115 protein-coding genes (2 of these 115 only partly in view) are annotated in these 113,053 nt (G+C 63.8%); 61 read left to right on the top strand and 54 right to left on the bottom strand.

Translation table 11 applies throughout. The features are described 5' to 3' along the window. The 6 genes from MU516_RS00835 to MU516_RS00810 all read left to right on the top strand — a co-directional run. A protein-coding gene (locus MU516_RS00835) for an acyl-CoA thioesterase (RefSeq protein ID WP_260275320.1) crosses the window boundary here: on the top strand, positions 1–523 show its 3' portion. It extends 38 nt beyond the left edge of the window; the window shows 523 of its 561 coding nt (coding positions 39–561); its start codon lies beyond the left edge, outside the window; the stop codon is at positions 521–523. Positions 524–570: 47 nt separating this feature from the next. Then, positions 571–1,941: an MFS transporter gene (locus tag MU516_RS00830; protein WP_260275319.1), complete on the top strand. Its 1,371-nt coding sequence runs from the start codon at positions 571–573 to the stop codon at positions 1,939–1,941. Next, positions 1,938–2,801: a penicillin-insensitive murein endopeptidase gene (mepA, locus tag MU516_RS00825; protein ID WP_260275318.1), complete on the top strand. Its 864-nt coding sequence runs from the start codon at positions 1,938–1,940 to the stop codon at positions 2,799–2,801. Before MU516_RS00830 ends, mepA begins: the two co-directional genes overlap by 4 nt. 41 nt (positions 2,802–2,842) lie before the next feature. Continuing rightward, positions 2,843–3,673, top strand: a complete 831-nt coding sequence (locus MU516_RS00820; protein ID WP_260275317.1) for an esterase-like activity of phytase family protein — start codon at positions 2,843–2,845, stop codon at positions 3,671–3,673. 115 nt (positions 3,674–3,788) lie between these two features. After that, on the top strand, positions 3,789–4,391 hold the full coding sequence (locus MU516_RS00815) for a queuosine precursor transporter (protein ID WP_260275316.1): 603 nt from the start codon (positions 3,789–3,791) through the stop codon (positions 4,389–4,391). Positions 4,392–4,711: 320 nt separating this feature from the next. Then, positions 4,712–5,536 (top strand): glycosyl transferase, encoded by an 825-nt coding sequence (locus MU516_RS00810; RefSeq protein WP_260275315.1) that lies wholly within the window; start codon positions 4,712–4,714, stop codon positions 5,534–5,536. Between the two features lie 13 nt (positions 5,537–5,549). Here the strand turns inward: MU516_RS00810 and MU516_RS00805 are convergent, their stop codons facing one another. Next, a complete protein-coding gene (locus MU516_RS00805) occupies positions 5,550–6,731 on the bottom strand; it encodes an acetyl-CoA C-acyltransferase family protein (protein WP_260275314.1) in 1,182 nt (393 codons plus the stop codon). A 161-nt stretch (positions 6,732–6,892) separates the two neighbouring features. Between MU516_RS00805 and MU516_RS00800 the strand changes: the two genes are divergently transcribed. Next, on the top strand, positions 6,893–8,158 hold the full coding sequence (locus MU516_RS00800) for a glycosyltransferase family 4 protein (RefSeq protein ID WP_260275313.1): 1,266 nt from the start codon (positions 6,893–6,895) through the stop codon (positions 8,156–8,158). A gap of 21 nt (positions 8,159–8,179) precedes the next feature. Here the strand turns inward: MU516_RS00800 and MU516_RS00795 are convergent, their stop codons facing one another. Continuing rightward, positions 8,180–8,941, bottom strand: coding sequence for a DeoR/GlpR family DNA-binding transcription regulator (locus MU516_RS00795; RefSeq protein WP_311319085.1), 762 nt, complete (start codon positions 8,939–8,941; stop codon positions 8,180–8,182). 135 nt (positions 8,942–9,076) lie between these two features. Between MU516_RS00795 and glpD the strand changes: the two genes are divergently transcribed. From glpD to MU516_RS00740, 11 genes are all read left to right on the top strand, one after another. Then, complete coding sequence (gene glpD, locus MU516_RS00790) at positions 9,077–10,627, top strand: glycerol-3-phosphate dehydrogenase (protein ID WP_260275312.1); 1,551 nt, start codon at positions 9,077–9,079, stop codon at positions 10,625–10,627. Continuing rightward, positions 10,624–11,718, top strand: coding sequence for an ABC transporter ATP-binding protein (locus tag MU516_RS00785; RefSeq protein ID WP_260275311.1), 1,095 nt, complete (start codon positions 10,624–10,626; stop codon positions 11,716–11,718). Before glpD ends, MU516_RS00785 begins: the two co-directional genes overlap by 4 nt. Beyond that, on the top strand, positions 11,715–12,806 hold the full coding sequence (locus tag MU516_RS00780; RefSeq protein ID WP_260275310.1) for an ABC transporter ATP-binding protein: 1,092 nt from the start codon (positions 11,715–11,717) through the stop codon (positions 12,804–12,806). The genes MU516_RS00785 and MU516_RS00780 overlap by 4 nt, the downstream gene beginning before the upstream one ends. Further along, positions 12,806–13,672, top strand: a complete 867-nt coding sequence (locus MU516_RS00775) for a carbohydrate ABC transporter permease (protein ID WP_260275309.1) — start codon at positions 12,806–12,808, stop codon at positions 13,670–13,672. The genes MU516_RS00780 and MU516_RS00775 overlap by 1 nt, the downstream gene beginning before the upstream one ends. Then, complete coding sequence (locus tag MU516_RS00770; RefSeq protein WP_209054940.1) at positions 13,672–14,493, top strand: carbohydrate ABC transporter permease; 822 nt, start codon at positions 13,672–13,674, stop codon at positions 14,491–14,493. Before MU516_RS00775 ends, MU516_RS00770 begins: the two co-directional genes overlap by 1 nt. A gap of 180 nt (positions 14,494–14,673) precedes the next feature. Continuing rightward, the gene (locus MU516_RS00765) at positions 14,674–14,988 is read left to right on the top strand and encodes a DUF2160 domain-containing protein (RefSeq protein ID WP_311319090.1); all 315 of its coding nucleotides are present in this window, start codon (positions 14,674–14,676) and stop codon (positions 14,986–14,988) included. 40 nt (positions 14,989–15,028) lie between these two features. Beyond that, positions 15,029–16,741: an ABC transporter substrate-binding protein gene (locus MU516_RS00760; protein WP_260275307.1), complete on the top strand. Its 1,713-nt coding sequence runs from the start codon at positions 15,029–15,031 to the stop codon at positions 16,739–16,741. A 136-nt stretch (positions 16,742–16,877) separates the two neighbouring features. Further along, positions 16,878–18,353, top strand: a complete 1,476-nt coding sequence (gene glpK / locus MU516_RS00755) for a glycerol kinase GlpK (RefSeq protein ID WP_260275306.1) — start codon at positions 16,878–16,880, stop codon at positions 18,351–18,353. A gap of 70 nt (positions 18,354–18,423) precedes the next feature. Beyond that, positions 18,424–19,005 (top strand): transglycosylase SLT domain-containing protein, encoded by a 582-nt coding sequence (locus MU516_RS00750; RefSeq protein WP_209054936.1) that lies wholly within the window; start codon positions 18,424–18,426, stop codon positions 19,003–19,005. Between the two features lie 76 nt (positions 19,006–19,081). Then, positions 19,082–19,501, top strand: a complete 420-nt coding sequence (locus MU516_RS00745; protein ID WP_260275305.1) for a PaaI family thioesterase — start codon at positions 19,082–19,084, stop codon at positions 19,499–19,501. 9 nt (positions 19,502–19,510) lie between these two features. Beyond that, positions 19,511–20,098, top strand: coding sequence for a glutathione S-transferase family protein (locus tag MU516_RS00740; RefSeq protein WP_260275304.1), 588 nt, complete (start codon positions 19,511–19,513; stop codon positions 20,096–20,098). 52 nt (positions 20,099–20,150) lie between these two features. On the opposite strand, the gene MU516_RS00735 is transcribed toward MU516_RS00740, so the two are convergent. The 6 genes from MU516_RS00735 to MU516_RS00710 form a co-directional block, all read right to left on the bottom strand. Then, a complete protein-coding gene (locus tag MU516_RS00735) occupies positions 20,151–21,350 on the bottom strand; it encodes a BaiN/RdsA family NAD(P)/FAD-dependent oxidoreductase (protein WP_260275720.1) in 1,200 nt (399 codons plus the stop codon). Between the two features lie 8 nt (positions 21,351–21,358). Then, positions 21,359–22,387 (bottom strand): DNA polymerase III subunit delta, encoded by a 1,029-nt coding sequence (gene holA, locus MU516_RS00730; protein WP_260275303.1) that lies wholly within the window; start codon positions 22,385–22,387, stop codon positions 21,359–21,361. Further along, the gene (lptE, locus tag MU516_RS00725; RefSeq protein ID WP_260275302.1) at positions 22,384–22,905 is read right to left on the bottom strand and encodes an LPS assembly lipoprotein LptE; all 522 of its coding nucleotides are present in this window, start codon (positions 22,903–22,905) and stop codon (positions 22,384–22,386) included. Before lptE ends, holA begins: the two co-directional genes overlap by 4 nt. Then, complete coding sequence (gene leuS, locus MU516_RS00720; RefSeq protein ID WP_260275719.1) at positions 22,892–25,432, bottom strand: leucine--tRNA ligase; 2,541 nt, start codon at positions 25,430–25,432, stop codon at positions 22,892–22,894. Before leuS ends, lptE begins: the two co-directional genes overlap by 14 nt. A gap of 94 nt (positions 25,433–25,526) precedes the next feature. Further along, a complete protein-coding gene (locus tag MU516_RS00715) occupies positions 25,527–26,000 on the bottom strand; it encodes a DUF3576 domain-containing protein (protein ID WP_260275301.1) in 474 nt (157 codons plus the stop codon). Between the two features lie 35 nt (positions 26,001–26,035). Next, positions 26,036–26,272 (bottom strand): hypothetical protein, encoded by a 237-nt coding sequence (locus MU516_RS00710; protein WP_260275300.1) that lies wholly within the window; start codon positions 26,270–26,272, stop codon positions 26,036–26,038. On the opposite strand from MU516_RS00710, the gene MU516_RS00705 reads away from it, so the two are divergent. Beyond that, complete coding sequence (locus tag MU516_RS00705) at positions 26,271–27,239, top strand: porin (RefSeq protein WP_260275299.1); 969 nt, start codon at positions 26,271–26,273, stop codon at positions 27,237–27,239. The two genes, MU516_RS00710 and MU516_RS00705, sit on opposite strands and share 2 nt — an antisense overlap. 71 nt (positions 27,240–27,310) lie before the next feature. Then, positions 27,311–27,964 (top strand): YggS family pyridoxal phosphate-dependent enzyme, encoded by a 654-nt coding sequence (locus MU516_RS00700; protein ID WP_260275298.1) that lies wholly within the window; start codon positions 27,311–27,313, stop codon positions 27,962–27,964. A gap of 9 nt (positions 27,965–27,973) precedes the next feature. Here MU516_RS00700 and MU516_RS00695 read toward each other — a convergent pair whose 3' ends face one another. Beyond that, complete coding sequence (locus MU516_RS00695) at positions 27,974–28,492, bottom strand: L,D-transpeptidase family protein (RefSeq protein WP_260275297.1); 519 nt, start codon at positions 28,490–28,492, stop codon at positions 27,974–27,976. Next, positions 28,489–29,547, bottom strand: coding sequence for a GTP cyclohydrolase II (gene ribA, locus MU516_RS00690; RefSeq protein WP_260275296.1), 1,059 nt, complete (start codon positions 29,545–29,547; stop codon positions 28,489–28,491). Before ribA ends, MU516_RS00695 begins: the two co-directional genes overlap by 4 nt. 135 nt (positions 29,548–29,682) lie before the next feature. Between ribA and MU516_RS00685 the strand changes: the two genes are divergently transcribed. Further along, a complete protein-coding gene (locus MU516_RS00685; protein WP_260275295.1) occupies positions 29,683–30,369 on the top strand; it encodes a response regulator transcription factor in 687 nt (228 codons plus the stop codon). A gap of 31 nt (positions 30,370–30,400) precedes the next feature. Here the strand turns inward: MU516_RS00685 and MU516_RS00680 are convergent, their stop codons facing one another. The 3 genes from MU516_RS00680 to MU516_RS00670 all read right to left on the bottom strand — a co-directional run bounded on the left by MU516_RS00680 (position 30,401) and on the right by MU516_RS00670 (position 32,754). Further along, entirely contained in the window at positions 30,401–31,003 is a 603-nt protein-coding gene (locus MU516_RS00680; RefSeq protein ID WP_260275294.1) for an ABC transporter ATP-binding protein, read from the bottom strand. After that, positions 30,993–31,706: an ABC transporter permease gene (locus MU516_RS00675; protein WP_260275718.1), complete on the bottom strand. Its 714-nt coding sequence runs from the start codon at positions 31,704–31,706 to the stop codon at positions 30,993–30,995. The genes MU516_RS00680 and MU516_RS00675 overlap by 11 nt, the downstream gene beginning before the upstream one ends. 61 nt (positions 31,707–31,767) lie before the next feature. Then, positions 31,768–32,754 carry an ABC transporter substrate-binding protein gene (locus tag MU516_RS00670; RefSeq protein WP_260275293.1) on the bottom strand — a complete coding sequence of 329 codons (987 nt, stop codon included), beginning with the start codon at positions 32,752–32,754 and terminating at the stop codon, positions 31,768–31,770. Between the two features lie 182 nt (positions 32,755–32,936). Between MU516_RS00670 and MU516_RS00665 the strand changes: the two genes are divergently transcribed. The 5 genes from MU516_RS00665 to MU516_RS00645 all read left to right on the top strand — a co-directional run bounded on the left by MU516_RS00665 (position 32,937) and on the right by MU516_RS00645 (position 37,189). Then, positions 32,937–33,644, top strand: coding sequence for a response regulator (locus MU516_RS00665; RefSeq protein WP_209054922.1), 708 nt, complete (start codon positions 32,937–32,939; stop codon positions 33,642–33,644). Next, the gene (locus MU516_RS00660; protein WP_260275292.1) at positions 33,644–34,825 is read left to right on the top strand and encodes an FIST N-terminal domain-containing protein; all 1,182 of its coding nucleotides are present in this window, start codon (positions 33,644–33,646) and stop codon (positions 34,823–34,825) included. The genes MU516_RS00665 and MU516_RS00660 overlap by 1 nt, the downstream gene beginning before the upstream one ends. After that, a complete protein-coding gene (locus tag MU516_RS00655; protein ID WP_260275291.1) occupies positions 34,812–36,140 on the top strand; it encodes an ATP-binding response regulator in 1,329 nt (442 codons plus the stop codon). Before MU516_RS00660 ends, MU516_RS00655 begins: the two co-directional genes overlap by 14 nt. 93 nt (positions 36,141–36,233) lie before the next feature. After that, positions 36,234–36,857, top strand: a complete 624-nt coding sequence (locus tag MU516_RS00650) for a hypothetical protein (protein ID WP_260275290.1) — start codon at positions 36,234–36,236, stop codon at positions 36,855–36,857. After that, positions 36,854–37,189, top strand: coding sequence for a hypothetical protein (locus MU516_RS00645; RefSeq protein WP_260275289.1), 336 nt, complete (start codon positions 36,854–36,856; stop codon positions 37,187–37,189). Before MU516_RS00650 ends, MU516_RS00645 begins: the two co-directional genes overlap by 4 nt. Positions 37,190–37,233: 44 nt before the next feature. On the opposite strand, the gene ubiB is transcribed toward MU516_RS00645, so the two are convergent. Then, on the bottom strand, positions 37,234–38,766 hold the full coding sequence (gene ubiB / locus MU516_RS00640) for a 2-polyprenylphenol 6-hydroxylase (RefSeq protein ID WP_260275288.1): 1,533 nt from the start codon (positions 38,764–38,766) through the stop codon (positions 37,234–37,236). After that, a complete protein-coding gene (gene ubiE / locus MU516_RS00635) occupies positions 38,767–39,513 on the bottom strand; it encodes a bifunctional demethylmenaquinone methyltransferase/2-methoxy-6-polyprenyl-1,4-benzoquinol methylase UbiE (RefSeq protein ID WP_260275287.1) in 747 nt (248 codons plus the stop codon). Positions 39,514–39,589: 76 nt separating this feature from the next. On the opposite strand from ubiE, the gene mutM reads away from it, so the two are divergent. The 7 genes from mutM to MU516_RS00600 all read left to right on the top strand — a co-directional run bounded on the left by mutM (position 39,590) and on the right by MU516_RS00600 (position 46,597). Continuing rightward, positions 39,590–40,435 carry a bifunctional DNA-formamidopyrimidine glycosylase/DNA-(apurinic or apyrimidinic site) lyase gene (gene mutM / locus MU516_RS00630; RefSeq protein WP_260275286.1) on the top strand — a complete coding sequence of 282 codons (846 nt, stop codon included), beginning with the start codon at positions 39,590–39,592 and terminating at the stop codon, positions 40,433–40,435. 87 nt (positions 40,436–40,522) lie between these two features. Further along, complete coding sequence (locus tag MU516_RS00625; protein WP_260275285.1) at positions 40,523–41,299, top strand: enoyl-CoA hydratase; 777 nt, start codon at positions 40,523–40,525, stop codon at positions 41,297–41,299. Between the two features lie 156 nt (positions 41,300–41,455). Then, complete coding sequence (rpsT, locus tag MU516_RS00620) at positions 41,456–41,725, top strand: 30S ribosomal protein S20 (protein ID WP_209054914.1); 270 nt, start codon at positions 41,456–41,458, stop codon at positions 41,723–41,725. Positions 41,726–42,272: 547 nt separating this feature from the next. Beyond that, positions 42,273–43,664, top strand: coding sequence for a chromosomal replication initiator protein DnaA (gene dnaA, locus MU516_RS00615; RefSeq protein ID WP_260275717.1), 1,392 nt, complete (start codon positions 42,273–42,275; stop codon positions 43,662–43,664). A gap of 103 nt (positions 43,665–43,767) precedes the next feature. After that, a complete protein-coding gene (gene dnaN / locus MU516_RS00610; protein WP_260275284.1) occupies positions 43,768–44,886 on the top strand; it encodes a DNA polymerase III subunit beta in 1,119 nt (372 codons plus the stop codon). After that, complete coding sequence (gene recF, locus MU516_RS00605; RefSeq protein ID WP_260275283.1) at positions 44,883–45,965, top strand: DNA replication/repair protein RecF; 1,083 nt, start codon at positions 44,883–44,885, stop codon at positions 45,963–45,965. Before dnaN ends, recF begins: the two co-directional genes overlap by 4 nt. Beyond that, positions 45,962–46,597 (top strand): LysE family translocator, encoded by a 636-nt coding sequence (locus tag MU516_RS00600; protein ID WP_260275282.1) that lies wholly within the window; start codon positions 45,962–45,964, stop codon positions 46,595–46,597. Before recF ends, MU516_RS00600 begins: the two co-directional genes overlap by 4 nt. On the opposite strand, the gene MU516_RS00595 is transcribed toward MU516_RS00600, so the two are convergent. Then, positions 46,594–48,120 carry a phospholipase D-like domain-containing protein gene (locus MU516_RS00595; RefSeq protein WP_260275281.1) on the bottom strand — a complete coding sequence of 509 codons (1,527 nt, stop codon included), beginning with the start codon at positions 48,118–48,120 and terminating at the stop codon, positions 46,594–46,596. The genes MU516_RS00600 and MU516_RS00595 overlap by 4 nt on opposite strands. Before the next feature lie 162 nt (positions 48,121–48,282). Between MU516_RS00595 and gyrB the strand changes: the two genes are divergently transcribed. After that, entirely contained in the window at positions 48,283–50,718 is a 2,436-nt protein-coding gene (gene gyrB, locus MU516_RS00590; RefSeq protein ID WP_260275280.1) for a DNA topoisomerase (ATP-hydrolyzing) subunit B, read from the top strand. Between the two features lie 177 nt (positions 50,719–50,895). Continuing rightward, positions 50,896–51,633: an outer membrane protein gene (locus MU516_RS00585; RefSeq protein ID WP_260275279.1), complete on the top strand. Its 738-nt coding sequence runs from the start codon at positions 50,896–50,898 to the stop codon at positions 51,631–51,633. Between the two features lie 69 nt (positions 51,634–51,702). On the opposite strand, the gene pdeM is transcribed toward MU516_RS00585, so the two are convergent. Genes pdeM through MU516_RS00560 form a run of 5 tightly spaced genes read right to left on the bottom strand, consistent with a single transcriptional unit; the run spans position 51,703 to position 58,081 of the window. Next, positions 51,703–52,398, bottom strand: coding sequence for a ligase-associated DNA damage response endonuclease PdeM (gene pdeM / locus MU516_RS00580; protein WP_260275278.1), 696 nt, complete (start codon positions 52,396–52,398; stop codon positions 51,703–51,705). Next, the gene (locus MU516_RS00575; protein WP_260275277.1) at positions 52,395–54,773 is read right to left on the bottom strand and encodes a ligase-associated DNA damage response DEXH box helicase; all 2,379 of its coding nucleotides are present in this window, start codon (positions 54,771–54,773) and stop codon (positions 52,395–52,397) included. The genes pdeM and MU516_RS00575 overlap by 4 nt, the downstream gene beginning before the upstream one ends. After that, a complete protein-coding gene (locus MU516_RS00570; protein WP_260275276.1) occupies positions 54,770–56,320 on the bottom strand; it encodes a cisplatin damage response ATP-dependent DNA ligase in 1,551 nt (516 codons plus the stop codon). Before MU516_RS00570 ends, MU516_RS00575 begins: the two co-directional genes overlap by 4 nt. Beyond that, the gene (locus tag MU516_RS00565) at positions 56,317–57,309 is read right to left on the bottom strand and encodes a ligase-associated DNA damage response exonuclease (protein WP_260275275.1); all 993 of its coding nucleotides are present in this window, start codon (positions 57,307–57,309) and stop codon (positions 56,317–56,319) included. The genes MU516_RS00570 and MU516_RS00565 overlap by 4 nt, the downstream gene beginning before the upstream one ends. A 55-nt stretch (positions 57,310–57,364) precedes the next feature. Further along, a complete protein-coding gene (locus tag MU516_RS00560; RefSeq protein WP_260275274.1) occupies positions 57,365–58,081 on the bottom strand; it encodes a helix-turn-helix transcriptional regulator in 717 nt (238 codons plus the stop codon). A gap of 64 nt (positions 58,082–58,145) precedes the next feature. On the opposite strand from MU516_RS00560, the gene MU516_RS00555 reads away from it, so the two are divergent. Then, entirely contained in the window at positions 58,146–58,745 is a 600-nt protein-coding gene (locus tag MU516_RS00555) for a glutathione S-transferase family protein (protein ID WP_260275273.1), read from the top strand. Positions 58,746–58,749: 4 nt separating this feature from the next. Here MU516_RS00555 and MU516_RS00550 read toward each other — a convergent pair whose 3' ends face one another. The 3 genes from MU516_RS00550 to MU516_RS00540 all read right to left on the bottom strand — a co-directional run bounded on the left by MU516_RS00550 (position 58,750) and on the right by MU516_RS00540 (position 61,722). Then, positions 58,750–59,640: a DMT family transporter gene (locus tag MU516_RS00550; protein ID WP_260275272.1), complete on the bottom strand. Its 891-nt coding sequence runs from the start codon at positions 59,638–59,640 to the stop codon at positions 58,750–58,752. Positions 59,641–59,785: 145 nt separating this feature from the next. After that, complete coding sequence (locus MU516_RS00545) at positions 59,786–60,085, bottom strand: HU family DNA-binding protein (RefSeq protein ID WP_209054900.1); 300 nt, start codon at positions 60,083–60,085, stop codon at positions 59,786–59,788. A gap of 152 nt (positions 60,086–60,237) precedes the next feature. After that, entirely contained in the window at positions 60,238–61,722 is a 1,485-nt protein-coding gene (locus MU516_RS00540) for an AMP nucleosidase (RefSeq protein ID WP_260275271.1), read from the bottom strand. A 96-nt stretch (positions 61,723–61,818) separates the two neighbouring features. Between MU516_RS00540 and MU516_RS00535 the strand changes: the two genes are divergently transcribed. The 3 genes from MU516_RS00535 to thpD all read left to right on the top strand — a co-directional run bounded on the left by MU516_RS00535 (position 61,819) and on the right by thpD (position 65,215). After that, the gene (locus MU516_RS00535; protein WP_260275716.1) at positions 61,819–62,679 is read left to right on the top strand and encodes an SDR family oxidoreductase; all 861 of its coding nucleotides are present in this window, start codon (positions 61,819–61,821) and stop codon (positions 62,677–62,679) included. Positions 62,680–62,774: 95 nt separating this feature from the next. After that, positions 62,775–63,998 carry an FAD-dependent monooxygenase gene (locus tag MU516_RS00530; RefSeq protein ID WP_260275270.1) on the top strand — a complete coding sequence of 408 codons (1,224 nt, stop codon included), beginning with the start codon at positions 62,775–62,777 and terminating at the stop codon, positions 63,996–63,998. Between the two features lie 278 nt (positions 63,999–64,276). Then, positions 64,277–65,215, top strand: coding sequence for an ectoine hydroxylase (thpD, locus tag MU516_RS00525; RefSeq protein WP_260275269.1), 939 nt, complete (start codon positions 64,277–64,279; stop codon positions 65,213–65,215). A gap of 53 nt (positions 65,216–65,268) precedes the next feature. On the opposite strand, the gene MU516_RS00520 is transcribed toward thpD, so the two are convergent. Further along, the gene (locus MU516_RS00520; RefSeq protein ID WP_260275268.1) at positions 65,269–66,831 is read right to left on the bottom strand and encodes an alkaline phosphatase D family protein; all 1,563 of its coding nucleotides are present in this window, start codon (positions 66,829–66,831) and stop codon (positions 65,269–65,271) included. A 239-nt stretch (positions 66,832–67,070) separates the two neighbouring features. Here MU516_RS00520 and MU516_RS00515 point away from each other — a divergent pair, with 239 nt between their 5' ends. The 3 genes from MU516_RS00515 (at position 67,071) to MU516_RS00505 (ending at position 69,798) form a co-directional block, all read left to right on the top strand. After that, entirely contained in the window at positions 67,071–67,655 is a 585-nt protein-coding gene (locus tag MU516_RS00515) for a LolA family protein (protein WP_260275267.1), read from the top strand. A gap of 120 nt (positions 67,656–67,775) precedes the next feature. Beyond that, positions 67,776–69,017: an MFS transporter gene (locus MU516_RS00510; RefSeq protein WP_260275266.1), complete on the top strand. Its 1,242-nt coding sequence runs from the start codon at positions 67,776–67,778 to the stop codon at positions 69,015–69,017. Between the two features lie 88 nt (positions 69,018–69,105). Continuing rightward, the gene (locus tag MU516_RS00505) at positions 69,106–69,798 is read left to right on the top strand and encodes a 5'-nucleotidase, lipoprotein e(P4) family (RefSeq protein WP_260275265.1); all 693 of its coding nucleotides are present in this window, start codon (positions 69,106–69,108) and stop codon (positions 69,796–69,798) included. 21 nt (positions 69,799–69,819) lie between these two features. On the opposite strand, the gene MU516_RS00500 is transcribed toward MU516_RS00505, so the two are convergent. Further along, a complete protein-coding gene (locus MU516_RS00500; RefSeq protein WP_260275264.1) occupies positions 69,820–70,728 on the bottom strand; it encodes an ornithine cyclodeaminase family protein in 909 nt (302 codons plus the stop codon). A gap of 187 nt (positions 70,729–70,915) precedes the next feature. Between MU516_RS00500 and glf the strand changes: the two genes are divergently transcribed. Then, positions 70,916–72,061 (top strand): UDP-galactopyranose mutase, encoded by a 1,146-nt coding sequence (gene glf / locus MU516_RS00495; RefSeq protein WP_260275263.1) that lies wholly within the window; start codon positions 70,916–70,918, stop codon positions 72,059–72,061. Between the two features lie 9 nt (positions 72,062–72,070). Here glf and MU516_RS00490 read toward each other — a convergent pair whose 3' ends face one another. The 6 genes from MU516_RS00490 to MU516_RS00465 form a co-directional block, all read right to left on the bottom strand. Beyond that, a complete protein-coding gene (locus MU516_RS00490; RefSeq protein WP_260275262.1) occupies positions 72,071–72,664 on the bottom strand; it encodes a hypothetical protein in 594 nt (197 codons plus the stop codon). Continuing rightward, positions 72,661–73,482, bottom strand: a complete 822-nt coding sequence (locus MU516_RS00485; RefSeq protein WP_260275261.1) for an ABC transporter permease — start codon at positions 73,480–73,482, stop codon at positions 72,661–72,663. Before MU516_RS00485 ends, MU516_RS00490 begins: the two co-directional genes overlap by 4 nt. Beyond that, positions 73,479–74,207, bottom strand: a complete 729-nt coding sequence (locus tag MU516_RS00480) for an ABC transporter ATP-binding protein (RefSeq protein ID WP_260275260.1) — start codon at positions 74,205–74,207, stop codon at positions 73,479–73,481. The genes MU516_RS00485 and MU516_RS00480 overlap by 4 nt, the downstream gene beginning before the upstream one ends. A gap of 138 nt (positions 74,208–74,345) precedes the next feature. Then, the gene (locus MU516_RS00475) at positions 74,346–74,930 is read right to left on the bottom strand and encodes a cupredoxin domain-containing protein (RefSeq protein ID WP_260275259.1); all 585 of its coding nucleotides are present in this window, start codon (positions 74,928–74,930) and stop codon (positions 74,346–74,348) included. Positions 74,931–74,952: 22 nt separating this feature from the next. Continuing rightward, a complete protein-coding gene (locus MU516_RS00470) occupies positions 74,953–75,912 on the bottom strand; it encodes a YVTN family beta-propeller repeat protein (RefSeq protein WP_260275258.1) in 960 nt (319 codons plus the stop codon). Then, on the bottom strand, positions 75,909–77,111 hold the full coding sequence (locus MU516_RS00465) for an ABC transporter substrate-binding protein (RefSeq protein ID WP_260275257.1): 1,203 nt from the start codon (positions 77,109–77,111) through the stop codon (positions 75,909–75,911). Before MU516_RS00465 ends, MU516_RS00470 begins: the two co-directional genes overlap by 4 nt. Before the next feature lie 213 nt (positions 77,112–77,324). On the opposite strand from MU516_RS00465, the gene MU516_RS00460 reads away from it, so the two are divergent. After that, positions 77,325–77,882 (top strand): SRPBCC family protein, encoded by a 558-nt coding sequence (locus MU516_RS00460; RefSeq protein ID WP_260275256.1) that lies wholly within the window; start codon positions 77,325–77,327, stop codon positions 77,880–77,882. An 88-nt stretch (positions 77,883–77,970) separates the two neighbouring features. After that, complete coding sequence (locus MU516_RS00455; RefSeq protein ID WP_260275255.1) at positions 77,971–78,837, top strand: YncE family protein; 867 nt, start codon at positions 77,971–77,973, stop codon at positions 78,835–78,837. On the opposite strand, the gene MU516_RS00450 is transcribed toward MU516_RS00455, so the two are convergent. The 11 genes from MU516_RS00450 to hrcA form a co-directional block, all read right to left on the bottom strand. After that, entirely contained in the window at positions 78,812–79,351 is a 540-nt protein-coding gene (locus MU516_RS00450; RefSeq protein WP_260275254.1) for a PQQ-dependent catabolism-associated CXXCW motif protein, read from the bottom strand. The genes MU516_RS00455 and MU516_RS00450 overlap by 26 nt on opposite strands. Continuing rightward, a complete protein-coding gene (locus MU516_RS00445; RefSeq protein ID WP_260275253.1) occupies positions 79,348–80,160 on the bottom strand; it encodes a quinoprotein dehydrogenase-associated putative ABC transporter substrate-binding protein in 813 nt (270 codons plus the stop codon). Before MU516_RS00445 ends, MU516_RS00450 begins: the two co-directional genes overlap by 4 nt. Positions 80,161–80,164: 4 nt before the next feature. Next, positions 80,165–80,845 (bottom strand): c-type cytochrome, methanol metabolism-related, encoded by a 681-nt coding sequence (locus MU516_RS00440; protein ID WP_311319084.1) that lies wholly within the window; start codon positions 80,843–80,845, stop codon positions 80,165–80,167. A 113-nt stretch (positions 80,846–80,958) separates the two neighbouring features. Continuing rightward, complete coding sequence (locus MU516_RS00435) at positions 80,959–82,812, bottom strand: methanol/ethanol family PQQ-dependent dehydrogenase (RefSeq protein WP_260275252.1); 1,854 nt, start codon at positions 82,810–82,812, stop codon at positions 80,959–80,961. A 167-nt stretch (positions 82,813–82,979) separates the two neighbouring features. Further along, complete coding sequence (gene fghA, locus MU516_RS00430) at positions 82,980–83,813, bottom strand: S-formylglutathione hydrolase (RefSeq protein ID WP_260275251.1); 834 nt, start codon at positions 83,811–83,813, stop codon at positions 82,980–82,982. Further along, the gene (locus tag MU516_RS00425) at positions 83,803–84,321 is read right to left on the bottom strand and encodes a GNAT family N-acetyltransferase (RefSeq protein ID WP_260275250.1); all 519 of its coding nucleotides are present in this window, start codon (positions 84,319–84,321) and stop codon (positions 83,803–83,805) included. The genes fghA and MU516_RS00425 overlap by 11 nt, the downstream gene beginning before the upstream one ends. After that, positions 84,318–84,953, bottom strand: a complete 636-nt coding sequence (locus MU516_RS00420; protein ID WP_209054876.1) for an ATP-dependent Clp protease proteolytic subunit — start codon at positions 84,951–84,953, stop codon at positions 84,318–84,320. The genes MU516_RS00425 and MU516_RS00420 overlap by 4 nt, the downstream gene beginning before the upstream one ends. A 79-nt stretch (positions 84,954–85,032) precedes the next feature. Further along, entirely contained in the window at positions 85,033–86,163 is a 1,131-nt protein-coding gene (locus tag MU516_RS00415; protein ID WP_260275249.1) for an S-(hydroxymethyl)glutathione dehydrogenase/class III alcohol dehydrogenase, read from the bottom strand. Between the two features lie 100 nt (positions 86,164–86,263). Further along, complete coding sequence (gene gfa / locus MU516_RS00410) at positions 86,264–86,848, bottom strand: S-(hydroxymethyl)glutathione synthase (protein WP_260275248.1); 585 nt, start codon at positions 86,846–86,848, stop codon at positions 86,264–86,266. A gap of 112 nt (positions 86,849–86,960) precedes the next feature. Continuing rightward, complete coding sequence (locus MU516_RS00405; RefSeq protein ID WP_260275714.1) at positions 86,961–87,455, bottom strand: nucleotide exchange factor GrpE; 495 nt, start codon at positions 87,453–87,455, stop codon at positions 86,961–86,963. A gap of 44 nt (positions 87,456–87,499) precedes the next feature. After that, positions 87,500–88,555 (bottom strand): heat-inducible transcriptional repressor HrcA, encoded by a 1,056-nt coding sequence (gene hrcA, locus MU516_RS00400; protein ID WP_260275247.1) that lies wholly within the window; start codon positions 88,553–88,555, stop codon positions 87,500–87,502. 72 nt (positions 88,556–88,627) lie between these two features. Between hrcA and rph the strand changes: the two genes are divergently transcribed. The 5 genes from rph to MU516_RS00375 are packed head-to-tail and all read left to right on the top strand — an operon-like array spanning position 88,628 to position 91,838. Beyond that, positions 88,628–89,341, top strand: a complete 714-nt coding sequence (rph, locus tag MU516_RS00395) for a ribonuclease PH (protein WP_260275246.1) — start codon at positions 88,628–88,630, stop codon at positions 89,339–89,341. Continuing rightward, positions 89,338–89,946 (top strand): RdgB/HAM1 family non-canonical purine NTP pyrophosphatase, encoded by a 609-nt coding sequence (gene rdgB / locus MU516_RS00390; RefSeq protein ID WP_260275245.1) that lies wholly within the window; start codon positions 89,338–89,340, stop codon positions 89,944–89,946. Before rph ends, rdgB begins: the two co-directional genes overlap by 4 nt. Then, on the top strand, positions 89,939–90,313 hold the full coding sequence (locus tag MU516_RS00385) for a RidA family protein (RefSeq protein ID WP_260275244.1): 375 nt from the start codon (positions 89,939–89,941) through the stop codon (positions 90,311–90,313). Before rdgB ends, MU516_RS00385 begins: the two co-directional genes overlap by 8 nt. Further along, entirely contained in the window at positions 90,310–91,479 is a 1,170-nt protein-coding gene (gene hemW / locus MU516_RS00380; protein WP_260275243.1) for a radical SAM family heme chaperone HemW, read from the top strand. The genes MU516_RS00385 and hemW overlap by 4 nt, the downstream gene beginning before the upstream one ends. 2 nt (positions 91,480–91,481) lie before the next feature. Continuing rightward, complete coding sequence (locus MU516_RS00375) at positions 91,482–91,838, top strand: YbaN family protein (protein ID WP_260275242.1); 357 nt, start codon at positions 91,482–91,484, stop codon at positions 91,836–91,838. Between the two features lie 44 nt (positions 91,839–91,882). On the opposite strand, the gene MU516_RS00370 is transcribed toward MU516_RS00375, so the two are convergent. From MU516_RS00370 to MU516_RS00340, 7 genes are all read right to left on the bottom strand, one after another. Continuing rightward, on the bottom strand, positions 91,883–92,773 hold the full coding sequence (locus MU516_RS00370; protein ID WP_260275241.1) for a ParB/RepB/Spo0J family partition protein: 891 nt from the start codon (positions 92,771–92,773) through the stop codon (positions 91,883–91,885). 2 nt (positions 92,774–92,775) lie between these two features. Next, positions 92,776–93,561 (bottom strand): ParA family protein, encoded by a 786-nt coding sequence (locus tag MU516_RS00365; RefSeq protein ID WP_260275240.1) that lies wholly within the window; start codon positions 93,559–93,561, stop codon positions 92,776–92,778. Then, entirely contained in the window at positions 93,554–94,114 is a 561-nt protein-coding gene (gene rsmG / locus MU516_RS00360) for a 16S rRNA (guanine(527)-N(7))-methyltransferase RsmG (RefSeq protein ID WP_260275239.1), read from the bottom strand. The genes MU516_RS00365 and rsmG overlap by 8 nt, the downstream gene beginning before the upstream one ends. A gap of 26 nt (positions 94,115–94,140) precedes the next feature. Beyond that, the gene (gene mnmG, locus MU516_RS00355) at positions 94,141–96,018 is read right to left on the bottom strand and encodes a tRNA uridine-5-carboxymethylaminomethyl(34) synthesis enzyme MnmG (protein ID WP_260275238.1); all 1,878 of its coding nucleotides are present in this window, start codon (positions 96,016–96,018) and stop codon (positions 94,141–94,143) included. A 3-nt stretch (positions 96,019–96,021) separates the two neighbouring features. Further along, entirely contained in the window at positions 96,022–97,287 is a 1,266-nt protein-coding gene (mnmE, locus tag MU516_RS00350; protein WP_260275237.1) for a tRNA uridine-5-carboxymethylaminomethyl(34) synthesis GTPase MnmE, read from the bottom strand. A 10-nt stretch (positions 97,288–97,297) separates the two neighbouring features. Next, a complete protein-coding gene (rho, locus tag MU516_RS00345; RefSeq protein WP_209054861.1) occupies positions 97,298–98,569 on the bottom strand; it encodes a transcription termination factor Rho in 1,272 nt (423 codons plus the stop codon). A gap of 125 nt (positions 98,570–98,694) precedes the next feature. Further along, on the bottom strand, positions 98,695–99,141 hold the full coding sequence (locus tag MU516_RS00340; RefSeq protein WP_260275236.1) for a CopD family protein: 447 nt from the start codon (positions 99,139–99,141) through the stop codon (positions 98,695–98,697). Positions 99,142–99,619: 478 nt separating this feature from the next. Here MU516_RS00340 and MU516_RS00335 point away from each other — a divergent pair, with 478 nt between their 5' ends. From MU516_RS00335 to MU516_RS00320, 4 genes are all read left to right on the top strand, one after another. Beyond that, a complete protein-coding gene (locus MU516_RS00335) occupies positions 99,620–100,474 on the top strand; it encodes a shikimate dehydrogenase (RefSeq protein WP_260275235.1) in 855 nt (284 codons plus the stop codon). After that, positions 100,471–101,055 carry a dephospho-CoA kinase gene (coaE, locus tag MU516_RS00330; protein WP_260275234.1) on the top strand — a complete coding sequence of 195 codons (585 nt, stop codon included), beginning with the start codon at positions 100,471–100,473 and terminating at the stop codon, positions 101,053–101,055. The genes MU516_RS00335 and coaE overlap by 4 nt, the downstream gene beginning before the upstream one ends. Continuing rightward, positions 101,048–101,755 (top strand): DNA polymerase III subunit epsilon, encoded by a 708-nt coding sequence (gene dnaQ / locus MU516_RS00325; protein WP_260275233.1) that lies wholly within the window; start codon positions 101,048–101,050, stop codon positions 101,753–101,755. The genes coaE and dnaQ overlap by 8 nt, the downstream gene beginning before the upstream one ends. 66 nt (positions 101,756–101,821) lie before the next feature. Continuing rightward, on the top strand, positions 101,822–102,694 hold the full coding sequence (locus MU516_RS00320) for a YihY/virulence factor BrkB family protein (RefSeq protein WP_260275232.1): 873 nt from the start codon (positions 101,822–101,824) through the stop codon (positions 102,692–102,694). A gap of 7 nt (positions 102,695–102,701) precedes the next feature. Here the strand turns inward: MU516_RS00320 and MU516_RS00315 are convergent, their stop codons facing one another. Next, entirely contained in the window at positions 102,702–103,505 is an 804-nt protein-coding gene (locus tag MU516_RS00315) for a response regulator (protein WP_311319083.1), read from the bottom strand. Between the two features lie 97 nt (positions 103,506–103,602). Here MU516_RS00315 and MU516_RS00310 point away from each other — a divergent pair, with 97 nt between their 5' ends. Genes MU516_RS00310 through MU516_RS00280 form a run of 7 tightly spaced genes read left to right on the top strand, consistent with a single transcriptional unit; the run spans position 103,603 to position 110,594 of the window. Beyond that, complete coding sequence (locus tag MU516_RS00310; RefSeq protein WP_209054996.1) at positions 103,603–103,749, top strand: NepR family anti-sigma factor; 147 nt, start codon at positions 103,603–103,605, stop codon at positions 103,747–103,749. A gap of 36 nt (positions 103,750–103,785) precedes the next feature. Then, entirely contained in the window at positions 103,786–104,352 is a 567-nt protein-coding gene (locus MU516_RS00305; protein WP_260275231.1) for an RNA polymerase sigma factor, read from the top strand. A gap of 12 nt (positions 104,353–104,364) precedes the next feature. Beyond that, the gene (locus MU516_RS00300) at positions 104,365–106,158 is read left to right on the top strand and encodes a sensor histidine kinase (protein ID WP_260275230.1); all 1,794 of its coding nucleotides are present in this window, start codon (positions 104,365–104,367) and stop codon (positions 106,156–106,158) included. Positions 106,159–106,173: 15 nt separating this feature from the next. After that, positions 106,174–106,911, top strand: a complete 738-nt coding sequence (locus MU516_RS00295; protein WP_311319082.1) for a paraquat-inducible protein A — start codon at positions 106,174–106,176, stop codon at positions 106,909–106,911. Continuing rightward, a complete protein-coding gene (locus tag MU516_RS00290; protein ID WP_260275229.1) occupies positions 106,908–107,600 on the top strand; it encodes a paraquat-inducible protein A in 693 nt (230 codons plus the stop codon). The genes MU516_RS00295 and MU516_RS00290 overlap by 4 nt, the downstream gene beginning before the upstream one ends. Continuing rightward, positions 107,597–109,954, top strand: coding sequence for a PqiB family protein (locus MU516_RS00285; protein ID WP_260275228.1), 2,358 nt, complete (start codon positions 107,597–107,599; stop codon positions 109,952–109,954). Before MU516_RS00290 ends, MU516_RS00285 begins: the two co-directional genes overlap by 4 nt. Position 109,955: 1 nt before the next feature. Further along, positions 109,956–110,594, top strand: coding sequence for a PqiC family protein (locus MU516_RS00280; protein WP_260275227.1), 639 nt, complete (start codon positions 109,956–109,958; stop codon positions 110,592–110,594). A gap of 97 nt (positions 110,595–110,691) precedes the next feature. Here MU516_RS00280 and MU516_RS00275 read toward each other — a convergent pair whose 3' ends face one another. The 3 genes from MU516_RS00275 to MU516_RS00265 all read right to left on the bottom strand — a co-directional run. Next, a complete protein-coding gene (locus MU516_RS00275; protein ID WP_260275226.1) occupies positions 110,692–111,159 on the bottom strand; it encodes a hypothetical protein in 468 nt (155 codons plus the stop codon). 271 nt (positions 111,160–111,430) lie between these two features. Further along, positions 111,431–112,213 (bottom strand): inositol monophosphatase family protein, encoded by a 783-nt coding sequence (locus MU516_RS00270; RefSeq protein WP_260275224.1) that lies wholly within the window; start codon positions 112,211–112,213, stop codon positions 111,431–111,433. After that, positions 112,200–113,053: the 3' portion of a TldD/PmbA family protein gene (locus tag MU516_RS00265; protein WP_260275222.1), read on the bottom strand. The gene runs 520 nt beyond the window's last position; 854 of the gene's 1,374 nt are visible here — the last part of the coding sequence; its start codon lies off the right edge, out of view; it ends in the stop codon at positions 112,200–112,202. The genes MU516_RS00270 and MU516_RS00265 overlap by 14 nt, the downstream gene beginning before the upstream one ends.

Genomic DNA, 113,053 nt, shown 5'->3' with positions numbered 1-113,053 from the left:
GTTTCGCAACGCCGCCCCGCTTGAACCGGGCGAGGCGCATGTCTCGACCCACATATGTTGGCCGTGGGATCTGGACCCGTGGATTGAACTGAACAACGGCCGCACGCTGACGCTGTTCGATCTGGGTCGCATTCCGATGGCGCGCCGGACCGGGCTGGTGGGCATCCTGCGCCGGAATCGCTGGGGGATCACCGTGGCGGGCAATTCGACCCGCTATCGCCGCCGGATCCGGATGTTCGACCGGTTCACCATGGTGTCGTTCGTCGTCGGCTGGGATCAACGCTTCGTTTATATGGAGCAGTCGATGTGGAAGCGCGGCGAATGCTGCAACCACATGCTGCTGCGATCCGCGATCACCTCGGATCAGGGCATCGTGCCGCCGGCGCGGCTGATGGAGGCCCTGGGACGTCCGCCCGACAGCCCGTCCCTGCCCGCCTGGGTCGAAGCGTGGATCGCGGCCGATGCGCAGCGGCCCTGGCCACCCGAAATCCCCGACGTGGCGAAACGAGACTTGCCAGCCTGACCCGGCTTGGGCCTTATGGCCAAAACGAATTCGGCGGGGACGACAGGATGCAGCGCAGGCGGATCTGGGGCTGGTGGTTCTTTGACTGGGCCAGCCAGCCCTATGCGACACTGCTGCTGACCTTCATCTTCTCGGTCTATTTCGCCGATGTCGCCAAGCATCACTATATTACCATCGGCGCCAGCAGCACGATGGCCGGGGCGCAGGCCCAGGCGCTGTGGGGCTGGGGCCTGTCGGTCAGCGGCGCCGTGATCGCGATCCTGGCCCCGGTGTTGGGCGCCATCGCCGACACATCGGGCCGGCGGATGCCGTGGATCTGGCTGTTCTCGGGGCTGTATGTGATGGGCGCCGGGGGGCTGTGGCTGCTGATGCCAGAACAACCCGCGCTGATCCAGGCGGTGGTGCTGTTCGGGATCGGCCTGATCGGCATGGAATTCGCGACGATCTTCACCAACGCGCTGCTGCCCGGCCTGGCCCCGCGCGATGAAACCGGTCGCATCTCGGGGTCCGGCTATGCGTTCGGATATGTGGGCGGGGTGGCCGCGCTGGCGATCATGCTGGCGCTGTTTCAGGAAACGCCAAGCGGGCGGACGCTGCTGGGGATATCCCCGATCTTCGGACTGGACCCGGATCAGCGCGAGGGGACCCGCTTTGTCGGGCCGTTCGTGGCGCTGTGGTATGCGGTGTTCATGATCCCGTTCTTCCTTTGGGTGAAGGAGCCGCGCGGCAAGCGCGCGCCGATCCGGCTGGGGGTGGCGATGCACGATCTGTGGAAGCTGATCCGCAGCCTGCGCCACCGGAAAAGCCTGGCAAGCTGGCTTGTCTCGTCGATGCTGTCGCGCGACGCGCTGAACGCGCTGTATGGTTTTGGCGGGGTCTATGCCGGCACGGTTCTGGGCTGGCCGGTCTTTCTGGTCGGCGTGTTCGGCATCATCAGCGCCATCGCCGCCGCGATCATCAGCTGGCTGGGCGGCCGTGCGGACCGCCGCTGGGGGCCGCGCCCGGTGATCATCTGCTGCATCGTCGCGCTGACCGCCGTCTGCCTGGTCATCGTGGGGATGGACCGGACAGGCTTTTATGGCATGTTCTGGTCGCCGGACCCGCTGCTGGCGGGGCTGCGCGGACCCGATCTGGCGTTCTTCGCCTGTGGCGTCATGATCGGCGGCGCGGGCGGGGCGATGCAGGCCGCAAGCCGCACGATGATGGTCCGCCACACGACCGAGGAAAAGGCCACCGAGGGGTTCGGCCTTTATGCGCTGTCGGGCAAGGCCACGGCCTTTCTGGCCCCCGCCCTGATCGCGACCGTCACCGACCTGTCGGGCAACCAGCGCATCGGAATCTCTCCGTTGATCGTGATGTTCCTTCTGTCGCTGGTTCTGCTAGTCTGGGTCAAACCCGAAGGAGAGGCAAATCAGTGATCCGCAAATTCCTGACCGTCGCCGCCCTGACCATGGGCCTGGCGGCACCCGCGATGTCCGAACCGCTGGCCAAGGATGTCTTCGGCCAATTCCGATCAGCGTCGCAGGGGCCAGCCGTGTCGATCGGCTTCTATTCCAAGGGCTGCGGCCAGGGCTTCGTGCAATTGCCCGAAACCGGCCCAAGCTGGCAGGCGATGCGACTGTCGCGGAACCGCAACTGGGGCCATCCAGAGCTGATCAGTTTCCTGATCGGGCTGTCGAAGGCCGCACAGCAGTCCGGCTGGAAAGGTCTCTATATCGGCGATCTCAGCCAGCCGCGCGGCGGGCCGATGCTGTCGGGCCATGCCAGCCACCAGCTGGGACTGGACGCCGATATCTGGATGCTGCCGCCATCCTCGCTGACGCTGTCGCCGGCCCAGCGCGAAAGCATTTCATCGGTCTCGGCCGTGGCACGCAACGGCACCGCGCTGTCGCCGAATTTCAACGGCGGCCACATGTCCATCATGCGCGCCGCCGCCCGGGATCCGCGCGTCGAACGGATCTTCACCGATCCGGTCGTCAAGGTCGCGATGTGCCAGATGGAAAAGGGCAATCGGTCGTGGCTGCGCAAGATCCGGCCGTTGAACGGACATGACTATCATTTCCATGTCCGTCTGTCCTGTCCCAAGGGATCGATCTGCCGGGATCAGGATCCGCCACCGCCGGGCGACGGTTGCGCCGAGGCGGCCGAGTGGATCAAGAACCGCATCGATCCCAGCCGCGTCAAGCCGACCCCGCCCAACCCGAATTACCGCCATCCGCGCAGCTACCGACTGAGCGAGTTGCCCGCACAATGCCGCACCGTCGCCGCCGCGCCCTGAGCGCGGCCCTGTCGTTCCTTCTGTCTGCGGCCGGCGCTGTGATGGCGCCGGCCGCAGAGTTGGAATATGTCGGCACCTATGTCTGGCGCAGCGGCGAGGACAGCTTCGGCGGGTTCTCGGGCCTTGAGATCAGCACGGACGGCAGCGGGTTTCACGCGCTCAGCGACCGGGCATGGCTCTACTGGGGCAGCATCGAACGCGATTCGCAGGGACTGATCCGCGGCATGAACATCGCCGGTCGCGCGCATCTGCGCGACAGCAAGGGCATGCCGCTGAAGCCCGGCTATCTGGGCGACAGCGAGGGTCTGGCCATCGGGGATGACGGGCGCATCCACGTCAGTTTCGAAGGGCTGGACCGGGTGGCGGTCTATGACGACCCCGATGCCCCTGCCCGTGTGCTGCCACGCCCCCCGGAACTGCCGGGAATGCGCGTCAACGCCGGGCTGGAAGCCTTGGCGATCCGCGACGACGGCACGCTGATCACCCTGCCGGAACGATCCGGGCGTGAAAGCCGGCCCTTTCCGATCCTGCAACTGCGCGATGGCGAATGGACCCGCCTGACCCGGCTGCGCCGCGATCCGCGCTGGCTGCCGGTGGGTGCGGATTTCGGGCCGGACGGCTATCTTTACCTGCTGGAGCGCGACTTTCACGGCCTGCTGGGATTTTCGACCCGCATCCGCCGCATGCGGCTGACCGAAGACGGGCCTCGCGACGAAGAGATCCTGCTGACCACCAAGCCGCTGCAATACGACAATCTGGAAGGGTTGTCGGTCTGGGATGACGGGCAGGGCATCCGGCTGACGATGATCTCGGACGACAATTTCCTGATCGTGCAGCGCACGGAGCTGGTGGAATACCGGCTGCGCCCCTGACAGCGCGCGAACGGCTGGATGATTGACAAGTCCTTGCGCCAGCACTAGGCGCAGCTGTCCCGTTTCGAACCGGGGCCGAGTTGTTCCGCGACCTTGTAAAACGGAAATGAATCACATGACCCGCTATCTGCCCGGCATTCTTGCCATGGCCGCCATCGTGGTGGCGTCCAACATCCTTGTGCAGTTCGTCATCGGCGACTGGCTGACATGGGGAGCCTTCACCTATCCCTTCGCCTTCCTGGTCACCGACGTGATGAACCGCGTCTATGGTGCCGGTTCGGCCCGGCGCGTCGTCTTCGCCGGGTTCATCGTGGGCGTCGTCTGTTCGCTGATCGCCGCCGGATTCGACAAATCCACGCTGCGCATCGCGATCGGCAGCGGCACGGCCTTCCTGTGCGCACAACTTCTGGATGTAAAACTGTTTGACCTGTTGCGGGAAAGACGCTGGTGGGTCGCACCGCTTGTGTCGACCCTGGTCGGTTCGGCCGTCGACACGGCGCTGTTCTTCGGCATTGCCTTCTCGGCCGCACTGCCCGTGGACGCCAACACCGGCTGGGCGAACGAGGCCGTTCCGCTGCTTGGTCATGGCCCGGTCACAGCGCTGTGGGTTTCGCTGGCAGTTGCTGATTGGATGGTCAAACTTGGTCTGGCACTACTTGCCCTTGTGCCGTTCAGGATGATTATCCGCAATTTGTTGCGATTTCATCCAGAAACCTGATTGACAGATTCCCGATCTGTGTCACCCTTCCCCTTACAACGGCAACTTATTGAAAGGAGGTGGTCCAGTGTCGAGAGTGATAGTGGAGAGAGGTGTCGGAACAGTCAGGGGGGCCGTGGCCTGAGGGCAGCCCCTGGGGTCGTAAACCCTGATTGGGACCGGACGGATCTTATCCTTCCCTAACCGGACCATCTCCGTGGATCTCGCGGGCCGTCTTGATCTGAGGCGGCCCGTTCCAATTTCCGGGGGTCGCGCTGCCGCCGGGTTGCGAAGCGGCGCGACGCCTGTAACAACCTCTCCGCACAACAGACGGGACAGCCATGGACGACGTGCCGAGCGGCGAGATCAAGCAGATCATCTGCATCAAGTGGGGCACGAAATTCGGCCCCGAATACGTCAACCGGCTGCATGGCATGGTGTCGCGCAACATCACCCCGCCGTTCCGCCTGTTCTGTTTCACCGACGACGCCGACGGGCTGCATCCCGACATAGCGGTGCGGCCGCTGCCCGAATTCGACTATGTCGCCCCGGTCAACACCCGCGGCAAATGGCCCAAGTCGCGCCTGTGGGGCGATCTGGGCGACGTGACGGGCGTGGTGCTGTTTCTGGATCTGGACGTTCTGATCACCGGCAGCATTGACCCGTTTTTCAGCTATGGCGACCCCGACGATACGATTCTGGGCCGCAATCCCAATACCCCGTTCGAAAAGCTGGGCCAGACTTCGGTCTATCGGATGCGGGTCGGGAACCTGAAGCCGCTGCAGCAGATCTTCCGCGACGATCCGCAGGGCGTCGCCGACACCTATCGCTACGAGCAGCGTTTCGTGACGCGGAACGCGCCGGGAGGGGTCAAGTTCTGGCCGCGCGGCTGGTTGGCGCATTTCAGGATGCACTGCGTGCCGGTCTTTCCGCTGAACTATGTCCGCGAAGCCAGGATTCCGCCAAAATCACGCATCATCATCTTCGCGGGCGCGCTGAACCCACCCGATGCGCGGGCCGGCAGATGGGACGAAGGCGACAACCACAGGCCCGCGCTGGACCATCTTCGCGCCGCCTTCGACGGCCGGCGGCGCGAATCCCTGTCAAAGCATCTGCGCCATTACCTCAGGCCGGTCAGCTGGATCGACAGGATCTGGCGCGAATGATCGCGCCGCGAAATCAGTCGCGGGCAATAGCGATGGCGATGCCCTGACCACCGCCGATGCACATCGTCACCAGCGCCGTTCGCCCGCCGATGCGTTCCAGTTCATACAGCGCCTTGACCGTCAGGATCGCGCCGGTCGCGCCGACCGGGTGTCCCAGCGCGATGGCGCCGCCGTTCGGATTGACCCGGGCCGGATCAAGGCACAGCCCCTTGTTCACGGCCAGCGCCTGCGCCGCGAACGCCTCGTTCGACTCGATCACGTCGAAATCGCCGACCGAAAGCCCGGTCCGGGCCAGCAGCGCCTCGACCGCTGGGACGGGGCCGATTCCCATCACCTCGGGGCGCACGCCCGCGACGGCATAGCCGAGGATCCGCGCGCGCGGCGTCAGTCCGGCGGCCTTGGCGGCGTCGGCGCGCGCCAGCACCAGCGCCGCGGCACCGTCATTGATTCCGCTGGCATTCCCGGCCGTCACCGATCCGTCCTTCTGGAACACCGTCTTCAGTGCGCCCAGCTTTTCCAGACTGGTTTCCTTGGGATGTTCATCGGTGTCGAACTGCACCACGCCCTTGCGCGTCCTGATTTCGACCGGGACGATCTGATCCCGGAAATGGCCCGAGGCGATGGCGTCCGCCGCGCGCCGCTGCGATTCCAGCGCAAATTCGTCCTGTTGCTGACGGCTGATATCGTGTTCGGCCGCGACGTTTTCCGCCGTCACGCCCATATGGCCCGTGCCCATCGGACAGGTCAGCGCGCCGGTCATCATGTCCAGCATCTTCTGATCGCCCATCTTCGCGCCGAACCGCGCCGATGGCACCGCGTAGGGCGCGCGGCTCATGCTTTCGGCGCCGCCTGCGACGGCGAAATCCGCGTCGCCCAGCATCAGCGCCTGCGCGGCCGACACGATCGCCTGCGCCCCCGATCCGCACAGCCGGTTCACGTTCATCGCGGGCGTCGTATGGGGAATTCCCGCCTGCAGCATCGCGACACGGCTAAGATACATGTCGCGCGGTTCGGTGTTGATGACATGGCCGAAGACCACCTGCCCAATCCGGTCAGGCGCGACCCCGGCCCGGTCCAGCGCGGCGCGGGTGACGTCGGCGGCCAGCGTGATCGGCGGAATCGCCGCAAGGCTACCGCCGAAGGACCCGATCGCGGTGCGCGCGCCGGACAGAATGACGATTCCGGTATCAGACATGAAAGCCCCCTTTTTTGACGTTGCATCCAGACTATGCCTTTGCCGGAATGCTGCAAGACGGTCGGGCGACGGCCCGGCAATAAAATTGCGACCCCGCGTCAAAGCGCCTATCGTCGCGGCGAAACGAGTGAACTGCCAGACGGCGGAAATGCGAGGTCCGAATGAGTGACAATTTCACCGCCTGCCGCGAGCTGCTGTCGGACCGGCATTATCTTCTCAGCTCGCTGGTGCCGTTCATGCGCGACCAGCGCGGCGATGTCTGGGTGGGCGATCGCTGGCACCGCGACCTGATGATGCATCTGCGCTATCTGCCGCACATGATCATCCTGGCGGCGCAGGTCGATCATCTGGAGGGCGAGGACGCGACAAGGGTCGAGCCGGAGCCCGGCCAGAGCGTCGAGTTCGTCGCGACCGGGCCGATGATGACGGGGCGGCGGCAGATCCCGCGCGTCCTGCCGGGGATGATCCGCGCCATGCGTCAGGCACTGGCGCGCGCGGATGCGGTGCACAGCGGTGCCGCGGGTTGGCCGATTCCGCCCGGCCTGATCCTCAACCCGATGGTGGTGCGGCGCCGACTTCCGCTTGTCATCAATATCGAAAGCGCCTTCTGGCGCATCCCAGAAGGCACGGATGCCAGTCTTCGCTGGCGCGCCGAGGCAGCCGCGACCGAGCGTTTCGCACGCTGGACCTGCCGCCACGCGCGTCTGGGGATCTACACCCAGCGCAGCTATGCCGAATCGCTGCCGGTCGGGCCCGGCGGAATCTCGGCGGTCAGTCCGGCCACATGGATCCATCAGCAGGATGTCCTGACCCCGGATGCCCTGGCGCGGAGCTGGCAGGAAAAGCCCGCCGATCTGCGGCTGCTGCTGGCCTCTCGGCTGACGGCCGAGAAGGGCACCGGGGTGGTCCTGCAGGCGATGCGGCAGCTTGAGGCCGAGGGCAGGCAACTGCAGCTGGATGTCGTGGGCAGCGGTTCCATGGCCGGCCAGATCGCCGAATTCGCCGCGCAGGCCAAGTCCTTGCGGGTGCGGATCCTGCCCGAAGTGGCCTATGCGACCGAGTTCCTGCCGCTGCTGCGCGGCTATCACGCCGCGCTGGTTCCGACGACGGGCGACGAACAGCCGCGGGTGATCCTGGATGCATTTTCGCAAGGCGTGCCGGTGATCGCATCGGACACCGCCGGTAACCGCGAGGTCGCGCGCGACGGACAGGACGCGATCTTCGTGCCTGCCGGCGATGCGGCGGCACTGGCACAGGTTCTGGCCGACCCCTCGCTGACACCGCAGCGTCTGCGCGGTCTTGCGGATGCCGCGCGCGACAAGGCCGCCGCCAGCACGCACGAGATGATGCACGACCAGCGCGCCGGGCTGGTCCATGACGCCCTGAAAGGCCATATGCCCGAACGTCCCGCCGGCGGTTCCCGATGAAGCGCGGGCGGGTTTCGCGCCTCAATCGGCGACGATCACGCGCGTGTCCCATTCGGCGCATTTCTGCGTCAGGGGCGCGGGCAAGGGCTTGTCCACGAACACCGTGTCCAGATCCTGCATCGAGATGATGCGGACCGGTGCGGAACGTTCCAGCTTGCTGATATCGGTCACCAGATAGGCCCGTCGCGCCAGGCCTGCGATGGCGCGGCTGACGCGGACTTCGGCCATGTCGAAATCCAGCAGATCGCCGTCGGCATCCAGTGCCGAGGTGCCGATGATCGCGTAGTCCGGCTTGAACTGCGCCATGAACTCGGTCGTCAGATCGCCGACCAGCCCGCCATCCGTCCGCCGCAGCGCGCCGCCCGCCACCATGATTTCGCAGCTTTCATTGGCGACAAGGATGTTGGCGACGTTCATGTTGTTGGTGATCACCGTCAGGTTGCGGTGCGCCAGCAATTCGCGGGCCACCGCTTCGGTCGTGGTGCCCAGGTTGATGATGATCGAGGAATTATCGGGAATCTGCGCCGCGCAGGCCCGCGCGATGGCGGCCTTGGCATCCTCGTTCATCCGGCGCCTTTCCTCGTAGCCGATATTGCTGACGCCGGATCGCATCACCGCGCCGCCATGGACACGATCCAGCATGCCCTGATCGGCCAGTTCGCCCAGATCGCGGCGGATGGTCTGCAGCGTCACGTCGAATCGTTCGGCCAGTTCCTCGACCGCGACGCGGCCGGTCGCTCGGGCCAGATCCAGAATTTCCATTTGGCGGATGTTCATGGCCATCGCCGCCCTCCCCTTTCCCTCACGGAAGCGTCATGCGCGTTTTTTGTCAATCCGAATGTAAACGCGCATCTACGAAAATATTCGTTGACAGACGACACGACAGCGTGATCGGATAAATCAGCTTTGGGAGGAGCCATGTCGGACACAACCGACCTTTTCATTATCGGCGGCGGCATCAATGGATGCGGGATCGCGCGGGACGCGGCGGGCCGCGGCCTGTCGGTTCGGCTTGCCGAGATGGGCGATCTGGCCCAAGCCACCAGTTCGAAATCGACCAAGCTGTTTCATGGCGGGCTGCGCTATCTGGAATATCTGGAGATTCGGCTGGTCCGCGAGGCGCTGAAAGAGCGCGAGGTGCTGCTGCGGGCGATGCCGCATATCAGCTGGCCGATGCGCTTCGTCCTGCCGCTGGATCCGCACATGACCTTCGAATCCGACACCCCGGTCAGCAAGGCGCTGGCGCTGCTGATGCCGTGGAACAAGGGGCATCGGCCGAATTTCCTGATCCGCGCCGGGCTGTTTCTGTATGACAATCTGGGCGGACGGAAGATCCTGCCCGGCACACGGTCACTGTCGCTGCGCGGTACGCCCGAGGGCGCACCGCTGAAGGACCGGTTGCAGAAAGCCTATGAATACAGCGATTGCTGGGTCGAGGATGCGCGCCTTGTGTCGCTGAACGCACGCGATGCAGCGATTCGCGGCGCTGAAATCATGGTCGGGACCCGCGTGGCCGAGGCCGCGCGCGACGGCGATCTGTGGCGGGTATCGCTGGATGACGGGCGGGTGTTCCATGCCCGCGCGCTGGTCAATGCGGGCGGACCCTGGGTGGGCAGCGTGATCCGCGACGTGGCGCATCTGGACAGCCGCGAGACCGTGCGCCTGGTGCGCGGCAGCCATATCGTGGTGCCCAGGCTGTACGATCACGACAAGGCGTATTTCTTTCAGGGGCATGACGGGCGGATCATCTTCGCGATCCCCTACCAGACCGATTTCACGCTGATCGGGACCACCGACCGCGACCACCACGGCAGCCCGCTGGAGGCCGAATGCACGCCCGAGGAACAGGACTATCTGTGCCGCTTTGCGTCCGAATATTTCGCGAAACCGGTGAGTCCAGACCAGATCGTCTGGACCTATTCCGGGGTGCGTCCGCTGTATGACGACGGCGCGAAATCGGCGACGGCGGCAACCCGCGATTATGTGCTTTCCCTTGACGACAAGGGGGTGCCCTGCCTGAACGTCTTCGGCGGCAAGATCACCACCTATCGCCGCCTGGCGGAACACGCGATGGACAAGCTGGTGGCGCATTTTCCGCACGCGGACAAGGCCTGGACCGCCGGCACCCCGTTGCCGGGGGGCGATTTCCCGGTCGATGGGGTCGCCGCGCTGATCAATGGCCTGCGGACCGCCCATCCGTTCCTTGATGATGCATGGGCCACGCGGCTGGTGCGCGCCTATGGCACCGATGCGCAGGCAATGCTGGCCGGCGCCGGATCGGCGGCCGATCTGGGTCGCGATTTCGGCGCGACTTTGACCGAAGCCGAGGTAGAGTGGCTGATGCGCCATGAATTCGCCCGCCATGCCGATGACGTGGTCTGGCGACGCAGCAAGCTGGGACTGCGCCTGACGGCGGCGCAGATCGCAGAACTTGATGACTGGATGAGCCAGAAAAGGGCAGCTGCATGACGCTGGAACTGCGCGGGATCTCGAAATCGGTCAGCGGCCGGGTGCATATCCATCCGACCGACCTGACGCTGCGCCCCGGCAGCATGAACGTCCTGCTGGGACCGACCCTGGCCGGAAAGACCACGCTGATGCGGCTGATGGCCGGGCTGGACAAACCGACGCAGGGACGGGTGTTCTGGAACGGTCAGGACGTGACCGATCAGCGGGTGCAGGATCGCAAGGTCGCGATGGTCTATCAGCAGTTCATCAACTACCCGTCGATGAGCGTCTATGACAACGTCGCCTCACCCCTTCGCCTGATGGGGGTGAAGAAGGACGAGATCGACCGCCGGGTGCGGGCGACAGCCGAGATGATGCGCCTGACGCCGATGCTGGACCGCAAACCGCTGGAACTGTCGGGCGGACAGCAACAGCGTTGTGCGCTGGCGCGTGCGCTGGTGAAGGATGCCGGGCTGGTGCTGCTGGACGAACCGCTGGCCAATCTGGACTACAAGCTGCGCGAGGAATTGCGCGTGGAAATTCCCCGCATCTTCGAGGAATCCGGCGCGATCTTCGTCTATGCCACCACCGAACCCGAAGAGGCGTTGCTGCTGGGTGGTCACACCGCGACCCTGTGGGAGGGTCGGATCACCCAGTTCGGCCCCACCCCGCAGGTCTATCGCGCGCCCGAAGACGCCACCACGGCACGGGTCTTTTCGGATCCGCCGATGAACTTCAAGCAGGTCGCGCTGCGCGCCGGCCGCGCGGCAATCCACGCCGCCGGATGGGATGCGGGCGGGCTGCCCGATGGCGATTACATGGCCGGTTTCCGCCCCGCGCATCTGTCGCTGCATGAACGGCCCGGCGCGGTGCCGCTGTCCACGGTGCTGGACACGACCGAGATCACCGGCGCCGAGACATTCCTGCATCTGCGCCACGGGCCGGATCGCTGGGTCGGGCTGGTCAACGGTGTCCACAAGCTGGATCACGGCCAGAACCTGACCGTCTGGCTGGACCCCGCACATATCTATCTTTTCACGCCCGAAGGGGCGCTGGCCCGCGCCGCGCCCTACGCGGCCGAGGCCCGGACAGCCGTGGCGGAGGAAGCATGACCGAGATCACACTGGAAAACCTTGCCCACAGCTATCTGCCGAACCCGTCGGGCGACGCCGACTGGGCGCTGAAGCCGATGACACTGACATGGCAGGACGGCGGGGCCTATGCGCTGCTGGGGTCGTCGGGCTGCGGAAAATCGACGCTGCTGAACATCATTTCGGGACTGCTGGTGCCGTCGCAAGGGCGCATCCTGTTCGGAGACCGGGACGTGACCGGGTTGCCCACGATGGAACGCAACATCGCGCAGGTGTTCCAGTTTCCGGTTGTCTACGACACCATGTCGGTCCGCGAAAATCTGGCCTTTCCCCTGAAGAACCGTGGTCTGGCGGCGGATGTCATCGCGTCCCGTGTGGCCGAGGTGGCCGAGATGATCGGCATGACCGGGGTGCTGGACCGCCGCGCGCGGGGCCTGACGGCGGATGCCAAGCAGAAGATCAGCCTTGGACGCGGCATGGTCCGGCAGGACGTGAACGCGATCCTTTTCGACGAGCCGCTGACCGTGATCGACCCGCACATGAAGTGGGAACTGCGCACGCAGCTGAAGGACCTGCATCGCCGGTTCGGTCACACGATGATCTATGTCACCCATGACCAGACCGAGGCGCTGACCTTCGCCGACCAGGTCGTGGTCATGTATGACGGCCGGGTCGTGCAGGCCGGAACACCCCAAGCGCTGTTCGACGCGCCGGAACACACCTTCGTCGGCTATTTCATCGGATCGCCCGGCATGAACCTGCTGGATGCGCGGATCGATGGCGCGACCGCCCATGTCGCGGGCACCGAAATCGCGCTGGCGCACGGCTATGGCGCCTTGGCAGGCAAGACCCAGATCGGCATCCGCCCGGAATTCCTGCGGCTTGGCGCGGGTGGCGCCGGCCTTCCCTTCACGGTGAAACGCATCGAGGATGTCGGCCACCACCGCATCGTGCGGGGCCAGGTCGAGCGTGCGGATGTGAACGTCATCGTCCCGGAAGGCCAGCCGATCCCGGCGGACACCGATCGGGTCATCATCGATCCCGCGCATGCCCATGTCTATGTCGATGACTGGCGCGCGGACCCCGCAAGACAGGAAAGGGCCGCGTGATGGAAAAACCGCTTAACAACCGCGCGTGGTTCCTGGTGCTGCCGGTGCTGGCGCTGGTCGCGTTCTCGGCGGTGCTGCCCCTGATGACCGTCGTCAACTATTCTGTGCAGGACACGTTCGGCAACAACCAGTTCTTCTGGGCCGGGCTCGAATGGTTTCAGGACACGATCCATTCGGACCGCGTGCGCGCGGCGCTTGGCCGACAGATCCTGTTCTCGGCGATCATCCTGGCGATCGAGATTCCGCTGGGGATCTTCGTGGCGCTGAACATGCCAAAGAAAGGCGCCTGGGCGTCTTTCTGCCTTGTCACCATGGCCCTGCCCCTGCTGATCCCGTGGAACGTCGTCGGCACCATCTGGCAGGTCTTCGGCCGGGTCGATATCGGGCTTCTGGGCTATACTCTGACGAAGCTGGGGATCGACTACAACTACGTCAATGACGCGCTGGATGCGTGGATCACGGTCGTCGTGATGGATGTCTGGCACTGGACCAGCCTCGTCGCGCTGCTGTGCTATGCCGGGCTGCAATCCATTCCGGACGCCTATTACCAGGCCGCCAAGATCGATCAGGCCAGCCGCTGGAAGGTGTTCCGCTATATCGAACTGCCCAAGATGCAGGGGGTGCTGCTGATCGCCGTGCTGCTGCGCTTCATGGACAGCTTCATGATCTATACCGAGCCCTTCGTAGTCACCGGAGGCGGGCCGGGCAATGCCACCACCTTCCTGTCCATCGACCTGGTGAAGATGGCGGTCGGCCAGTTCGACCTTGGTCCGGCAGCGGCGTTCAGCCTGATCTATTTCCTGATGATCCTGCTGATTTCCTTCGTTTTCTACACCGTCATGACCAAGGAAGGAGAGACGCTGTAATGGCCGCAGTCGCAGAATCGAAAGGCCGGGGTGCGGCGCTGGTGATGGCGCTGTATCTTCTTTTCCTCATGCTGCCGATCTACTGGCTGCTGAACATGAGCCTGAAGACCAACACCGAGATTCTCGGGGCCTTCAGCCTGTGGCCGCGCAATCCAACGCTGGAAAACTATCGCACGATCCTGACCGATCCGTCATGGTACATGGGTTATGTGAACAGCCTGATCTATGTCGTGATGAACACGGTCATCTCGATTACCGTCGCGCTGCCCGCCGCCTATGCGTTCTCGCGCTATCGGTTTCTGGGCGACAAGCATCTGTTTTTCTGGCTATTGACCAACCGCATGGCGCCGGCGGCAGTCTTCGCCTTGCCGTTCTTTCAGCTTTATTCGTCGATCGGGCTGTTTGACACGCATATCGCGGTAGCGCTGGCGCATTGCCTGTTCAACGTGCCGCTAGCGGTGTGGATCCTGGAAGGCTTCATGTCGGGCGTCCCGCGCGAGATCGACGAGACTGCCTATATCGACGGCTATTCCTTCCCGCGCTTCTTCACGCGCATCTTCATGCCGCTGATCGCATCGGGCATCGGGGTTGCCGCCTTCTTCTGCTTCATGTTCTCGTGGGTCGAACTTCTGCTGTCACGCACGCTGACTTCGGTGAACGCCAAACCCATCGCGGCGACCATGACCCGCACGGTCAGCGCCTCGGGCCTCGACTGGGGCGTGCTGGCGGCAGCGGGCATCCTGACCATCATACCGGGCGCCTTGGTCATCTGGTTCGTGCGCAACTACATCGCCAAGGGCTTCGCCCTGGGGAGGGTGTGATGACGCAGCTCTCCGTCTTCTCTTTTGCCCGAATATTCTGGGGGCCTGGGGGTAAAATCCCCAGCCGTCGCGGGACGCAATCGAAAGGGCCGCGTCATGCGTAAATCGGTCAATCTCGGCTTCGCGATCCTGGGCATCGTCTGGCTTGGCTTCGCCTTCTGGCTGACCACGCTGGTGCCGATGCGCGATGATGCACGGGACTGGTTCGGCAGCTTGAATCCCGGCGGCTGGATGGCATGGACCTTTCCCAGCGCGCTGTTCTTTACAATCATCGCGGGGCTGCTGATCCTGTTCACCTATCTTGCCATCCGCTTTCCCGAGACCCCGCGCAAGGGCGTTCTGGGCATCACCACGACGCGCGGCGACCGGCTGTTCATCAGCCTTCTGGGCAGCGCCTTCATCTGTCTGATCTGGCTTGGCGCGATCGGCACACCCGTCTGGGGCGGGCTGGCCTGCGCGATCATCTACGCCGCGGCGGTGTTCCGCTGGGTGTGAGAACCGCCGGGGTAAACCGGCATCCAATGGGAGGGAGACCATGAAACTACATCTGACGACCGCCATGGCGCTTGCGCTGATGGTGACCGCCGCACAGGCGGGCATCGAGGAGGCAAAGGAATTTCTCGATGCTGAAATCGACAACTCGACCCTGACCCGAGAGGAACAGGAGGCCGAGATGCAATGGTTCATCGACGCCGCGCAGCCTTTCGCCGGGATGGACATCAACGTGGTGTCGGAAACCATCACCACCCATGAATACGAGGCCAAAGTGCTGGCCCCCGCGTTCAGTGCCATCACCGGCATCAACATCACCCATGACCTGATCGGCGAAGGCGACGTGGTCGAGAAGCTGCAGACCCAGATGCAGTCGGGCGAGAATGTCTATGACGCCTATGTCAACGACAGCGACCTGATCGGCACGCATTGGCGCTATCAGCAGGCCCGCAGCCTGACCGACTGGATGGCGAACGAGGGTGCGGACGTCACCAACCCCAATCTCGACATCGACGACTTCATCGGGATCAGCTTTACCACCGCGCCCGATGGCGACATCTATCAGCTGCCCGACCAGCAATTCGCGAATCTCTACTGGTTCCGCTATGACTGGTTCAACGACCCCGAGATCGCTGCCGAATTCAAGGAAAAATACGGCTATGACCTGGGCGTTCCGGTGAACTGGTCGGCCTATCAGGACATCGCCGAATTCTTCACCGGTCGCGAAATCGACGGCAAGAAGGTCTTCGGCCATATGGACTATGGCAAGAAGGACCCCAGCCTTGGATGGCGCTTCACCGACGCCTGGCTGTCGATGGCCGGAAACGGCGACAAAGGAATCCCGAACGGTGTGCCGGTCGATGAATGGGGCATCCGCGTCGATGAGAACAGCCGCCCGGTCGGATCCTGCGTGGCGCGCGGCGGCGACACCAACGGCCCGGCTTCGGTCTATGCGATCCAGAAATACCTGGACTGGATGGAATCCTATGCGCCCCCCGCGGCGCAGGGCATGACCTTCAGCGAAAGCGGCCCGGTTCCCGCGCAGGGTGAGATCGCCCAGCAGATGTTCTGGTACACCGCATTCACCGCCGACATGGTCAAGGACGGCCTGCCCGTCGTGAACGAGGACGGCACGCCGAAATGGCGCATGGCCCCCTCGCCGCATGGCGCCTATTGGCAGGACGGCATGAAGCTGGGCTATCAGGATGCCGGTTCCTGGACGCTGCTGAAATCGACGCCCGATGACCGTGCCAAGGCCGCGTGGCTTTACGCGCAGTTCGTCACCTCGAAGACCGTGGACGTGAAGAAAAGCCATGTCGGCCTGACCTTCATCCGCGAATCGTCGATCCAGCATGACAGCTTCACCGAGCGCGCGCCCAAGCTGGGCGGTCTGGTCGAATTCTACCGTTCGCCCGCCCGGCTGAACTGGTCGCCGACAGGTACCAACGTCCCGGATTATCCGAAGCTGGCACAGCTGTGGTGGCAGGCGATCGGTGACGCATCCTCGGGCGCCAAGACCGCCCAGGAAGCCATGGACAGCCTGTGCGCCGAGCAGGAAAAGGTCATGGAACGGCTGGAGCGCGCCGGCATCCAGGGCGATATCGGTCCGAAGATGGCCGAAGAGCATGACCTGGAATGGTGGAACAACTATGCCAAGGAAAACGGCACCATCGCACCTCAGCTGAAGCTTGAAAACGAGAAGCCGCAGCCGGAAACTGTCAGCTATGACGAGCTGGTGAAGAGCTGGCAGGAATAAACACGACACCACGACAGGGGGCGGTCACCCGACTGCCCTCTTCTTCTTTGCCCAGATACCCGATTCTTCATCTGCCCGGACAGAGATCTCGGGCGGGGGTATTTGCGCAAAGAAGAAACCAAGACAGGAGGCGGGCATGACGATACTGGCGATGGATCAGGGCACCACATCCTCGCGCGCGCTGGTGTTCAGCGACGATCTGCGCGTTCAGGCCAGCGCGCAGCAGGAATTCAGCCAGCATTTTCCCCGCTCGGGCTGGGTAGAACATGAACCCGATGACATCTGGACGACCAGCGCCGCCACCGCGCGCGGCGCACTTGAGAAAGCCGGCAATCCGCGAATCGACGCGATCGGGATCACCAATCAGCGCGAAACGGTGGTGATCTGGGATCGCAAGACCGGCCAGCCGATCCACCGCGCCATCGTCTGGCAGGACCGCCGCACTGCCGACGTGATCCAGCGGCTGAAGGACGAGGGAACCGAGGATCAGGTGACCGGCGTCACGGGGCTGCTTCTGGACCCGTATTTCAGCGCCACCAAGATCGCCTGGATCCTGGATCAGGTCGAGGGCGCGCGCGCGCGTGCCGAGGCGGGCGAACTTGCGTTCGGCACGGTGGACACGTTTCTGATCTGGAAACTGACCGACGGTCGCTCGCATGTGACCGATGCCACCAATGCCAGCCGCACCTTGCTGTACGACATCCGCAAGGGCGAATGGTCACGGGAAATGTGCAAGCTGTTCGGCGTGCCGATGGCTCTGCTGCCCGAGGTCAGGGACAGCGCCGACGATTTCGGGATGACACGGGCCGACCTGTTCGGGCGCGAGGTGCCGATCCTTGGCGTGGCGGGTGACCAGCAAGCAGCGACCGTCGGACAGGCCTGTTTCCAGCCCGGCATGATGAAGTCGACCTACGGGACAGGCTGTTTCGCGCTGCTGAACACCGGCGATCAGGCGGTGCGTTCCGGAAATCGCCTTCTGACCACCATCGCTTATCGCCTCGACGGTCAGACCACCTATGCGCTGGAGGGAAGCATCTTCATCGCGGGCGCCGTGGTGCAATGGCTTCGCGACGGGCTGAAGATCATCCGCGAGGCCGCCGAGACACAGCCCCTGTCCGCGACGGCCGACGACAGCCAGCAGATCATCATGGTGCCTGCCTTCACGGGGTTGGGCGCGCCCTATTGGGCCCCCGAAGCGCGGGGCGCGATCTTCGGTCTGACACGCAATACCGGGCCGGCCGAATTCGCGCGTGCCGCGCTGGAAAGCGTGGGGTTTCAGACCCGCGACCTGCTTGAGGCGATGCGTGCAGACTGGGCAAAGGCCGATGACGCGGTGCTGCGGGTCGATGGCGGCATGACCGCCAACGAACCAGCGATGCAGTTTCTTGCCGACATCATCGGCGCGCCCGTGGACCGACCCGAAAACACCGAAACCACCGCGCAGGGGGCCGCGTGGCTGGCCGGATACCGTGCCGGGATCTGCCCCGGCCCCGACGAATACGCCAAGGCCTGGCGCCTGGATCGCCGCTTTGAACCCGCCATGGATGAGGCTGTCCGCGACCGGCGGTATTCCGCGTGGCGTCGGGCGGTTCAGGCTGTTCTGGCGCTCTGACCTTCCGGGTTTGTGATTTCACCTCTTGTCGTTTTCCCCTAGTATCGCGGGAAAACGACAAGAGGGCAGGATGAACAGGTTTCTGAAACTGGCGATCGTCGGGCTGGTCGCATCGTGTGGCGGCGGCGACTTCAAGGCCCCCCGCAATCTGGACAATGCCTGCGCGATCGTGGCCGAGCGGCCCGCCTATCTGCGCGCGATGAAAAAGACCGAGCGGCGCTGGGGTATCCCCGTCCATGTGCAGATGGCCGCGATCCACCAGGAATCGAAATTCATCGGCGACGCCCGCACGCCACATCAATATGCGCTGGGTGTCATTCCCATCGGACGGCAAAGCAGCGCCTATGGTTACAGCCAGGCGCTGGACGGCACCTGGGAAGAATATGTCCAGGAGACCGGCAACCGCCGCGCGCGGCGCAACGACATCAACGATGCTACTGATTTCATGGGCTGGTACATGGATGGATCGTCGCGGATGCTTGGCCTGTCCAAATGGGACGCCACCTCGCAGTATCTGGCCTATCACGAGGGGCGGTCGGGCTATGCACGCCGGTCCTATCTTGGCAAAAGCTGGCTGGTCAGGGTTTCGGGGCAGGTCGGCCAGCGCGCGCAGATGTATCGCGCGCAGCTGGTGTCCTGCGGCAAGGCGTGATCCCGGCCGCATCCCGACCCTTGCCAAGCCCTCGATTCCGCGTCGTTATGGATCGCAGCGGATAAGGGGGCAGCCGATGCAGGATGACGCGACGGGTTTGCAGGCGGTGGCCGAGGCGCAGCCGGATTTTGCCCGGCATCTGGGCGCCAGGCTTGTCGAGTCGACGCCCGAGCGGGTGGTGTTCGACATGCAGGTGACCCAGGATCTGGCCAACCGCAACGGTGTCCTGCATGGCGGCGCGATCATGGGGCTTGCCGACAATGCCGGCGGCACCGCCACGTTCCTGAACCTTCCCGCAGGCCGCAGCACGACAACGGTCGAAAGCAAGACCAATTTCCTGCGCCCGATCCGGTTGGGGGATACTGCGCGCGCGGTCTGCGAACCACTGCATCGCGGCCGCACCACGCAGGTCTGGCAAACCACCGTCACGCGCGGTGACGGCAAGGTTGCGGCGATCGTGACCCAGACCCAGCTGATCCTGGACTGGGCCGGATAAGGGGCGCGCATGTACACCGTCATCGGCACATCGAACAGTCGCGCTTTCCGCGTTCTGTGGCTTCTGGAAGAGCTGGGTCAGCCCTACCGCCACGTTCCCGCCAATCCCCACGGCGAAGGCGTGGTGGCCTTCAATCCTGCCGGCAAGGTGCCGGTGCTGATCGACGATGGCACGCCGATCACAGATTCGACCGCCATCCTGACCTATCTGACCGATCGTCACGGCGATCTGACCTATCCCGCCGGCACGCTGGACCGGGCCCGGCAGGACAGCCTGACGCAGTTTCTGCTGGACGAATTCGACGCCGCGCTTTGGCTGGCTGCGCGCCACAGCTTCGTGCTGCCCGAGGAAATGCGCCTCAGCGCGATCAAGAACACGCTGCGCTGGGAATTCGAACGCAGCCAGAAGACCCTGGTCCACAGGATCGGCGAGGGCGCCTTCGTGATGGGTGACAAGATGACGGTGCCCGACCTGATCCTGGCGCATTGCCTGACCTGGGCGCTGACGGCAAGATTTCCGGTCGTCGAAACTCGACTCACCGATTTCCTTGACCGGATGCGGCAACGACCGGCTTTTCAGCGCGCCGCCGCGCTTTGAGGCCGATGGCGCCCGACGGGCAACGGGCACTGTCCAGCAGAAGCCTTCGCCGTCACGCGGCGTCCAGACGGCGCGCCGCCGCCTGACCCGCGATTCGCCCGGTCGCAAGGCATCCGGTCAACAGATAGCCGCCGGTCGGCGCTTCCCAATCCAGCATCTCGCCCGCCGCGAACACGCCCGGCAAGGCACGCAGTTCCAGTTCGTCGGTGACCGCGGACCAGTCTATCCCACCGGCCGACGAAATCGCCCGGTCCAGCCCCATCGGTCCGTGATGGTTCAGAGGCAGCGCCTTCGCGCGCGCAGCCCAAGCCCGGGCGTCATCGGGCCAGGGTCGGCCCCATTCCAGCAGCAGGGCTACCTTGACCGGATCGCCCAGAATACGACGCAGCCATTTGCCGACCGACAGCTTGTCCTTCGGACGGCCGAATCGTGCCGCAAGGACGGTGTCATCCAGATCCGGCGCCAGATCGACGCAGGCCCGCGCGCCGTCGCGAATCGCGGCGGCGACCTCATAGATGCCACCGCCTTCGATCCCCTGCCGGGAAATCACCCATTCGCCCCGGCTGACCTGACCATCCGCCCGGATCGCGGTACCCTTGACCGCACAGCCGAAATGCCGGGCCATCTGAGGCGACCAATCGACTCGAAACCCCATGTTCGCGGGCCGGAACTGGGCCACGCCAACGCCCGCCGACCGCAGCATCGGCACCCAGCCGGCATCCGATCCCAGCCGCGGCCAGCTTGCCCCACCCAGCGCAAGCACGGCGACTTGCGGCGTCAGCACGCGCTGCCCTTCGGGCGTGTCAAAACAAAAGCCGCCCTCAAGCCCGACCCAGCGCCAGCGCGTCCGCAACTCCACCCCGGCGCCGCGCAGCCGCGCCAGCCACGCCCGCAGCAATGGCGAGGCCTTCATGCCGACCGGAAACACCCGCCCGGTCGATCCGGTAAACAGATCGACCCCCAGACCCCGCGCCCAGGCACGAACGGCCTGGGGTCCGAATGCGTGTTCTTCCTTGGTGAAATATCCTTGGGGGTGCGGGGGCGGACAGCCCCCGCTGCCGACGGCGAAACGCCGGGCGAAGGCGGGCAAGGGCTCGTCCTTCGTCAGGTTCAGCCCGGATTTTCCAGCCATCAGGAATTTCCGCGCAGGCGTCGGCATCGCCTCCGCCACCACGACACGATGACCGGCGGCAGACAGGACCTCGGCCGCCATCAGACCGGCCGGACCCGCGCCGATCACCAGCGCGCCCATCGCTTCGGTCACCTGCGACCCCGGGCGATCATAGACACACGGATCAGCGCGCGTTCCATCAGCGCCATCTGCGGGGCGCGGGACGAACTGCGCAACGCCAGATCGGTCGCCAGCAACGAGGACAACGCCTCTTCCAGCGGACCGACGCCCCAGCCTTGCGCCTGCCGCGCCATCCGGTCACGACGCGGCCCGAAGATCGGCGGGCGCATCCGCGACAGACCCGCAGCCGGACCCTGCGGGTCCGCCGCGGCCAGATGCAGCGCGCGGAAATGGCGCAGCGCCGCGATGGCCAGCGTAACCGGCGCGATCCCCTGGCCCTCGATCCGCCGCATCAACTGGCCGAACTGATCCGACCGGCCTTCGGCGACGACATGCAGCAACTCGTCCAGATCGGCCTCGATGGTCGCGGGCGCCAGCAACGCGATCTCGGCCGGGGTGAGCGGCGCCGTGTCACCGTATTTGTAAAGTCCGATCTTCTCGATCGTCTGGCGCAGATCGCCGGGGTCCAGTGCGCGGGCCAACGCGATCAGGTCGCGCATCGCCTCGGGCGAGACATCGTTCAGTCCCGCCTCTTGCAGCCAGCGTCGAATCTCGTCCTCGCCCGGGGGATCGTCATAGATCGGGGCGGCGACGGCCTCTCGGTGCGGCTCGAACAGCTTGCGCAGCGCCGATGACTTGGCCAGTCCGCCCGCGGTCACCACGATCACCGCATCACCCGACCGCCATTCCTGCAGCGCGGCGGCGATCGCATCGGCGGCACTGTCGGGCGTGTCCTCGACCAGAACGACGCGCGGGCCGGGGAAGAACCCCACTTCCTTGATCGCGTCCATCAGGCTGGCCGGATCCTTTCTCAGCCCGGCCCCTGCCAGCCGGTTCAGGCGCATCTCTTCCTCGGCATTCGCGCCGGTCAGCGCGGCGACGGCCTCGGCGCGCTTCAGCGACACCCGCATCGCGTCCTGGCCATAGATCAGCAAGGCCGGTCGGGACGGGTCGGGCCGCGCCAGATAGCGGGCGATCTCTGCGCCCTTGAGGTTCATTCCGTGGGGCGGACAGGCTGGGTGTCCGGCAAGCTTGTCGCCGCCGCCAGCAGGCGCGTGACCACCTGATCCGCCAGCATCCGCGCCAGTCTTTCGCGCGCGTCGCCTTCGGCAGCCAGCGTGGCGATGGTCGTGCCGGTGGTCGAGTAAGACGTGAAGCTGCTGACACGGCCCTGCGCCAGCACGCCGCCGGATGCATCCGTCAGCGCGAAATCCGCGGTCCCGTTCAGCGAATAGCGAGTCGTGACCTCGTCCGGCGTGATCGCCTGCGGCACCACGCCGACGCTGAGACGGTAATCCAGGTCATAGATCGCGGCGCCATCAGGTCCCAGCCGTTCTGCCAGCCGCTGGTTGAAGCTGAAATCCTGGAATGTCTGGGGATCGCGTGGCCGAACCTTGCCGAACAGCCGAGTGCCCGCGCCGCCCGGACCATAGACCGGTGTCAGCCCGCAGGCTGCGGGCAGCACCAGCAATCCCAGCAGCGCTGCGCGGCGCGAGGGGCGATCAGGCCACGACATTGACGATCCGTCCGGGCACCACGATCAGCTTCTTCGGCGCGGCGCCGTCAAGGAAACGGCGCACCGTCTCGTCGGCCATCACCATCGCCTCGATCTGATCCTTTGGCATGTCCTTGGCCACGCTGATCTCGGCCCGCCGCTTGCCGTTGATCTGGATCGGCAGAATCACGATGTCGTCCTCCAGCATCGCCGAGTCGGCCTTGGGCCAGCCGGCATCGACGAGCATCCCCTGCCCGCCGGCCATCGCCCAGACCTCTTCGGCCAGATGCGGCACCATCGGTGCCATCAGCTGCGCCATGATCCGCAGAACCGCCTTGCGCGATTCGCCCCCGGCCTTGGACTTGCCGACGGCATTGGCCAGTTCATAAAGCTTGGCGACGGCCTTGTTGAACGCGAATCCCTCGATGGATTTCGTGACCTCGGCGATGGCGCGATGGGCGCTTCGGGTCAGATCAGGATCGTCGCCGCCCCCGGCCGGGGCATCCTCGGTCAGGCGAAAGACGCGCGACAGGAACTTGTGCGCGGCCTCGGCCCCGGCGGCGGTCCATTCGACATCGCGTTCGGGCGGGCTGTCGGACAGCATGAACCAGCGCGCGGTATCGGCGCCATAGCTTTCGACGATGTTGACCGGATCGACGACGTTCTTCTTTGACTTCGACATCTTGGCCGAGGGGATCACCTCGACCTCCGTGCCGTCGGCCAACCGCCCGTCGGTCACATCCTCGGGCAGGTGATAGACCGGGCGGCCCCGGTCGTCGCGGCTCATGTAGATCTCATGCGTCACCATGCCCTGCGTGAACAGCGCGTCGAAGGGTTCGCGCGCGCTGTCCGGCAGATGGCCGGTCTTGACCATCGCGCGGGCGAAGAAGCGCGAATACAGCAGGTGCAGGATCGCGTGCTCGATGCCGCCGATATACTGGTCGACATTCATCCAGTAGTCGGCATCGGCCCGGTCGGTCGGCGTCGCCGCGCCCGGCGAGGTGAAGCGTGCGTAATACCAGGACGAATCGACAAAGGTATCCATGGTGTCGGTTTCGCGCAGCGCCGCCCCGCCGCAGTGCGGACAGGTGGTCTGCCGCCATGTGGGGTGCCGGTCCAGCGGGTTGCCCGGCTGGTCGAAGCTGACATCCTGCGGCAGCAGGACGGGCAGGTTTTCCTTGGCCTCGGGGACCGTTCCGCACTTGTCGCAATGCACGACCGGGATCGGGCATCCCCAATAGCGCTGGCGCGAGATGCCCCAGTCGCGCAGCCGGAACTTGGTGACGCCCTCGCCATAGCCCGCAGCTTCGGCATGGGCGATGGCGGCGTCCACGGCGGCCTCGCCGGTCTGGTCGGTCGCGCCCGCGAAGCCGCGCACATAGGTCACGGGTTCGGATTTCATCGGCACATAAGGGGCCTTGGCGACCATCGCATCGGCCTGTTCCAGCGTCATTCCCGCCTCGCCGAAGGTGGCCCGGATGGGCAGGCCGTATTTCGTGGCGAATTCATGGTCGCGTTCGTCATGCGCCGGGCTGCCGAAGATCGCGCCGGTGCCGTAATCCATCAGCACGAAATTCGCGATCCAGATCGGCAGCTGCCAATCGGCGTCCAGCGGATGTCGAACGGTCAGCCCGGTGTCGAAGCCCAGCTTGGGCGCGGTCTCGATGGCTTCCTCGGTGGTGCCGATGCGGCGGCATTCCTCGACGAATGCGGCGACGGCGGGATCCGCTGCGGCCAGCGCACGGACCAGCGGATGATCCGGCGACAGCGCGACGAAGCTTGCGCCCATCAGCGTGTCGGGGCGGGTCGTATAGACCTCGATCTGGGCGAAATCCTCGGGCGCGTCCACGGTGTCGAAGCGGAATTGCAGCCCGCGCGACTTGCCGATCCAGTTCGCCTGCATCAGCCGCACCTTGTCGGGCCAGCCAGACAGCCCGTCCAGCGCCGACAGCAATTCGTCGGAATAATCGCTGATCTTGAAGAACCATTGGGTCAGTTCGCGACGCTGGACCGCCGCGCCGGACCGCCACCCCTTGCCGTCGATGACCTGTTCATTGGCCAGCACGGTCATGTCCACCGGGTCCCAGTTCACCTGCGCCGATTTTCGGGTGATCAACCCTGCGTCGAGGAAATCCAGAAACAGCGCCTGCTGCTGCGCGACATAGGCATCGTCGCAGGTGGCGAATTCGCGGGACCAGTCGATTGACAGGCCCAGAGGCTTCAGCTGTTCGCGCATGGTCGCGATATTGGCATAGGTCCAGTCGCGCGGATGGCCGCCCTGTTCCATCGCGGCGTTCTCGGCCGGCATGCCGAAGGCGTCCCAGCCCATCGGATGCAGCACGCTGAAGCCCTCGGCCCGCTTGAACCGCGCCACCACGTCGCCCATCGTGTAGTTGCGCACATGGCCCATATGGATGCGCCCCGACGGATAAGGGAACATTTCCAGCACGTAGTATTTGGGCCGCTGGTCGCGGATGGCGGTGAAGCTGCCGGCGTCGGCCCAGGCCTTTTGCCAGCGGGCTTCGGCTGTGGCGGGATCATAGGGCATCTTCTGAACCTCGGGCATCATTCGTCGCGCCTTCGTTTATACGGCGGCGAATGCAGGGTCCAGTGGCCGAAGGCCGCGCCTCAGCGCGGCGCGGTCACAAACGTCCGTCCTGAATCCGCAACTGCCGTGCCCGCGTCAGGATCGCATCCTCGACCGCGCGGGCCGTGCCCGGCGCGACGGCCGCGCCCCCCGCCCCTTGCAGCGACAGTTTCAGGCTGCGTGCATCCAGCGCCGGATCACTGATCTTGATCGTGGCGCGATAGCTGCGCCCGCCGCCGGGCGGCGTGCCGTACCCGGTCACGATCACCCCGGTGAACGGATCGACAGACTGCACAGGCAGGAAGTTCAGAACTTCGAGGCTGGCATTCCAGAGATACTTGTTCACGCCGACGGTATTGTTCGGGTTCTCGTTGTTGGCGAACAGATCCCAAATCGTCGTCCCGCGAACCTCCGGGCGCATATCGGATTCCAGATTTGGGCCGCCGGATGAGTTATCGCCACCACAGGCGGCCAGCCCGATGCAAAGGGTCGATGCAACGATCAGGTGCGCGGCGCGTGCGGTTTTCATGCGGGTCCCCCGGGTATATCGTGTTGCCCGCAGCTTTAGCGCGGATTGCCCTGCTGCCACAAGCGCATTACCGCGCGCGCGGGGCCGGAATCCTCTTCCTCCCGGAACTGCCAGACCGCAATGTGTGGCCCTTGTGCATCACAGAAAACACGAAAGAAATTGGCGAAGTTCTGAATCCGTTGCATCGCGAGGTCGAAAGGGGGAATACAGTTTGCATACCCAAGACGGGCTTCCGGTTTGGGCATCAGAGAGACAAGAGGGAACATCACCATGAAAAAGGCTCTTATCGCCTCCACCGCGCTGGTTCTGACCGCCGGTGCCGCCGCTGCCGACGTGACCATCTCGGGCTACGGTCGTACCGGTGTGATTTATTACGAAAACGACACGGGCGTAAATGAATCGCAGGTCATTTCGCGTCTGCGGATGAACATCGACGCCGCGACCTCGACTGATCAGGGCGTTGATTTCGGTGCGCGCTTCCGCATCCAGTGGGACCAGAACAGCGACGACTCCGGCCAACTGAACGCTGGCAAGCTGTGGGTGACCTCGAACGGTCTGACCGTCGAAATCGGCAACACCGAGACCGCCATGGACAGCTCGGGCCTGCTGTACGCGACCGAACTTGGTTCCTATGATCGTTCGGTTGGTTTCAGCGGTGTGGTTGGCGACTTCTTCGCCTATGACGCTGATCCATATGGCAACAGCGACAACGACACGTCCAATCGCCTTGGTGTGTTCGCCAAATATGAAATCGCTGGCGCAACTGTCATGGGCTCGATGATCGACCCCGACCAAGCGAATGACCTGCCTGCCGGTATCGACAAGGAATACAGCCTTGCCGTCGACTATACCTGGAACGACGTTCTGGAACTGTCGGCCGCCTACACGCAGAATGGCGCTGGCTTCGAAGACAACGACATCTTCTTCGTCGGTGCGCGCTATGCCGTCATGCCGAACGCTCGTGTCGGCCTGAACTACATCGACACCAACGATGAAGACGACAGCGAATACGGCGCCGTTGGCCAGACCTTCGCCCTGTATGGCGACTACACCCTGGCCGATGGCATGACCAACATCGAAGCCTATGTCGCGAACAACAACCGCGACAGCAACGAAACCGACAATGCGTTCGGTATCGGTGTGAACTACGATCTGGGCGGTGCGCGTCTGGGTGCCTCGCTGCAGCGTGACTACAGCGAGAACGTGACCGCCGACATGGGCGTTCGCTTCGAGTTCTGATCCAATCGGAACCAAGTCTTATGGAAAGAGCGGGCCTTGCGCCCGCTCTTTTCTTTTTGTCTTCTGCGCGCATGGAACTGGATCACATCAAAAGCCGCATCGCCGCGGCAGAACGCGCCGCCGGACGCGAGGCCGGGTCGGTGACGCTGATCGCGGTCAGCAAGGTGCAACCCGCGGAACGCGTAACGGCCGTTCTGGACGCGGGCCACCGGACCTTCGGCGAGAATTACGTGCAAGAGGCGCAGGGCAAATGGCCCGACTGGCGCCAGCGCTTCGCGGGCGTGTCGGTTCACATGATCGGGCCTCTGCAATCAAACAAGGCCAAGGCAGCGGTCGAGCTGTTCGATGCCATTCACACGCTGGACCGGATCAGCCTTGCCCGCAAGCTGGCCCACCAGATCGCCGAACAGGGCCGAACCCCGCAACTGTTCATCCAGGTCAATACCGGGGACGAACCTCAGAAAGCGGGAATTCCCGTTGCGGAACTGCCGGGGTTCCTGGAACAGTGCCGTGATCTGGGCCTGTCACCCGAGGGGCTGATGTGCATCCCGCCCGAGGATCAGGATCCCGTTCCGCATTTCCGCCTGCTGCGCAAGCTGGCCGAACAGTCCGGGCTGGCGCTGCTGTCGATGGGGATGAGCGCGGATTTCGAAACCGCGATCACCGAGGGTGCGACGCATATCCGCGTCGGTTCAGCCATTTTCGGTGCCCGCGATTACGGCTGAGTCGCCGCTTCAGCGGTATTTGGACAAGGAGGAAGCCGGCACGACAAGGCGCGTTCCGGGTGCTGCACGCGTGGCGATCCAGATCAGGTCTGCGCGTGCGAAGGCGATGCAGCCCTCGGTTCCGTATCGCGGACGCCGCCATTGATGCAGAAAGATCGCCGAACCGCGGCCCGGCGTGGCGTCGGGCCAGTTCCAGTCCGAGGTCAGGATCAGATCGTAAAGCGGATCGGCGCGGCGCAGGCGTTCATGGCTGGCAGACAGCGGCGCACGGACGTGGTGGTTATAGGCGGGATGGCGTGGATCGTCGCACCACAGATCGCCGGGGCCGATCGGTCGCGCCCAGGCTGCGGGACGGGCCAGCCGGTCGGTCCGGTACCACAGCCCGGTGATGCGGTGGAATCCGGTGGGCGTCGCCCCGTCGCCTTCGCGCTTGGCCGTGGACAGGCCGCCCTTGCCGATGCTGCAGGGAAACAGGCGGCCCAGAAAGCGGATGCCCTGCGGAGTCAGGACCAGATCATCGGGCCTCACAGCAGATGCCCGGATTTCTCGGCCTTGGTGTCCAGATAGCCGGTGTTGAAGCGATTGCGCGGGGTAATCAGCGGCACGCGCTGCGTCACCTCGATCCCGTGGTTTTCCATCATCGCGACCTTGCGCGGGTTGTTGGTCATCAGCCGCGCCTGCGCAAAGCCCATCCGCTTCAGCAGGGCCGCGCCGATCCGGAAGTCACGTTCGTCATCCTCGAATCCCAGGCGGTGATTGGCCTCGACCGTGTCGAAACCCTGATTCTGCAGGTCATAGGCACGCATCTTGTTGGCCAGACCGATGCCGCGCCCTTCCTGGTTGAGATACAGCAGCACCCCTGCCCCCGCCTGCCCCATCGCGTCCAGCGCGGCGTGCAGCTGCGGGCCGCAGTCGCATTTCAGGCTGCCCAGCACATCGCCCGTGAAACAGGCCGAATGCAGCCGCGCCAGAACCGGCTGGTCGCGCGGCGGATCGCCGATCTCGATGGCGTAATGTTCGGCGGCGCCATCATCGGGCCGGAAGATGTGCAGGCGCGAATGTTCCGCCGACAGCAGCGGCAGGCGCGCAGCCGCAACCGGAGCCAGCGCAGCCTCGCCCGCCAGCTGCGCAAGCACCTGCCCCGGCGCCAGCACCGTCAGCCCGGCGGGCGCATGAGCGGGCACGACCAGAACGGCGGGCAGAAGTTGCGCCGATTTGGCCAGCGCCAGCGCGGCCATATGCGGCGTCGGATCCCCGTCCCGGTCGGTAAACAGCGGCCCCTTCATCGGCGTGCGCAGATCATTCGCGGGATCGGCCAGCGCGCGCAGCCATGGCAGATCCGCGTCCTGTGGCACCTGCACCCGCGCCAGCCCGTCATCATATGCACGCGCCTTCAGGGTTTCCGCGCGGCGCTGGGTGATCGCCAGAACCGGCCGACCCAGCCGCCGCATGTCCTCCAGCCGTGCCGAGGACAACGTCTCGACCGCCGCCGCCAGATGACCGCCGATCATCACCGGCAGGCCCATGCGCAGATCGGCGCGGGCGCGGGAAACGGTTTCGGCAAGGGTGGGGATAAGGCTCATGACTCGCGCGGGATTGAAACAAATTGAAACATAGTGGCTTTTTCCGACAACTCCATGTGAGAATTTCAACATGTCGCTGGACGGCGGCCGGGTGTGACCCCACTCCTTTGCGCAAGTGAGGCAAAGGAGGCAAGTATGCCCGGACTGAAAAAAATCCTGCTGGTCGATGACGAAGAAGACCTGCGCGAGGCCTTGGCCGAACAACTGGTCGCCACCGACGATTTCGACGTGATCGAGGCAGGCAACGGCGCCGAGGCGGTCGAGGCCAGCAAGAATGCGATCTATGATCTGGTGATCCTGGACGTCGGCCTGCCCGACACGGACGGGCGCGAGCTGTGCAAGAAGCTGCGCAAGCTGAACGTGAAATGTCCGATCGTGATGCTGACCGGCCACGACACGGATGCGGACACGATCCTGGGGCTGGACGCGGGCGCCAACGATTATGTGACCAAGCCGTTCAAGTTTCCGGTCCTGCTGGCCCGCCTGCGCGCGCAGCTTCGCACGCATGAGCAGTCCGAGGACGCGATCTTCCAGCTTGGGCCCTATACGTTCAAGCCGGCGATGAAGATGCTGATCGATCAAAAGGAACGCAAGATCCGGCTGACCGAAAAGGAAACCAACATCCTGAAATTCCTGTATCGCGCGCAGGACGGGGTGGTGCCGCGCGATGTGCTGCTGCACGAGGTCTGGGGCTACAACGCCGGCGTGACCACCCATACGCTTGAGACCCATATCTATCGGCTGCGCCAGAAGATCGAGCCCGATCCCTCGAACGCACGCCTGCTGGTGACTGAATCGGGCGGATACCGTCTGGTCGCCTGACCGGGCAGAACTGCACGGGGATTTGCGGCGCTCAGATCGTTTGCCCGTCCTCGTGCAGCGTTGCCGGATCGCCGCGCAGCAGCAGCGGCCGCGCCGCCAGCCGCACCGGTTCGCGGGCTTCGTGCGTGACCAGGATCAGCCCGGCGCCGCTGTGATCCAGCAGATCCCCGGTCAGGTCGATCATCCGTGTCGCCGTGTCGGGATCAAGGCTGGCGAAGGGCTCGTCCATCAGCAGGATGTCGGGGCGGGCCGCAAAGGCGCGCGCCAGAGAAAGCCGGCGCTGCTGCCCCAAGGACATCTGCCGGGGAAACCGATCCAACTGATCTTGCAGGCCGACCCGTTTCAACAGGTCGCTGGCCAGCGCCAGATCGCAGCCGGTCGGAATGGTGATGTTGTCCAGCGCCCGCCGCCATGGCAGCAGGGTCGGTTCCTGAAACACCACCGACAGACGTTCGTCCCCGCCGACGCTGCCCGGAAAGTCACGGTCAAGACCGGCGATGATCCGCAGCAAAGTGGATTTCCCGACCCCCGACGGCCCCAGAACGGCGATCCGCTGCCCGCGACGTATATCCAGCCGAAGCCGTCCCAGCACATCGGATCCGCCAAAGGATTTTCGCTGAATATCAATCCTCATCGCGACGCCAACGGCTTAGCCGTGCCTCCCACGGGCGCAACACGACGATGTCGATGGCCAGCATGACGGCGACAAAGGCCAGCGCCCAAGCCAGCACGCCGGCAACGTCGAAGCTGGAAAACAGCAGGTGGATCTTGAAGCCGACGCCGTTCGAACGTCCAAGGAACTCGACCACAAGGACGATCTTCCAGATCAACGAGATCCCCGCCCGTGCCGCCGCCGCGACATGCGGCGCAAGCTGCGGCATAACCACATGGCGCAATCGTGCCGCACGCGACATGCGAAACGCCGTCGCCATGTCGTCCAGATCCGGGCGCAGGGCACGCGTGCCTTCGCGCAGCATCACCGTCACCACGGGAATCTTGTTCAATGCCACGGCCAGGATCGCCGCGACTTCGTTCAGACCGATCCAGATATAGGCCAGCACGATGATGACCAGCGCCGGAACGTTCAGCGCGATGACCAACCCCGGATTGAGCCACTGATCGGCTGTCCGCGACCGTCCCATCCACAGCCCCAGCGCCACCCCCACCGCCATCGCCAGTGCGAAACTGGCAAGCACCCTGAACAGGGTCATTCCGGCGTGGAACCACAATTCGCCCGTCACGGTGATCTGCCACAGGCGCATCGCCACCGCCTCGGGGCCGGGCATGGTCCGGGGGTCGTCCGAGATCCGGGCAACCACCACCCACAGCACCAGCATCGCCACCAGCGACAGGATGCCCGGCACAGCGCCGGTGCCAGACTTCCGATGTCGCCGTCCGCTAATCACCCGACCAGAACACCCCGTCGGGCAGTCGGCTGAGGCCGCCGGTCAGCTCCTCTCCGCCCAGTTCCGCCATGACAGCGAACATGGCCTGTGCGTTGGCGGCATCGACCGGGCCCGCAGGCGGGATACCCGCCCGCCATCCCGCGCGCAGCGCCGCGAACTCGGCATCGTTTGCGGCGTCCATGATCGGACGAAGCCGATCCCAAAGGGCGTCGTCCTGTGCCAGCATGTCCTTGGCCTGCCGCGAGGCGCGGGCCAGGCCGCGCGCCAGCTCTGGTTTGTCCTCGATCCAGCTGTCGCGCAGCACATAGCCCAGAAGCGGCGTGGACGGATCCAGCCCCAGATCGCCTGCCGCCTGTGCGACATCGATCACCTCGCGCATGCCGCCCGCCTTCATCCGCGCCAGATAGTGCCAGAAATTGACCGCCGCATCGACCTGACCGGTTTCGGCGGCGTTCTGGATCACCGGCGGTGCGCCAAAGACCTGTTCGGTCACATCCGCCAGATCGGCACCGGACTGCTGGCGATACCAGGCACGCAGGATCAGCCAGCTTTTGTCGACCGGACCTCCCGCGATCCCGATCCTGCCGCCGTCAAGATCGTCGGGTCCGGCAATGTCGCTGTCAGCCGGCACGACCAGCCCGCCGACTGCCGTCGAATAGGGCAGGAAGGTGAAGTCCGCGCCCCTCGCACGGTTCTGTGCCACCCATAGCCAGTCGGACACGATGCTGTCGACCTCGCCGCCGTTCATGGCGATCTGGGTGGCTGGATTCCCGGCCAGCGGCAGGACGCGCAGCCGGAAGCCGTTGTCGCGATCCAGTCCCTGATCCATGATCGTCTGCAATTCCCAGGTGACGGTGCCATTCTGCAGCGCACCCACGGTGATCTCTGGCAGGCTTTGATCCTGTGCCCGCCCCGGCCCGCCCAGCGCAGACGCCAGGAACACGCTGAAAAGCGCCGCGACCATGCGCGCAGCAAACATGACAGATTTCCTCCCCATTCAGGGGAAAGGGTGTCACGCAAGGTTCCAACCGACAATAGCCAGCTTGTCCAACTTTGGGATGAGATGCGGCCTTGCCTTGCGCCGCGCGCAGCCTAAGATCGCGAAAGAATGTTGCGGCCTCGGGGGAGGAGGCCGTAATATCGTCACAGGGAGGAGCTATCATGACAGCCGCAGCCATGCAGGCGCGACCGTCGCATTCGCCACGACCAAATGCCGACCAGGTTCGCGAGATCCTGATCGTCGACGACCATCCGCTGATGTGCGACGCTTTGGCGCTGACGCTGAAGATCAGCTTTGGATTGAAGAACGTGCGCACCGCGCGCAGCCTTGGCGCCGCGGTCGAGCAGATCAAGTCGCAGGGGGCGCCGGATGCGGTGATCCTGGACCTGAATTTGCCCGATGCACGCGGCGCGGAAGGCATCGTCGCGCTGCGCCGACAATTGCCGGATGTGCCGATCACGATGATCTCTGCCGATCTGGAGGGGGCGATGATCTCGGCCGCGATGGCGGCTGGCGCGCAGGGTTATATCAGCAAGTCCCTCAGCCGCGAGGCGCTGGTCGACAGCTTGCGCCGGATGTGGGACGGCGAACATGTCACGCCCGAAGGATATGAACCCGGAAAGGCCGGTGCCGAGGACGAGGCAAAGGCCGAACTGGCCCGCCGCTTTGCAACGCTGACACCTCAGCAGATGCGGATTCTGCGGCTGATCTGCCAGGGCAAGGCCAACAAGGAAATCAGCTACGAACTGTCGATCGCCGAAGCCACGGTCAAGACCCATATCACGGCGATCATGTCCAAGATCAATGCAAGGCGCCGCACGCAGGCGGTGCTTCTGGCGAATTCCGTCCGGCTGTTCGAGGCCGGCTGATGGATACCGGCCCGGCTGCGAAGGAGGGCGCCGCCGGGCCGGTGGCCGTGCAGGCCGACCGGACCGGGGCCGAGGCGGTCCCAACGCTTCTGGCCGGCCTGCGCGCCGCCGAACCGGCGCTGGTGCTGATCTTCGGCGCGCGAGGCGACGATCTTTCGCATCTGGATGCTGGGCTGCGGGAGGGACTGCCCGAGGGCTGCGTGATCGCCGGCTGTTCCTCTGCCGGAGAGATCGGCCCGTCAGGCTATGCCTCGGGCAGCGTCGTCGCGATCGGGTTTCCGTCCGGCAGCTTCCGGGCGCGCAGCATCGTGCTGGACAATCTGTCATCCCTGCCGGTTTCCCACTGGATGTCTTCGTTGCGCCGCATGCAGGCGGGATTCTCGCCTGATCCGCGCCGCTCGTTGTTCGGGCTGCTGCTTGTCGATGGCATCGCGGGGCAGGAAGATGCGCTGGTTGCCACCATCGACGCCGCCCTTCCCGCGGTTCCCACGCTTGGCGGATCGGCGGGCGACGGGCTGGATTTTCGCAGCACGTCGCTGCTGGCCGAGGGGCGGGTGTTTTCGAACGCGGCGGTGTTTCTGCTGGTCGAGACCGATCTGGCGGTCAGCGAGGTGACGTTTGCGCATTTCAGCCCGACCGCCACGCGCGCGGTCGTGACCGCGGCCATTCCCGACAAGCGTCGCATCCTGGAACTGAACGCCGAACCGGCGGCCGAGGAATATGCCCGCATCACCGGGATTCCCCCCGAACGGCTGACGCCCACCGAATTCGCTCGGCACCCGCTGCTGCTGCGCATGGGACGGCGCCACCATGTCCGCGCCATCAGCGCCCTGACCGATGACGGCGGCCTGTCGCTTATGTCATCCATCGACACCGGCACCGTCCTGACGCTGGGGCGGGCCGAGGATCTGACGCAGGGTTTCGCCGAGGCGCTGGAGGCTTTGCCACGACCACCCTTGATGGTGCTGGGATTCGACTGCATCCTGCGACGGCTGGCACTTGAACGCGCCGGGCTGACGCAGGCGATGTCCGACCTGTTCACCCGCTACCGCGTGGCGGGATTCAACACCTATGGGGAACAGCACAGCGGTATGCATGTGAACCAGACATTCGTCGGCCTGGCTTTCATGACACCGCCCGAGGCGGGCTTGGGCCCGTCGGGGCATCATGATGCTGCGTGACGACGATCCGCCCCAGCGGCAGATCCAGAAGCTGCGCCGGATCAATACGGTCCTGATCGACAGGATCGACCGGCTTGAGGAATCGCGCGGATCGGCCTGGTCGATGTTCCAGGCCGCCGTCGCGTTGGAGCAAGAGGTTCTTACCCGCACCAGGCAGCTTGAGAAGGCGTTGGCCGACCTGTCGCAGCGCAACCGCGAACTGGCGGTCGCCCGCGCCGCGGCGGAAGAGGCGAACCGGTCGAAGACACGTTTCCTGCGTGCCGCCAGTCACGACCTGCTGCAGCCCCTTTCGGCCGCGCGGCTGTTTCTGTCGGCGCTGGCCGACACGCCGATGGACGACCACCAGAAGGAACTGTCGGAACGTCTTTCCGGCGCCTTTGAATCGGTCGAACAACTGATGCATGCGGTTCTGGACATCTCGCGCCTGGACAGCCAGCGGATCGAATTTCACCGCCAGCCTGTCGCGCTAGGGGAACTTTTCCGCCGCCTTGCCGCCGAATACGCACCCTTGGCCGAGGCGAAGGGACTGCGGCTCAGCTTTGTGCCCACGGACGCTGTTGTGGAAAGCGATCCGGTCTTCCTGCGACGGATCGCGCAGAACCTGGTATCGAACGCGATAAAATACACCAATCAGGGCGGCGTGGTGGTCGGCATGCGCCGCAAGAACGGGCTGTGCTGGCTGTGCGTCTATGACAGCGGCATGGGAATCCCCGCCGTGGACCGCAATCGCATCTTTGACGAATTTCAACGGCTGGGAAACGATCACGGCACCCCCGGCATGGGTCTGGGCCTGTCCATCGTGCGCCGCGCCTGCAGCAAGCTGGGGCACCCGATCAGCCTGAATTCCGAGGCGATGCGCGGAACCGTCTTTCGGGTCGGATTGCCGCCGGTGGCGGAAGGCGGCGGCGACCGATGCGCCGAACCGCCCGACACGGCGCTGCTGAACCTGCGCGGGCGCGTCGCACTGGTGATCGAGAACGACCCCGGCATGCGACGCGGCTACGAGATGATCCTGCAGGACAGGCTGGGCATGGTCGCCCGCGTGACCGGCGGCACGGCCGAGGCGGTCGCGACGATGGGCGAAGAGCCGCCGGACGTGATCCTGGCCGATTATCACCTTGAGAACGGTGATACCGGCGTCGCCGCAATCGAAACCCTGCGGGGGCGGGCAAGCCGCAGCGTGCCCGCCGTGATGATCACCGCGCATCGCGACCCCGAAATCGCACGCGCCTGCGCCGCGATGGGTGTTATCGCACTGGAAAAACCCGTGCGCCCGTCGGAACTGGCCGAGGTTCTGGGCCGCATACTGGGCTGAGGCTGAGACGAAGGGTTGAGACCGGCGGTTCCAGGGCTTGCCCTTCGCGCCTGCCGGCGCAACTCTGGTCGCGACGAATGGGAGGAACCTTGGATGAAACGCGCCATCGCCACCGCGATGTGGCTGGTCATGACCTGCATCGCCGCGCCCGCCGCCCTGTCGGCCGGAGAGGCCGGGGATGCGGTCTTCGCCGATCGCGGACCGTGGGATCTGAAGGACCGGCCGCTGACCTGGTCGCTGCATGTCGAAGGCCCCGAAAAGCCCGGCTTCCTGCATGTCGATGACGGCTCGGTCGCCTTGGGTCAGACCATCGACCCTTCGGACCAGAAGCCGGTCCTGCAGATCACTCAGAAGACCGACAGCCGCACACGCAAGATCGGGCCGTTCCCGATTTCGGGCGGCGACCCGGTGCTGATCTTCTTTCTGGAACAGACCGCCCGCGACATGGCCGGTCTGACCGGCGGCAGCCCCCATTACATCCGCAACCGGATCAAGGACGCGGTTTTTAGGGGCGGACAGATCACCCGCGACGACAATGGCGCAACCGCGGTGTTCCAGCCCTTCGAGAACGATCCGAACGCTGGACGGATGCAGGGCTTTCAGTCGCTGCGCCTGACATTCCTGATGTCGGACGATCCGAAGGCGCCGATCCGCGAATTGCGGGCAGAAACCGCCGACACCGGACCCGGCTATGTCAATCGGATGGTGCTGCAATGAAACGCGCACTTGTCCTGATCGCCGCGCTGACAGCCCCGGCAGCCTGGGCGCAGGCTGTCAATGACTACCCGACCAATGCCCGCGCCGAATATGTCTTTACTTGCATGGCGACCAATGGCGAGAACCGCGAGATGCTGGACCGCTGTTCCTGCGCCATAGATCAGATCGCGACCGTGCTGTCCTATGAGGATTATGTCAGCGCCGAGACGGTCCTGCGGATGCGGCAGGTCACCGGCGAGCGCGCCTCGATGTTCAAGGGCATGGCCGAAATGACCGAGATCGTCGCCAAGCTGCGCCGCGCGGAAGCCGAGGCCGAGATCCTCTGTTTCTGATCTCGCCTTGCCTTACCGCGATCCCCGTCCATGGGCCGCAGTGATCAGCCAATCACCAGCCCGATCGCCGCGCCAGCGACCAGCGACAGACCCGCGACCAGCCAGACGGGGATGTCGGGCCTCGTCTGGGGTTGCGGATTGCGATCCTCGGGGTGTGCGCGTTCCCACAGGGCCTGTTCCACAATCCGCGGCAACAGCGGACCAAAGCGGCCGACCGTCTGCGCGACCTTGGCCATATCACCGGCAAGTGCGCGCGGACCAAGATTTGACTTGATATAGTCCGATACGACCGGGCGCGCCGCTTCCCAGATGTTCAGTTGCGGATCAATCGAGCGGGCAACACCCTCGACCACGACCATGGTGCGCTGCAGCAGGATAAGCTGTGTCTGGGTCCGCATTCCGAAACGTTCGGTCACCTCGAACAGATAGGCCAGAAGATTGGCCATCGAGATCCGCGACGCATCAGCCCCGAAGATCGGTTCGCCCACGGCACGCAGGGCGCGGGCGAACTGCGCTTCGTCGCGGTCGCGCGGAACATAGCCGGCCTCGAAATGCACCCTCGCAACGCGCCGGTAGTCGCGCTGGATGAAGCCCATCAGGATCTCGGCATAGACGCGGCGGGTATATTCGTCGATCTCGCCCATGATCCCGAAATCATACGCGATCACGTCGCCATTGCGCGCCACCTTCAGATTGCCGTGATGCATGTCCGCGTGAAAGAAACCGTCCCTCAGCGCGTGCTGCAGGAACAGCTGAATCACGCGCGTCGCGATATGGGTCACGTCATGGCCGGCGGCGATCAACGCCTGCGGGTCGCCCATCGGCAACCCCTCGGCCCAGTCCGCGGTCAGAACGCGCCGTCCCGACAGATGCCAATGCGGCGCCGGGATCTGGAAATTCGCGTCCTCGCGGGTGTTCTCGGCAAATTCGGATGCCGCCGCCGCCTCAAGCCGCATGTCCTGTTCACCGGTGACGACGCTTTCGAAATGGCTGACGACATCGCGCGGGCGCAGGCGCCGACTGCCGGGCGACAACGCCTCGATGATCGAGGCGGCGAAGTGAAATGCGTCGATATCCCTGCGGAACGCGGCACCGATTCCCGGACGCAGAACCTTGACCGCGACCTCTTGCCCGTTTTCGCGGATTCGGGCGCGATGCACCTGCGCGATCGACGCCGCGGCCACGGGTTCGGAAAACTCGGAAAACAGGGCATCCACGGGCTGGCGCAGCTCGGCCTCGACGATCTCCTTGGCGATCGGGGTCGGAAAGGGCGGCAACCGGTCCTGCAGCATGCGCAGCTGGTCGGCCAGTTCGGCGCCCACGACATCGGCGCGGGTCGAAAGGATCTGGCCGAACTTGATATAGGCCGGACCCAGCGCGGTGATGGCGCGCGTGATCGGTGGCAGATCGGGATCGCCCGCATAGCCCAGCCAGCGGAACGGCCAGCCCAGCACGCGCGCGGCCAGTCGCAGCCGGGGCGGTGCCTCCATCGCGTCCAGCACGGCGCCCATGGCGCCCGTGCGTTCGAAGGTGGCGCCTGTCCGGATCAGGCGCAGGATATTGTGCGGTCCCCGCATCTACAGCTTCCAACCCGAATGCAGCGCGGCGATGCCCATGGACAGGTTGCGATACTGCACACGGTCAAAGCCCGCCTCGCGGATCATCGCGGCAAACGCTTCCTGGTCGGGAAACTGGCGGATCGATTCGACCAGATACTGATAGCTGTCGCGATCCCCGGTCACCGCCTGACCCATCGCCGGGATCACGTTGAAGCTGTATCGGTCGTAAGCCCATTGCATTGCAGGCACCGGGATCTGGCTGAACTCCAGCACCATCAGTCGTCCGCCGGGACGCAGCACACGAAACGCCTCGGCCAGCGCGTCGGGAATGCGGGTGACGTTGCGGATGCCGAAGCTGATCGTATAGCGGTCAAAGCTGTTGTCGCCGAAGGGCAGCTTCATCGCGTCGCCGGTGACCCATGCAAGCCTGTCGGCCTTTTCCGTGGCCTCGGCGCGCTTGCGCCCCTCGACCAGCATCGATTCGGTCATGTCGCAGACGGTCACGCGCCCGCCCGGCGCGCGATCGAGAAAGCGGAAGGCGATATCGCCGGTGCCGCCGGCCACGTCCAGAAGATGCTGGCCATCGCGCGGTACAAGCCAGTCCATCATCGCGGTTTTCCAGACCCGATGGATGCCCGCGCTCATCAGGTCGTTCATCAGGTCATAGCGCGATGCGACGCTGGAAAAGACGCCGTGGACCATCCCGGCCTTGGCATCCTCGTCCACGGTCCGGAAACCGAAATGGGTTTGTCTGTTATCGCTCATGCCGCTTGCCGTTTGTCCGCCTCATCGCCAGATAGGTCCGACGCATCGCGCGCACAATGCAGGGAAAGGAAGCGGATTGCCAGAACTGCCCGAGGTCGAAACCGTCAGGCGCGGCCTTCAGCCGCATCTGCAGGGTCAGCGCATCGCGCGGGCCGAGGCACGGCGCCCGGACCTGCGCTGGCCGATGCCACCCGATCTGGTGCAGGTGCTGACCGGGGCGACGGTCACCGCACTGCGGCGGCGGTCGAAATACCTGCTGGCCGATCTGGACCGGGGCGGCACATTGCTGATGCATCTGGGCATGTCCGGGCGGATGCTGGTCGAAGGCGCGGGATTGGCCGGGTTTCACCGCGATCCGTCGATCCTGCCGCGCCATGACCATGTGGTGCTGCTGACCGAAGCCGGGACAACCATCACCTTCAACGATGCGCGCCGATTCGGCATGGTCGATCTGATCCGCGAAGGAGAATCGCATCCTCTGCTGGACCATCTTGGCCCCGAGCCGTTCGACGCGGCCTTCAGCCCCGCATATCTTGCCGCCGCCCTTTCGGGCCGGAGGGTCCCGGTGAAGCAGGCCCTTCTGGACCAGCGCATCGTGGCCGGACTGGGCAACATCTATGTCAGCGAATCGCTGTGGCGTGCCGGCATAGATCCGCGCCGCGCGGCCGGACGGATCGGTGCTGTGCGGATCGCGGCACTGGTCGGCCATATACGCGACGTTCTGACGGACGCCATCGCGGCGGGCGGGTCTTCCTTGCGCGATCATCGTCAGGCCAGTGGCGAGCTGGGCTATTTCCAGCACAGCTTCAGGGTCTATGATCGCGCGGACGCGCCCTGCCCGCGTCCCGGCTGTCCGGGCCAGATCCGCCGGATCGTGCAGTCCGGTCGGTCCAGTTTCTTCTGTCCGCGCTGCCAGCGCTGAACCCCCTTGTATGGCCAAGGCTTGGCTTTCGCGCCTCGCTGCTGCTAGGAGTCGCTGCAACGCTTCTTTGCAACGAGGTCCGGCCCTATGGCTTATGAAACCATCATCGTGGAAATTGAGGACGAGGTCGCCCTGATCCGGCTGAACCGTCCCGAGGCGCTGAACGCGCTGAACGCCACGCTTCTGGACGAGCTTTCCGCCGCGCTGACCGAAGCCGACCGGAACGACAAGGTCCGCTGCATCGTGCTGACCGGCAGCGAAAAGGCCTTCGCCGCGGGCGCCGACATCAAGGAAATGGCGCAGAAAAGCTTTGTCGATGCCTATGGCGGTGACCTGTTCGGACCACAGATCGACACGATCAGCCGCATCCGCAAGCCGATCATCGCAGCCGTCAGCGGCTATGCCTTGGGCGGCGGATGCGAGCTTGCGATGGCCTGCGATTTCATCATCGCCGCCGAGAATGCCAAGTTCGGCCAGCCCGAAATCAATCTGGGCGTGATCGCCGGCATCGGCGGCACCCAGCGCCTGACCCGATTCGTCGGCAAGTCCAAGGCCATGGACATGAATCTGACGGGCCGTTTCATGGATGCCGCAGAAGCCGAAAGATCGGGCCTTGTCAGCCGCGTCGTGCCGACGCCCAAGCTGGTCTCCGAAGCATTGTCGGCGGCGCGCAAGATCGCCGAGAAATCGCAGATCTCGGTCATGGCAGCCAAGGAATCGGTCAACCGGTCCTATGAGACGACTCTGCGCGAGGGTTTGCTGTTCGAACGTCGCGCGTTCCAGTCGATGTTCGCGACCGAGGACCAGAAGGAAGGCATGGCCGCGTTCCTTGAAAAACGCGAGGCGCAGTTCCGCGACCGCTGATTTTCCGGCTTTTCTTTTCTATCCGGCTGATCTATATGCCCACGCTTACATGCGCGTGGGCCCGCTTAGGCAAGAATCATGTCCAGCCCGGACCGGGGCTGGTGCTTGGGTCTTTTGCGCGATCGAAACGACAAAGACCCGAACAGGAGCCCAGACATGGCCAACACGCCCCAGTCCAAAAAGCGCGCCCGCCAGATCGAGCGCCGCACCGACGTCAACAAAGCCCGCCGCTCGCGCATCCGCACCTTCCTGCGCAAGGTCGAGGAAGCGATTGCCTCGGGCAATGCAGATGCCGCCCAGGAAGCCCTGAAAAGCGCGCAGCCCGAACTGATGCGCGGCGTCACCAAAGGTGTGATTCACAAGAATACTGCAGCGCGGAAAATCTCGCGTCTGTCGTCGCGCGTGAAGGCGATTTCGGCGGCTTGAACATCACCGCTCGCGGCGCCGAAAAACGCCGCGAATTGGCCCTTAAAGGCCCCGAATCTCATACCGGGCGTGCGCTTCTGGCGCGCGCCCGTTTGCATTTCTGCGAGCGCGAGATCCGTTAATAAATCATTAATTTTCAATGCCCTCATGATTTTTGTCTGAGGAGTCAAGGACATCAGAGATTCGATCAGACAAAGATTGTGTCAAGCGCATAGTTCGGTTGCAGCTTCGCTGTGGCTGTTGCTAGTTTCAGCCTGCGATTCACGTCGCTTTGGGGGACAGGCCACAGCCTGCAGGATCCTTGGATCACCGCAAGCCAGGCCGGGCGACGAAGCAGAGACAACTCTCTTCTGCCCTCGGGTTCTGCGAAGACCGGCTGCCACCGGTTTTTGCAGGCTCCGTGTCTAGTGTTCTGAACGGGCTGACGCCCACGCATGTGACCATCTTCGGTCGCACGGGTGTGCTGTTGCCGTTTGTCCCCTGCCGCGCGCGAACGCTGTCCCGTCGAAACACGGCGGGGGCTGGGGACAGGACAAACAGGGCAATGATGATGGAAGAAATCTGGGGGCAGGCATGCGTGGAACTGGAAAAGAGTGTCGGGCCGAATAACTTCAACCATTGGATCAAGCCCCTGCGTCTGACCGCGCTGGAAGACGGGGTGGCACGCTTCGCCAGCCCCACGCGCTTTGTGTCCGACTGGGTGAACCGGCATTTCGCCGACGACATCATGGGCCAGCTGAACCGCGTAGGCCCGTCCTCGATCGAGCGTCTGCGCTTTGAGGTCGTCCCCTCGGCCCCGGCGAATGGCCGGGCTCGCCCGGGCGCTGCCCGCCCCGAGCGCGACGATGCGGCCCACGCGACACCCTCTGCCGCCACGGTTCGCCCGAAGGTTCGCCCTGATCTGTGCGCACCGCTGGACCCGCGCTATACCTTTGGAAATTTCGTTGTCGGCAAACCCAACGAGCTGGCCCACGCTGCCGCGCGCCGTGTGGCCGAGGGCGGTCCCGTCGGGTTCAACCCGCTGTTTCTGTATGGCGGCGTCGGCTTGGGTAAGACCCACCTGATGCACGCAATCGCGCACGACTATCAAAGCCGCCACCCGTCGGCGCAGGTGCTTTATCTATCCGCCGAACAGTTCATGTATCGTTTCGTCCAAGCGTTGCGCGAAAGCTCGATCATGGATTTCAAGAGCATGTTCCGCAATGTGAACATGCTGATGGTCGATGACGTGCAGTTCATCGCCGGCAAGGACAGCACGCAGGAAGAATTCTTCCACACATTCAATGCGCTGGTCGATCAGGGCAAGCAGATCGTCATTTCCGCCGACCGCGCGCCGGCCGAGATCAAGGGCCTTGAAGAGCGCATCAAGTCGCGCCTCTCCTGCGGGCTGATCGTGGATCTGCATCCCACCACCTACGAACTGCGCCTGGGCATCCTGCAATCCAAGACCGAGGCCTTCCGCCGGAAAGACCCCGAGGTCCGCATCGGTGACGGCGTGCTGGAATTCCTGGCCCACCGGATCAGCACCAACGTCCGGGTCCTGGAAGGCGCGCTGCAACGGCTGTTTGCCCATGCCAGCCTGCTGCGCCGCGAGATCACCCTGGAAGTGGCGCAGGAATGCCTGGCCGACATCCTGCGCACCAACGATCGCAAAGTCAGCATCGACGACATCCAGCGCAAGGTGGCCGAGCATTACAACATCCGGCTGGCCGACATGATCGGCCCAAAGCGGTCCCGCAATGTCGCGCGTCCGCGCCAGATCGCGATGTATTTGTCCAAGCAGATGACGAGCCGCAGCCTGCCCGATATCGGCCGCCGCTTCGGCGGGCGCGACCACACCACGATCATGCACGGCGTCCGCAAGATCGAGGAGCTTTCGGTCGAGGATAATGGCCTCGCCGAGGACATCGCGATGCTGAAGCGGCTACTGCAGGCATAACTCCCGTGCACCCCGAATGAAATCCTTGTGACCGCCTTGCCGGGCGGTTACAAAACAGGTCCGATGCAGGGGCCTGAAAGGCCGACAGGGACAGGGAAAAGCGATGAAATTCTCGATCGAGCGCGCCGTTCTGGTCAAAGCCGTCTCGCAGGCCCAATCGGTGGTCGAACGCCGCAACACCATTCCGATCCTTGCGAATGTGCTGATCGAAGCTGGCGAGAGCGGCGTCAGCTTCCGCGCCACCGATCTGGACACCGAGGTGGTGGACCGCGCCGCCGCGCAGGTCGAACGTCCCGGCGCGACGACCGTCAGCGCCGTGATGCTGAACGAGATCGCCCGCAAGCTGCCCGACGGGGCGTTGGTCGCGATCGCTTCGGACGATGCGGCAGGACGGCTGAACGTGCAGGCGGGGCGGTCAAATTTCAGCCTTGCCACGTTGCCGCGCGAGGATTTCCCGGTCATGGCCTCGACCGAATACATCGCCAATTTCAGTGCTCCGGCGAAGGTTCTGAGGCGGCTGTTCGACAAGTCGAAGTTCGCGATCTCGACCGAAGAGACGCGGTATTACCTGAATGGCGTCTACATGCATGTTGCGCAGACCGAGGACGGTCCCGGCCTGCGCTGCGTGGCGACCGACGGCCATCGTCTGGCGCGCATCGACGCGGCGCTGCCCGCGGGTGCAGAAGACATGCCGGGCGTCATCGTGCCCCGCAAGACTGTCGCCGAGCTGCGCAAGCTTCTGGACGACGATGATGCCGACATTGCCGTGTCGGTCAGCGAAACCAAGGTGCGCTTCGCAACGCCGACGATCACCCTGACATCGAAGGTGATCGACGGCACCTTCCCCGATTACAGCCGGGTGATTCCCTCTGGGAACACCCGCAAACTGGAAGTGGATGCCAGCGATTTCGCCCGCGCCGTGGACCGCGTGGCGACCGTCAGCAGCGAACGTTCGCGCGCGGTCAAGCTGGCGCTGGATGCCGACAGGCTGATCCTGTCGGTGAACGCCCCCGACGCGGGTGCCGCCGAGGAAGAGCTGATCGTGGCCTACGCCGACGATCCGCTGGAAATCGGCTTCAACGCGAAATACCTGCAAGAGATCGCCAGCCAGGTCGATCGCGACAACGCGGTGTTCCTGTTCAACGGCTCGGGCGATGCCGCGCTGATCCGCGAGGGCAGCGATCAAAGCGCGGTCTATGTCGTCATGCCGATGCGCGTGTGACGCTAAGCCGGCTGTCGCTGGCGCAGTTCCGATCCTGGCCACGGCTGGAACTGGATCTGGACCGGCATCCCCTTGCGATCTTCGGCCCGAACGGTTCGGGCAAGACCAATATCCTTGAAGCCGTGTCGATGCTGGCGCCAGGCCGCGGATTGCGCGCCGCCGCCGCACCCGATCAGGCGCGACAGGGCAAGGACGCCGGGTGGCGGATCCGGGCGCAGATCGGCGACCGCCAGGTCGAGACCACCGCCGAACCGGGCGCCCGGCGCGTTGTCAGCATCGACGAAAAGCCTACCGCCCAGACCGCCCTTGCAAGTCTGGTCCGGATCATCTGGCTGGTGCCCGCGATGGACCGGTTATGGACCGATCCGCCGGAAACACGGCGCCGGTTTCTGGATCGCGTGACGCTGAGCCTGTCGCCCGATCATGCGGAACTTGCGCTGACCTATGACAAGGCGATGCGCGAACGGAACCGGTTGCTGAAGGATCAGGTCGGCGATCCCGGCTGGTATCGGGCGCTGGAATCGCAGATGGCCGCAGCCGGCGCGGCGCTGACCCGCAATCGGCAGGCCGCCTTGGGCGCGATCATGGCCGCGCAGGACGAATCGGCAACCGGCTTTCCGGCCGCGCAACTGACGCTGCTGGCCGGCGAGGGGCAGGCTGACGACGCCGACCCGGACAGCATCGCCGACCGGCTTTCGTCGATGCGGCCGCGCGATCTGGCCGCCGGCCGCAGCCTCAGCGGTCCGCATCGCGCCGATCTGGGTGCAAGCTGGGGTCCGCAGCAGATGCCGGCGGCCCTGTCCTCGACGGGCGAGCAGAAGGCGCTGTTGTTATCGCTGATCCTGGCCAATGCGCGCGCGCTGTCAGCGCAGCCCGTGGTGCTGTTGCTGGACGAGGTGGCGGCCCATCTGGACGCCGACCGGCGCGCCATGCTGTATGACCAGATCTGCCACTTGCCCGCGCAGACCATGCTGACGGGGACCGGCCCGGAACTTTTCGACGCTTTCGGCGCCCGCGCCCGGCGGCTGTCGATTCACAAGGATGACGGTGCTTCGCGCGCCAAAGAGGGAACCGAATGACGCTGACCGCCGAATCGATCTGGCTTTATGCGGGCGCGATGGTCGCGATCTGGCTGACTCCGGGTCCCGTCTGGGTCGCGATCATGGCGCGCGCGCTGGCATCGGGGTTTCGGGGGGTCTGGCCGCTGGGACTTGGCGTCGCGATCGGCGACATGATGTGGCCGATGATCGCGATCTTCGGTCTGGCGGTCGTCGTGGGGCAGCACGCCGCATTGATGATCGGCCTGCGCTGGGTCGCGGCGCTGGTCTTCGTTGGGATGGGAATCGTGCTGCTGCGCCACGCCAACCAGCCGGTCGAACGTGATCAACGCCTGACACGGCGCGGCAGATGGGCGGGTTTTTCCGCCGGCCTGCTGGCGATTGCCGGCAATCCCAAGGCCGCGCTGTTCTATGTGGGCGTCCTGCCGGGGTTCTTCGACGTCGCCCACATCTCTGCCGCGGATGTGGCCGTGATCGTGGCAATGTCCACAACGATCCCCTTCGTGCTGAATCTTGCGATGGGCGCGGCGGTCAGCGCGGCGCGCGCCCGGCTTGCCACCCCGTCGGGGCTGCGCCGGATGAACCTGGTCTCGGGCGCGCTGCTGATCGTCGTCGGATGCGTCATCGCGGCAGGCCAGCTGATGGCCGGCTAAAGCAGCCATTCGATCGGCAGCAGGTTCAGGACATAGACCAGGACGCGGTTGCCGACTCCCAATCCGGGCTCGTGCTCGTGCAGCTGTTCACGGCCCTGACCGTCTGGCGACCGCCAGACCATCGCGCCGTCCCGCGTCAGCACCGGCTGGAAGCTGCGCGGGATCAGCCGGTCGGTCATCGCCTTGGTCCCCGAGGCCGCGATCGCGGGGCTTTCGATCAGGAAACCCATCTCGCAGTTCAGCAGGGCCGATCGCGGGTCGAAGTTGAACGACCCGATGAACACCCGCGCATCATCGACCGAGAAGGTCTTGGCATGCAGCGATCCGCCCGAAAGCCCCGAGGATCCCAGCTCGGCGCGACCTTGGGGCTGATCTTCCAGCGGCTTCAGTTCGTACAGTGATACGCCTGCCTCAAGCAGTTCGCGGCGATATTTGACATAGCCCGCATGAACCATCGGCACGTCGGTTGCCTGCCATGAATTCGTCAGGATCCGGACCCTGCGCCCGTCTTGCGCCAATCCCGAAAAGAACGCTGCCCCCGCCTTGCCCGGAACGAAATAGGCCGAGATGAGGTCAAGATTGCTGTCCACCTGCCGGATGATCCGCGCTAACCGCGTGATCATCAACTGATCACGATCGACCCGTCCGATCCCCTTGGCCGGATCATCGGCCACGACCCGCACGGCCGTCCATTCCAGATCGGCGCTGCCCCGGCTCAGCCGCTCGGCGGCGGTGATGTCCTGTTCCGGGGCGGGCGGCATCTCTGCGATCGCCCGATCCAGCGCATCGATGTCGCCCGGCCCGTCAATGACCTGTTCCAGCGCCAGCACCGGCTGGCTGTTCCAGTAGTCGTCAAAGATCGAGGTGGTATCGCCGACCACCGTCCCGACACCCAGCACATCCAGATCCAGATAGGCCGGAACGTCGCCGACCGCGAAATACTCGTCGCCGATATTGCGCCCGCCGACGATCGCCGCCGCGCCATCGACGATGAAGGCCTTGTTGTGCATGCGCCGGTTCATCCGCAGCGGATACAGGACATATCCCAGCATCTTCGGCCGACGCACGGTGGACGGGTTGAACAGCCGCACGCTGAAATTCGGCATCGCGTTCAGCGCCGCCAGAACCGGATCCATCCCGGCGATGCCATTGTCGTCCAGAAGCAGGCGGACGCGGACGCCACGTTGCGCCGCACGCCGCAGCGCATCCAGAAGAAGCATCCCCGACGCATCGTCGTGCCAGATGTAATACATCGCGTCGATCGAGCGTTCGGCCGCATCCGCCAGCTTCAACCTGCTAAGCAGCGCGCCCTGCCCGTCGGCCAGCGGCAGGACGCCGCTTTGTCCGGGATGCCCGTCCAGCGCCTCTTGCGCGCGTGGCGCCAGAGTGGTGGTGGGATCGAAGGCAAGGGCGGTTTGGGACGGCCGATCCTCGGCGTTTGGAACCGCGAACACGGCCCGTGCGGCCAGCCATGTCAGCAGCAGCAGCACAAGACCGGCCGCCAGCCATTTCAGCCACACCATCCCGTGCCTCCGATGCCATGCAGCGCCGATCATCCACGGCTGCGTGACGATGCGCAAGAAAAACGGCGATTGGCATGATTCGGCCGGAAAAATCATGCGATTGCCGTGACTTTACCGCTGCGACGGCATATATCGTCACAAGAACGACAGGAACAATCTCACATGACCGAAGCAGCCTCGCAGCCCGCCGAATACGGCGCCGATTCCATCAAGGTTCTCAAGGGACTGGAGGCGGTGCGCAAACGGCCCGGCATGTATATCGGGGATACCGACGATGGCAGCGGCCTGCACCACATGGTCTATGAGGTCGTCGATAACGGCATCGACGAGGCGCTGGCCGGGCATGCCGACTATGTGAAGGTCAAGATCCACGCCGACAACAGCGTTTCGGTACGCGACAATGGCCGCGGCATCCCCGTCGAGATGCACAAATCCGAAGGCGTCAGCGCGGCCGAGGTCATCATGACCCAGCTGCACGCGGGCGGGAAATTCGACCAGAACAGCTACAAGGTGTCGGGCGGCTTGCACGGCGTGGGCGTGTCCGTCGTGAATGCGCTGTCGGACTGGCTGGAACTGCGCATCTGGCGGAACGGCCAGGAACATTACGTCCGCTTCGAACATGGCGACACGGTCGAACATCTGCGCGTGGTCGGCGATGCCCCCGGCCAGACGGGAACCGAGGTGCGGTTCATGGCGTCGGCCAAGACGAACCACCCGGAGGGCACGTTCAGCAATCTGGACTATGTGTTCAAGACGCTGGAAAACCGCCTGCGCGAACTGGCCTTCCTGAACAGCGGCGTGCGGATCATCCTTGAGGACGAACGCCACGCCGAGGTCCAGAAGACCGAACTGTTCTACGAAGGCGGCGTGCGGGAATTCGTGAAGTTCCTCGACCGTTCAAAGACCCCGGTCATGCCCGAGCCGATCTTCATGACCGGCGAGAAGAACGGGATCGGGGTCGAGGTCGCGATGTGGTGGAACGACAGCTACCACGAGACCGTGCTGCCCTTTACCAACAACATCCCGCAACGTGACGGCGGCACCCACATGGCGGGGTTCCGCGGCGCGCTGACGCGGGTGATCAACGGCTATGCCCAGTCATCGGGTATCGCCAAGCGCGAGAAGGTGGATTTCACCGGCGACGATGCCCGCGAAGGGCTGACCTGCGTGCTGTCGGTCAAGGTGCCCGACCCCAAATTCTCCAGCCAGACCAAGGACAAGCTGGTCTCCTCCGAGGTGCGTCCGGCGGTCGAAAGCCTTGTGGGCGAGAAACTGGCTGAATGGTTCGAGGAAAATCCGACCGAAGCCAAGCAGATCGTCGGCAAGATCATCGAGGCCGCGCTGGCGCGCGAAGCGGCGCGCAAGGCCCGGGAGCTGACCCGGCGCAAGACCGCGATGGACGTGGCGTCGCTGCCGGGCAAACTGGCCGATTGCCAGGAAAAGGATCCGTCGCGTTCCGAATTGTTCATCGTCGAGGGGGACTCGGCGGGCGGATCAGCCAAGCAGGGCCGGTCGCGTCAGAACCAGGCGGTGTTGCCGTTGCGCGGCAAGATCCTGAACGTCGAACGCGCCCGTTTCGACAGGATGCTGGGCAGCGACCAGATCGGAACGCTGATCACCGCGCTGGGAACCGGGATCGGTCGGGACGAATTCAGCCTTGCCAAGCTGCGCTATCACAAGATCGTCATCATGACCGACGCAGATGTGGACGGCGCCCATATCCGCACGCTGCTGCTGACTTTCTTCTTCCGGCAGATGCCTGAACTGATCGAGGCCGGGCATCTCTATATCGCGCAGCCGCCGCTGTACAAGGTCGGGCGGGGACGATCCGAGGTGTATCTGAAGAACGAGGCCGCGCTGGAGGACTATCTGATCCAGCAAGGAATCGAGGGCGCGGCCCTGCGTCTGGTCTCGGGCGAGGACATCACCGGCAACGACTTGGCGCGGGTCGTCGATGACGCCCGGACGGTCCGGCGAATCCTGCGCACCTATCCGACCCATTATCCACCCCACATCACCGAACAGGCGGCCATCGCTGGCGCGCTGGTGCCGGGCCGGATCGACGCGGATGCGCAAGCCGTCGCCTCGGGTGTCGCCGCGCGCCTTGACATGATCGCCGAAGAATATGAACGCGGCTGGCAGGGGCGGCCGACGCAGGATGCCGGTATCCGGCTGACGCGCACCCTGCGCGGGGTCGAGGAAATCCGCACGCTGGACGGCCAGATGCTGCGCAGCGCGGAAAGCCGTCGCCTAGGCGAGATGACCGGCACGCTGCAGGATATCTATTCCCAGCCCGCACAGTTGATCCGCAAGGACCGCGACCAGCCCATCCACGGTCCGCTGGGGCTGCTGGCGGCGATCTTCATGGAGGGGGAAAAGGGTTTGTCGCTGCAGCGCTACAAGGGTCTGGGCGAGATGAACCCGGATCAGTTGTGGGAAACGACCTTGGACCCCGGCGCACGCACGATGCTGCAGGTTCGAATCGAGGACGTGGCCGAAGCCGAAGACCTGTTCACGAAGCTGATGGGCGACGTGGTCGAACCGCGCCGCGAATTCATCCAGCAGAACGCGTTGAGTGTGGCGAACCTGGACACCTGAGAGCTGATCGCCGGACTGTTGTAGATGTGCCGCGCACGCCATTATTTCCTTGGTTAACGCGGGCATCCGAACGGTTTTGGCTTCATTCGGACGGCGGTCACGCTGTATGATTACATTGACTTCTAAAAACGTGCCGGTCACCGGTCGCGTCACATTGTAGATCCAAGGACCGATTCGATGTTCAATAAATTCGCCCCCGCCATCCTAGCAGCTTCGGTCGCGGCCTTGGCATCGCCCGCGTTTTCGGGCGGTTTTATTGCCCCTGTGACGGAAACGCCCGTGGTTCCGCCTGTCGCCGCACCCGCGCCTGCCAATGACTGGTCGGGAGCCTATGCCGGTCTCAGCGCGGGCTATGTGTTTGGCAGCGATGATCGCGTGGGTATCAGCGATTCCACCGACACGCTTTTGACGTCGCCCGATTCGGTTGACATTTCCGGTGCGACCTATGGTCTGCACGCCGGATATCGCTGGCAGCGCGAGGTCAGTGGCCGCCAGGTTGTATTCGGTCCCGAACTGGCATTCGAAGGCAGCAGCGCAGACGACAGCTTCACGACCAACGGCACCGAAGCATCCAACGAGATGAAGAAGCTTCTGTCGCTGCGCTTCAAGACCGGCGTTCTCAACGCGGCGCAGAACACCCTTTTCTATGGCAGCGTCGGCATTTCGCGCGGGGAGTTCGACTATCAGGTAGATGGCGCGCCCTTCGCACCGATGGATTATTCGGACACGTTCCGCGCCAATGCGTGGTCGGTCGGCCTTGGCGTAGAACGTAAAGTCACCGAGCGCATGTCGGTATTCGGTGAATGGGAGTATCGCGACTTCGGCAAGACCACGCTGACCGACGCCGCCGGATATCACACAGAAGCCACGCCTGAACATCATTCGCTGAAGCTTGGCGTGAATTTCAGCTTCTGATCGCTCAGGCAAGCGGGAATCCCGAGGGTCGGCGCTTTCAAGCGTCGGCCCTTTTCTATTTCCGCCCAGTCAGAACCGGCGACCTGCAGGATTGCGGCGCCCTCGAGAGGGTTGCGCGTCAGACCGTTGCAGCGGCACTGCCATCGCCCGGCTCGCGCAGGCCACTGCAAGCCCGTCCGGCACCAGACGGGTCAATGCAGGATCTTGCGCGATCAGCCCGCCCGTATAGGCCCCGAAGGCGGGCAGGATCAGGTGATCCGATCCGATCAGGAAACAGCGACGCCGTTCACCTGCCAGGCGAATGCACGGATGATAATGCCCCGACACATCCGGTCCGGCGCCCGCCTCGTGGCGCAGGGTCAGAAGGTCCCGCCACTCGGGATGTGTCTCGCCCGGCAGCCCTGCACCGACCGGCGCGGGGTCGTGATTGCCACTGATCCAAAGCCACTCGCGCCCCTGCGCCATTACCCAGATGCGTTCGCGCACCGCATCGCTCAGCGCCGCCCGGGCGGCGTCGTCGTCGAACCCGTCGCCCAGGCTGACCACGCAGGCCGGGTCGGTTGCCGCGATCTCTGCCTGCAGACGGTCCAGCGTCGCCTGTACCTCGTAGGGCGGCAGCAGCGCGCCGCCGCGACGGGCGATGCGTTCGGATTTCCCCAGATGCAGGTCGGCGACGATCAGCCAGCGCCGCGCGGGCCAGAACAGCGCGCCCGATGGCCGCGCCTGCAGCGATTGCCCGTCAAAGTCGAACATGTAGGACGTCACGCCAACCCTGCCTCCGCCATCAAGGCCGCCGCTTCTTCCTCGGCCAGGCGCTCGCGTCCCTGCCCCGCGATCGGCACCCGGCCGACCTCCAGCAGCAGCGGCGCGGCCAAGGGGGTCACCCGGTCCAGCATCCGGTGATCGTGCTGCGGCGAATGGTTCAGCATGTCCTCGATGCGGTCGAAATCCACAAGGCCCCGCCGCGCCTCATCCGCGGTGATCCGCAACAGCAAATGGCCGGGATCGTATCTGCGCAGCGTGTCATACAGGATGTCGCTGGAAAACGTCGCCTGCCTGCCGGATTTTCGCTGGCCCGGCAGGTTCCGCTGGATCAACCCGGCGATGGTGGCCGCGCTGCGAAAGCTGCGCTTCATCACCGCGTTCCCGGCAAGCCAGTCACCCAGGCCATCGCGCAATGCGTCGCGGTCCAGCAACGGCGCGGGATCGGTGACCGGGTCCAGCGACCAGATCAGCAGCGCGTAGTCGGTGGACAGAAATCCCAGCGGACCCAGCCCCGCATCCTCCATCGTCCGGGTCATCAACAGGCCAAGGGTCTGCAACGCGTTCCGCCCGGCAAAGCCATACAGCGCGAAATGCCAACGGCCCATATGGGGAAAGCTTTCGCTGACCAGCACGCCATCACGCGGCAGCGCGCTGATCCGTGCCTGCAGGTCCAGCCAGTCGCGGGTGGTGTCGGGCAAGATATCATGCCGCGCGGGATCGCCGATCAGCGCCTGCACGCGATGTGAAAGCTGGGTGGATGTGGCCATCTTGACGCCCGAGAAGACAGCGATCTTGGGCTGTTTCGTCGGCTGTTTGGTCACCTCGACCACCATCTCGCGCAGCCCCTCGTATCGCACCGTCTGGCCGCCGATCAGAAAGCTGTCGCCGGGTTCAAGACTGGCGGCGAACGCCTCTTCAACCTCACCCAACGGGGCGCCCCCGCGTCCGCGCAGCCGCACCTTCAGCATCTCGGCCTCGACGATGGTGCCGACATTCATTCGCAGATCGCGCGCCGCACGAGGATCTCGCAGCCGCCACAGCCCGTCGCGCTGCATCAGGCGCTGCCAGCGGTCATAGGCCCGCAGCGCGTACCCGCCGGTCGCGGCGAAATCCAGACAGGCGTCGAAATCCGCGCGCGACAGCCCGCGATATGGTCCCGCACCACACACTTCGTGGAACAGGTGATCGGCGTCGAACGGCCCTGCACAGGCGGTCAGCAGCATATGCTGGCACAGCACATCCAGCGGTCCGGGGCCACGGGGATCGCCGTCCAGATCGCGTTCGGCAACGGCCTGCAAGGCGGCGACGCATTCGATCACCTCGAAGCGATTGGCGGGCACGATCCGCGCGCGCGACGGCGCGTTATAACGATGGTTCGCCCGGCCGATCCGCTGGACCAGCCGCTTGACGTTCTTTGGCGCACCGACCTGAATCACCAGATCGACCGCTCCCCAGTCGATGCCCAGATCAAGGCTGCCCGTCGCCACCACGGCCCGCAACTGTCCCGCCGCCATCGCGGCCTCGACCCGTTGGCGCGCCTCGCGTGCAAGGCTGCCGTGATGCAGCCCGATGGGCAGGTTTTCGTCATTCGCGGCCCACAACGCCTGAAAGAACAGCTCGGCCTGCGCGCGGGTGTTGATGAAGATGATCGTGGTGTTGGCGGCCTTGATTTGCGCCAGCACCTCGGGGATCGCATAGTGACCGCCGCCACCCGCCCATGGCGCGGGCCGCGCGGTCGGCAGCATGGCAATGTCGGGATCAGGGCCGGGATCTGCATTGATCACACGGGCGCCGCCCATGAAGGCTGCCAGCGAACGGGGATCCTCGACGGTGGCCGACAGACCGGTGACGGTCAGATCCGGGGCAAGCGTCCTCAACCGCGCCAGACCCAGCATCAGCTGATCGCCGCGCTTGCTTTCAGCCAGGGCGTGCAACTCGTCCAGAACCACGCGTTTCAGCCCGCCGAAGATCGCCGGAGCCTGTTCATAGGACAGCATCAATGCCAACGATTCCGGCGTGGTCAGCAGGATGTCGGGCGGATCGACCCGCTGACGGGCGCGCTGCGCAGGCCGGGTATCGCCGGTGCGATCCTCGATCCGGATGTTCAGTCGCAGATCGGCCACGGGCCGGGCCAGATTGCGCGCGATATCCGCTGTCAGCGCCTTCAGGGGCGAGACATACAAGGTGTGCATCCCCCGATACGGGCCCCGCGACAGATCCACAAGGCTTGGCAGGAACCCGGCCAACGTCTTGCCGCCCCCGGTCGGCGCGATCAGCAGGCCGTCGCCCTGCGCGTTCAGCAGATCGACCTGATGCGGGTGGGGCTGCCAGCCCTGACGCGCGAACCAGTCCCGAAACGAAGCCGGCAGCGTCACGGCAACATCGCTTTCAGCGTCTCAAGGACATCGGCTTCTGCCGCGGGCTTATCCCAGCGGATTCGGCTGATCCGGGGAAAGCGCATCGCGACGCCGGATTTGTGGCGCCCGGATTCGTTCAGCCCTTCGAACGCGACCTCCAGCACAAGTTTCGGCGCGACGGCGCGCACCGGACCGAACCGATCGACGGTGTTGTTGCGCACGAAACGGTCAAGTTCGCGCAACTCTTCGTCCGTGAAGCCAAAATAGGCCTTGCCGACGGGCACCAGTTCCGGCCCGTCCCACAGTCCGAAGGTAAAATCGCTGTAGAAGCCGGACCGTTTCCCGTGGCCACGCTGCGCGTAAAGCAGGACCGCATCGACCAGTCTGGGATCGCGCTTCCATTTGAACCACGGCCCGCGCGGACGGCCGCCGACATAGGCACTGTCGCGGCGCTTCAGCATCACGCCCTCGATCACCTGACTGGGCGGGTCGGCACGCAACGCGGCCAGATCTTCCCATGTCGCAAAATCCAGCAGAGGCGACACGTCGATCCGATCGCTGCCGAAATCAGCCCTGTCCAGCACCGCGCGGCGTTCGGCAAAAGGCAGATCGCGCAGATCGCGACCCTGCCAGATCATCAGGTCATACAGCCGCAACCCGGCAGGATGGCTGTCCAGCAGGGACTTGCCGACCGTCTTGCGGTTCAGCCGCTTCTGCAGATCGCCGAACACCGCCACCGCACCGCCGCGGCGGACCAGCAATTCGCCGTCGGCCGCACCGTCAAAGTTCAGCGCCTCGATCACATCGGGAAAACTGCCTCCGATATCCTCGCCGGTGCGGGAATACAGCCGCCGCACGCCGTCATCGTTGATCGCCTGCACACGAATACCATCCCATTTCCATTCGGCCATGTAGTCGCGCGGATCAAAACCGCGCAGCTGGTCCGCATCGACGGGGGTGGACAGCATGACGGGCCGGAACGGCGCCTTCGCGGCATGTTCGGGACGCGCGCCGCCAGCGATCCAATCGAACAGCGGCTGATATGGCGGAGTCAGCCCGTGCCAGATTTCCTCGATGTCTGCGACGCCGGGCTCGCCCATTTCGGCCAGCGCGATCCGGGCCATCCGTGCAGACAGCCCGACCCGCATATTGCCGGTCGCCAGTTTCAGGAATGCCAGACGCTGAGAGGGCCCCAGCCGGTCCAGCAGCGCGGAGATGGCCGCGGGAAGCCCGGCCTTGCCTGTCGATTGCAGCAGATCAACGGCCTCATGCAGCGGCACGTCCTGATCCACGCCATCGTGCCACAGCAACGCGATGGTCTCGGCCAGATCGCCGACGAAATCATAGGACAGGGCGAACAGCTGTTCATCGACGCGATCCGCCATCAGACCGCGCAGCAGCCCCGGCGTCACCGCCCGCAGCTTCAGATCGCCGGTCAGTGCTGCCAACGCAAATCCACGATCCGGGTCAGGTGTCGTCTCAAGATAGTGCCGCAGCAGCCGCAGCTTGGCGTTGCGCGCCGGGGTAAAGGCCAGGCGTTCCAGAAGATGCGCAAACGCCTTCATTCCGGCTCGTCCTCATAGCCGACCAGCCGCAATGGGCGGGCGGGAATCCCTTCCAGTTCGCACCAGCGCAGCAACCCGTCCTCGGCCCCATGGGTGATCCATACCTCGGACGGCGCAAGATGGCTGATAGCCGCCGTCACCTGCGGCCAATCGACATGGTCGCTGATGACCAAAGGTAATTCGACGCCTCGTTGACGTGCGCGGGCGCGAACCTGCATCCAGCCCGATGCGAAACCGATCACCGGGTCCGCGAAACGCTGCACCCAGGGCGAGGCGAAGGCCGAGGGCGGCGCGATGACCAGCTGCGCAGGCACGCGGTCTGCGGTGGCGGGGATCAGTTCGCCCAGGTCGATCCCCTGTTCGACATGGTAATCGCACAGCCGCTGCAACGCGCCGTGAATGGCGATTGGACCCTCAATCCCGGCCTGCCGCGCCAGCGCTATCAGCCGCTGCGCCTTGCCCAGCGCATAGGCCCCGATCAGGTGCGGACGGTCGGGAAATTCATCCATGCTGGCGATCAGACGCGACATCTCGGCCATCGGATCGGGATGCCTGAAGACCGGCAGGCCAAACGTCGCCTCGGTCACGAAGATATCGCAGGGAACAGGTTCGTATGGGGCGCACACGGGGTTTGGCCGACAACAGTAATCGCCCGAGACAACAATCCTGGGCCCCTTCACCGGCTGAACCGCGATCTGGGCCGATCCCAGGATATGCCCGGCAGGATGAAAGCTGACGGTCGTATCGCCGACGCGAACCGGGCCATCGGCGACCTGCGTCTCGGCGGCGAAATCTTCGCCATAGCGAATGGCCATGATGTCCAGGGTCTGCCGTGTCGCCATCACCGCGCCATGCCCGGCACGCGCATGATCGCCGTGCCCGTGCGTGATCAGCGCGCGCGCAACCGGGCGAACCGGGTCGATGAAGAAGTCTCCGGGCGGACAATAGAGGCCGGCTTCGGTAGGGTGCAGGATCTGGTCGGCGCGCATGGAACCAAGATGGCGAACATTTCGTGAAAATCAACGCGGCCAATGGTCCGCGGTTTCATTCGCGATGATTGCACGGTCCGGTGGGTGGCGGCATGTCGCGCTTCGCAGCATATTCGCGGACCAGCGACACCCGATGAGGCCGAAAACTGTCACCGGTCGGGCGCAGCGCGCGAATGCGATTCACGTGGAATACCCGGAAATCCATGCGCAGCCTGCAATGGGCCAGCAACATCAGCGTGTGCTGGGAATAGGACAGGCCAAGCGGCCAGATCACGCGCCGGCTTGGCGCATCCCTCAGGTCGGTATACTCGATGTCCAGCGCGGCCTCATTCCAGCAGGCATCCCGGATCACGGCAAGATCGACGCGCGGCGGATCACGGTCAGGTCCGGTGTCGAAGCTGCGCATGATCGCGTGCAGCGCCTGTCGCGACTGGCGCTCTGGCAATGTCGCGATGATCCGGGCCAGCGCGGCATGGGCCGCATCGGTCAGTTCCGCATCGCCGATCCGTCCAAGCGCATCCACCGCCAGCCGCAGCGCCTCGATCTCAAGCCGCGAAAAGCTTTGCGGAGGCAGCGCCGGGTCTTCCGTCAGGGTATATCCCAACCCTGCTTCTCCATCTATCAGCGCCCCGCCCGCGCGCAGCGTGGCGATATCGCGATACAGCTGGCGCTGCGACACGCCTGTTTCGTCGGCCAAACGGGCGGCGGTCAACGGCGCGGGCAGGCGGCGGAACACATCCATCAGGCGCATCAGCCGATCGGTGCGGGACATGCTGTCTCTTTCTGTCAGCAGGGGCGGGATAATTCTTGGCCATCCAACGCCAAGGAGGCAAGACATGCTGACATTCTATCATTCGCCCAACAGCCGCTCGACCAGCATCGCGCAATTGATCGAGGAGCTGGGCGTTTCCCAACAGATCAGAACGATCGAGGTCACCGTCACGCGCCAGGACGGGACCGGCGCGCGTGATCCGCGTAATCCGCACCCCGAAGGCAAGGTTCCCTATCTGACAGATGGCGAGGACTTCGTTCGCGAACGTGGCGCCATCATCCTTTACCTGACCGATCGCTTTCCAAATTCGGGGCTTGGCCGTTCCGTGGGCGATCCGCAACGCGGTCGCTACCTGTCCTGGCTGAACTGGTATCAAGGCGTGCTGGAGCCGGTCGCGATCCTTCGTTGGGCCGGCGTTGAACATCCGGCCATCCATGCGTCGCTGCGCGACTATGACACCGCGATCCAGCGCCTCGATGAGGTTCTGATCGCGCAGCCCTATCTTCTGGGCGATCGCTACAGCGCGGCGGATCTGCTTTGCGCCAGCCCGTTCGCCTGGTTCGGCGATCAGATGCCCAGAACGCCCGCGCTGCGCGACTGGGTCGCGCGCTGTCAGGATCGTCCGGCGTTGCGTCGCATGCACGACGACGCCATTGCTGGCTGAACCCTCACGCCGGAGGCGGGCGTTTGACCGGAGGCTGTCGCGACAGCTGCACCGCAAGGATGCCCGCCATGATGATTGCGACGCCCAGAATATCGCCAAGGCTCAGCTTCTCGCCCAGAAACAGCGCGGCGATCGAAACACCGAAAAACGGACTGAGAAAATGAAAGGTCGCCGCACGCACCGCGCCGATACGGCCGACCAGCTGGAACCAGACCCAGGTGGCAAGCAGACCCGGCACGACCACCGTATAGGCGAAGGCCGACACAAGGCGCGGCGTCAGGGTGACCTGCCAATCCTCGAACACGGGTGCAATCACTGCCAGCGACGCGGCACCGACCAGCATTTGCAGCCCGACAACCATCATCACATTGCCACTGCCGCTTGCGCCCCTTACCGTCAGCGTCGCGACTGCCAGGGCCAGCGCCGCCAGAAAGCCCATCGCGACACCAATGGGATCGCTGCCGCCCTGCAGCCGTGCACCCATGATGATGACGACGCCGATCAGGCCCAGCACCAGCCCGCCGATACCCATCGGCGGCAGTCTTTCCCCCAGCACCGCCCAGCCGATCGCCGCCACCATCAGCGGCATCGTCGCGGCGATGATCGAGGCCAGCCCGGCTTCGATCCATTGCATCGCGACCCAGTTCAGGCCCAGATACAGCGCGTTCTGACACAGCCCCAGAATGACCACGGCGCGCCACTGATTGCGGGTCAGCCGACGCCACGTCTCGCCCATGGCCAGGGCAATTCCGACACCGATCACGCCCGACAGTGCAAAGCGCAGCGACAGCGCCATCAGAGGCGGCGTCTCGGTGACGATCATTCGGGTGGTGGTGAAGGCCGAGGCCCACATCAGCGCAAAGCTAAAGCCCATGAAGATTGCACGCATATCCATCGGCCAAGCCCTTCTGCAGATCATGCAACGATGGGGTAGCAGAGCCCGCAAGCCGCGGAAAGACCCGGCGGCAAAGGGCTTTCACGAAAAACAAAAGGGGCCGCACCCGATGGTACGACCCCTTCATACGGTTCGTGGTGTCGGATCAGCTGTTGACGCTGTCCTTCAGGGCCTTGGCGACGGTGACCTTGACCTGCTTGTCAGCCGGCTTGGTCATCATTTCCTGGGTCTGCGGGTTGCGCACCTGACGCTCGGGGCGGGCGCGGCAGGCGATCTTGCCGATGCCGGGCAGGGTGACGGCGCCGCCGTTCGCGACTTCACGGGTCACAACCGAAGCGATAGCGTCAAGGGCAGCCGATGCCGACTTCTTGTCCGAGCCCATCTCTTCGGCCAGCGTGGCCACCAGTTGGGTCTTGGTCATCGGTTTTGCGGAAGGCGTAGCCATAGTCTCTGTCTCCTCTTGCCCTGCTCTTTTATGGGCCCATCAATTGCGCCTTTTGCGGCATATCGCCTGCTACACACGGTTTTGACCGGCAGATCAAGCATTTTTCGCGAATCGCGCGAATTGCCGCGATTCGGCGCGCACTTGACGTTGCGTCAAAGAAAGGCTGTTTCGCTGAACGACCGCAATTTGCGCGAATGGATCCGTTCCAGCGGCATTTCGCGCAATTTCTCCATCGCCCTGATGCCGATCAGCAGATGGTTGGCGACCTGCGTCCGGTAGAAATCCGTGGCCATGCCGGGCAGCTTCAGTTCGCCGTGCAAGGGCTTGTCGCTGACGCATAGCAATGTGCCATAGGGGACCCGGAAACGGAACCCGTTCGCCGCGATGGTCGCGCTTTCCATGTCCAATGCAACGGCGCGCGACAGCGACAGCCGATGCACCGGTCCGGACTGGTCGCGCAACTCCCAGTTGCGGTTGTCGATCGTGGCGACGGTCCCGGTCCGCATGATCCGCTTCAACTCGTAGCCGTCCAGCTGGGTGACCTCGGCAACGGCTTCCTGCAGGGCCACCTGCACCTCGGCCAGTGCCGGGATCGGGACCCAGACCGGCAGATCGTCGTCCAGGACGTGATCTTCGCGCAGATAGGCATGCGCCAGCACGAAATCGCCAAGACTTTGCGAATTCCGCAGCCCCGCGCAGTGGCCGACCATCAGCCACGCATGCGGACGCAGCACCGCGATATGATCGGTCGCGGTCTTCGCATTGGACGGCCCCACGCCGATATTGACCAGCGTGATACCCTGCCCGGCCTCGCGTTTCAGGTGATATGCGGGCATCTGCGGCATCTTCGGCAGCGGCGTCAGCGGATCCTCGGCGTCAGTGATCTGCTGATTTCCGGGCGCGACAAAGCCGGTATAGCCCAAGGCGGGATCGGCCAGCGCACGGCGGGCGAAGGCCTCGAACTCGTCCACATAGAACTGATAGTTGGTGAACAGGACGAAGTTCTGGAAATGCTCGGCGGCGGTCGCGGTATAGTGCTGCAGCCGCGCCAGGGAATAATCGACCCGCTGCGCGGTAAAGGCCGCAAGGTGCTGCGCACCGTCGGACAGCGGCGCGGCCACGCCGTTGACGATGTCGTCGTTCATGGTGTTCAGATCGGGTACGTCGAACACGTCACGCAGCGAAAAATCCAGAACACCTTCCTGCGGCACCGCCAGATCGCTTTGCGCGGCGACGGCGAAATGCACCGGCATCGGCGTCTCGCTGGGACCGACGGTCACCGGCACGGCGTGATTGCGGATCAGCAGGCCGAACTGTTCGGTCAGGTAATTCTCGAACAGGTCTGGGCGAGTGATCGTCGCCGCATAGCTGCCCGGTGCCACCACATGACCAAAGGACAGCCGCGAATCGACCTGTGGATGGCTGGCCACCGTCAGGCGCAATTCCGGGTAATAGGCGCGATAGCGGGCGCGCGGCTGTTCGCCGTCGATCAGCCGGGTGAAATGCGCCAGCAGAAAATCGGTCGACTCGGCATAAAGCTGCCGCAACCGGGCGACGGCTTCGCGCGCGTCGGTGAACTGTTCGCGCGCCGAGGGTTCGGGCGTCTCGACCGGCAGGAACCGGGAATCCATGTCCATTCTATCGTCATCCTTCTGATGGCGCGAATCCTGCCAGTGCGGCGGCCCGCAGGCAAGCATCTGGTGCCCGACGATCAGTCCCGTTACGTTGCCGTCATGAACATGCTGATCCTGGGTCACGGCTATTCCGCGGGGTTCTTGACGCCGCTTCTGATCGCGCAAGGCTGGACCGTCACCGGCACCACGCGCAGCGATGCCGCACGGGTCGCTGCTGCAGGTGCGACGCCGATCGTCTGGCCGGGTCAGGACGACGCCGTGCGCGCCGCCATCGCACGCGCCGACGCGATCCTGATCTCGGCCGCGCCGGGCGAGAACGGCGATCCCGTTCTGGCCGCCTTCTCGGATGAACTGTCTTGCGGCACGCCGCAATGGCTGGGCTATCTTTCCACGACCGGGGTCTATGGCGACGCGGGCGGTGGCTGGGTCGACGAGACGACGCCCCCCGCGCCGTCCACATCACGTGGCCGCGCCCGCGTCGCGGCCGAGGTTGCGTGGCAGGATCTGGCCCGTGCCCACGATCTGCCGCTGCACATCTTCCGGCTGGCCGGCATCTACGGCCCGGGTCGCGGTCCCTTCGCCAAGCTGCGTAGTGGAACGGCGCAGCGCGTCATCAAACCCGGACAAGTCTTTTCGCGCATTCATGCCGAGGATATCGCACAGGTGCTGCTGGCCTCGATCAAGGCGCCGAATCCGGGGGCGATCTATAATCTGTGCGACGATCAGCCCGCACCGCCGCAGGACATCATCGCCTGCGCGGCCGAGATGTTGGCGGTGCCCGTCCCGCCAGCGGTTGATTTCGAGAAGGCCGATCTTGGACCGATGGCGCGGTCCTTCTATGCCGACAGCAAACGGGTGCGGAACGACAGGATCAAGCGTGAACTGGGGGTCACGCTACGCTATCCCGATTATCGAAGCGCGTTGCGGGCCATCCTGGACGCCGAGCGCGCTGGATCGTGACGGCACCCACCTGCCCCGCCACGTTCGCGACGGGGCAGGGTCGGTGCCGACAGGTCGCATGGACTTTGCCGGCACGGCGTGCTTGATCTTCGGTCATGGAAACCGATGTCGATGTTCTGATCGCAGGCGGCGGGTTGAACGGCCCGACCCTGGCCCTGGCCCTGGCCAGTGCGGGGTTGCACGTTGCGGTTATCGATCCGCGCCCCGCAGATGCGCGGGCCAGCGAGGAATTCGACGGGCGTGCCTATGCGCTGGCCATCGCGTCCCAGCGCCTGCTGAAGGCGCTGGGATTGTGGGACGATGTGGCCCCGCACAGCCAGCCGATCCTTGAGGTCAAGGCGGCGCAAGGCCAACCCGGAGACGGCGCAGCCCCGTTCTTCCTGCATTTCGACAGTGCCGAGATCGAGGAAGGCCCCGTCGGGCACATGCTTGAGGACCGGTTCCTGTATCGTGCGCTTTTGACGGCGATGACAGGCCGCGTCACCCATCTTTCTGGCGTCTCGGTCACCGGACAGCAATCCGGACCTGCCACCGTGACTGCAATGCTGTCCGACGGGCGGCGGATGACCGCGCGCCTTCTGGTCGGCGCGGACGGGCGCGGATCCGGCGTCGCGACGCGGACCGGAATCGCACGGCACGGCTGGGACTACGGCCAGACCGCACTGGTCGCGGCCATTGACCACGACCTGCCGCATCATGGCATCGCCCAGCAATATTTCATGCCGACCGGCCCGCTGGCGATTCTGCCTCTGCCGGGGAATCGCAGCAGCGTCGTCTGGTCGGAAACCGATGACAACGCCAAGGCGATCGCCGCCCTTCCTGACAGCGCCTTTCTGGACGTGCTGCGTCCTCGCTTTGGCGACTATCTGGGCGGGATCGGTCTCGCCGGGCAGCGATTCTCGTATCCGCTCAGCCTGTCGCTGGCCGAAACCTATGTCGCACCACGCATCGCCCTGGTTGGCGATGCCGCCCACGGCGTGCATCCGATCGCCGGCCAGGGGCTGAATCTTGGATTGCGCGATGTCGCCGCGCTGGCCGAAACGCTGGTCGACGCCGCGCGCCGGGGCGAGGATATCGGCGCGGATCCGGTGCTAGAGCGATATCAGGGCTGGCGTCGCTTCGACGCGACCTCGCTGGCGCTGGGAATGGACGCGGTGAACAGCCTGTTCGGCAACGACAACCCGCTGCTGCGCGCGGCACGCGGTCTGGGTATGGGCGCGGTGACCGCGGTGCCCGCGTTGCGGCGCGGTTTCATGCGCCAGGCGGCCGGGCTGGCGGTGGATCCTATGCCAAGACTGCTTGCCGGCCGGGCTTTGTGAAGGCAACCCAAAGCTGATCTTAATCAAGTCGAAGGTCACAAGGGTTGATCTTGGGGCTTGTGATCGTCACGTTCCCGGTGCAGCGCAAGCGGACAGACATGCCGTCTTGAAGGCGCGCAGATCGACCGAAAGCACCTGAACACGGGTGCCATCCGGATCACCGGCTGAAGCCGCCACGTTCCGATCCGGTCAGGTCAATCCCGTCCGTGCGACCACGCGCAGCGTCGGACCCTTTCCGGTCCGCACATGAAAATCGCATTCCAAGGAGGAATACCGTCATGAACGTCATGCACCACGAGACACAGTTCGCGGCGCAGGACATCTATCCTACCCGCCTGCCCGACCAGGAAAAAAGCACCCCGCGCGTTGATCCGGTGATCTGGTCCGACTGGTCCGAATCTGCCCCGATCAGCCGCGATGAGGCGCGAAGCTATGAAGACAAGGGCTATCTGATCCGGCGGAATCTGTTCAGCCCGGATGAAGTCCGCAAGCTGATCGACGCCTCGGCCGAGATCCGTGCCGATGCCTCGTCCATCAGGACCGAGGATCTGGTCACCGAACCGGGCACGGATGCCGTCCGCACCGTCTTTCGGCTGGACGACCACAGCGACGTGTTCGCACGTCTGGCCCGCGATGCGCGGCTGGCGGACACCGCGCGCTTCCTGCTGGGGGACGAGGTCTATCTGCATCAAAGCCGCCTGAACTACAAACCCGGCTTCACGGGGAAAGAGTTCTATTGGCATTCGGATTTCGAAACATGGCACGCCGAAGACGGCATGCCCCGGATGCGCGCCGTGTCGGCCTCGGTCCTGCTGACCGACAATTCCGCGCTGAACGGTCCGCTGATGCTGATCCCCGGTTCGCACCGGCACTTCATCGCCTGCAAGGGCGAGACGCCCGACGACAACCACAAGTCCAGCCTGAAGAAGCAGGAAATCGGTGTGCCATCGTCGGCGATCCTGGAACGCCTGGCCGAGGAAAGCGGCCTTGACGCCGCGACTGGACCCGCCGGCACGGTGATCTTTTTCGAGTGCAACACGCTGCACGCATCGAACGGCAACGTGACCCCGTTCCCGCGCTCGAACGCGTTCTTCGTCTATAACGCGGTGTCGAACGCGGTTCAGGCGCCGTTCGCCGCACCGAAACCGCGCCCGGCCTTCCTATCGCATCGCGGCAGGGTCCGTGCTCTGGACGTGCGGCGCGACCGGCTGGCCTGAAACGTCATGGCGGCGCCCGATGGGCGCCGCTTTCAGCCACGGACGGCAGCGACCTAGGCCTGCTGCGGGTCCAGCGTGACCGACCAAAGTTCCTGATCGGCGCGATCCATCAACCGCACGGTCATCTGTTCCGTCGCGCCGTCGATATCGACCAGCCCGAAGAACTGCATCCCGGCCGAAGGCGGCAGGTTCACCTGCCCGTCGGCAGGGGCCTTCACGAACTTGACCTCGGGTCCGAAGGTCATGTCCAGATCGTTCGGGCCGAACGTCCCGGCATGCAGCGGCCCCGACACGAATTCCCAGAACGGATCGAATTCCTGAAAGCTTGCACGGTCGGGATGGTATTCATGCGCGGCGGTGTAATGCACATCGGCGGTCAGCCACACCGTGTTGCGAATGGCCTCGTCGCGGATGAAACGCAGAAGCTGCGCGAATTCCAGTTCGCGACCCTTGGGCGCCGCGTTGTCGCCATTCGCGACCGCCTCGACGAACTTCTGATCCTCGGACACCTTGTCCCAGACGCACAGACCGATCGGCATATCACAGGCGATGACCTTCCAGGTGGCGTTCGAGGATTTCAGTGCGGATTTCAGCCAGTCCATCTGCGCCCTGCCCAGAACCTGCGACTGGGCCGTGACCTCATTTTCCATGCCCTCGCTATTGGCGCCGCGATAGCTGCGCAGATCGAGGAAGAAGATGTCCAGCAGCGGACCATAGGCGATCTTGCGATAGACGCGGCCGGGTTCCGACGGAGAATAGCTGATCGGCGTCATTTCGTGGAAGGCACGCTGCGCGCGGGCGGTCAGCAGCGCCACGGATTTTTCCGTATAGCGATCGTCGCCGGTCAGGTCCTTGCCGGGTGACCAGTTGTTGACCACCTCGTGGTCATCCCACTGGAACAGGGTCGGAACCATGGCCGACATGGCCTGCGCGTGCCGGTCCATCTGGTTGTATTTCCACCGGCCGCGGAATTCGTCCAGCGTTTCTGCGACTTTGCGCACCTCATCGGTCAGGACCGTGTTGCGCCAGATGCCGCCCTCGATCTCGACCTCATCCTGCATCGGGCCGTCGGCATAGATCGTGTCGCCCGAATGGATGAAGAAGTCCGGCTGATGCGCGGCCATCGTCGCATAGGTCCGCATCCCTTCGTCGTCGATCCCCCAGCCCTGTCCGGCGGTGTCGCCCGACCAGACGAAACGGATGTCGCGGCGGGTGGTCGGCGCGGCGCGGAACCGGCCAACGACCGGTTCGCTGCGGGCGTTGCTGTCGGACAGATCGGTGGCGGTCAGGCGATAGAAAACGGTCTGATCGCCCTCGATCCCCTCGAGCATCGCCTTGACGGCGTAGTCGCTTTCGGGAAGCGCGTTCAGCGCGGCGACCTGGCGGGCATTCTGGAAGCCTTCATTCGTGGCGACCTCGACCGCGATCCGGGCCGGGCGGTCGGCGCGGGTCCAGACCATGCCGCCCTGCGCTGTGATATCGCCCGACTGCACACCATGGGTAAAGACCGGTCGCGACGACGCCCGGCTGATCGCCGGCATGGCCAGGATCGAGGTCGTGGCCAGCCCGGACATCAGCAGGCTGCGGCGAGTCATTCGGGGACGGATGAGGGTCATGCGTCTGGCTCCTGTCGGCTGGATACTGACCGCAGGGATAGGCATGAAACGTGACCGAACGGCGTCAGCAACGCGGCAGTTTCGTGACCATCGCGCGACGGGCGACAGGACCGTGGGCGTGCGTGATCCGCCAAAGGCCCGGATCAGCCGGAACCCTCACACCCGCGAGAGCGTTCGCGCCCGGTGCCATCCGCCAGACGTGATGTGCACTGTGAAACGAAAAGGATATGATCGGCGCCATGAACAGACGCAAATTCGCCCTCGCGCCCGCCGCCGCCTTCGTTCTCAGCCTCGGGCTGGCCTTTCCGGCCATGGCCGAAAAGATCCCGCTGAACGAAATATCTCGCTATCTCAACAGCCTGACGACAGCGACATCCGAATTCACACAGGTGAACCCGGATGGGACGATCTCGACCGGGACGGTCTATATCCGCAGGCCCGGACGGGTGCGGTTCGAATACAACAACGACAAGACTCTGGTCGTCGCCTCGGGCGGGAACGTGACCGTGGTGGACCCCAAATCGAATGGCGGGCCGCAAAGCTATCCGCTATCCAAGACGCCGCTTTCGATCATCCTCGCGCGCAATGTCGATCTGGGCCGTGCGAACATGGTGACGGGATACACCGAGGCCAAGAATTCGACCGTGGTGACGGCGCAGGATCCCGCGCACCCGGAATACGGCAATATCCAGATGGTGTTCACCAACCCGACCGAACTGCGCCAGTGGATCGTTACAGACGACAGCGGCCAGAAAACCACCGTCATCCTTGGCGACATGCGCAAGGGCGCCTCGATCCCCGATTCGAAATTCGTCCTGCGATAGGCGTCAATCAGCCGGGCTATTCATCAGCCCGGCTGATACGATGTATCACGACAGCACTCTTGACCTTTTCGTGACATGATCGCAACGCTGTGACGTTACGTTGCCGCACGGGATCATGTCATGTCCACCAATGCCCGCCTGTTCACGCCGGTCCTGATCGGCGGTTCGCTGATCCTGCTGATCAACTTCGCGCTGCGCGCCAGTTTCGGGGTCTTCCAGATCCCCATCGGCGAGGAATTCGGCTGGCCACGTGCAGAATTCAGCCTGGCAATCGCGATCCAGAACCTTGCCTGGGGCATCGGTCAGCCGATCTTCGGGGCATTCGCGGAACGCTGGGGTGATCGTTGGGCGGTCATCCTGGGCGCGATCCTGTATTCCGCCGGCCTGATCCTGACAGCCTTCGCGACCACCCCCGCCACGATGCAACTGCTGGAGGTGATGGTCGGATTCGGCATCGCGGGGACCGGCTTCGGCGTGATCCTGGCCGTGGTCGGCCGCGCCGCCAGCGACGAGAACCGCAGCCTGGCATTGGGAATCGCCACCGCCGCCGGGTCGGCGGGTCAGGTCTTCGGTGCCCCGCTGGCCGAGGTGCTGCTGGCATTCTATTCGTGGCAGGCGGTCTTCGTGATCTTCGGCGCGATCGTCCTGACGACGCTGCTGTTCCTGCCGATGCTGGGCGGCGGCAAACCCGCCACGCGGTCCGAGCTTGAAGAAAGCATGGGCAGCGTGCTGCGGCGCGCCTTTCGCGACCCGTCCTACATGATGATCTTCGTGGGCTTCTTTTCCTGCGGCTATCAGCTTGGGTTCATCACCGCGCATTTCCCGGCGATGATCACCGAGATGTGCGGCCCGATCAGCCCTCTGGGCACGCTGGCCTCGATCGGGATCACCACCACTTCTGCGCTGGGGGCCATCGCCATCAGCCTGATTGGGCTTGCGAATATCGCAGGCTCGATCCTGTCGGGGTGGCTGGGTAAGCGCTATACCAAGAAATACCTGCTGGCTGGCATCTATACCCTGCGGACCATCGCATCGGCGGCGTTCATCCTGACCCCGATCACGCCCGCGACGGTGATCGTGTTTTCGCTGGTGATGGGCGCCCTGTGGCTGGCCACGGTCCCGCTGACCTCGGGGCTGGTCGCGCATATCTACGGCCTGCGCTACATGGGCACGCTTTATGGCTTCGTGTTTCTGTCGCATCAGATCGGATCGTTCCTTGGTGTCTGGCTGGGCGGGGCACTGTATGACGCCTATGGCAACTACACGGCGGTCTGGTGGGTCGGTGTCGGCGTCGGCGCATTCTCGGCCCTGATCCATCTGCCAGTCCGCGAGGAACCCAGCCGTCTGCCCGCCGCCGCCTGAACCGCCCGCCGCGACCGTCGCACAGCCGCGGTTTGACCTTTCCGCGCCACCACCCTAGCGTCCGGCGCGCAGGATACGGGGACCGGACATGACAGACACGACCAGACGCCATCCGCGCGAACATGCCATGGCGATCCGCTATCAACAGCGCTCGGCCGAGGTGAAGGCGCTGCAACGGCAATGCTATGCGCTGGCCACGCTGCGGCTGCGAATGGCGGTGGACGCCGCTGGCGGTCAGGGCGCGGGGCTGGCTGTCGTCAGCGACATCGACGAAACGATCCTCGACAACACGGCGATCATGGCGCACGCGATGACCCATCAGGGCGACAATGTCGAAACCTGGAAGCTGTGGGAACGCGAGGGTGACCCGCATCTGATCCCCGGTGCTGCCGATTTCTTTCACCTCGCAGACCGGCTGGGGGTGACGATCTTCTATGTCTCGGACCGTTTCGACGAAAACAAGCTGGCCACGATCGCCACGCTGTCCAGCCTTGGCTTGCCGCAGGTCAGCGCCGATCATGTCCAGCTTTTCGGCCCGCCCAAGGCCGAACGCCGCGCCGCCATCGAACGCGATCACCGCATCATCCTGCATCTTGGCGACACTTTGCACGATTTTCACGGCGCCTTCGCAGGCATCGGCCTGGAAGATCAGCACCGCTTGGCCGAGGAACATTCCGACCGTTTCGGCGACGACTGGATCGTGTTCCCGAACGCGGCCCACGGCACCTGGATGGAGGCCGAGATCCGGCCGTGGACCGCGCCGGTCAGCGACCCGGCCTGAGCGCGATGTTCCTGACCGGCTTCAGGCGGCGACATCCATGATGTGCCGGGCTGTCATCAGGTCCAGATGCGCGCCGCCGCCGTTCTTGGCCACGGTGATCTGGTCTTGCGATTGCCGCACATAGCGCCCCGAGGCGATGTCATAGAAATCCGCGACGATGTCGGCTTCGGTGATGACGCCACGATCCAGGGGTATCTGGATCTCTCCGATATGGCCGATGGTGGTCTTGCGGCTGTCCACGAAGATCCGGGCGCGGCGCAGAACCTCGTCATCGACCTCGCGCATGTCCGGCCGATAGGCGCCGATCAGGTCAAGATGCGTGCCGGGTTTCAGCCAGCCGCCCTGAATCACGGGCTCGCGGGCCATCGTCGTCGTCGCGATCAGATCCGCCTGACCGACCGCGCCGCGCAGATCGTCGGTTGCGCTGGCCCTCATCCGGTCTGCCAGATCGGTCGCGGCACTGGCGGTCCGATTCCAGATCGTCACCTCGATCCCGGGAAACGCCGCGCGATAGGCCGATATCATCGAGGCGGCCACCCTGCCGGCCCCGACGACCAACGCCCGTTGCGGATTTTCGGGCGCCAGAAGCCGCGCCGACAGAAGGCTGTCCCCAGCCGTCTTCCATCTGGTCACCAGGTGAAAGTCGATAATCGCCTGCAACTGGCCGGTGGAATCGTCGAACAGGTTGACCGCGCCGTTCACCATCGGCAGATCCCGGTCCGGATTTCCGGGAAACACCGTCGCCGGCTTGACCGCCAGACCAAGCCCGTCAATCCATGCCGAACGCGTCAGCAGCGTATCCTTGCCGCGATACAGGAGGCTGTCGGCAATCTCGGCCTGCGGCAGCCGATGTCCTTCGGCCAGCGCATCGGTCAGCGCCATCCAATCCAGCTGTGATTCGATCTCGGCTCCGATCAGGCGGGGGGGCATGGCGGCTCCTTGGATTGCTGATCGGGTCAGACTAGGGACGGCAAACCCTCGCCGCAAGCCACGCGTGGAACCCGCGGCGATGCAGGCCGCAAATGCCGGCTGGAACCCTGAGGACTGCCGCAATAGGCTGTTGTCTCGTCAGGCTGGAAGGCCGGACCAAGGCAGAAAAGGCCGGATTGGGGACGCGATGCAGATATTGCTGGTTGGGGCCGGTCTTTCCGGTGCGGTAATCGGGCGCAAACTGGCCGAGGCGGGACATTCCTGCCGGATCATCGACGCGCGCAGCCATATCGGCGGCAACTGCCACACCGAACGCGACGCGGATACCGGCGTCATGATGCATGTCTATGGCCCGCATATCTTCCACACGGATGATCAAGAGGTCTGGAACTATGTCAACGGCTTCGCCGAATTCCTGCCGTTCCAGAACCGGGTCAAGTCCACGACGCAGGGCGCCGTCTATTCGCTGCCGATCAACCTGCTGACCATCAACCAGTTCTTCGGCAAGACGATGCGTCCCGACGAAGCCCGCGATTTCATCGCCGGACAGGCCGACCGGACCATCGAGGACCCGCAGAACTTCGAGGAACAGGCGCTGCGCTTTGTCGGACGCGACCTGTATGAGGCGTTCTTCAAGGGCTATACCGAGAAGCAATGGGGCTGCGCGCCGACCGAACTGCCGGCCTCGATCCTCAAGCGCCTGCCGGTGCGCTTCAACTACGACGACAACTACTTCTTCCACCGGTTCCAGGGCATGCCCAAGGACGGCTATACGCCGATGATCGCGGCGATCATGGACCATCCGAATATCACGGTCCAGCTGGACACACCCTATTCCGCCGACATGACAGCGACGGTCGATCACGTCTTCTGGTCGGGTCCGCTGGACGGGTTCTTCGGCTATGATCTGGGCCGGCTGGGGTATCGCACGCTGGATTTCGAACGCTTCACCCATGACGGCGACTATCAGGGCTGTGCGGTGATGAACTATGGCGACCGCGATGTGCCATGGACCCGGATCACCGAGCACAAGCATTTCAGCCCGTGGGAGATCCATGACGGCAGTGTCTGCTATCGCGAATACAGCCGGGCGGCGGGGCCACAGGACATTCCCTATTATCCGATCCGGCTGGTCAAGGAAAAGGCGCTGCTGGCGGACTACATCGCCCGCGCCAGGGCCACCGAAGGCGTCACCTTCGTCGGCCGGCTGGGAACCTATCGCTATCTCGACATGGATGTGACCATCCGCGAGGCCATGGATACCGCAGACGCGTTCCTGAATTGCGCACGGCGCGGCACCGCGCCGCCCGCCTTCGTCACCTCGCCGGACTAGCCGGGCAAGTCATTCCAGATGGCTGGCAATGGAACGGGCCAGCGCAAAGGCCCGCTGTTCCAGGATCACCGGCGTCTCGCAGACATAGGTCAGCGATTGCTGGCGTTCGGTGAAGATTCGCTGATCCCAGTCCAGCGCCCGTTCCTCGGCGTCGATGGCATCGAAGTCGGGATCCTCTGACTGTTCCATGCGCACCATCTCGGCGCGCCGATCCTCGATCATCTTCGACAGATCCACCTGCTTGCGGCCATAGCGGGCAATGCCGTCGATCAGCGCACTGCGGTCGGGTTCGATCCGGTCGAAGATCGCCTGCATCAGCGCGGTCAGGCGTGCATTGTCGGCATCGCCGGCAAATTCGGCGATGATCTTGTCGGCTTCTTCCAGCGGCAGTCGCCGCTGTTCCAGACGGTCGGCCAGCGCGGCGATCTGCGGATCCCGGGCAAGTTCGGCAGTCTGCGCATCCGGCACCGGCCCCGCCCACATCTGCCCCAGCGACAGATGCGGCTGCTTGCGCTGGATGCAGGGCCAGGTCGGGTCGGTGCCGCTGGCCGACAGCGCCGGGCCGGCCGCCATCATCAGGATCAGCACGAGTATCGGTTTCATCCTCCCCCCTTTCTGCGGGCCCAAAGCCCCTTGGCCGGATCATACATGAACACCGCCGCCCCAAAGAACCCCGCCAAACATCCTAGAACCACGGCCAGCGACAGCCAGTTCACCTGCGCATACAGCGCGAAACGGATCAGCTCGACCGCATGGGTAAAGGGATTGATCGCGCAGATGTCGTGCAACAGGGTCGAGCTTTCGCGCATCCGCCACAGCGGATACAGCGCCGAGGACGCGAAGAACATCGGGAAGATGACGAAGTTCATGACACCGGCGAAATTTTCCAGCTGCCGGATCGCCGATGACAGGAACAACCCCATCGCCCCCAGCATCAGCCCGGCCAGGATCAGGGCGGGCAGCACCGTCAGATAGCCGATCGCAGGCGGCCTGATACCCCAGAACCAGGCGATTGCCAGAAAGGTGAAGACCTGAATGATCGACACCACGACACCCGCCACCAGCTTCGACGCCAGCAGGAACCAGCGTGGAAACGGGCTGACCAGCAGCGTCCGCATGGCGCCGGTTTCGCGGTCATAGACCATCGACAACGATGACTGCATCCCGTTGAAAAGCTGGATCATCGCGACAAGGCCCGGCGTGACATAAACCTCGTAGAGGACATAGGTCTGATAGGGCGGCGTGATCGACAGGCCCAGCACGGCGCGAAAGCCGGCCGCGAAGATGAACAGCCAGACCAGCGGCCGGACCAGCGCGGCAAGAAACCGGCCACGCTGGTTGACGAAGCGCAGGGTTTCGCGACGGGCGATGCCGAGAAAGGCGGTGATCCATGCGCGGGGCGGAAATGGGATATCACTCATGCCGGCGCAACCCCGGTCAGATCCAGGAATGCCTGGGTCAGTCCCTTGCCTCTGGCGATCTCGGACGCGCGATCACGGCGCAGGACCTGCCCTTCGTGCAGGATCACCAGATCGTCGTCGGGCTGGATTTCATCCATGATATGGGTGGCCCACAATGCTGAAACGCCGTTCTCGGCGATCAGCCTGCGGGTCAGCGCCAGAACCTCGGCGCGGGATTTCACGTCCAGGCCCACCGTGGCCTCGTCCAGCAGCAGGATGTCGGGGCGGTGGATCAGGGCGCGGGCGATCTCGGCCCGGCGCTGCTGGCCACCCGACAGCGCGCTGATCCTGTCACCGGCCTTTTCCGACAGCCCGACCTGGCCCAGCACCTCGGCGATGCGGTCTGACGCGTCACGCCGCCCGATCCCATGCAGGCTGGCATGGTAGGCAAGGTTCTGGCGCACCGTCAGGTCGGCGTCCATCGCCCGGCTCTGGAACACCACCCCCAACCGCGCCAACGCCTGCGACGGCTTGCGGCGCAGATCGTACCCCGCCACGCGGATCGCGCCCGAACTGTTGTCATATAGCCGCGTGACAAGCGAAAAAAGCGTCGTCTTGCCAGCGCCGTTCACACCCAGCAGGGCCGTGAATCGGCCGGGCGGCACATTCAGAGTCACATTCTTCAGCGCCTGAACGCGGCCGAAGCTGTGGCTGACATCGTCGATGGCAAGCGCATCTGTTGTCATCCGGTCGGTAAGGCCATGCGGCCTCGCCTTTTCCTCCAAATACAGTTTACGTCGTCCGGCGCTGTTGTCTGCGCCGTCGATCCGGGTTGGGATCGACGCGAAAATCGGTGTCCGCCGGGCGGTGGGTGGCCCCGTCCGCTACTGGATGTTGAACACCGCCTGCAGCGTATCGCCGGACGATCCCGGCACGGACAGGGTATAGCGTCCAGGCACGATTGCAATGAAGCTCATGGTGGCGGTGCCCGCATCGTCGAATTCAAGGCTGTGCACACCTACCGGCCGCACCTCGATATCGTTGATGACGATCTCGTTCACCCAGACCGACCGGAAGAAATCTCCGCCGGACAAGGCCAGTTCCTGGCTGCCGTCGGCATTGATGTCGATGCGGTAATAGCCACCCGATTTCAGCGTGTATTCGCCGCCCGAGACAGGCTGCCCCGCAGCCAGCGTCAACGGAGCCAGATCGCTGCGGTTGTCACGGTCCAGAAGACCTGCGAAACCGTAATCGAACTTGCCCTTGGCGTCATATACGCCCGCATCGTCGCCGCCGGCGTCCTCCTCATCATCGTCGTCGTCGTCATCTTCTTCCCCGGCCATCGCCTCGTCTGCAGAAGCCTCGGTCGCGGCGTCATCGCCGGCGCCGCTTTCCTGTGCGAAGACGGGCGAGGACAGTCCGGTGGTCAGCATCAGGATCGCCAGCAGGCGTGTCAGATCATTGGTCATGTCGTTCCTCCTTATTGGTATGTCAGTCCGGTGCGACCACAACGCCCCAGGGCTGCTGGCCGACGGGGATGGATTTCACCACCTCTTCCTCGGCCACGTCGATGACCGAGACATCGTTGGAATTGCCGTTGGTCGTAAACAGGTATCGTTCGTCCGGTGTGAACGCCATCTGCCAGACCCGCTGCCCGACCAGCAGATAGTCCCTTACCTCGTCGGTCTCGCCGTCGATCACGGCCACGCGGTTCGCGGGTCCAAGTGCCACGAACACCTTCTTGCCGTCACTGGTCACGCGCACCCCGACCGGCTGGATCGCCTCGGGCAGAACGCCGGGGATCTCGAATTCGATCTTATGGGCGATCTGCTGGGTCGATGGGTCGATCACGCTGACCGTGCCGCCGATTTCCGAACTGACATACAGCTTGCTGCCGTCATGATTGTATTCGGCAAATCGCGGACGGCTGTCCACCAGGACGTTGGCGACGATCTCGAAGCTGTCGCTGTCGATGAAATGCGCCATGTTGGTCGTTTCCGAGGTGTTGATCACCACTTGGCCATCGGGGCTGACGCCCATGCCTTCGGGTTCGACGCCCACCGGAATTTCGGCCAGCACCTCGTGCGTTTTGGTATCCACCACAGTCACAAGATTGTCGTCCTCGTTCGCGACGTAAAGCGGGTTGCCCGATGGATGCAGGACGAACAGTTCCGGGTCCGGCCCCGAGGGCAGGGTATGCATTTCTTCCATGGTTTCGGGGTCGAACACGCGCACGAGGTTGTCATCGGACGCGCAGACATACAGCTCGGAACCGTCGGGACTGATGGTGATGCCACGCGGGCGGTTGCCGACGGGATAGGTGCCGATCACTTCCAGCGTCTCGCTGTCCAGAACGGTCACGTCGTTGCCTTTTTCATTGCTGACGAAGACACGGTTGGCCAGCGCAGGTGCAGCGGCAAGGCAAAGGGTCAGGGTAAGCAGATGTTTCATGTCGCCTCTCGGAACTTGCATTCGGTTTCAGGGCGGTCGATCCCCAGCGTATCCAGTTGACTTATCTGGTGCAGGAACTGCTCTTGCGGGCTGACCGATGCGGTCAGCTTGCCGGTGGTCAGCAGGATCGGCTGGCGAACCTGATGGTCCCAGTCGCGCAGCGTCAGTTTCTGACCCTTGAACCCGGCCACTTCAAACTGTTCGGACAACATGAATTCGCGCAGCGTCTGCGGATCGGCGGACTGGGTGCGTGTCGCGGCCTCGCCGATCATGCGCAGCGCCAGCCATGTCTGATAATCGGGTTCGCGGATCGGACGGTTGGCCAGTTCCTCGAAGCGGTTCTGGAACTGCGAGGCGCCCCAAGCTTCCATCGCCGGATGCCAGCTGCGCGGGACCAGCCCGGCAGATCCGGTCACCGGGCGGGGATCCCAGACCTGATACGGCAGGTAAGACGCGAATACATCGGCTTCGTCGGCGGCGACGACCACGTCGTGGTCCTCGGCCCGCTGGGTGAAGACGGGCATCTGCTTCTGGACCTGAACATGGCCCGAATCCGTGCGCCGGGCGCCGCCGGTATCTTCGTAGACCCGATCCTCGACGATTCTGGCGCCGAATTTCGTGGCCGCGCGGCGATAAGCGTCGGCCAGCGCGGTGTCCGCAGGATGGCTGCCTTCGATCAGGAACCAGCGCGGCCAGTTCTTCCACATCAGGAACTGCGCCAGCGCGTCGGCCAGCATCGCATTGCTGGGCGCCACGTGGATCGTGTTGAAGCGGCAATCCGTGCCGCGCAGATTGTCGCCGCGCGCCATCGCGTTAAGGATCATCGCCCGATCGCCGGCCTGGTCTGCCAAGGCCAAGGTGGTCGCGTCGTCCGCCAACACCACGATGAACTGGATCCCGTCCTCGATCAGCCGGTCCAGTTCGGCGCCTGCGCTGCCCGGATCAGTGGCGATCTCTTCGGCCTCGAAGTCCTGGTTCATGAACCGGCCGGTGGTGTCGTTGTCCTCGATCGCCAGCCGCGCGCCCGCGAAGGCCAGATCCTCGGGTGGCAGATCCAGCCGCGAGATCGGCGGCAGGCCGGGATCATCCACCCGCAGCACAGCGGCCCGGATCACCGCCACCTCGGGCTGCTGCTGCGCGGCTGCCGGCACGGCGCACAGCCAGACACCAGCCAAAAGTACTATGATTCTCTTGAACATTTTCTCGCTCCCCGACAATCATGTTGAGTGTGCGAAAGCCCTTGGGCAACCCGGTTATTATTCCCGGCGTGACCGGGAAAGTTTGGTTCAGTCTTTGGTCTTATGGACGCCCCGGCGATGACCGGGGCATGGTTTGATGAAAGGTGCGGAACCCGGCTTTGGCGGGGTCATGCGCATGAAGCGACCAGACTGAAGCCGGAGGGAAACGGGACGATGAAACGCAAACTGCTTGCCGTGATTGTGGGAACCGCCTTGGCGCTGGCCGGTGCGGCCCAGGCCCATGGTCCCTCACGCCAGAAGGTCGAGATGACGCAAGTCCTGAACGCGACGCCCGACGAGGTATGGCAGGCGATCGGTAAATTTGACGACATGAGCTGGCATCCCGTTGTCGCGTCGACCGAGATGACACCAGATGGTGCACCCGCCGACATCCCCGACGAATCCACCCGCATCCTGCATCTGAAAGCCGAATCCGGCGATCCGACCATCACCGAACATCTGATCGGCTGGAGCCCGGAAAAGCGGATGTACAAATACATGATCACCGATGTCGCGGTCGAGGTTCTGCCGGTGACGAACTATTCCTCGACCCTTCAGGTCAAGGACAAAGACGGCAAGGCCGAGGTGATCTGGAAGGCCGGGTTCTATCGCGGCTTTCCGAATAACGACCCGCCGGCAGAACTGAACGACGAGGCCGCGATTGCGGCGGTCACGGGCGTGTATCAGGCGGGAATGGATGCGCTTGCGGAAAAATTCGGCAAGGCCGAATAAAGGCGTGCCGCTTCGCGCGACCCTTGTCGCCGCCCTGGTCGCTGGATCATGCTGGCTGTCCCCGGCAACCGCCGGGGACCTTGCATTCGTGACGTCGCAGAACGGCAACATGGTGTCGATCATCGACTTGTCCGACAACGGAATAATTGCGCAGACTGCGCTGCAGGATGCGCCCGCGCCCGTCGCCTATGACCCTCGGGCCGGCAGGGCTTATGTCATCGCCGCGGATACCGGACGGCTGAGCGTGATCGACGAAGCAGGTCGGATCACCGCCACGCGCGATCTGGGCGAAGGTGCTTTCGGCATCGCGACCGCGCCCGATGGCGGGCTGTTCGTGACGGATTGGTTCGAGGCAAAATTGACCCGGCTGAGTCGCGACCTGACAACGCTGTGGCGCGTCGATACCGGCAATTCCCCGGCCGGGGTCGCTGTCAGCGCCGCGGGTGATCTTGTCGCAACGGCGGATCGTGACGATAACGCGGTCAGTATCTTCGATGCCACGACCGGGCGTCTGCTGCGAAAGATCGCCACTGCAGGCGCGCATCCCTTTGCCGTCACATTTCATGATGGTCGCCTGTGGACCGCGGATGTGCAGGGCGACGTGGTGTCGGTCATCGACCCGATCACGGGCAAGCTGATCGGACAAGTGCCGACAGGCAGCCACCCTTATGGTGTCGCCTTTGCGGGCGGACGCGGTTTCGTCACCAATCAGTATGCGGGCACATTGACTGTGTTCGATGCCAAGACGCTGGCGGTTCAGGCCGAGATCGACATCGGCGATTATCCCGAAGGAATCGCCACCCTGCCCGACGATAGCGGCGTCGTGGTCGCCAACTGGGATTCGGATACGGTCGAGGTGGTGGACGCCGAAAGCCTGACCATTCGCGCCCGGATTGACGTGCCTGCGGGACCGCGCGCGTTCGGCGCGTTCACGGGGCGACAGGTTCCGCAGTGACCAGATCGGACCCAAGCGCATCCTGCCATTCGTCGGTGCCGCCCGGAAACCACTTCACGCCGGTATAGCCCATGGCGACCGCACGGCGCGCGGCATTCCAGCTCATCCAGCAATCGGCGCGGCAGAAGATTACCACAGGCGCAGCAGGATCGCCCGACGTCGCGTCGTGCAGCCCATCGCGCAGCCGCGCCTCCTCGTCTGCGGACAATCGTTGATAGCCAGTGTCCCACAGCCAGATCGCTGCGGGGATCGTCTTGTGTCGGGGTTCGCGCCAGATCGTTCCTTCGGGCAGGCCCGCGGGCTTCGTGGTCCGGGGATACACATCGACGAAGGCGACCCCGTCGGCATGCAATTCAACCGCGCGTTCGGCGTCGATGACCTCTGCGCCGGACAACGTTGCGGGGACGGGCGCGTTATAGGGCTCGCCCCGATATTCCTGCGGTTCGGGCACTTGCGCCAAGGCCCGTCCCGACATCGCGGCCACCAGAACCAGGGCAGCCGCGATCCGGTTCATTCCAGTATCGCCTTGCCATAGTCATCGACCAGAGGCACCCCCGCCTCGCGCAGGGTCTGGTTGATGTCGTCCTGATGGCGACGAATGAGGCTGTTCAGCTGCCGTTTCCATTCCTGCTCGCCCAGGCGAACGCCCATGGTGATGCGATAGAACATCTTTGGCCCGGCAGTTTCCTTCAAAAGCGGTGTGAACTGCAGATCCGGGTCATCCTTGATCCGCGGTCCCGCCAGAGGGCCCCACAACACGGCAGCATCCAGCGATCCATCGCGCACGCCGTCGATCAGCCCGCCAATCGGGTCCTTCACACGCCGGTCCACGAACAGGTCCGCGCCGCGCATGTCCTTGGCCAGTCCCGCACGCGCCATGATCGTGGCAGGCGGGCTGCCCGCGATCACGCCAATCGGGTGATCCTTCAGCGCCGGATCGCCAATATGGTCCACCGACGCAAGCGGGCTGTCCTTGCGGGTCACGATGCCGAAGATCGAGGTGTAGTAATGATTGGTGTTCTGCACCAGTTCGTCGCCCTGAGCATAACCCATCACCACATCGCAGGTCCCTGCGCGCAACGTCCGGGTGATGAAACCCATGCCAGAGGGAAACCAGCTATAGGTCACAGGCAGGTCCAGCCACTCGCCGAACCTTTCGGCCAGCTTGTTCTCGAACCCCGTCCCGTCGCGCGTGGACATCGGCGCGTTGGCCGGATCGGCGCAGACCCTGAATTGCGTTGTCGAACGCAGGTCGGCGACCTGCGCGACAGCCGAACCCGCCGCACAAGTTGCCATCATGACTGTCAGGATTAGTCCTCGCATTACATCACATCGACATACAGGAATCTTCCTGCTCTGCGAACGCATCGGTCTTCGGACCCTTCTTGGCCGGACGGCCGCGCGGCAGCGCATCGGTCCCGCGCGCCAGAAGATAGGCGTAGATGTCGTCGATATAGCACCACACATTCTTATTGGTGCCAAAAGCCGGCATGACCTGGTTTTGCGACGCGTTCACCTGTTGCTTGCCGGAGGCGACGACCTGCTGGAAGTCATAGTAATCCATCCGCAGCACGGATTCCTTCAAGGCCGGCGCGTAGGTCGACCCCTCGCCATCCGGTCCGTGACAGACATGGCATTCGGCCGAATAGCGGCGATATCCGTTGAAGGTCGCGAAATCGACGGTCCCGTCTTCGTCGATCTTGTAGGTCGGAATGCCGTCCGCCGTGTACCAGCGGCCATTTTCCTCGTAATCGGGTGTGATATCCGTGCCGTTCGGAAGGGTTGTCTGACCTTCGGCCATCTCGGTTGCGGCGCCGTCCTGCGCTGCGGCGTCCGCGCCATCTTCGGCGGACTGTTCATTCGCGGCGGCGTTTCCCGACACGGCCGCGGCAGCGCCTGCCCCCGCATCTGCCGGGGGTGTCTGGTCCGTCGTCGCGGTCTGTCCAAGGGCTGCACCGCCCAGAGACGCCCCCAGGACCAGCGCCGCAAGGCTGGTGATGGCTTTCATGCTGTCTTCCTCCCAAGATCCAACTTACCCGTCCTCCGCAGGTAAAATCACCCCAAGACTACTCTTGGGGTGATCCTTGCACAGCCATGCTGCGCGATAACGGAACGAAAGTATTAGCCGCTGGACGCGTCTTCGCCTGCAGCGTCCTCGGCCGGGGCGGCTGCAACGTCGCCCGGAAGCTCGAACACCGTCAGCTGTCCGCCCAGTTCGGTATAATCCGACAGGGACGCATAGCCGCCGACCGCACCAAGCCCGTCATTCGGGTTGGTCAGACCGGCTGCCAGACCGATCCCGGCCCAGCCCCCGACGCCCGACAAGATCCCGACATACTGCTTGCCGTTCGTCTCGTAGGTCATCACGTTGCCGATGATGCCGGACGGGGTCTTGAAGCGATACAGCTCGTCCCCGGTTTCGGCGTCAACCGCCTTCAGATAGCCTTCCAGCGTGCCGTAGAACACCACGCCGCCAGCCGTCGCCAGCGCGCCGGACCAGACCGAGAACTGTTCGGGCAGCGACCACTTGATTTCGCCGTTGACGTTGTCCCAGGCAATGAAGTTGCCCATGCCGCCATGGCTGTCGGGTGCAGGATACATCGACAGCGTCGCACCGACATAGGGCTGACCTGCCGTGTAGGCCACGCGGAACGGTTCATAGTCCATGCAAACATGGTTGGTCGGCACATAGAACAGTTGGGTATCCGGCGAATAGGCCGCCGGTTGCTGGTCCTTGGACCCCAGCGCGGCGGGGCAGATGCCCGTCGTGTTGGTGTCTTCGCCATTCTGTGCGGTCGAATATTCGGCGACCACGGCCGGGCGGCCATAGGTGTCAGAGTTCGGGTCCATATCGACACCGGTGGTCCAGTTCACCGCCGGATCGTACTTCTCGGCCACCAGCAGCTCGCCGGTTTCGCGGTCCAGGGTATAGCCTAGGCCGTTACGGTCGAAATGGGTCAGCAGCTTGCGCGGAGTGCCGTCGATTTCCTGATCGGTCAGGATCATCTCGTTCACGCCGTCAAAGTCCCATTCGTCATGGGGCGTCATCTGGTAGAACCACTTGGCCATGCCGGTATCGGCGTCGCGGGCCATGATGGTCATCGACCATTTGTTGTCGCCGGGACGCTGCGACGGGTTCCAGGTCGAGGGGTTGCCGGTGCCGTAATAGATCAGGTTCAGTTCCGGATCATAGGAATACCAGCCCCAGGTGGTGCCGCCACCGATCTTCCACTGGTCGCCTTCCCAGCTGTTCAGGCTGCTGTCGGCGCCGATGGGCTTGCCCAGATGCATGGTGTTTTCGGGATCGACCAGCATTTCCTCGTCCGGGCCGGTCGAATAGGCTTTCCATGCCTCGGACCCGTCGGACAGGTTATAGGCCGTGACGCGGCCACGAACGCCGTATTCACCGCCGGAAACCCCGACGATCACCTTGTCCTTCACCGGCAGCACAGTGGCGGTGTTGGTCTCGCCGATGGCGGGATCGCCGGTCTTGACCTTCCATTTCTCTTCGCCGGTCTTGGCATCCAGCGCGACCAGCGTGGTGTCGGCCTGGTGCGTCAGGATCATGCCATCGGCATAGGCGACGCCGCGATAGACCGTGTCACAGCACATGACCGCGATCACCTCGGGATCCTGCTGCGGCTCATAGCGCCACAGGATCTTGCCGTCATTGGCCAGGTCCAGCGCGAAGATGTTGTTGGGGAACGGCGTGTGCACATACATCACGTCGCCGATCACCAGCGGGCTGCCTTCGTGGCCGCGCAGCACACCGGTCGAGAACGTCCATGCGACACGAAGATCGCCGACATTCTCCTTGTTGATCTGATCCAGCTTGGAATAGCGCGTGTTGGCATAGTCCCCAGTCTGGATCGCCCATTGTTCGGGCTTGCCGATCTCGGTCATGACGCTTTCGTTCGCGTAGGCCGTACCGGTCAGAAGCAGCGCGACGGCCGCGCTGTTCAGCAGATGTTTCATGAAGTGCTCCTCCGCCATTGGCTCATGCGCTGCGGTTTCCTCCTCCCGCAGCTGTCCATGAGATCAGTCTTGGATGAGCGCCGCCGTGGGTCAATCGGCCCCTTGGCCATTTAACCCTAAAGTATGGGGTCAAATGGCAAGGATTCCGGGAACTTTCGGCAAGTGGTCTAGATCAGCCGTTCGGCATGCCACATGACGTGGTCGGGCATGAAACTTTGCACGAAGAAATAGCTGTGATCATAGCCCGGTTGCATGCGGAACTGTCCGGGTTGGCGGCGCGCCATCATCGAATGGGCAAGCGCCTCGGGCTTGAGAAGATCCAGGAACTGGTCGCTGCTGCCCTGATCTATAAGCACCTCGCCGGGATAGCCCCGTTCCGACATCAGCAGCGTCGAATCGTGGTTGCGCCAAGCCGCCTTGTCGTCGCCGAGATACGCCGAAAGCTGCTTGCGCCCCCAGTCGGATTCCGTCGGATTCGCGATGGGCGCGAAGGCCGAGACCGAACGATAGCGGTCGGGATGTGTCATCGCGATGGTCAGCGCGCCGTGCCCGCCCATCGAATGCCCGGTGATCCCCATGGCGTCGCGGTCGACCGCGAAATTGTCACCGACCAGTTCGGGCAGTTCGTGGACGACGTAATGCCACATCTGGAAATGCGGCTTCCACGGATCCTGCGTGGCGTTGACATAGAATCCCGCGCCCTTGCCCAGATCATAGGCGTCGTCGTCGGCCACGTCTTCGCCGCGCGGCGAGGTGTCGGGGAAACAGATGGCAATGCCGGCCTCGTCGCACCATTGCTGGGCGGCGGCCTTAGTCATCGCATTCTCATGGGTGCAGGTCAGGCCGGACAGATACCACAGCACGGGCACGCGCCCGTACTGGGCGGCCTCGGGCAGGAAAAGCCCGAAGGTCATGTCGGTCCCCGTGGCCTGCGAGCGATGCTTGTAAACGCCCTGCGTGCCTCCAAAGCTGCGGTTTTCGGATACGGTCTCAAGGCTCATGGCTCTCTCCTGTCAGAACGTGGAACATGACCAGCGCATCTACCGGCCCATGTCGCGGATGAAGAAACGCGCCGGGCAGCCGACCGACAACCTCGAAACCGACCTTCTGCCACAAATGGACGGCATCGGCGTTGGTCGAAACGACAAAGTTGAACTGCATCGCCCGGAACCCCATGCCCGTCGCCCAGGTCTTGGCGTGTCGAACCAAGGCAAGGGCGACGCCCCTGCCCCGCGCCGCCGGATCGGTCGCAAACGAGGCGTTGGCGACATGCGATCCGCCGCCCGGCCGATTGGCGCCGGCATGGCTGGTGCCCACGACACGACCCTGGATCTCGGCCACGAAGACGGTGAAGGGCTGCGCGAACCAGTCTGCCAGCGCCTCGTCACGGGTGATGTCGCGCGGGATGCAGTAGGTTTCGCCCGCGCGATAGACTGGCCGAAGGATCGCCCAGATCGCATCGTGATCTGCCGGGCCGGCGGGGCGGATCTTCACCCCGCCGTCACTCATTTCAGTTCATCCACGCTACGGATGACGCGTCCCAGAAGGCCATAATCCAGCGCCTCTTGGGTGTTCAGCCAGAAGTCGCGATGGGTGTCCTTCTCGATCCGCTCAATCGGCTGACCCGTCGCGTCGGCGAAGATGTGGTTCAGGCGGTCGCGCATCAACCGGACCTGTTCGGCCTGAATCATCATGTCGGACGAGGTGCCGCCGATCCCGCCCGAGGGCTGGTGGATCAGGAAGCGGGTGTTGGGCAGGCAGTATCGGTTTTCCCTGTCCGCACCGACGAAGATCAGCGCGCCAGCAGAGGCGACCCAGCCCGACCCGATCGTGCGCACCGTCGGGCGGATGAACTTGATCACGTCATGGATCATGTCACCGGATTCGACATGCCCGCCCGGCGACGAGATCAGCATGTTGATCGGCGCGTCGCTGTCTTCGGCCAGGGCAAGAAGATGTGCGACGGTCCGCTGTGCCAGCTTGTCGTTGATGGGACCGGCAACGATCACCGTCCGCGACTTGAAATACAGCTTTCCGATCCGGTCGCCCTCGGGAAGGCCCAGACCGCCATCCTTGTCGCCCTTCTGCGGGTGGTCGTCGTCATCATCGTCATCATCGTCGTCCAGCCACTGATGGCGCATCTGCCTGCTCCTTGTTGTTCTCATGGCGACGGCGGGACCAGTGGCCCCGCCGTATCTTTACCTAAGCAGCGATGAAGGATCAGTAAAGCACGACCGAGCGGATCGATTCACCGTGATGCATCAGGTCGAAGCCCTTGTTGATGTCGTCCAGCGGCATCGTGTGGGTGATCATCGGGTCGATCTCGATCTTGCCGTCCATGTACCAGTCCACGATCTTCGGCACGTCGGTCCGGCCGCGCGCGCCACCAAACGCGGTGCCCTTCCAGACCCGCCCGGTGACCAGCTGGAACGGACGGGTGCTGATTTCGGCCCCGGCCGCCGCCACGCCGATGATGATCGACTGACCCCAGCCGCGATGCGTGCATTCCAGCGCGTCACGCATCACCTTGGTGCTGCCCGTGGCATCAAAGCTGTAATCCGCCCCGCCGATCTGGTCGAACGGGGTCTTCGTCATGTTGACGATTTCCTGCACGACCGAGCCGTCGATTTCCTTCGGATTGATGAAATGGGTCATCCCGAAACGTTCGGCCATGGCCTTCTTTTCGTTGTTCAGATCGACGCCGATGATCATGTCGGCACCGGCCAAGCGCAGACCCTGAATGACGTTCAGGCCGATCCCGCCCAGACCGAACACGACGGCCTTGGCGCCGATTTCCACCTTCGCGGTGTTGATGACCGCACCGATGCCGGTGGTCACGCCGCAGCCTATATAGCAGATCTTGTCGAACGGCGCGTCTTCGCGGACCTTGGCGACGGCGATCTCTGGCAGCACGGTAAAGTTCGAGAAGGTCGAACAGCCCATGTAATGGTGGATCGGCGTGCCGTCATCCAGGCTGAAGCGGCTGGTCCCATCGGGCATCAGGCCCTGACCTTGCGTGGCGCGGATGGCGGTGCAGAGATTGGTCTTGCCCGACAGGCAGGACGCGCATTGGCGGCATTCGGGGGTGTAGAGCGGAATGACGTGATCGCCCGGCTTGACCGATGTGACCCCGGGTCCGACCTCGACCACGACGCCCGCGCCTTCATGGCCCAAGATCGACGGGAACAGGCCCTCGGGGTCCGCGCCCGAGCGGGTGAATTCGTCTGTGTGACAGATGCCGGTCGCCTTGATCTCGACCATCACCTCGCCTTCTTTCGGCCCGTCGAGATTGACCTCCATCACTTCCAGCGGTTTGCCGGCCTCGAAGGCTACGGCGGCACGGGTTTTCATCGTTACTCTCCTATCGTTCCGATCGGGCTTGCTGTCATGGCCGAGGGGGCCGGTTTCCGCGGCCCCCTGGGGATTTCTGTGAATTCCGTCCCTGTCCGCGTCAAGCGGGCAAGGCACCGGACCGCTTGGCGATGTGAGTCGCGATCGCATCCATCAACGGTGGCGACAAGGCATCATAAGGTTCAAGCCCCAGTTCGCGCAGACGCGACCTGATGCCATCCATCCGCGACGGATCGACGCCGGATTCGATGGTCGAGCTTACGAACGCTGCGAATTCCGGCGCCGACCAGCCGTTTTCGTCGGACAGTTCGGTGTGGACGAAATCCAGCCCGTAGAACGGATGATCCTTGTTTTCGATCCGGCCATACATGTGAACACCGCATTCCTTGCAGCGGTGGCGCTGAATCGGTGCATCGGCGTTGACGATTTCCAGCTTGTCGCCGTTCTCCAGCACCTCGATCGCGTCGCGCGATACCACGGCGACCTGACTGAAGACCGCGCCGTCCGGCTTCCAACACTTCGTGCAGCCGCAGACGTGGTTATGGGCGGTCTGCCCGCCGACGCGGACCTTTACAGGGTTCGTGGCGCAGTGACACGTCAGCACCCCGCCCGCAAAAGACGGATCGCCCGGCTTGATGCCGTGATCCACGGCGGGGTGAATCTTCACCCCATCTGTGTTGGCCATGGTCCCCTCCTCCGATTGACCGAAAGTCCTTCCAAGGGTCGCGCGGACGGGAACGATCGGCAAGTCGGAGGAAGGTTGTAGCACCGGGGCGCAACGCACCCCGTAGACCCGATCAGCTGGCCGGGGTAGAACTGACGCCGACCTTGGCGGGCCGCAGCAGACGGTCATGCAGTGCGAAGCCGTCTTCCATGACCTGAATGATCTCGCCAGCGGTGGTTCCGGGCAGCGCAGCCTCGAACATGGCTTCGTGCCAGGTCGGATCGAACCGATCGCCGGTCTTGGGGGTGATCACGGTGATACCGTGCTTTGCGAAAACGTTGGACAATTCCCGCAAGGTCAGCTCGACACCTTCGATCAATGCCGAGGCTGCGGCACGCTGTTCATCGCTCGCAGCATCAAGCGCGCGCGTCAGCGCGTCATGCACCGGCAAAAGGTCGCGGGCGAGTCGCGACCCGCCATATTGTTCTGCGTCCCGGCGTTCCCGGTCGGCACGCTTGCGCGAGTTCTCTGCATCCGCCAGCGCGCGCATCCACTTGTCGCGGAACTCGTCGCGTTCGGCCGTCAGGCGCGTGATATCGTGGGACGGATCGGCCAACGGATCGTCCATGATGTCGTCGTTTGGCTGTTCGTTCTGCTCGGTCATCCTCAAACTCATCCTTTCCGGCCGGACAAGACACGTCCCACCAGCTGCGCCGTGTAATCCACGATCGGAACAATACGGCCATAGTTCAGCCGCGTCGGCCCGATGACGCCCACCGCGCCTACAATCTTCCGGTCGGCATTCATATAGGGAGAAACCACCAAAGCGGAACCCGAAAGCGAAAAAAGCTTGTTCTCGGAGCCGATGAAAATGCGCACCCCGTCGCCGCTTTCGGTCAGTTCCAGAAATTCGACGATGTCGCGCTTGCGTTCAAGATCGTCGAACAGCACCCGGATGCGGTCCAGATCGGCGGCTTCACGGTCCAGAAGATTCGCACGCCCGCGGACGATCAGCCGCGGGTCGGTATTTTCACCGTCCCACAGCGCCAGCCCGGATTGCACCAGTTCGGCCGCCAGAACATCCAGTTCGCGCCGCCTGGCCGCGATCTGCTGGCCCAGATGGGTTCGCAGCTCAGCCAGAGTCCGCCCTTCGGCCATCGCGTTCAGGAAGTTCCCAGCCTCGCGCATCGAAGACGGAGTCTGGCCTGGCGGCGGCGTGAAAATGCGGTTCTCGACATGGCCATCGGCGAAGACCAGCACCACAAGCGCGCGATCGGTCGCCAGGCTGACGAACTCGATATGACGGATGGGCGCCTCGTGTTTCGGCATCAGGACCAGCGACGCCCCCCGCGTGATCGAACTCAGCGCCGTGCTGACCCGGTCCAGCAACAGGCCGGTATCGGGGTCGTCGTTGCCCAGAGTCTGATCGATCGCGGCCCGGTCCGTGGGCGCGACGGCATCAACCTCCATCATGCCGTCCACGAACAGCCGCAACCCAAGCTGCGACGGCAGGCGTCCGGCAGAGATATGCGGACTGTCAAGCAGGCCCATGAATTCAAGATCCTGCATGACATTGCGGATTGTCGCAGCGCTGACCTTTTCGGACAGCGCGCGCGTCAACGTGCGCGACCCCACCGGCTCGCCGGTTTCCAGATAAGTCTCGACCACCCGGCGAAACACCTCGCGGGAGCGGTCGTTCAGTTCTGAGAGTACCGATTCCTGAGTCATATCCCTCGCGGGCTTGCGTGACGGGGGCGCGGCCCTGTATTGGGCAGCGAAACCTCACCGAAAGGAAGACACATGCGCCCCTCTGGCCGGAATCTAAGCCAAATGCGTCCGATTTCAATCGAAACCGGGGTGATGCGCCATGCAGAAGGGTCTTGCCTGATCCGCTGCGGCGAAACGCATGTGCTGTGCACAGCCAGCATCGAAGACAATCCGCCGCGTTTCCTGAAGGGAACCGGCCTGGGTTGGGTGACGGCGGAATACGGCATGCTGCCCCGCGCCACCAACACCCGCAACCGGCGCGAGGCGGCCCAGGGCAAGCAATCGGGCCGCACTCAGGAAATTCAGCGGCTGATCGGCCGCAGCCTGCGTGCCGGTATCGACCGCGTGGCCTTGGGTGAACGTCAGATCACCATCGACTGCGATGTGATCCAGGCCGACGGCGGAACCCGCTGCGCCTCGATCACCGGCGGATGGGTGGCGCTGCGCTTGGCGGTGAACAAGCTGATGAAGGCGGGCGCCGTCACCAGCGATCCGATCATCGACCACGTCGCGGCGGTCAGCTGCGGTATCTATGCCGGACAACCGGTCGTTGATCTGGACTATGCCGAGGACAGCGAGGCCGGCACAGACGGCAATTTCGTGATGACCGGCAAGGGAAAGCTGATCGAGGTGCAGATGTCGGCCGAGGGGGCAACTTTCAGCCGCGACGAGATGGGCCGCCTGCTGGATCTGGCCGAAGCCGGGGTGGCCGAACTGGTTGCGGCGCAAAAGGCCGCGCTGGAATGAGAAAGTTCACGGAAACGCGTCTTCTGGTCGCGACCCACAATGCCGGCAAGCTGGCGGAAATGCGTGCCCTTCTGGCCCCCTTTGGCGTCGAGGTGACGGGTGCCGCCGAAGCAGGTCTGAGCGAGCCTGTCGAGACCGAGGACAACTTCATCGGTAATGCACGCATCAAGGCGCGCGCGGCCGTCGAGGCGACCGGCCTGCCTGCCCTGGCCGACGACAGCGGGATCTGCGTGGATGCGCTGGACGGCGCGCCGGGGGTCTATACCGCCGATTGGGCCGAGACGGCCAATGGTCGCGATTTTGGGATGGCGATGGCCCGGACGTGGGAAAAGCTGGAGGTCGCGGGCGCGCCCGAGCCGCGCTGCGCCCAGTTCCGCTGCACCTTGGTGCTGATGTGGCCGGACGGCCATGACGAGGTCTTCGAGGGTATTTTGCCAGGCCGCGTCGTATGGCCGCCACGTGGTGCGGAAGGGCATGGCTATGATCCGATCTTCATGCCGGACGGGCACCGGCAGACGCTTGGCGAGATGACAGCTGAGGCAAAGAACCGCCTGAGCCACCGCGCACTGGCCGTCGCGAAGATGATCGAGGGTTGCTTTGCATAGAATTTCGACAGGATCGCCGTTCGAGGCCGCGATGGGATACAGCCGCGCCGTCGTGAAGGGAAACTGGTGCTTTGTCTCGGGTGTCACCGGCTATGATTATGGCACGATGACGATGCCGGACAGCGTCTTGTTGCAGGCGCAGAACTGCTTTGCGACCATATTCGCCGTGTTGTCCGAGGCCGGATTTTCGCCGGACGACATTGTCAGGGTGCAATACACGGTCACCGACGCGGCGTTTGTCGACCAGATTGCCCCTGCACTGCGTGAGGCAATGGGCGATATCAGGCCCGCGGCGACGATGGTGGTCGCCGGATTGATCCGTCCTGAAATGAAGGTCGAGATCGAAGTAACGGCCTTGCGCGAATGACCGATGCAGCGCAGTCGGACTGGCGTGCGGGCGGGTTCGGCCTGTATGTCCACTGGCCGTTCTGCGCGGCAAAATGCCCCTATTGCGATTTCAACAGCCATGTCGTCGATCGGGTCGATCAGCGTCGTTGGGCGGATGCGCTGTCATCCGAGATCGCGCGGCTTGGCGCGGAGCTGCCCGGAAGGAATCTGGGCAGCATCTTCTTTGGCGGCGGAACGCCGTCGCTGATGGCGCCCGAGACGGTCGATAGCATTCTGCGCGCCGCCCGCACGGCCTGGGGCTTTGTCAATGATATCGAGATCACGCTTGAGGCCAATCCGACCAGCGTCGAGAAGAGCAGGTTCCGTGGCTATGCCGAGGCGGGCGTGAACAGGCTTTCGATGGGGGTTCAGGCGCTGAATGATCCCGATCTGCGCCGCTTGGGTCGCATGCATTCGGTCGCCGAAGCGCGCGCCGCGTTCGAGGTGGCGCGCAGCTGCTTTGATCGGGTCAGCTTCGATCTGATCTATGCGCGGCAAGGCCAGGATCGGGCCGCTTGGCGGGCTGAGCTGAGCGAAGCGCTGAGCATGGCGATGGATCACCTGTCCTTGTACCAGCTGACGATCGAGCCCGGCACGGCATTTGGCGCGCGCGCTGCAGCCGGCAAGCTGCGCGATCTGCCAACAGATGATTTGTCGGCGGACATGTATCTGGATACGCAGGAAACTTGCGCCGCTGCCGGAATGGCGGGGTATGAGATATCGAACCACGCCGTGCCGGGCGCAGAGAGCCGCCACAATCTGGTCTATTGGCGGCAAGGGGATTGGGCTGCGGTCGGCCCTGGTGCCCATGGGCGGATGACACTGGCAGAGGGCCGGGCCGCGACCGAGGCGCATTCCGCACCCGGCGCATGGCTGGACGCGGTAGAGCGAAACGGAACGGGTGAATCCCTTCGCGCGTTCATCCCGGCTGATGAGCAGGCAATGGAATATCTTCTGATGTCGATGCGGCTTTCCGAAGGGCTGGACGAAGCCCGCTATGCGCGAATGGCTGGTGCGCCATTGAACGCGGATGTGGTTTCCGGGCTGGAAGACCTGGCCATGGTCCGTCGGCAATCCGGGCGCTTGATGGCGACCGATCAAGGTCGCCCGGTGCTGAACGCGATCCTACGCGAACTGGCCGCCTGACAATGAAGCGGCAGATCTGGTTCGCGGTCGGCGCGCTTTTTCTGGCACTGGGGGCGATCGGTGTCGCGCTGCCGGTCATGCCCACGGTGCCGTTTCTTCTGGTCGCGGCCTGGGCATTTGCCCGCAGCTCTCCCAGGTTGCGGCAAAAGATTCTGGATAACCCGACCTATGGCCCCTCGGTCCGTGCATGGCAGGAACGTGGCGCGATAAGCCGCATCGCGAAGATCTGGGCGGTGTCGGCGATGGCCGCGGGAATTGGACTAAGTATCTGGCTGGGTCTGCCGGTCTGGGTGATCGGCCTGCAGGCCGGGACCTGTGCGGCAGTGGGCGCATTCGTCGCAAGCCGACCCGAGCAGTAGCTACCGTATGTAGTGTTCTTGAAGCTAATACCCACTACATAAAGTCAATTTCCGCCAAGAACCTGGCAAAGCCGATCCAGCTGATCAAGATCGCGGTAGGTGATCGTCAAGGTGCCGCCATCGACACCGGCATGATTGATCGACACACCCATCTTGAGATGCGCGGACAAATCAGACTCTAGGGCGCGCGTATCCGCGTCCTTTTCGGTCCGAGCCCTGGCTGCCTTGCGGGGCGCGGCTTCAGCCTGAGATTGCTTGCGGACAAGATCTTCGGTCTCGCGGACCGATAGTCCCTTTTCGATCACCTTTCGCGCAAGTTGCCCCGCATTTGGCGCCGTGATCAGCGCCCGTGCATGACCAGCAGAGATCTTCCCATCCTTTACCAGATCCTGAACCTGATCTGGCAAATTCAGCAAACGCAACAGATTGGCGATATGGCTGCGGCTTTTGTTCAGCGCCTCGGCAAGCCTTTCCTGGGTATGCCCGAACCGATCCATCAACTGGCGAAACGATGCCGCCTCTTCGATCGCGTTCAGGTCAGCACGCTGGATATTCTCGATGATCGCGACTTCCAGGACCTCGGTATCGGACATCTCGCGGACGATGACGGGCAATTCATGCAGTTGCGCCATCTGGGCTGCGCGCCAGCGACGCTCGCCCGCCACGATCTGAAAGATGCCGCTATCGGACGGATGCGGCCTGACGATCAGCGGCTGAAGAACGCCGCGGTTGCGAAGCGAGTCCGCAAGTTCCTGCAGCGCCTCGGGATCAAACTTTCTACGCGGCTGGTCGGGATTGGCGGTCAGCTGCTCTATCGGGACGAATGTCTGATCGCGCGGCGTCGCCTGCGGCGTATGCTCGGACAGATCCATGTCGGCCATCAATGCGGAAAGCCCGCGCCCCAACCCGCGCTTTGCGGTCTTGCTGTCGGACATGTTCAAGCCTCCTCGGGAACCAGTTTCAGACGGGCGGCAAACTCGGCGGCGAATGCGCGATAGGCCGCGCTGCCTTTTGAGCTGGGATCATAGATCAGGACGGGCTGAGCGTGCGAAGGCGCCTCGGACACGCGGACATTCCGTGGAATCACTGTCGGATAGACCAGATCCGCAAGCGTCGCCCGCGCGTCGGCCTCTACCTGCTGAGAGAGATTGTTTCGATAATCCGACATGGTCAGCAGCACGCCATTGATCCGCAGTTCCGGATTTGCCGTCCGCCGGACCTGTTTGACTGTGGTCAACAGCTGCGACAGGCCTTCCAACGCATAGAATTCGGCCTGAAGCGGAACCAGCACGCTATCCGCCGCGACCATCGCATTGACGGTCAGCAGACCCAGCGCCGGCGGGCAGTCGATCAGCACGATGCTGCCCTGCGGCAGCGATTCCAGCTTGCGGCGCAGCAGCCGCGTCCGATCGGCGGTCTGCGACAGATCTACATCGGCAGAGGACAAATCTGACGTGGCCGGAACGATGCGAAGGTTCGGGATCTGGGTCGGAATCGCACAATCCTGAAGAGTCTCGGGACCGGCAAGAAGATCATAGATGGTTCGCTCTCGCTGCTCCGGCAGGATGCCAAGGCCCGTCGATGCGTTTCCCTGCGGGTCCAGATCAATCAGCACGGTCTCGTATCCGGCGTCGGCCAGGGCGGCGCCAAGGTTGATCGCGGTAGTCGTCTTTCCGACACCGCCCTTCTGGTTGGCAATGGCCACGATATTGTGGTCAGACATGCGAGACCTCGCTTATCTTGAGAATTGCCGCGCCCGAATGGGTGAGGCTTGGATAGGCTGTACATGTAAACCGCCAGTCAGCTTGCGCGTCACGCACTTCGCTTTGCCATCGCTCGCCCTTCATCAGCCACGCCTGCCCGTTATCTGCCATGTGCCTTGAAAGATATGGCATAAGCAGGGGAAGAGGAGCAAGCGCCCTGGCCGACACATAGGCGGCATTCAGCGGAGCGACATCTTCAATTCGCCGCGTGATGACCGACGCATTCGCTAGACCGAGCTGCCGGATTGCTGTTCGCAGAAACACGGCTTTCCTCTGATCGCTCTCGACAAAGCGAAACTCGGTTTCACTCCTTTGAAAGGCGATGGCCAGCACCAGCCCCGGCAACCCGCCCCCGCTGCCAAGATCCGCCCAGATACCGTCTGCGGGCCTCACGTGCTGGCAAATCTGAAGGCAATCTTCTATGTGGCGGCTTCGCAGATTTCCGATCGTTCCGGGCGCGACAAGGTTGATCCTGCTGTTCCAATGGGACAACAGCGACGCATATTCGTCCAAGCGCTCTTGTGTTTCACGTGAAACAATCATCTCGCCACGGAGTTTCGACGAACGCCGCGGGCGACAGCCACAAGAAGCGTCAGCGCCGCAGGTGTTACCCCTTCGATCCGCGCGGCTGCGGCGAGCGTCGCGGGACGTGCGTCAGTCAGTTTCTGTCGCAACTCTGCAGACAGCCCGGATATGGCGGCGTAGTCGAGATCGAGGGGAAGTTCGACCGCCTCGTCCGCACGCAGCGCTTCGGCATCCCGTGCCTGCCGATCCGTGTACTGGTGATAAAGAGCGTCGTTCTGAAGCTGTCGAAGCGTCTGAGACTCGCAGCCGCCAAGCTCAGGCGTCAACGCCAGAACCTGATCGGCATCAACGTCGGACAACCCCAACAGCGTGAAGGCAGATCGCGGCTGCCCATCCAGACGCACCTTGAACCCGGCGCGTTGAAGTTCGGTCGGCGTAAACTGGCGCGACTCCGCAGCCATTCTTGCCGTGTGGTACTTTCGTTGGCGATCCTCGAAAGCTTCGCGGCGATTCTGGCTGACACAACCCAGAGAAATGCCGAACGGAGTCAGCCTCTGATCGGCATTGTCGGCGCGCAAGGTCAGCCGAAATTCAGCGCGTGACGTGAACATCCGGTATGGTTCGGTCACGCCGCGGGTCGTCAGGTCGTCGATCATCACCCCGATATAGCTGTCGGTTCGGCTGAAAGTCGCTGGCGCCCGGCCCTGCGTCGTCAGCGCTGCGTTCAGACCTGCGACCAGTCCCTGGGCTCCGGCCTCTTCATACCCGGTGGTGCCGTTGATCTGTCCCGCGAGAAAAAGTCCGCGAACGGACTTCAGCCGAAGCGTGCTGTCCAGCGCACGGGGGTCCACATAGTCATATTCGACAGCGTATCCTGGCTGCAGGATGTCGGCCTGCTCCAAGCCGGGAATGGTGCGAACGTACTGTTCTTGCACCTCGGCCGGAAGCGATGTCGAGATCCCGTTCGGATACACCGTTGAGTCGCCCAACCCCTCGGGTTCAAGAAAGATCTGATGTGACTGTTTCTCCGCGAAGCGCACCACCTTATCTTCGATCGAGGGACAGTATCTTGGGCCACGCCCCGAGATCTGTCCGCCGTACATCGCGGATTTTTCCAAGTTCTGGCGGATAATATTATGTGTTCTCGCATTGGTATGTGTGATGCCGCAACTGATCTGCGGATTTTCTGGCGCATCGTTGAGATACGAGAACATGGTCGGTTGATCGTCGCCAGGCTGCATTTCCAATCGCGACCAGTCAATTGTTCGTCCGTCCAGTCGCGGCGGCGTCCCGGTCTTCAACCGACCCAGCGGAAGGTCAAACCGGCGAAGTGAATCTGCAAGGCTGTTAGACGACGCATCATCCCCCCAGCGACCGGCCTTGCGGCTGGTATTGCCGATATGAATGACGCCCCCCAGAAATGTCCCCGACGTCAGGACAATCGCTTTTGCCCCATAATGCGTGCCGTCTGACATTCGGATGCCGACAACGGCACCCTCCTGAGTGTCCAATTCAGCGACCTTACCAAAAAGCAACGTCAAGCCCGGCACGGCAGAAAGGCTACGATACGCGACGTTCCGATACAGCGCACGATCCATTTGCGCCCTAGGCCCTTGAACCGCTGGACCCTTGCGGCGATTCAGCAGCCGGAACTGAATTCCCGCCGCATCAGCAAATCGCCCCATAAGGCCATCAAGCGCGTCAATCTCACGTACCAGATGCCCTTTGCCCAACCCACCGATCGCTGGATTGCAGGAAAGCGCACCGATATCCTCGGGCCGCATCGTGATCAGCGCGGTGTCAGCGCCCAAACGGGCCGAAGCAGATGCAGCCTCACTGCCCGCGTGCCCTGCCCCAATAACGATGACATCGAAATGTTTCACGTGAAACACCTTTCACTTGCCGATGCAAAAGGATGAGAAGATAACGTCCAGATACTCTTCCGCACCGATTCTGCCAAGCATCCTGTCAAGGCGCGATGCCGCATGGCGAATTCGCTCTGCGATCAGTTCTGGCGGCAGGTCGTCCAGACCCACCAGTTCGGTTCGCGCTTCGGCCAAAGCCTTCGCCTGCCTTTCGTGACTGACAATACCTGCACCGACCACACGTTTGCGAAGCTCATCAAAGATGTCCTGAAGTAACCGGTCGATGCCCATACCGGTTTTCGCCGAAATCGCGTCGGTTCGCGCGTCGTTCAAGATGTCGGACTTTCCACGGCGCAGCAAATCCCCTGATTGCCACAGCATCGTGTCCTTTGATCCGTCGTCGGACAGATGGACCCGAAGATCCGCGAGAGCCGCGCGTTCGCGCGCCTTCTCGACGCCCAGCACTTCGACATGGTCATTCGACTCGCGCAGCCCTGCGGTATCAAGCAGCGTGACCGCAAGTCCGTTCAGATCAATCCGCAACTCGATCACGTCGCGCGTCGTCCCGGCGATATCAGAAACCAGGGCAACATCGCGGCTTGCAATCCGATTCAGCAGGCTGGATTTGCCCGCATTTGGCGGGCCAATGATCGCAACTTCGAATCCGGTCCTGACGCGCTCGGCCGCCGGAAATCCGTCAATCTCAACGGAAAGTTCGTCCCGCAGTCGCGCGAGAAGTGCAAAAACCTCTTCCGGAACATCATCTGGAACGTCTTCGTCGGCAAAATCCACGCTGGACTCGACAAGCGCGCCGGCGCGAATCAATAAGCCTCGCCAGGCTTCGGCCTTTCGGCCCAACTCTCCTCCAGCGGTTTTCGCGGCCAGTTTCCTCTGCTCTTCTGTTTCCGCCTGAAGAAGATCACCAAGCCCCTCGACTTCCGCCAGATCCATACAGCCGTTAAGAAGTGCCCGGCGCGTAAATTCGCCGGCCTCTGCCTGCCTCGCGTTGAACTTCGACAGCGCTGACACTACGCGCCGACATATGACCGGAGCGCCATGCAGATGCAGTTCGACCGTTTCCTCGCCCGTAAAGCTCGCGCCGGCTTCGAACCAGATCACCAGGCCCTGGTCCAGAGCCTCTCCCTCATGGGTTAGCTGCCTAAGATAAGCATGTCTGGCCAAGGGCAGTTCGCCGGCCAGAGCCTCCGCCAGCGACCTGGCTCCATCGCCGCTTAAACGAATGACCGAAACGCCCCCCCGCCCGGGCGGAGTGGCTTCGGCGAAAATCAGATCCATCCCGGCCTCGTCAGGCGTTCATCGAATCGAAGAATTCGGAGTTAGTCTTGGTCTGTTTCAACTTCGAGATCAGGAACTCGATCGCATCGGTGGTTCCCATCGGGTTCAGAATCCGCCGCAACAGATAGGTTTTCTGCAGATCTCTCGAATCGACCAGAAGCTCCTCCTTGCGCGTCCCGGACTTCAGAATATCCATCGCGGGGAAGACGCGTTTGTCAGCAACCTTGCGGTCCAGGACGATCTCGCTGTTGCCGGTTCCCTTGAACTCTTCGAAGATCACTTCATCCATGCGCGAACCCGTGTCGATCAGCGCCGTGGCGATGATCGTCAGGCTACCACCTTCCTCGATATTACGCGCGGCACCGAAGAATCGCTTCGGGCGCTGCAGGGCATTCGCATCAACACCACCGGTCAGAACCTTACCGGAACTCGGCACGACGGTGTTGAATGCCCTACCAAGTCTTGTGATAGAGTCCAGAAGAATCACAACATCTCGTTTATGTTCGACCAGACGTTTGGCCTTCTCGATCACCATCTCGCTGACTGCGACGTGCCGGCTCGCAGGTTCGTCAAAGGTCGAAGATATCACCTCGCCCTTCACGCTGCGCTGCATGTCGGTCACCTCTTCCGGGCGCTCGTCGATCAACAGGACGATCAGATAGCACTCGGGGTGGTTCTTCTCGATCGAGTTGGCGATATTCTGCAGCAGAACGGTCTTACCGGTACGCGGCGGCGCCACGATCAGCGAACGCTGTCCCTTGCCGATCGGTGCGACAAGATCGATGATCCGCGCCGACCGATCCTTGATGGTCGGATCTTCGACCTCCATCTTCAGACGGTCATTCGGGTACAACGGCGTCAGGTTGTCGAACGCGACCTTGTGGCGCGCCTTCTCGGGATCCTCGAAATTGATGCGTTCGACCCGCGTCAGAGCGAAATAGCGCTCATTTTCGCCCGGCGCGCGGATGACACCCTCTACACTGTCACCCGTGCGCAGCGAATGCATGCGAATCATGTCGGGGCTGACATAGATATCATCCGGGCCAGGAAGATAGTTCGCCTCGGTGGACCGCAGGAAGCCGAAACCATCCTGAACGACCTCCAGAACGCCCTCGCCCCCGATGTCCCAGCCTTCCTCAGCATGCTCTTTCAGGATCGAGAACATCATCTCGCCCTTGCGCATGGTCGAGGCGTTCTCGATCTCCCATTCTTCTGCCATCGACAGCAGGTCCGCCGGGCTCTTGGCCTTGAGATCGGACAGATTGAGACGTTCTTCGCTCATGAATGTTCACCAATGCGCCGCAGATCGGTCGGCGTCGAAAATATCGTGACAGGGGATTCCCGATCCGGACGGCCGGGGTTAAGGGTGCAAATAAGCCTCGGAACCACCCGAGTCAATCTTGCCGGTCAGAATTTGACGATCACGGCCAGAACGATGCCGATCATCAGCAGCGTCGGAACCTCGTTCATCATCCGATATCGACGACCCGGCAAGGGCGTTTGATCGATGATGCGGCGACGTTCGGCGGCACACCATCCGTGAAACCATGTCATCGCCAGCACGCAGGCCGCCTTCACCCACGGCCAGACCATCGACCAATCCACGATGCCAGGCGTCAGGACAAGGCACAGCCCACTGATCCAGGTCGCGATCATCGCCGGGCGCATGATCAGGCGCAGCAGTTTGTCTTCCATGATGACAAAGCTGGCGACGGGTTCGGTGCCGGTCGCCGCACGTTCGGCATGATAGACAAATAGTCGCGGAAGATAGAACAGCCCTGCCATCCACGAGATGACGGACATGACATGGAATGCCTTGAGATAAGGATAGGACGCGGCAAGCAGATCGATCATGTGTTCCTCACTTCCTCTTCAATTAAATAAAAAGAAAAGAAATAGGAATGTTGTTGTTGTTAGGGCTGTGGAAGGCTGAATCAAGACGATCTCCACCGCCCCATACACAGCTTGACGGGCTGTGGAAAGATTGTGCAGTTAGCCCGGAAAATCTAAAAATAAGCTTATGAATCAGTTTATTAGCCTGTGTATAAATTTGTGGATTATGATCGCGGCTGCAATGTGTCCACAAAGGCACAAGGGCGAGGCCGGTACTTGTCCACCTGTGGAAAAAGCCATTGCGTTCCGCTTTCGTTCAAAGTGGAAGTGAGGGCCTTGGCGAATGGCGACACATCGGGCACAGCTTTCACACCGGGTTTTCCCGGCATTCATCCACAGGACCCGGTGGCAGCGTTCCGGGACCGCACGGCCGGGGCTTTTTTCTGCCCCGGTCCCGGCCTACTCTGTGCTTCCTGACAGGCCAGAAATGACATCGTCGATGACCGAAAACAGTTCACAGTCCCCGATCCCACACGCGCCGCTTGCCGGCGTCATCGGCATGCCGATCGCGCATTCTCGTTCTCCGCAGCTGCACGGCCACTGGTTGCGGCGGTATGGCATCAACGGTCATTACGTGCCGCTGCCTGTCATGCCGGAACATCTTGCCGAGGTTCTGCGGATCCTGCCTCGGGCGGGCTTTGTCGGGGTGAACGTGACGATCCCCCATAAAGAGGCCGTCTTGGCGCTGGCTGATGCGGTGACCGATCGCGCGGCGCTGATCGGGGCTGCCAATACGCTGATTTTTCGTCCTGACGGCAAGATTCACGCTGACAATACGGACGGATACGGGTTCATCGCGAACCTGCGGCAACACGCGCCGAACTGGCAGCCCGATGCCGGACCCGCCGCCGTGATAGGTGCAGGCGGGGCCGCCCGCGCGGTCGTGGCCGCACTGCTGGACAGCGGCGTGAAGGAGTTGCGGATCACCAACCGGACCCGGCTGCGATCTGAACAGATCAAGTCCGAATTCGGGGCTCGGCTTGTGGTCTATGATTGGGCCCAGGCTGGCAACATGCTGGAGGATGCGGCAACCGTGGTGAACGCGACCTCGCTTGGGATGACCGGCAAGCAACCGTTGCGCGTGCCGCTGGACGCGCTGTCATCGGATGCGCTGGTGACCGATCTGGTCTATACGCCGCTGATGACACCGTTTCTGACCGAGGCCGCGTCCCGCGGCTGCCATGTCGTCGATGGGCTGGGAATGTTGCTGCATCAGGCCGCGCCGGGTTTTGAACGATGGTTCGGCAGGCGGCCCGAGGTCGACGCCGAAACCCGCAGGGTCGTGCTGGAATGACCTATATCCTGGGGCTGACGGGCAGCATCGGTATGGGAAAATCGACAACGGCGCAGATGTTTCGCGACCTCGGCCATCCGGTCTGGGACGCCGATGCTGCCGTGCACCGCTTGTATGCGCCGGGCGGCGCCGCGGTCGAGCGCGTCGCCGCGGCGTTTCCGACAGCGCTGCGCCATGGGGGCATCGACCGTCAGGCGCTGAAATCTGCGCTGTCAGCCGACCCTGATGCGCTGGACCGGTTGGAACGGATCGTGCATCCGCTTGTCGCCGCCGATCGATCCGAATTCGTGCGAAACCATGAACGCCACCCCATCGTCGTCCTGGACATCCCACTTCTGTTTGAACAGGGCGGAACCGCGGGGCTGGATGGCGTGGCCGTCGTCTCGACCGATGCCAAGATCCAGCGCGACCGTGTTCTTGCGCGACGGGACATGGATGAGGCGACATTCAGGATGATCTTGGCGCGGCAACTGCCCGACAAGGACAAACGCGCCCGCGCTGACTGGGTGATACCGACCGACACGCTTGAAAATGCGCGCAAGTCGGTGGCCGCGATCTGCAAGGAGATCATGCATGCGTGAGATTGTCCTGGATACAGAGACGACCGGTTTCGATGCCGACAAGGACGACCGTATCGTCGAGATCGGCGCGCTTGAACTGATCAATCATCTGCCGACCGGGCGGACCTATCATGTTTATATCAATCCCGAACGATCGATGCCGCAAGGCGCGTTCGAGGTGCATGGCTTGGGCGACGATTTTCTGCGCGACAAACCGAAATTCGCCGAGATCGCTCAAGGCTTCATGGATTTCGTCGCCGACGATGCGAAGCTGGTGATCCACAATGCCAGCTTCGACATGAAATTCCTGAACGCCGAACTGCGGCGTGCGGGGTTCCCGACCCTGCCGTTCAGCCGAGCCCTGGATACGCTGGCCCTGGCGCGCGAGAAATTTCCCGGCTCGCCGTCGTCTCTGGACGCTTTGTGCCGGCGCTTTGGTGTCGATAATTCGGGCCGGGAACTTCACGGCGCTCTTCTCGACTCCGAGCTTCTTGCCGAGGTCTATCTTGAACTGATTGGCGGACGACAGCCGGATCTGGTGCTGGACGCGCCGGGCCGATCAGTGGGATCTGGCGAGGGCGATGGTCGCACCGCGGGGTCACGCCGCGCTGCGCGTCCCGCGCCCCTGCCGTCGCGGCTGACCCAGGCCGAAGCCGAGGCACATGTCGAATTCATGGCGAAGCTGGGGGAACACGCGGTCTGGGCCAGATATTCAACCTAGGCGATACGGGACTTGCGCCGCGTTCCGGCACGGCACATGCTGCCTGAAAAAGGCGAACGGTTGGGCATGCTGCAGTTTTTCCGCGAATTCTGGGACTTCTGGTCGTCCATCTTCGAGCGGATGGACAAGATCCATATGGGCCTGATCGCTGCGGGGGTGGCTTTCTATGCCATGTTCGCGGTCTTCCCGGGACTTGCTGCGATCATCGCGCTGTGGAGCCTGTGGTTCGATCCGAACGTGATCATGGCTTATGTCGATGTGGCGCACGAGTTCTTGCCCGACGGTGCGGCCGCACTGATCGATTCCCAGATCAGATCGCTGACGGCGGGCGGCCGGACCAGCATCGGATGGGCATCCTTTATTTCGTTCATGGTGGCGACCATCGCCGCGCGGGCGGGGGTCGATGCGCTGGTGCGTGGCCTGAACGCCGCCTACGGGGTGCGCGCACATTCGACGATTTTCGGATTTATCCTGGCCTATGGTCTGACCTTGGCGATCGTCGGTGTGTCGCTGGCGGGTCTTGCGACCATCGTGATCGTGCCGGTGGTGCTGAATTTTCTGGTCCTTGGTCCGGCGCGGGCCTGGTTGGTGGCTGGCCTGCCATGGGCGGCGATGTTCGCCCTGGTGATCATCGGGATCGGGATCCTTTACCGGTACGGCCCGAACGTGAAGACGCCGCGCACGCCGGTCTTTACCTGGGGCGCGCTGTTCGCGGCGATCCTGTGGGCCGCGGCATCGGTCGCCTTCTCGGCCTATCTTTCCAGTTTCAACAGCTACAACCGCATCTACGGATCCATCGGCACGGTCGTGGCCCTGCTGATGTGGTTCTATCTTGCCGGTTTTTCGGTGATGCTGGGCGCGCTGATCAATGTGGAACTGGCGCGGCGCAGACGTGTCCGCGCCGCACGGGCCGTGCGAGAGACGGTGCCCGAGGGCTGAAGGCGAATTACGCCTCCATCCCTTCGGTTGAGGCAAAGAACATCGCCTGGCTGACGGCAGACCGCACCTGCTCTTCGCTGTAGGGCTTCGAGATCAGGAAGGCCGGCTCGGGGCGGTCACCGGTCAGCAGACGCTCGGGGAACGCGGTGATGAAGATCACCGGAATATCGCCCATATCGGCCAGCAGCTCGTTCACCGCGTCGATGCCCGAAGACCCATCGGCCAGCTGGATGTCTGCAAGGATCAGGTCCGGCCGGTCCTTCCCAGCCAGATCGATTGCCTGACGGTGGGTGCGCGCAACGCCCGTGACGCTGTGGCCCATCGCCTGAACGATGCCTTTCAGGTCCATGGCGATGATCATCTCGTCTTCGATCACCATGACCTTGCCGCGCAGCGCGCTGCTCATCTCGTTCAGGGCGATCTGCACCAATTCCTCGGCCTCGGCCTGATCCACCTGCATGATGCGGGCAATCTGGTCATAGCGCAGTTCCTCGATCGTGCGCAGCAACAGTGCTTCGCGCGAATTTGGCGTCAGGCTACGCAGATGATCCTGGGCGCGCTGTTCGCGCGTCGTCTGGTCGGTTTCGGCCACCGGCTGCCCAGAGCTTTGCCAGATCGCGTGGAAGGCGCGGAACAGGCCCAGCCTGGTGTCGTCGTCACCGTCAAGAACCGAACGATCCGACAGGATCGCCTCTAGTGTCGCGGCGGCATAATTGTCACCGGCGCTTTGGCTTCCGGTCAGTGCGCGGGCGTAACGGCGCAGGTAGGGAAGCTCGCGCCCGATGGATTGGGCCAGATCGGCAGAAGCCATTTTCGATATCCTCAGAATTTCGCATGCGTTGCGGAACTTTCACAAAGCACTAATGGTTGCATCCCGTGCGCACAAGATTTCCGGGATTAACAAAAACATGACGACAAAGAGAGAAGACGGCCGGCGCGAGGCGGTCGAAAAGCAGATCGACGAGAATCTGCGTAAAGTGTATGAGCAGGACGTGACCGAGCAGATTCCGGATCGCTTTCTCGACCTGCTGAAGCAGCTGCGCGAGCAGGACTGACACCAAACCCTTGCGGGAAGGCGCTACGATACACTCATGAAAAAATCCGACTCGACCGAGCCGCGCGACCAGCTTGTGGATCATCTGCCCGCGCTTCGGGCTTTCGCCTTGTCCCTGACGCGCGAGGGCGCGTCCGCTGACGATCTGGTGCAGGACACCATCGTCAAGGCCTGGACCAATATGGACAAGTTCCAGCCGGGCACGAATCTGCGCGCTTGGTTGTTCACGATTCTGCGGAACACATTCTATTCGGCGCGACGCAAGACCAAGCGAGAGGTCAGTGACACGGACGGCATTCATGCAGCGCGGCAGGCCACGAAGCCGGATCACGATGGCAAGCTGGCCCTGCGCGATTTTCGTACCGCGTTCCAGCAACTGCCCGACGAACAGCGCGAAGCACTGATTCTGGTTGGCGCATCGGGCTTTTCCTACGAAGAAGCGGCAGACATGACCGGGGTTGCGGTCGGCACGGTCAAATCGCGCGCCAACCGCGGTCGCCGCAAGTTGGCAGAGCTGCTGCAGCTAAGCGGCGCTGACGATCTGGACCTGACCGATCAGGCGACAATGGCCGTGATGGCGTCAAATCAGTCCGTTTCCCGTTAGACGGAACCCGATATGCTAAGGCGATTGCGCGACAGGCTGGATTTTACGCGGCGTCTGGGCTTTCGTCTGGGCGCCCTTCTTTCCGTCGCGATCCTTCCACTTGGCCTGATCTCGCTGGCGCAGAACCTGCACATGTCCCGCGAGGTGCAGCGCAGCGCGGAAATTGCCCTGCTTGGCCGCACCGCCTCTGCTGCCGCCGGGGAAAGGGCACTGCTGATCAGTGCGCTTGGATCGGCCGATGCGTTGGGGCCGGCGGTTCTGGACGCCCTGGACCGGACCGCAGATTGCAGCGACCTGATGCGCAATTTCATCCAGCGCAGCGCCACCTATATTTATGCGGGATTCGTGCCGCTGAGCGGTCTCAGCACCTGTAATTCCAACCCCGATGTCGGCGCGGTTGCCGATATGCGTCTATCGCCCGCCTTTCAGGAGTTCATGGACGAACCCGGGACGCTGGTCACATCGCTTGAACGGGGCGTGGTCAGCGGGCAATCGGTGGTGCTGGTGATGCATCCCCTGTATCGCGACCGCGAATTGCAGGGATATATCGGGATCTCGCTGACCCACGAATTTTTGCGATCCACGCACTCGATCAATTTCGGGACCGAGGGCGCGCGGATCCTGACCTTCAATCACCGCGGCGATATTCTGACCTCGGACAGCGCCGAAGAGGGTTCGGCCGACGACATTCTTCCGGCCGGTGTGTCGCTGCTCAGCCTGCTGTCGCGCAACGATACCACCTTCCGCGCCCGTGCGAACACGGGCGAGATGCGCGTGTTCACTGTCGTGCCCGTGGTGCCGGGGCTGGTCTATGCGCTGGGAAGCTGGAGCCCGAAACTGGCCGGCGTGGGACTGTTCCAACTGACGCGGTTCGGTGCGTTCCTGTTTCCGGCCGCTCTGTGGCTGGTCTCTCTCGCGGTGGCGTATTTCGCTGTCTTCCGGCTGGTCCTGCGACATATCACCGTTCTGCGGGGACAGATGCGTCGGTTCGCGATCGGCAACCGTGACGAGCCGCCGCCGATCCTGACCGACGCGCCCACCGAAATCCACGATGTCAGCCAGACCTTCCACAACATGGCGCGGATCCTGATCCGCGACGAAGAGGCGATGGAGGATGCGGTCACGGAAAAGACCGTGCTGCTGAAAGAAGTTCACCATCGTGTGAAGAACAACCTTCAGCTGATCGCCTCGATCATCAACATGCAAAGCCGCGTGATCTCGGATGACGACGCCAAACGGGTGCTGCGGTCGGTTCAGGATCGGGTGGCGGCGCTGGCGACGATCTACCGAAACCTGTATCAGGCCGAACATCTTGACGCTGTCGAGGCTGATCGGCTGATCGGCGACATCATCAATCAGATGGTCAACGCGTCGGTCGGGCCGGGCAGCAATCTGCGGGTCGAGACGAAGCTGCAACCGATGACATTGCTGCCCGACCAGGCGGTGCCGCTGTCCCTGTTGGCGACCGAGGCGTTCACCAACGCCTTGAAATACGCGGGAATTCCGGCAGGTGAAGATGGTCCGTGGGTGCGGGTTCATCTGACCTCGCCCGAATCCGGAACCGGTGTGTTGCGGATCGTCAACTCTACCGGCGACCGCGAAGCGGAAGATGAGGGCACGGGTTTGGGCAGCCAGTTGATCGAGGCGTTCTCGACCCAACTCGAGGGCGCGGCCCGGACTGCGTTCGAGGATGGAAGCTATGTCCTTGAACTGACCTTCGCGATCGAAGCCGCGACGCGCCTGCCCGGAACCGATGACCGCAAGGTGGTGCTGACATCGGCGGCGCGCGATGGCGCCCGGCACTAGGCGGTATTCGCCCCATTGCTGCGCGACAACGCTTGCACCCCACAGCTTGCGGCCTATCTTGACGCCATGACTCTGCACGCCACCCTTGATCTGAGCACAGGCGAAGGCCTTCTGGCCTGTCCGCGTTGCGATGCGCTGCATGTCGATGAGGAATTGACCAGCGGCGAGACTGCGCGCTGCGTTCGCTGCGGAACGGTGCTTGCGAAACCGCGCAGCGGCGCGTTCGGTCAGCTGATCGCCCTCTCCTTCACCTCGATGGTGTTGCTGATGGGCGCGGTGTTCTTTCCGTTTCTGGAAATTTCGCGCATGGGATTCGGCAACGCCACATCGCTGTTCGGCGTCGCCCTGGCCTTCGCTGATGGCATCTTGCTGCCGCTTGTCGTTGCGGTGTTGGTCATGATCGTCGGGCTGCCGGTCCTGCGCGCGTTCCTGCTGCTATACACGTTGGTGCCGCTGGCGCAGGGGCGGCCGCCGCATCGCCACGCCGCCACCGCATTCCGCTGGTCCGAGGTGCTGCGACCCTGGTCGATGGCCGAGATCTTCGTGATCGGCACCTCGGTCGCGCTGGTCAAGGTCGCCGGGCTTGCGACCGTGCATCTGGGTCCGGCCTTCTGGGCATTCTGCGCGCTGATCATCGTCAACGCCGCCTCGCGCGGCTTCATGTGCCAGACGACGATCTGGGACGCGATCGAGGATGGCGGGCTGAAGACCGATGGCCGCGAACTGGTCGAAGCGCCCGAGGCCGGAACATGAGCGGCGGCGCGCAGATCCATGACGGCCCCGTCATGACGGCACATCGCGCCGGGCTGGTCGGGTGCCGCAGCTGTGGCAGGGTCTGGCCCGAGGAGACGACCACCTGTGCCCGCTGTGGCGCCCGCCTTTCCCCGCCGGACCGCCGCTGCCTGCAGGCGGTATGGGCGTGGCTGATCGCCGGCGTTGTCATGTATTTCCCCGCCAACCTGCTGCCGATGATGAGCACGCAGACCTTCGCGGGGCTACAGGGCAGTTCCGAGGCGACGATTTTTGAAGGCGTGATGCAGCTGATCGATCACGGCAGCTATGACATTGCCGCGATTGTCTTCTTTGCTTCGATCGTCGTGCCGATCGCGAAATTCATCGCGATCTCTTGGCTGGCGCTGGTCGCCGGAAGGCCAGCCACGGTGGACCAGGCGCATACAAGGCTGAAGATGTTCGAGGTCGTCGAGTTCATCGGCCGCTGGTCGATGATCGACGTGTTCGTGGTTGCGATCCTGTCCGCGCTGGTTCAGCTGGGTTTCGTCGCATCCATCCATCCCGGACCGGCGGCAGCTTCCTTTGCGCTGTCGGTTGCCTTCACGATGCTTTCCGCGCAAAGCTTTGACCCACGGCTGATCTGGCGCGGCTTGCCGCTGCGCCGCCGTTCTAACGACGAAGACGACGGCAGGAACGACAAGACAGAATGAGCGATACGCCACCGCCGCCGCTGAAGCCGGCAAGCCCCGTCCGCAAAACCGCCGTGCGCGCTGCCCAGGCCGGCGTCAATGTCGTGTGGCTGGTGCCGATCATCGCGCTGATCGTGACACTTGGCGTGGCCTGGAACGCCTATTCGGATCGCGGTCAGATCATCGAGGTGGAATTCGCCGACGCCACGGGGATCACACCCGGCGAGACGACGCTGCGTTTTCGCGAGATTACCGTAGGGCAGGTCGAGGCCGTGCATTTCACCCCGGACCTGACCAAGGTCGTGGTCGAAATCCGCGTCGATAATGACATCGCCGACTATATCGACGCGGATGCGCAGTTCTGGATCGTGCGCCCGCAGGTCACGGCACAGGGGGTCACGCGCCTGGATACGGTGCTGACCGGTTCGTTCATCGAAGGCTACTGGGATGCGAAGACCGATCCGCGGCAAACGCATTTCGTCGGTCTGGAACGCCCGCCCCTGATCCGCGAGGACGCGGAGGGAACCTGGATCACGCTGTCGATGGACAGTGCAGATGGTCTTAGCGAGGGTGCGCCGGTCCTTTATCGAGGCGTACAGGTCGGTCGCATGGAAAACCTGCGCCTGTCGTCCGATGATGACAGCGTTGTTGCAGACGCGTTCATCCAGTCACCGCATGACGAGCGGCTGACCACATCGACTGTCTTCTGGGACACTTCGGGCTTTTCGCTTTCGCTTGGTGCGAATGGCATTTCATTCAACGTCAATTCGCTTTCGTCTCTGGTGCAAGGGGGCATCGCCTTCGATACGCTGGTCAGCGGTGGCCAGCAGGTCGAGAACGGCCATGTGTTCAGCCTGCAACCCGACGAAGAGTCCGCCCGCGACAACCTGTTCGTGGCCGACAGGGAAGGCCAGCTAAAGCTGAGCGTTCTGGTCGAAAGCACCGTCAGCGGGCTGGAAAAGGACGCCGATGTGCAGTTTCAGGGGCTGAGCGTCGGCAAGGTGACGGATCTCGCGGTGCGCGTCGAAGAAGGGCAGGACGGCGTCGATCCACAGGTGCTGCAACAGGTGTCGATCGCGATCTCTCCCAGCAGGCTTGGTCTGGCGGAGGATGCCACCCCCGAAGACGCGTTGGAGTTTCTGCGCGGTGCGGTGCAGGCGGGTCTTCGCGCGCGCGTGGCAAGTGCCGGCTTCTTCGGCGGCTCGCTGATCGTCGAACTGATCAACATCCCCGACGCGCCTGAGGCGCAGATCGACATGGACGGCCAGCCCTATCCCATCGTGCCCTCGGTTGAAGGCGACATCTCGGACTTTACCCAGACGGCACAGGGATTCCTGACCCGGATCGGCGATCTTCCGATCGAGGAAGTGCTGAGATCGGCCACCGACATGATGAACAGCGTCACCGAGCTGGCCAGTTCGCAGGAAACGCGGGCGATCCCCGAAAGCCTGCGCAACACCATCGACGAGGCGCAAACGACGCTGACCGACATTCGCACCATGGTTCAGGATTTCCGCGACAGCGGCGCGGCTGACAATGCCGGGACCGCGCTGGCATCGGCCAGCGAAGTCGCGGCCAAGCTGAACGAGGCTGCCGACCGTCTGCCGGCCATTCTGGAATCCCTGCAGACGGCATCGGCGTCGGTTCAGGATGTCGATTTCGCCTCGATCGGGGCGCAGCTTGACGCGACGTTGCAGGACGTTCGCGACGTGATCGGCACTCCCGAGGCCGAGGCCCTGCCCGAAAAGATCGGCACCCTTGTCGCCACGCTGGACAGCGCGGCGGCGCAGGTGGATACGCTGGCGGGCGATATTCAGCGGTCCGGTGCGGGCGAAAATCTGGGCCGGATGATCGACGAAGCGACCTCGGCTTTCCAGTCGGTGCAGGAAGCTGCGGTCGATGTGCCCGACATGGTGGATCAGATCGACGCCGCGGCCGCCAAGGTGAACGAGGTCGATTTCGCCCAGATCAGCGCGCAGGCCGAAGGCATCCTTGCTGATCTTCGCGCCATGCTGGGCAGCGAGGACGCCGAACGCCTGCCCCGCAATCTGTCCGACACGCTGCAGGCGGCATCGGGTCTGCTGAACGATCTTCGTGACGGGAATGCCGCCGGAAGCCTGAACAATGCACTGGATTCGGCCAGCGTCGCCGCGGACGAGGTGGCGAAATCGGTGCAGCAGCTTCCGCAGCTGATCCAGCGCCTGCAGACCACGGCGGCACGCGCCGATGCGGTTCTGGCGGCTTATGGCGACCGGTCCGCCTTCAATAGCGAGGCGATTGGCATGCTGCGCGAACTGCGCCGCGCGACGGCCAGCTTTGGCTCGTTGGCGCGGATGATCGAACGCAACCCTCGCGCCTTTATTCTGGGACGCTAAGATGATGATCAAATCCATTTCCGCCGCGACTTTGCTGGCCGCCATGGCCCTGGCCGGTTGTTCGAATCCCGAAAAGACCGGCCGGTACCTGATCGACCCGCCGGTGTCCGGGCCACAGGTGCCCAACCGGCTTGGCACGGCCGAGCTGAAGGACGTGTCCTTGCCGGAATACGCCTCGGATCAGGAAGTGATGTGGCAGACCGCCGATGGCGCCGTGCGCTCGACCCCCGACAATCTGTGGGCCGACAATCCGCAGCGTGCCTTCACGCTGGCGCTGGCCCGTGCGATCTCGGACCAGTCCGGCGCGACGGTGATCGGCGAACCATGGCCACTGGCCGAGCCGCCGCAGCGCGTGCTGGAGGTGCGGGTCGAAAAGGCCCTGGCGCAGGCGAACGACACCTATCGGCTCAGTGGGCGATATTTCGTCTCGGACAGTGGCAGCGGTGGCGCCAATCACGCGCGAAGCTTTGACATTTCGGTGCCGATGACCAGCAGCGATCAGCCTGCCGCAATCGCTGCGGCGCTGTCACAGGCCATCTCGCAGCTGGCAGTCCAGATCGCGACATTGTCGGGGCCCGGGCGGACGATTGCGACACGCGCTGCCACCAACGACCCTTTCGCGCTTGATCCGCTGTTCTAGCGCCTGACGCCAGTTTGGCCTGAAAAAGTTTGGCGGATGGCCTTTGGGGGCCATCCGCCAATCCACCCGCGGGCGGGACTGAGCAGGGAGAAACTCGTTAAACTGACGTGCCCTGCGGGTGGTCCCGGTCGCACAACCGCGCGATCGGGATCTGTGTGTCCTGTTCCGCCCCGTCGCCGCCCATGACCTGGGCGATGACGGGCAGGACGAAACGGTCGAAGCAACTGCGATCCGGCCGGAACGCGCCGGGCCTGCCAACACCTCCGCAATCCTCGCAGTCAAGGATCGTGCCCCAGCAATTCGGACACGCCCCCAGCGCGCAGGCCAGCATCTCGGCGTGGTCGATCAGCAGTTGGTTTTCGCGCTCAAGCCGTCTGAATGCGGCCCATGTAGGGCGGTCCGATCCGGGTAGAGGAGCCTCCGGATCGGACCGCCCCGGCATCGCCGCCCCAAGGCTTTCCAGCGCGCGGCGGGCCGGTTCATTCTCTGCACCCCCCGGCGCCGCGCCCAGAAGCTGAAGTGCGGCGATCACGTTGTTCACATTCTGCTTTTGCTGCGCGGACATGGTCTGGGAACTCTCTCTCTATTGGCTTGCGGGTCGGGTTGTCCCCTTTTGCTTCCTCGCGTTGCTGTTGGGCCTGTTTGCCATGGCAGTCGTGAATGCGGTGTGAAAGATCAGGCGCCACGGGCGTGAAAATGACCGAAATACGACGTAAATTTCGCGATTCTTGCGGATCCCAACCAAAAAAAGCGCATCAGAGCGGCTTGAACCGTTCCAGAGGCGATATTCCGTGATTGCCTGAAAGCTGTGTGGATCGAACGATGCGCCGCAGCGATCAGGACTGCAGCGCGTCCAGCAATTCGCCGTGCAGCCGTGGTCCCGCGACGATCAGCCCGTCGACCATCGCGCGCGGACTGTTGAATCGCATCCGGTGTCCGCGCCGATCCGTGACCGCGGCGCCTGCCCGTTCGGCGATCAGGCTGCCCGCGGCGATATCCCATTCCCAGGCCGCGCGCAGCGACAGGGCGGCATCGAACCTGCCTTCCGCGGCAAGGCAAAGTCGCCAGGCCAGCGACGGGCGGAACTCGCGGGTGAAACCCGGTACCATGCCGCCGCGCCAGTGCACCGCATCGGATGCGGCACGATAGGTCAGCACACTGGCCCCATCGATTCCGGCATCGCTCGGGGTGATCGGTTGGCCATTCAGCTGTGCCGGTCCGTCCGCTGCCGCCGTATAGCAGCGGCCGCTGACCGGCAGATAGACGACCGCCGCGACGATCCGATCGCCTTCCGCCACCGCCAGCGAATGTGAAAACCCCTCTTGCCCTGCGATGAAGGCGCGGGTTCCGTCGATCGGGTCGATGATAAAGCAGCGTCGCGCGTCCAGACGTGCGGGATCGGCCTCGCTTTCTTCGGACAGCCAGCCGTAATCGGGCCGCATGCCGGTCAGGTGCCGCTGCAGTTCGTCGTTCACAGCCAGGTCGGCCTCGGTCACGGGACCGGCGTCGTCGGGTTTTTCCCAGCTTTGCGGATCCTGGCGCCAGTACCGCAGCGCGATGACGCCTGCCGCGCGTGCGGCATCGACCAGCAATGAAAGATCGTCGTCAGGCCCCCGCAACGGTCATTCCTTCAACCAGCAGGCTGGGCACCTCGGCGCCTCGCCATGGCAACGCATCGTTGCCAGCCCGCAATGTCATCAGCATGTCGCGCAGGTTTCCGGCGATGGTGCATTCGTTGACCGGATAGGCGATCCTGCCATTCTGGACCCAGAACCCGGCCGCGCCACGTGAATAATCGCCCGTGGTTCCGTTGATCGAGGCACCCAGCATCGACGTCACCACCAGCCCGGTGCCCATCTCGGCGATCAGGTCGTCCGCGCCGCCATCGGCGGACGTCAGGATCACGTTGCTGTTGGTTGGCGATGGCGCGGAGGCCATTCCCCGCGCGGCGGATGCGGTGCTGTCCATACCCAGCTTGCGCCCGGTTGCCAGATCCAGCGTCCAGCCCTGAAGAACACCGTCCGCCACGATGCTGCGTTGGCGTGTCGCCAGACCTTCGGCGTCGAAGGGTCGCGACGAGGGGTAGCGTGGCCGAAGCGGATCCTCGATCAGATCCATTCCCACCGGCAGGACCGGTTCGCCCATTGCCTTGCGCAGCCAGCTTGCGCCACGCGCGACCGAACCGCCATTCACAGCCGACAGCAGATGCCCGATCAGCGACGCCGCCACTCGTCGGTCATACAGGATCGGAAAGGCCCCGGTCGGCGGTTTGCGCGATCCCGCACGCGCCAATGTCCGTTCGGCGGCAAGGCGGCCGATCTCTTCGGGCTGCGGCAGGTCGTCTGCCCAGACCCGAGATTCAGCGGCATAATCGCGTTCCATCCCCAGCCCCTCGCCGGTGATCGCAACGGTCGATATGGCATGCGTGGTGCGACTGTAGCCGCCCGAGAACCCGTTCG

The sequence above is a fragment of the Paracoccus maritimus genome, assembly GCF_025195095.1.
GTDB lineage: Bacteria > Pseudomonadota > Alphaproteobacteria > Rhodobacterales > Rhodobacteraceae > Paracoccus > Paracoccus maritimus.
Note: the sequence above shows the minus strand (reverse complement) of the source record. Positions and strands in the feature narration are given on the sequence as shown.

Coding starts and splice junctions, on each gene's coding strand:
- MU516_RS00800 (WP_260275313.1), top strand. CDS start 6,893: ATGAGTGACAATTTCACCGCCTGCCGCGAGCTGCTGTCGGACCGGCAT.
- rdgB (WP_260275245.1), top strand. CDS start 89,338: ATGAGAAAGTTCACGGAAACGCGTCTTCTGGTCGCGACCCACAATGCC.
- MU516_RS00795 (WP_311319085.1), bottom strand. CDS start 8,941: ATGGCCATGAACATCCGCCAAATGGAAATTCTGGATCTGGCCCGAGCG.
- MU516_RS00315 (WP_311319083.1), bottom strand. CDS start 103,505: ATGGCTTCTGCCGATCTGGCCCAATCCATCGGGCGCGAGCTTCCCTAC.
- rpsT (WP_209054914.1), top strand. CDS start 41,456: ATGGCCAACACGCCCCAGTCCAAAAAGCGCGCCCGCCAGATCGAGCGC.
- MU516_RS00310 (WP_209054996.1), top strand. CDS start 103,603: ATGACGACAAAGAGAGAAGACGGCCGGCGCGAGGCGGTCGAAAAGCAG.
- MU516_RS00745 (WP_260275305.1), top strand. CDS start 19,082: ATGCAGGATGACGCGACGGGTTTGCAGGCGGTGGCCGAGGCGCAGCCG.
- rph (WP_260275246.1), top strand. CDS start 88,628: ATGCGCCCCTCTGGCCGGAATCTAAGCCAAATGCGTCCGATTTCAATC.
- MU516_RS00285 (WP_260275228.1), top strand. CDS start 107,597: ATGAGCGATACGCCACCGCCGCCGCTGAAGCCGGCAAGCCCCGTCCGC.
- MU516_RS00485 (WP_260275261.1), bottom strand. CDS start 73,482: ATGAGTGATATCCCATTTCCGCCCCGCGCATGGATCACCGCCTTTCTC.
- MU516_RS00770 (WP_209054940.1), top strand. CDS start 13,672: ATGGCCGCAGTCGCAGAATCGAAAGGCCGGGGTGCGGCGCTGGTGATG.
- MU516_RS00435 (WP_260275252.1), bottom strand. CDS start 82,812: ATGAAACATCTGCTGAACAGCGCGGCCGTCGCGCTGCTTCTGACCGGT.
- MU516_RS00535 (WP_260275716.1), top strand. CDS start 61,819: ATGAACATGCTGATCCTGGGTCACGGCTATTCCGCGGGGTTCTTGACG.
- MU516_RS00305 (WP_260275231.1), top strand. CDS start 103,786: ATGAAAAAATCCGACTCGACCGAGCCGCGCGACCAGCTTGTGGATCAT.
- MU516_RS00365 (WP_260275240.1), bottom strand. CDS start 93,561: ATGTCTGACCACAATATCGTGGCCATTGCCAACCAGAAGGGCGGTGTC.
- dnaN (WP_260275284.1), top strand. CDS start 43,768: ATGAAATTCTCGATCGAGCGCGCCGTTCTGGTCAAAGCCGTCTCGCAG.
- MU516_RS00830 (WP_260275319.1), top strand. CDS start 571: ATGCAGCGCAGGCGGATCTGGGGCTGGTGGTTCTTTGACTGGGCCAGC.
- MU516_RS00500 (WP_260275264.1), bottom strand. CDS start 70,728: ATGCCCCCCCGCCTGATCGGAGCCGAGATCGAATCACAGCTGGATTGG.
- MU516_RS00815 (WP_260275316.1), top strand. CDS start 3,789: ATGACCCGCTATCTGCCCGGCATTCTTGCCATGGCCGCCATCGTGGTG.
- MU516_RS00320 (WP_260275232.1), top strand. CDS start 101,822: ATGCTGCAGTTTTTCCGCGAATTCTGGGACTTCTGGTCGTCCATCTTC.
- MU516_RS00420 (WP_209054876.1), bottom strand. CDS start 84,953: ATGCGCCATCAGTGGCTGGACGACGATGATGACGATGATGACGACGAC.
- MU516_RS00775 (WP_260275309.1), top strand. CDS start 12,806: ATGGAAAAACCGCTTAACAACCGCGCGTGGTTCCTGGTGCTGCCGGTG.
- MU516_RS00480 (WP_260275260.1), bottom strand. CDS start 74,207: ATGACAACAGATGCGCTTGCCATCGACGATGTCAGCCACAGCTTCGGC.
- MU516_RS00520 (WP_260275268.1), bottom strand. CDS start 66,831: ATGACCCTCATCCGTCCCCGAATGACTCGCCGCAGCCTGCTGATGTCC.
- MU516_RS00735 (WP_260275720.1), bottom strand. CDS start 21,350: ATGGGCGCGCTGGTGATCGGCGCGGGTCCGGCCGGTCTGATGGCGGCC.
- mnmE (WP_260275237.1), bottom strand. CDS start 97,287: ATGGATCTGATTTTCGCCGAAGCCACTCCGCCCGGGCGGGGGGGCGTT.
- glf (WP_260275263.1), top strand. CDS start 70,916: ATGCAGATATTGCTGGTTGGGGCCGGTCTTTCCGGTGCGGTAATCGGG.
- ubiB (WP_260275288.1), bottom strand. CDS start 38,766: ATGCGGGGACCGCACAATATCCTGCGCCTGATCCGGACAGGCGCCACC.
- MU516_RS00515 (WP_260275267.1), top strand. CDS start 67,071: ATGAACAGACGCAAATTCGCCCTCGCGCCCGCCGCCGCCTTCGTTCTC.
- MU516_RS00785 (WP_260275311.1), top strand. CDS start 10,624: ATGACGCTGGAACTGCGCGGGATCTCGAAATCGGTCAGCGGCCGGGTG.
- MU516_RS00290 (WP_260275229.1), top strand. CDS start 106,908: ATGAGCGGCGGCGCGCAGATCCATGACGGCCCCGTCATGACGGCACAT.
- MU516_RS00760 (WP_260275307.1), top strand. CDS start 15,029: ATGAAACTACATCTGACGACCGCCATGGCGCTTGCGCTGATGGTGACC.
- gfa (WP_260275248.1), bottom strand. CDS start 86,848: ATGGCCAACACAGATGGGGTGAAGATTCACCCCGCCGTGGATCACGGC.
- MU516_RS00675 (WP_260275718.1), bottom strand. CDS start 31,706: ATGCTGGTGCTGTGGGTGGTGGTTGCCCGGATCTCGGACGACCCCCGG.
- MU516_RS00600 (WP_260275282.1), top strand. CDS start 45,962: ATGACGCTGACCGCCGAATCGATCTGGCTTTATGCGGGCGCGATGGTC.
- MU516_RS00340 (WP_260275236.1), bottom strand. CDS start 99,141: ATGATCGATCTGCTTGCCGCGTCCTATCCTTATCTCAAGGCATTCCAT.
- MU516_RS00335 (WP_260275235.1), top strand. CDS start 99,620: ATGACCGAAAACAGTTCACAGTCCCCGATCCCACACGCGCCGCTTGCC.
- MU516_RS00565 (WP_260275275.1), bottom strand. CDS start 57,309: ATGCGCGCCGACCAGATCCTGCACCCTACCGAAGCCGGCCTCTATTGT.
- MU516_RS00370 (WP_260275241.1), bottom strand. CDS start 92,773: ATGTCCGACAGCAAGACCGCAAAGCGCGGGTTGGGGCGCGGGCTTTCC.
- MU516_RS00460 (WP_260275256.1), top strand. CDS start 77,325: ATGAAACGCAAACTGCTTGCCGTGATTGTGGGAACCGCCTTGGCGCTG.
- MU516_RS00710 (WP_260275300.1), bottom strand. CDS start 26,272: ATGGTGATGTTCCCTCTTGTCTCTCTGATGCCCAAACCGGAAGCCCGT.
- MU516_RS00475 (WP_260275259.1), bottom strand. CDS start 74,930: ATGACCAATGATCTGACACGCCTGCTGGCGATCCTGATGCTGACCACC.
- MU516_RS00670 (WP_260275293.1), bottom strand. CDS start 32,754: ATGTTTGCTGCGCGCATGGTCGCGGCGCTTTTCAGCGTGTTCCTGGCG.
- ubiE (WP_260275287.1), bottom strand. CDS start 39,513: ATGAGCGATAACAGACAAACCCATTTCGGTTTCCGGACCGTGGACGAG.
- MU516_RS00655 (WP_260275291.1), top strand. CDS start 34,812: ATGATGCTGCGTGACGACGATCCGCCCCAGCGGCAGATCCAGAAGCTG.
- MU516_RS00540 (WP_260275271.1), bottom strand. CDS start 61,722: ATGGACATGGATTCCCGGTTCCTGCCGGTCGAGACGCCCGAACCCTCG.
- MU516_RS00505 (WP_260275265.1), top strand. CDS start 69,106: ATGACAGACACGACCAGACGCCATCCGCGCGAACATGCCATGGCGATC.
- MU516_RS00625 (WP_260275285.1), top strand. CDS start 40,523: ATGGCTTATGAAACCATCATCGTGGAAATTGAGGACGAGGTCGCCCTG.
- gyrB (WP_260275280.1), top strand. CDS start 48,283: ATGACCGAAGCAGCCTCGCAGCCCGCCGAATACGGCGCCGATTCCATC.
- MU516_RS00570 (WP_260275276.1), bottom strand. CDS start 56,320: ATGAAGGCGTTTGCGCATCTTCTGGAACGCCTGGCCTTTACCCCGGCG.
- lptE (WP_260275302.1), bottom strand. CDS start 22,905: ATGTCGTGGCCTGATCGCCCCTCGCGCCGCGCAGCGCTGCTGGGATTG.
- MU516_RS00440 (WP_311319084.1), bottom strand. CDS start 80,845: ATGAAAGCCATCACCAGCCTTGCGGCGCTGGTCCTGGGGGCGTCTCTG.
- MU516_RS00530 (WP_260275270.1), top strand. CDS start 62,775: ATGGAAACCGATGTCGATGTTCTGATCGCAGGCGGCGGGTTGAACGGC.
- MU516_RS00660 (WP_260275292.1), top strand. CDS start 33,644: ATGGATACCGGCCCGGCTGCGAAGGAGGGCGCCGCCGGGCCGGTGGCC.
- rho (WP_209054861.1), bottom strand. CDS start 98,569: ATGAGCGAAGAACGTCTCAATCTGTCCGATCTCAAGGCCAAGAGCCCG.
- glpK (WP_260275306.1), top strand. CDS start 16,878: ATGACGATACTGGCGATGGATCAGGGCACCACATCCTCGCGCGCGCTG.
- MU516_RS00805 (WP_260275314.1), bottom strand. CDS start 6,731: ATGTCTGATACCGGAATCGTCATTCTGTCCGGCGCGCGCACCGCGATC.
- ribA (WP_260275296.1), bottom strand. CDS start 29,547: ATGAGCCTTATCCCCACCCTTGCCGAAACCGTTTCCCGCGCCCGCGCC.
- MU516_RS00645 (WP_260275289.1), top strand. CDS start 36,854: ATGAAACGCGCACTTGTCCTGATCGCCGCGCTGACAGCCCCGGCAGCC.
- fghA (WP_260275251.1), bottom strand. CDS start 83,813: ATGAGCCTTGAGACCGTATCCGAAAACCGCAGCTTTGGAGGCACGCAG.
- MU516_RS00375 (WP_260275242.1), top strand. CDS start 91,482: ATGAAGCGGCAGATCTGGTTCGCGGTCGGCGCGCTTTTTCTGGCACTG.
- MU516_RS00465 (WP_260275257.1), bottom strand. CDS start 77,111: ATGTTCAAGAGAATCATAGTACTTTTGGCTGGTGTCTGGCTGTGCGCC.
- hemW (WP_260275243.1), top strand. CDS start 90,310: ATGACCGATGCAGCGCAGTCGGACTGGCGTGCGGGCGGGTTCGGCCTG.
- dnaQ (WP_260275233.1), top strand. CDS start 101,048: ATGCGTGAGATTGTCCTGGATACAGAGACGACCGGTTTCGATGCCGAC.
- MU516_RS00765 (WP_311319090.1), top strand. CDS start 14,674: ATGCGCGATGATGCACGGGACTGGTTCGGCAGCTTGAATCCCGGCGGC.
- MU516_RS00510 (WP_260275266.1), top strand. CDS start 67,776: ATGTCCACCAATGCCCGCCTGTTCACGCCGGTCCTGATCGGCGGTTCG.
- MU516_RS00820 (WP_260275317.1), top strand. CDS start 2,843: ATGGCGCCGGCCGCAGAGTTGGAATATGTCGGCACCTATGTCTGGCGC.
- MU516_RS00585 (WP_260275279.1), top strand. CDS start 50,896: ATGTTCAATAAATTCGCCCCCGCCATCCTAGCAGCTTCGGTCGCGGCC.
- coaE (WP_260275234.1), top strand. CDS start 100,471: ATGACCTATATCCTGGGGCTGACGGGCAGCATCGGTATGGGAAAATCG.
- MU516_RS00550 (WP_260275272.1), bottom strand. CDS start 59,640: ATGGATATGCGTGCAATCTTCATGGGCTTTAGCTTTGCGCTGATGTGG.
- MU516_RS00780 (WP_260275310.1), top strand. CDS start 11,715: ATGACCGAGATCACACTGGAAAACCTTGCCCACAGCTATCTGCCGAAC.
- MU516_RS00445 (WP_260275253.1), bottom strand. CDS start 80,160: ATGCGAGGACTAATCCTGACAGTCATGATGGCAACTTGTGCGGCGGGT.
- holA (WP_260275303.1), bottom strand. CDS start 22,387: ATGAACCTCAAGGGCGCAGAGATCGCCCGCTATCTGGCGCGGCCCGAC.
- MU516_RS00560 (WP_260275274.1), bottom strand. CDS start 58,081: ATGTCCCGCACCGATCGGCTGATGCGCCTGATGGATGTGTTCCGCCGC.
- MU516_RS00425 (WP_260275250.1), bottom strand. CDS start 84,321: ATGAGTGACGGCGGGGTGAAGATCCGCCCCGCCGGCCCGGCAGATCAC.
- MU516_RS00275 (WP_260275226.1), bottom strand. CDS start 111,159: ATGTCCGCGCAGCAAAAGCAGAATGTGAACAACGTGATCGCCGCACTT.
- glpD (WP_260275312.1), top strand. CDS start 9,077: ATGTCGGACACAACCGACCTTTTCATTATCGGCGGCGGCATCAATGGA.
- MU516_RS00545 (WP_209054900.1), bottom strand. CDS start 60,085: ATGGCTACGCCTTCCGCAAAACCGATGACCAAGACCCAACTGGTGGCC.
- MU516_RS00680 (WP_260275294.1), bottom strand. CDS start 31,003: ATGAGGATTGATATTCAGCGAAAATCCTTTGGCGGATCCGATGTGCTG.
- MU516_RS00555 (WP_260275273.1), top strand. CDS start 58,146: ATGCTGACATTCTATCATTCGCCCAACAGCCGCTCGACCAGCATCGCG.
- MU516_RS00740 (WP_260275304.1), top strand. CDS start 19,511: ATGTACACCGTCATCGGCACATCGAACAGTCGCGCTTTCCGCGTTCTG.
- MU516_RS00300 (WP_260275230.1), top strand. CDS start 104,365: ATGCTAAGGCGATTGCGCGACAGGCTGGATTTTACGCGGCGTCTGGGC.
- MU516_RS00470 (WP_260275258.1), bottom strand. CDS start 75,912: ATGAAACATCTGCTTACCCTGACCCTTTGCCTTGCCGCTGCACCTGCG.
- MU516_RS00280 (WP_260275227.1), top strand. CDS start 109,956: ATGATGATCAAATCCATTTCCGCCGCGACTTTGCTGGCCGCCATGGCC.
- MU516_RS00650 (WP_260275290.1), top strand. CDS start 36,234: ATGAAACGCGCCATCGCCACCGCGATGTGGCTGGTCATGACCTGCATC.
- MU516_RS00685 (WP_260275295.1), top strand. CDS start 29,683: ATGCCCGGACTGAAAAAAATCCTGCTGGTCGATGACGAAGAAGACCTG.
- thpD (WP_260275269.1), top strand. CDS start 64,277: ATGAACGTCATGCACCACGAGACACAGTTCGCGGCGCAGGACATCTAT.
- MU516_RS00810 (WP_260275315.1), top strand. CDS start 4,712: ATGGACGACGTGCCGAGCGGCGAGATCAAGCAGATCATCTGCATCAAG.
- hrcA (WP_260275247.1), bottom strand. CDS start 88,555: ATGACTCAGGAATCGGTACTCTCAGAACTGAACGACCGCTCCCGCGAG.
- MU516_RS00750 (WP_209054936.1), top strand. CDS start 18,424: ATGAACAGGTTTCTGAAACTGGCGATCGTCGGGCTGGTCGCATCGTGT.
- MU516_RS00715 (WP_260275301.1), bottom strand. CDS start 26,000: ATGAAAACCGCACGCGCCGCGCACCTGATCGTTGCATCGACCCTTTGC.
- MU516_RS00700 (WP_260275298.1), top strand. CDS start 27,311: ATGGAACTGGATCACATCAAAAGCCGCATCGCCGCGGCAGAACGCGCC.
- dnaA (WP_260275717.1), top strand. CDS start 42,273: ATGATGGAAGAAATCTGGGGGCAGGCATGCGTGGAACTGGAAAAGAGT.
- MU516_RS00705 (WP_260275299.1), top strand. CDS start 26,271: ATGAAAAAGGCTCTTATCGCCTCCACCGCGCTGGTTCTGACCGCCGGT.
- MU516_RS00405 (WP_260275714.1), bottom strand. CDS start 87,455: ATGGACGATCCGTTGGCCGATCCGTCCCACGATATCACGCGCCTGACG.
- MU516_RS00595 (WP_260275281.1), bottom strand. CDS start 48,120: ATGGTGTGGCTGAAATGGCTGGCGGCCGGTCTTGTGCTGCTGCTGCTG.
- leuS (WP_260275719.1), bottom strand. CDS start 25,432: ATGCCCTATGATCCCGCCACAGCCGAAGCCCGCTGGCAAAAGGCCTGG.
- MU516_RS00665 (WP_209054922.1), top strand. CDS start 32,937: ATGACAGCCGCAGCCATGCAGGCGCGACCGTCGCATTCGCCACGACCA.
- MU516_RS00415 (WP_260275249.1), bottom strand. CDS start 86,163: ATGAAAACCCGTGCCGCCGTAGCCTTCGAGGCCGGCAAACCGCTGGAA.
- MU516_RS00450 (WP_260275254.1), bottom strand. CDS start 79,351: ATGAACCGGATCGCGGCTGCCCTGGTTCTGGTGGCCGCGATGTCGGGA.
- MU516_RS00490 (WP_260275262.1), bottom strand. CDS start 72,664: ATGAAACCGATACTCGTGCTGATCCTGATGATGGCGGCCGGCCCGGCG.